The sequence below is a fragment of the Streptoverticillium reticulum genome (assembly GCF_047456005.1).
In the GTDB taxonomy this organism is placed as follows: domain Bacteria; phylum Actinomycetota; class Actinomycetes; order Streptomycetales; family Streptomycetaceae; genus Streptomyces; species Streptomyces reticulum.
In genome coordinates this window covers 4926529-5040108 of record NZ_CP179755.1, presented here as the reverse complement: position 1 = coordinate 5040108, position 113580 = coordinate 4926529, and the positions used below count along the sequence as shown (strand labels likewise).

General features: G+C 72.2%; 98 protein-coding genes, 2 tRNA genes and 1 riboswitch (2 of these 101 cut by a window edge). Of the genes, 44 read left to right on the top strand and 56 right to left on the bottom strand.

What is annotated here, in order from left to right; all coding sequences use genetic code 11:
* A protein-coding gene (locus ACMATS_RS23040) for an LCP family protein (RefSeq protein WP_414168896.1) crosses the window boundary here: on the top strand, positions 1-965 show its 3' portion. Its footprint begins 763 nt before the window's first position; 965 of the gene's 1728 nt are visible here — the last part of the coding sequence; its start codon lies beyond the left edge, outside the window; the stop codon is at positions 963-965.
* A gap of 610 nt (positions 966-1575) precedes the next feature.
* Entirely contained in the window at positions 1576-3378 is a 1803-nt protein-coding gene (locus ACMATS_RS23035; RefSeq protein ID WP_414170772.1) for an LCP family protein, read from the top strand.
* Positions 3379-3390: 12 nt separating this feature from the next.
* On the opposite strand, the gene ACMATS_RS23030 is transcribed toward ACMATS_RS23035, so the two are convergent.
* A complete protein-coding gene (locus ACMATS_RS23030; RefSeq protein WP_390780145.1) occupies positions 3391-4413 on the bottom strand; it encodes a glycosyltransferase family 2 protein in 1023 nt (340 codons plus the stop codon).
* A gap of 194 nt (positions 4414-4607) precedes the next feature.
* Between ACMATS_RS23030 and ACMATS_RS23025 the strand changes: the two genes are divergently transcribed.
* On the top strand, positions 4608-6128 hold the full coding sequence (locus ACMATS_RS23025) for an LCP family protein (RefSeq protein WP_414168895.1): 1521 nt from the start codon (positions 4608-4610) through the stop codon (positions 6126-6128).
* 173 nt (positions 6129-6301) lie between these two features.
* Here the strand turns inward: ACMATS_RS23025 and ACMATS_RS23020 are convergent, their stop codons facing one another.
* On the bottom strand, positions 6302-6853 hold the full coding sequence (locus ACMATS_RS23020; protein WP_414168894.1) for an acyl-CoA thioesterase: 552 nt from the start codon (positions 6851-6853) through the stop codon (positions 6302-6304).
* Positions 6854-6981: 128 nt separating this feature from the next.
* On the opposite strand from ACMATS_RS23020, the gene ACMATS_RS23015 reads away from it, so the two are divergent.
* Positions 6982-8163, top strand: coding sequence for an LCP family protein (locus tag ACMATS_RS23015; RefSeq protein WP_391149918.1), 1182 nt, complete (start codon positions 6982-6984; stop codon positions 8161-8163).
* A gap of 18 nt (positions 8164-8181) precedes the next feature.
* Here the strand turns inward: ACMATS_RS23015 and ACMATS_RS23010 are convergent, their stop codons facing one another.
* Positions 8182-8973, bottom strand: coding sequence for a VOC family protein (locus ACMATS_RS23010; RefSeq protein WP_414168893.1), 792 nt, complete (start codon positions 8971-8973; stop codon positions 8182-8184).
* A gap of 201 nt (positions 8974-9174) precedes the next feature.
* On the opposite strand from ACMATS_RS23010, the gene ACMATS_RS23005 reads away from it, so the two are divergent.
* The 3 genes from ACMATS_RS23005 to ACMATS_RS22995 are packed head-to-tail and all read left to right on the top strand — an operon-like array spanning position 9175 to position 11791.
* Entirely contained in the window at positions 9175-10002 is an 828-nt protein-coding gene (locus ACMATS_RS23005; RefSeq protein WP_414168892.1) for an LPXTG cell wall anchor domain-containing protein, read from the top strand.
* A gap of 5 nt (positions 10003-10007) precedes the next feature.
* Positions 10008-10808 (top strand): hypothetical protein, encoded by an 801-nt coding sequence (locus ACMATS_RS23000; protein ID WP_414168891.1) that lies wholly within the window; start codon positions 10008-10010, stop codon positions 10806-10808.
* The gene (locus tag ACMATS_RS22995; RefSeq protein ID WP_414168890.1) at positions 10805-11791 is read left to right on the top strand and encodes a hypothetical protein; all 987 of its coding nucleotides are present in this window, start codon (positions 10805-10807) and stop codon (positions 11789-11791) included. The genes ACMATS_RS23000 and ACMATS_RS22995 overlap by 4 nt, the downstream gene beginning before the upstream one ends.
* On the opposite strand, the gene ACMATS_RS22990 is transcribed toward ACMATS_RS22995, so the two are convergent.
* The gene (locus tag ACMATS_RS22990; RefSeq protein WP_414168889.1) at positions 11748-13283 is read right to left on the bottom strand and encodes a peptide MFS transporter; all 1536 of its coding nucleotides are present in this window, start codon (positions 13281-13283) and stop codon (positions 11748-11750) included. The two genes, ACMATS_RS22995 and ACMATS_RS22990, sit on opposite strands and share 44 nt — an antisense overlap.
* Before the next feature lie 475 nt (positions 13284-13758).
* Between ACMATS_RS22990 and ACMATS_RS22985 the strand changes: the two genes are divergently transcribed.
* Together ACMATS_RS22985 and ACMATS_RS22980 are read left to right on the top strand one after the other, a co-directional pair.
* Positions 13759-14439: a response regulator transcription factor gene (locus ACMATS_RS22985; protein ID WP_171084139.1), complete on the top strand. Its 681-nt coding sequence runs from the start codon at positions 13759-13761 to the stop codon at positions 14437-14439.
* Between the two features lie 10 nt (positions 14440-14449).
* On the top strand, positions 14450-15694 hold the full coding sequence (locus ACMATS_RS22980) for an ATP-binding protein (RefSeq protein ID WP_391149908.1): 1245 nt from the start codon (positions 14450-14452) through the stop codon (positions 15692-15694).
* A 63-nt stretch (positions 15695-15757) separates the two neighbouring features.
* On the opposite strand, the gene ACMATS_RS22975 is transcribed toward ACMATS_RS22980, so the two are convergent.
* Entirely contained in the window at positions 15758-16264 is a 507-nt protein-coding gene (locus tag ACMATS_RS22975) for a GtrA family protein (protein WP_390780135.1), read from the bottom strand.
* A gap of 144 nt (positions 16265-16408) precedes the next feature.
* Here ACMATS_RS22975 and ACMATS_RS22970 point away from each other — a divergent pair, with 144 nt between their 5' ends.
* Genes ACMATS_RS22970 through ACMATS_RS22960 form a run of 3 tightly spaced genes read left to right on the top strand, consistent with a single transcriptional unit; the run spans position 16409 to position 19343 of the window.
* On the top strand, positions 16409-17605 hold the full coding sequence (locus tag ACMATS_RS22970) for a 5-(carboxyamino)imidazole ribonucleotide synthase (RefSeq protein ID WP_414168888.1): 1197 nt from the start codon (positions 16409-16411) through the stop codon (positions 17603-17605).
* Complete coding sequence (purE, locus tag ACMATS_RS22965) at positions 17602-18138, top strand: 5-(carboxyamino)imidazole ribonucleotide mutase (protein ID WP_336415034.1); 537 nt, start codon at positions 17602-17604, stop codon at positions 18136-18138. The genes ACMATS_RS22970 and purE overlap by 4 nt, the downstream gene beginning before the upstream one ends.
* A gap of 11 nt (positions 18139-18149) precedes the next feature.
* Positions 18150-19343, top strand: coding sequence for a dipeptidase (locus ACMATS_RS22960; RefSeq protein ID WP_414168887.1), 1194 nt, complete (start codon positions 18150-18152; stop codon positions 19341-19343).
* A gap of 70 nt (positions 19344-19413) precedes the next feature.
* On the opposite strand, the gene ACMATS_RS22955 is transcribed toward ACMATS_RS22960, so the two are convergent.
* Positions 19414-20754 (bottom strand): UDP-glucose dehydrogenase family protein, encoded by a 1341-nt coding sequence (locus tag ACMATS_RS22955; protein ID WP_390780132.1) that lies wholly within the window; start codon positions 20752-20754, stop codon positions 19414-19416.
* A gap of 145 nt (positions 20755-20899) precedes the next feature.
* Between ACMATS_RS22955 and ACMATS_RS22950 the strand changes: the two genes are divergently transcribed.
* Positions 20900-22057 carry an acyl-CoA dehydrogenase gene (locus ACMATS_RS22950; protein WP_414168886.1) on the top strand — a complete coding sequence of 386 codons (1158 nt, stop codon included), beginning with the start codon at positions 20900-20902 and terminating at the stop codon, positions 22055-22057.
* Between the two features lie 45 nt (positions 22058-22102).
* On the opposite strand, the gene ACMATS_RS22945 is transcribed toward ACMATS_RS22950, so the two are convergent.
* Complete coding sequence (locus tag ACMATS_RS22945) at positions 22103-22267, bottom strand: hypothetical protein (RefSeq protein WP_414168885.1); 165 nt, start codon at positions 22265-22267, stop codon at positions 22103-22105.
* 173 nt (positions 22268-22440) lie between these two features.
* Between ACMATS_RS22945 and ACMATS_RS22940 the strand changes: the two genes are divergently transcribed.
* Complete coding sequence (locus tag ACMATS_RS22940; protein WP_414168884.1) at positions 22441-22797, top strand: hypothetical protein; 357 nt, start codon at positions 22441-22443, stop codon at positions 22795-22797.
* Positions 22794-23042, top strand: coding sequence for a hypothetical protein (locus tag ACMATS_RS22935; protein WP_414168883.1), 249 nt, complete (start codon positions 22794-22796; stop codon positions 23040-23042). The genes ACMATS_RS22940 and ACMATS_RS22935 overlap by 4 nt, the downstream gene beginning before the upstream one ends.
* Before the next feature lie 25 nt (positions 23043-23067).
* Here the strand turns inward: ACMATS_RS22935 and ACMATS_RS22930 are convergent, their stop codons facing one another.
* Positions 23068-23550 carry an ATP-binding protein gene (locus ACMATS_RS22930; RefSeq protein WP_336415025.1) on the bottom strand — a complete coding sequence of 161 codons (483 nt, stop codon included), beginning with the start codon at positions 23548-23550 and terminating at the stop codon, positions 23068-23070.
* Positions 23551-23735: 185 nt separating this feature from the next.
* A complete protein-coding gene (locus tag ACMATS_RS22925) occupies positions 23736-24104 on the bottom strand; it encodes an STAS domain-containing protein (RefSeq protein ID WP_414170771.1) in 369 nt (122 codons plus the stop codon).
* Between the two features lie 235 nt (positions 24105-24339).
* Here ACMATS_RS22925 and ACMATS_RS22920 point away from each other — a divergent pair, with 235 nt between their 5' ends.
* Positions 24340-25251 carry an RNA polymerase sigma factor SigF gene (locus ACMATS_RS22920; RefSeq protein ID WP_414168882.1) on the top strand — a complete coding sequence of 304 codons (912 nt, stop codon included), beginning with the start codon at positions 24340-24342 and terminating at the stop codon, positions 25249-25251.
* A gap of 488 nt (positions 25252-25739) precedes the next feature.
* Here ACMATS_RS22920 and ACMATS_RS22915 read toward each other — a convergent pair whose 3' ends face one another.
* On the bottom strand, positions 25740-26210 hold the full coding sequence (locus tag ACMATS_RS22915; RefSeq protein ID WP_414168881.1) for a hypothetical protein: 471 nt from the start codon (positions 26208-26210) through the stop codon (positions 25740-25742).
* 320 nt (positions 26211-26530) lie between these two features.
* Here ACMATS_RS22915 and ACMATS_RS22910 point away from each other — a divergent pair, with 320 nt between their 5' ends.
* Positions 26531-27340: a helix-turn-helix domain-containing protein gene (locus ACMATS_RS22910; protein ID WP_414168880.1), complete on the top strand. Its 810-nt coding sequence runs from the start codon at positions 26531-26533 to the stop codon at positions 27338-27340.
* Between the two features lie 67 nt (positions 27341-27407).
* Here ACMATS_RS22910 and ACMATS_RS22905 read toward each other — a convergent pair whose 3' ends face one another.
* Positions 27408-28535 (bottom strand): hypothetical protein, encoded by a 1128-nt coding sequence (locus ACMATS_RS22905; protein WP_414168879.1) that lies wholly within the window; start codon positions 28533-28535, stop codon positions 27408-27410.
* 60 nt (positions 28536-28595) lie between these two features.
* Here ACMATS_RS22905 and ACMATS_RS22900 point away from each other — a divergent pair, with 60 nt between their 5' ends.
* The gene (locus ACMATS_RS22900; RefSeq protein WP_414168878.1) at positions 28596-29105 is read left to right on the top strand and encodes a nitroreductase/quinone reductase family protein; all 510 of its coding nucleotides are present in this window, start codon (positions 28596-28598) and stop codon (positions 29103-29105) included.
* Here ACMATS_RS22900 and hutI read toward each other — a convergent pair.
* The 7 genes from hutI to ACMATS_RS22865 all read right to left on the bottom strand — a co-directional run bounded on the left by hutI (position 29045) and on the right by ACMATS_RS22865 (position 37812).
* Entirely contained in the window at positions 29045-30223 is a 1179-nt protein-coding gene (hutI, locus tag ACMATS_RS22895; protein ID WP_414168877.1) for an imidazolonepropionase, read from the bottom strand. The two genes, ACMATS_RS22900 and hutI, sit on opposite strands and share 61 nt — an antisense overlap.
* 41 nt (positions 30224-30264) lie before the next feature.
* Positions 30265-31614, bottom strand: a complete 1350-nt coding sequence (locus ACMATS_RS22890; protein ID WP_414168876.1) for a formimidoylglutamate deiminase — start codon at positions 31612-31614, stop codon at positions 30265-30267.
* A complete protein-coding gene (locus tag ACMATS_RS22885) occupies positions 31605-32816 on the bottom strand; it encodes an allantoate amidohydrolase (RefSeq protein ID WP_414170770.1) in 1212 nt (403 codons plus the stop codon). Before ACMATS_RS22885 ends, ACMATS_RS22890 begins: the two co-directional genes overlap by 10 nt.
* 110 nt (positions 32817-32926) lie before the next feature.
* Positions 32927-34591, bottom strand: coding sequence for a urocanate hydratase (hutU, locus tag ACMATS_RS22880; RefSeq protein WP_414168875.1), 1665 nt, complete (start codon positions 34589-34591; stop codon positions 32927-32929).
* Positions 34592-34661: 70 nt separating this feature from the next.
* The gene (locus ACMATS_RS22875) at positions 34662-36092 is read right to left on the bottom strand and encodes an FAD-dependent oxidoreductase (RefSeq protein ID WP_414168874.1); all 1431 of its coding nucleotides are present in this window, start codon (positions 36090-36092) and stop codon (positions 34662-34664) included.
* Positions 36089-36565, bottom strand: a complete 477-nt coding sequence (locus tag ACMATS_RS22870) for a 2Fe-2S iron-sulfur cluster-binding protein (protein ID WP_414168873.1) — start codon at positions 36563-36565, stop codon at positions 36089-36091. Before ACMATS_RS22870 ends, ACMATS_RS22875 begins: the two co-directional genes overlap by 4 nt.
* Positions 36556-37812: an NAD(P)/FAD-dependent oxidoreductase gene (locus ACMATS_RS22865; RefSeq protein ID WP_414168872.1), complete on the bottom strand. Its 1257-nt coding sequence runs from the start codon at positions 37810-37812 to the stop codon at positions 36556-36558. The genes ACMATS_RS22870 and ACMATS_RS22865 overlap by 10 nt, the downstream gene beginning before the upstream one ends.
* A 374-nt stretch (positions 37813-38186) precedes the next feature.
* Between ACMATS_RS22865 and ACMATS_RS22860 the strand changes: the two genes are divergently transcribed.
* Positions 38187-39506, top strand: a complete 1320-nt coding sequence (locus ACMATS_RS22860) for a diaminopimelate decarboxylase (protein WP_414168871.1) — start codon at positions 38187-38189, stop codon at positions 39504-39506.
* Here the strand turns inward: ACMATS_RS22860 and ACMATS_RS22855 are convergent.
* Positions 39490-40062, bottom strand: a complete 573-nt coding sequence (locus ACMATS_RS22855) for a hypothetical protein (protein ID WP_414168870.1) — start codon at positions 40060-40062, stop codon at positions 39490-39492. The two genes, ACMATS_RS22860 and ACMATS_RS22855, sit on opposite strands and share 17 nt — an antisense overlap.
* A 356-nt stretch (positions 40063-40418) precedes the next feature.
* Here ACMATS_RS22855 and ACMATS_RS22850 point away from each other — a divergent pair, with 356 nt between their 5' ends.
* Positions 40419-41711 (top strand): esterase, encoded by a 1293-nt coding sequence (locus tag ACMATS_RS22850; protein WP_414168869.1) that lies wholly within the window; start codon positions 40419-40421, stop codon positions 41709-41711.
* 45 nt (positions 41712-41756) lie between these two features.
* Here ACMATS_RS22850 and ACMATS_RS22845 read toward each other — a convergent pair whose 3' ends face one another.
* The 3 genes from ACMATS_RS22845 to ACMATS_RS22835 form a co-directional block, all read right to left on the bottom strand.
* Positions 41757-42596, bottom strand: coding sequence for a MurR/RpiR family transcriptional regulator (locus ACMATS_RS22845; protein ID WP_391149877.1), 840 nt, complete (start codon positions 42594-42596; stop codon positions 41757-41759).
* A 67-nt stretch (positions 42597-42663) separates the two neighbouring features.
* Positions 42664-44013 (bottom strand): acyl-CoA synthetase, encoded by a 1350-nt coding sequence (locus ACMATS_RS22840; RefSeq protein ID WP_390780110.1) that lies wholly within the window; start codon positions 44011-44013, stop codon positions 42664-42666.
* Positions 44014-44407: 394 nt separating this feature from the next.
* Positions 44408-45799: a cystathionine beta-synthase gene (locus tag ACMATS_RS22835; RefSeq protein WP_390780109.1), complete on the bottom strand. Its 1392-nt coding sequence runs from the start codon at positions 45797-45799 to the stop codon at positions 44408-44410.
* Between the two features lie 234 nt (positions 45800-46033).
* On the opposite strand from ACMATS_RS22835, the gene ACMATS_RS22830 reads away from it, so the two are divergent.
* The 3 genes from ACMATS_RS22830 (at position 46034) to ACMATS_RS22820 (ending at position 49540) form a co-directional block, all read left to right on the top strand.
* Complete coding sequence (locus tag ACMATS_RS22830; protein WP_391149875.1) at positions 46034-47110, top strand: SGNH/GDSL hydrolase family protein; 1077 nt, start codon at positions 46034-46036, stop codon at positions 47108-47110.
* A 117-nt stretch (positions 47111-47227) separates the two neighbouring features.
* Positions 47228-48448 (top strand): acetyl-CoA C-acetyltransferase, encoded by a 1221-nt coding sequence (locus ACMATS_RS22825; RefSeq protein WP_414170769.1) that lies wholly within the window; start codon positions 47228-47230, stop codon positions 48446-48448.
* Between the two features lie 354 nt (positions 48449-48802).
* Entirely contained in the window at positions 48803-49540 is a 738-nt protein-coding gene (locus tag ACMATS_RS22820; protein ID WP_390780107.1) for a hypothetical protein, read from the top strand.
* A 10-nt stretch (positions 49541-49550) separates the two neighbouring features.
* Here the strand turns inward: ACMATS_RS22820 and ACMATS_RS22815 are convergent, their stop codons facing one another.
* Positions 49551-49880, bottom strand: a complete 330-nt coding sequence (locus ACMATS_RS22815) for a hypothetical protein (protein ID WP_336415002.1) — start codon at positions 49878-49880, stop codon at positions 49551-49553.
* A 98-nt stretch (positions 49881-49978) separates the two neighbouring features.
* On the opposite strand from ACMATS_RS22815, the gene ACMATS_RS22810 reads away from it, so the two are divergent.
* Positions 49979-50209: a DUF4287 domain-containing protein gene (locus tag ACMATS_RS22810; RefSeq protein WP_336415103.1), complete on the top strand. Its 231-nt coding sequence runs from the start codon at positions 49979-49981 to the stop codon at positions 50207-50209.
* A 68-nt stretch (positions 50210-50277) separates the two neighbouring features.
* Here the strand turns inward: ACMATS_RS22810 and ACMATS_RS22805 are convergent, their stop codons facing one another.
* Entirely contained in the window at positions 50278-51147 is an 870-nt protein-coding gene (locus ACMATS_RS22805) for a Bax inhibitor-1/YccA family membrane protein (RefSeq protein WP_390780106.1), read from the bottom strand.
* A gap of 199 nt (positions 51148-51346) precedes the next feature.
* Positions 51347-51429, bottom strand: a tRNA-Leu gene (locus ACMATS_RS22800).
* Between the two features lie 399 nt (positions 51430-51828).
* Here ACMATS_RS22800 and ACMATS_RS22795 point away from each other — a divergent pair.
* Positions 51829-52611: an ABC transporter ATP-binding protein gene (locus ACMATS_RS22795; protein ID WP_390780105.1), complete on the top strand. Its 783-nt coding sequence runs from the start codon at positions 51829-51831 to the stop codon at positions 52609-52611.
* Positions 52612-52647: 36 nt separating this feature from the next.
* A complete protein-coding gene (locus tag ACMATS_RS22790) occupies positions 52648-55167 on the top strand; it encodes an ABC transporter permease (RefSeq protein ID WP_414168868.1) in 2520 nt (839 codons plus the stop codon).
* A gap of 178 nt (positions 55168-55345) precedes the next feature.
* Here the strand turns inward: ACMATS_RS22790 and ACMATS_RS22785 are convergent, their stop codons facing one another.
* The 12 genes from ACMATS_RS22785 to ACMATS_RS22730 all read right to left on the bottom strand — a co-directional run bounded on the left by ACMATS_RS22785 (position 55346) and on the right by ACMATS_RS22730 (position 68442).
* On the bottom strand, positions 55346-56671 hold the full coding sequence (locus ACMATS_RS22785; RefSeq protein WP_390780103.1) for a class I SAM-dependent methyltransferase: 1326 nt from the start codon (positions 56669-56671) through the stop codon (positions 55346-55348).
* A 202-nt stretch (positions 56672-56873) separates the two neighbouring features.
* Positions 56874-58259 (bottom strand): NAD(P)/FAD-dependent oxidoreductase, encoded by a 1386-nt coding sequence (locus ACMATS_RS22780; RefSeq protein ID WP_390780102.1) that lies wholly within the window; start codon positions 58257-58259, stop codon positions 56874-56876.
* A 467-nt stretch (positions 58260-58726) separates the two neighbouring features.
* Positions 58727-59677 (bottom strand): exopolyphosphatase, encoded by a 951-nt coding sequence (locus ACMATS_RS22775; protein WP_414168867.1) that lies wholly within the window; start codon positions 59675-59677, stop codon positions 58727-58729.
* A 188-nt stretch (positions 59678-59865) separates the two neighbouring features.
* On the bottom strand, positions 59866-60399 hold the full coding sequence (locus ACMATS_RS22770; RefSeq protein WP_390780100.1) for a DUF501 domain-containing protein: 534 nt from the start codon (positions 60397-60399) through the stop codon (positions 59866-59868).
* Positions 60400-60461: 62 nt separating this feature from the next.
* Positions 60462-60932, bottom strand: a complete 471-nt coding sequence (locus ACMATS_RS22765; RefSeq protein WP_390780099.1) for an FtsB family cell division protein — start codon at positions 60930-60932, stop codon at positions 60462-60464.
* 109 nt (positions 60933-61041) lie between these two features.
* On the bottom strand, positions 61042-62322 hold the full coding sequence (gene eno, locus ACMATS_RS22760) for a phosphopyruvate hydratase (protein ID WP_414168866.1): 1281 nt from the start codon (positions 62320-62322) through the stop codon (positions 61042-61044).
* 248 nt (positions 62323-62570) lie between these two features.
* On the bottom strand, positions 62571-63326 hold the full coding sequence (locus tag ACMATS_RS22755; RefSeq protein WP_390780098.1) for a transglycosylase family protein: 756 nt from the start codon (positions 63324-63326) through the stop codon (positions 62571-62573).
* Between the two features lie 3 nt (positions 63327-63329).
* Positions 63330-63508, bottom strand: a riboswitch (cyclic di-AMP (ydaO/yuaA leader).
* A 261-nt stretch (positions 63509-63769) separates the two neighbouring features.
* Positions 63770-64810, bottom strand: a complete 1041-nt coding sequence (locus tag ACMATS_RS22750) for a transglycosylase family protein (RefSeq protein WP_414168865.1) — start codon at positions 64808-64810, stop codon at positions 63770-63772.
* 113 nt (positions 64811-64923) lie between these two features.
* Positions 64924-66189 carry a cytochrome P450 family protein gene (locus ACMATS_RS22745; RefSeq protein ID WP_414168864.1) on the bottom strand — a complete coding sequence of 422 codons (1266 nt, stop codon included), beginning with the start codon at positions 66187-66189 and terminating at the stop codon, positions 64924-64926.
* Between the two features lie 23 nt (positions 66190-66212).
* Positions 66213-66626, bottom strand: coding sequence for a DUF6479 family protein (locus tag ACMATS_RS22740; RefSeq protein ID WP_414168863.1), 414 nt, complete (start codon positions 66624-66626; stop codon positions 66213-66215).
* Between the two features lie 192 nt (positions 66627-66818).
* Entirely contained in the window at positions 66819-67790 is a 972-nt protein-coding gene (locus ACMATS_RS22735; RefSeq protein WP_414168862.1) for a nucleoside triphosphate pyrophosphohydrolase, read from the bottom strand.
* A gap of 34 nt (positions 67791-67824) precedes the next feature.
* Entirely contained in the window at positions 67825-68442 is a 618-nt protein-coding gene (locus ACMATS_RS22730) for a SurA N-terminal domain-containing protein (RefSeq protein ID WP_390780093.1), read from the bottom strand.
* 165 nt (positions 68443-68607) lie between these two features.
* On the opposite strand from ACMATS_RS22730, the gene ACMATS_RS22725 reads away from it, so the two are divergent.
* Positions 68608-70044: a DUF2079 domain-containing protein gene (locus tag ACMATS_RS22725; RefSeq protein WP_414168861.1), complete on the top strand. Its 1437-nt coding sequence runs from the start codon at positions 68608-68610 to the stop codon at positions 70042-70044.
* Positions 70045-70092: 48 nt separating this feature from the next.
* On the opposite strand, the gene mfd is transcribed toward ACMATS_RS22725, so the two are convergent.
* Positions 70093-73623, bottom strand: a complete 3531-nt coding sequence (gene mfd / locus ACMATS_RS22720; protein ID WP_414168860.1) for a transcription-repair coupling factor — start codon at positions 73621-73623, stop codon at positions 70093-70095.
* A gap of 175 nt (positions 73624-73798) precedes the next feature.
* Between mfd and ACMATS_RS22715 the strand changes: the two genes are divergently transcribed.
* Positions 73799-74389: a Uma2 family endonuclease gene (locus ACMATS_RS22715; protein ID WP_414168859.1), complete on the top strand. Its 591-nt coding sequence runs from the start codon at positions 73799-73801 to the stop codon at positions 74387-74389.
* Between the two features lie 325 nt (positions 74390-74714).
* Complete coding sequence (locus ACMATS_RS22710; protein WP_414168858.1) at positions 74715-76448, top strand: hypothetical protein; 1734 nt, start codon at positions 74715-74717, stop codon at positions 76446-76448.
* Positions 76449-76490: 42 nt separating this feature from the next.
* Here the strand turns inward: ACMATS_RS22710 and ACMATS_RS22705 are convergent, their stop codons facing one another.
* The 3 genes from ACMATS_RS22705 to ACMATS_RS22695 all read right to left on the bottom strand — a co-directional run bounded on the left by ACMATS_RS22705 (position 76491) and on the right by ACMATS_RS22695 (position 82420).
* Positions 76491-77387: a cellulose-binding protein gene (locus tag ACMATS_RS22705; RefSeq protein WP_390780088.1), complete on the bottom strand. Its 897-nt coding sequence runs from the start codon at positions 77385-77387 to the stop codon at positions 76491-76493.
* A gap of 172 nt (positions 77388-77559) precedes the next feature.
* A complete protein-coding gene (locus ACMATS_RS22700; protein ID WP_414168857.1) occupies positions 77560-81435 on the bottom strand; it encodes an SUKH-4 family immunity protein in 3876 nt (1291 codons plus the stop codon).
* 7 nt (positions 81436-81442) lie between these two features.
* The gene (locus ACMATS_RS22695; protein ID WP_414168856.1) at positions 81443-82420 is read right to left on the bottom strand and encodes an SMI1/KNR4 family protein; all 978 of its coding nucleotides are present in this window, start codon (positions 82418-82420) and stop codon (positions 81443-81445) included.
* Positions 82421-82777: 357 nt separating this feature from the next.
* Here ACMATS_RS22695 and ACMATS_RS22690 point away from each other — a divergent pair, with 357 nt between their 5' ends.
* On the top strand, positions 82778-83308 hold the full coding sequence (locus tag ACMATS_RS22690; protein WP_336414979.1) for a YwqJ-related putative deaminase: 531 nt from the start codon (positions 82778-82780) through the stop codon (positions 83306-83308).
* Positions 83295-83828 (top strand): SUKH-3 domain-containing protein, encoded by a 534-nt coding sequence (locus ACMATS_RS22685; protein ID WP_414168855.1) that lies wholly within the window; start codon positions 83295-83297, stop codon positions 83826-83828. Before ACMATS_RS22690 ends, ACMATS_RS22685 begins: the two co-directional genes overlap by 14 nt.
* A 196-nt stretch (positions 83829-84024) precedes the next feature.
* Here ACMATS_RS22685 and ACMATS_RS22680 read toward each other — a convergent pair whose 3' ends face one another.
* Entirely contained in the window at positions 84025-85332 is a 1308-nt protein-coding gene (locus ACMATS_RS22680) for a sensor histidine kinase (protein WP_390780085.1), read from the bottom strand.
* A gap of 153 nt (positions 85333-85485) precedes the next feature.
* Between ACMATS_RS22680 and ACMATS_RS22675 the strand changes: the two genes are divergently transcribed.
* From ACMATS_RS22675 to pth, 5 genes are all read left to right on the top strand, one after another.
* Positions 85486-85557 (top strand) — tRNA-Gln (locus ACMATS_RS22675).
* Positions 85558-85759: 202 nt separating this feature from the next.
* Positions 85760-87217, top strand: coding sequence for a bifunctional UDP-N-acetylglucosamine diphosphorylase/glucosamine-1-phosphate N-acetyltransferase GlmU (gene glmU / locus ACMATS_RS22670; RefSeq protein WP_390780084.1), 1458 nt, complete (start codon positions 85760-85762; stop codon positions 87215-87217).
* A 73-nt stretch (positions 87218-87290) separates the two neighbouring features.
* Positions 87291-88268, top strand: coding sequence for a ribose-phosphate diphosphokinase (locus ACMATS_RS22665; protein ID WP_171081852.1), 978 nt, complete (start codon positions 87291-87293; stop codon positions 88266-88268).
* 197 nt (positions 88269-88465) lie between these two features.
* Positions 88466-89038 carry a 50S ribosomal protein L25/general stress protein Ctc gene (locus ACMATS_RS22660; protein WP_414168854.1) on the top strand — a complete coding sequence of 191 codons (573 nt, stop codon included), beginning with the start codon at positions 88466-88468 and terminating at the stop codon, positions 89036-89038.
* A gap of 81 nt (positions 89039-89119) precedes the next feature.
* Entirely contained in the window at positions 89120-89713 is a 594-nt protein-coding gene (gene pth / locus ACMATS_RS22655; RefSeq protein WP_390780082.1) for an aminoacyl-tRNA hydrolase, read from the top strand.
* 95 nt (positions 89714-89808) lie between these two features.
* Here the strand turns inward: pth and ppc are convergent, their stop codons facing one another.
* Positions 89809-92532, bottom strand: a complete 2724-nt coding sequence (gene ppc, locus ACMATS_RS22650) for a phosphoenolpyruvate carboxylase (protein ID WP_390780081.1) — start codon at positions 92530-92532, stop codon at positions 89809-89811.
* Positions 92533-92734: 202 nt separating this feature from the next.
* On the opposite strand from ppc, the gene ACMATS_RS22645 reads away from it, so the two are divergent.
* Positions 92735-93745 carry an acyl-CoA desaturase gene (locus tag ACMATS_RS22645; RefSeq protein WP_390780080.1) on the top strand — a complete coding sequence of 337 codons (1011 nt, stop codon included), beginning with the start codon at positions 92735-92737 and terminating at the stop codon, positions 93743-93745.
* A gap of 11 nt (positions 93746-93756) precedes the next feature.
* On the top strand, positions 93757-94458 hold the full coding sequence (locus ACMATS_RS22640) for a TetR family transcriptional regulator (protein WP_390780079.1): 702 nt from the start codon (positions 93757-93759) through the stop codon (positions 94456-94458).
* Between the two features lie 274 nt (positions 94459-94732).
* Here ACMATS_RS22640 and ACMATS_RS22635 read toward each other — a convergent pair whose 3' ends face one another.
* Entirely contained in the window at positions 94733-95539 is an 807-nt protein-coding gene (locus ACMATS_RS22635; RefSeq protein ID WP_414168853.1) for a trans-aconitate 2-methyltransferase, read from the bottom strand.
* Between the two features lie 106 nt (positions 95540-95645).
* Here ACMATS_RS22635 and ACMATS_RS22630 point away from each other — a divergent pair, with 106 nt between their 5' ends.
* Positions 95646-96143, top strand: coding sequence for a MarR family winged helix-turn-helix transcriptional regulator (locus tag ACMATS_RS22630; RefSeq protein ID WP_390780077.1), 498 nt, complete (start codon positions 95646-95648; stop codon positions 96141-96143).
* On the opposite strand, the gene ACMATS_RS22625 is transcribed toward ACMATS_RS22630, so the two are convergent.
* The gene (locus ACMATS_RS22625; RefSeq protein ID WP_336414970.1) at positions 96102-96899 is read right to left on the bottom strand and encodes a response regulator transcription factor; all 798 of its coding nucleotides are present in this window, start codon (positions 96897-96899) and stop codon (positions 96102-96104) included. The two genes, ACMATS_RS22630 and ACMATS_RS22625, sit on opposite strands and share 42 nt — an antisense overlap.
* A gap of 240 nt (positions 96900-97139) precedes the next feature.
* On the opposite strand from ACMATS_RS22625, the gene ACMATS_RS22620 reads away from it, so the two are divergent.
* Positions 97140-97580: a GNAT family N-acetyltransferase gene (locus ACMATS_RS22620; protein WP_391149852.1), complete on the top strand. Its 441-nt coding sequence runs from the start codon at positions 97140-97142 to the stop codon at positions 97578-97580.
* Between the two features lie 195 nt (positions 97581-97775).
* On the opposite strand, the gene galK is transcribed toward ACMATS_RS22620, so the two are convergent.
* Genes galK through galT form a run of 3 tightly spaced genes read right to left on the bottom strand, consistent with a single transcriptional unit; the run spans position 97776 to position 100863 of the window.
* A complete protein-coding gene (galK, locus tag ACMATS_RS22615) occupies positions 97776-98867 on the bottom strand; it encodes a galactokinase (protein ID WP_390780074.1) in 1092 nt (363 codons plus the stop codon).
* A complete protein-coding gene (galE, locus tag ACMATS_RS22610; protein ID WP_390780073.1) occupies positions 98864-99820 on the bottom strand; it encodes a UDP-glucose 4-epimerase GalE in 957 nt (318 codons plus the stop codon). The genes galK and galE overlap by 4 nt, the downstream gene beginning before the upstream one ends.
* Complete coding sequence (gene galT, locus ACMATS_RS22605; RefSeq protein WP_414168852.1) at positions 99817-100863, bottom strand: galactose-1-phosphate uridylyltransferase; 1047 nt, start codon at positions 100861-100863, stop codon at positions 99817-99819. Before galT ends, galE begins: the two co-directional genes overlap by 4 nt.
* A 130-nt stretch (positions 100864-100993) precedes the next feature.
* On the opposite strand from galT, the gene ACMATS_RS22600 reads away from it, so the two are divergent.
* Together ACMATS_RS22600 and ACMATS_RS22595 are read left to right on the top strand one after the other, a co-directional pair.
* Complete coding sequence (locus ACMATS_RS22600; protein WP_414170768.1) at positions 100994-102661, top strand: sodium:solute symporter family protein; 1668 nt, start codon at positions 100994-100996, stop codon at positions 102659-102661.
* 23 nt (positions 102662-102684) lie between these two features.
* A complete protein-coding gene (locus ACMATS_RS22595) occupies positions 102685-102975 on the top strand; it encodes a hypothetical protein (RefSeq protein ID WP_390780071.1) in 291 nt (96 codons plus the stop codon).
* Here ACMATS_RS22595 and ACMATS_RS22590 read toward each other — a convergent pair.
* The 4 genes from ACMATS_RS22590 to ACMATS_RS22575 form a co-directional block, all read right to left on the bottom strand.
* Positions 102923-103648: a response regulator transcription factor gene (locus ACMATS_RS22590; protein WP_390780070.1), complete on the bottom strand. Its 726-nt coding sequence runs from the start codon at positions 103646-103648 to the stop codon at positions 102923-102925. The two genes, ACMATS_RS22595 and ACMATS_RS22590, sit on opposite strands and share 53 nt — an antisense overlap.
* A gap of 257 nt (positions 103649-103905) precedes the next feature.
* Positions 103906-105639, bottom strand: coding sequence for a hypothetical protein (locus ACMATS_RS22585; RefSeq protein WP_414168851.1), 1734 nt, complete (start codon positions 105637-105639; stop codon positions 103906-103908).
* A gap of 316 nt (positions 105640-105955) precedes the next feature.
* Entirely contained in the window at positions 105956-107764 is a 1809-nt protein-coding gene (locus ACMATS_RS22580; RefSeq protein WP_414168850.1) for an ABC-F family ATP-binding cassette domain-containing protein, read from the bottom strand.
* Between the two features lie 18 nt (positions 107765-107782).
* The gene (locus tag ACMATS_RS22575) at positions 107783-108553 is read right to left on the bottom strand and encodes a MarR family transcriptional regulator (protein WP_414168849.1); all 771 of its coding nucleotides are present in this window, start codon (positions 108551-108553) and stop codon (positions 107783-107785) included.
* Between the two features lie 236 nt (positions 108554-108789).
* Between ACMATS_RS22575 and ACMATS_RS22570 the strand changes: the two genes are divergently transcribed.
* On the top strand, positions 108790-109974 hold the full coding sequence (locus ACMATS_RS22570) for a cytochrome P450 (RefSeq protein ID WP_414168848.1): 1185 nt from the start codon (positions 108790-108792) through the stop codon (positions 109972-109974).
* Positions 109975-109978: 4 nt separating this feature from the next.
* Here ACMATS_RS22570 and ACMATS_RS22565 read toward each other — a convergent pair whose 3' ends face one another.
* The gene (locus tag ACMATS_RS22565; protein ID WP_414168847.1) at positions 109979-110512 is read right to left on the bottom strand and encodes a hypothetical protein; all 534 of its coding nucleotides are present in this window, start codon (positions 110510-110512) and stop codon (positions 109979-109981) included.
* 221 nt (positions 110513-110733) lie between these two features.
* Here ACMATS_RS22565 and ACMATS_RS22560 point away from each other — a divergent pair, with 221 nt between their 5' ends.
* Positions 110734-111249, top strand: coding sequence for an EF-hand domain-containing protein (locus ACMATS_RS22560; protein WP_390780064.1), 516 nt, complete (start codon positions 110734-110736; stop codon positions 111247-111249).
* Positions 111250-111282: 33 nt separating this feature from the next.
* Here the strand turns inward: ACMATS_RS22560 and ACMATS_RS22555 are convergent, their stop codons facing one another.
* The 3 genes from ACMATS_RS22555 to ACMATS_RS22545 all read right to left on the bottom strand — a co-directional run.
* Positions 111283-111465: a DUF397 domain-containing protein gene (locus ACMATS_RS22555; protein WP_414168846.1), complete on the bottom strand. Its 183-nt coding sequence runs from the start codon at positions 111463-111465 to the stop codon at positions 111283-111285.
* The gene (locus tag ACMATS_RS22550) at positions 111462-112271 is read right to left on the bottom strand and encodes a helix-turn-helix domain-containing protein (protein ID WP_414168845.1); all 810 of its coding nucleotides are present in this window, start codon (positions 112269-112271) and stop codon (positions 111462-111464) included. Before ACMATS_RS22550 ends, ACMATS_RS22555 begins: the two co-directional genes overlap by 4 nt.
* A 192-nt stretch (positions 112272-112463) precedes the next feature.
* Positions 112464-113580, bottom strand: partial view of an ABC transporter permease gene (locus ACMATS_RS22545; protein ID WP_414170767.1) — the 3' portion only. 1385 nt of this gene lie beyond the right edge of the window; only the last 1117 of its 2502 coding nucleotides appear in the window; its start codon lies off the right edge, out of view; it ends in the stop codon at positions 112464-112466.

The window sequence follows — 113580 nt, the reverse complement described above, 5'->3', positions numbered from 1 at the left end:
TCAACGCCGTCAAGGAGCTCTCCTCCGCGGTCGGCGGCGTCGAGGTGTGTCTGGGCAAGGACATCGACGACCCCAAGTCGCACCTCAAGCTGAGCAAGGGCCGGCACGAGATCCAGGGCGAGGACGCGCTGGCGTTCGTCCGGACCCGGCACAGCGTCGGCTTCGAGAGCGACCTGGACCGCATCAAGCTCCAGCAGCAGTTCCTGAGTTCGATGATCCGCAAGATGAAGTCGGGCGACACGCTCACCAACCCGAAGAAGCTCTACGACCTCGGTGACGCGGCCACCAAGTCGCTGACCGTCGACACCGGCATCTCCTCCGTCGGCAAGCTGGCCAGCCTGGGCAAGGAGCTCAGCAAGGTCAATCTGAAGAACATCACCTTCGCCACCCTGCCCGTCGTCGACAACCCCGCCGACGGCAAGGTGCACAAGACGGTCGTGCTGGACAAGGCGAAGGCCGACCCGCTGCTGGCCATGGTGCGGCAGGACGTCTCCCTCACCGAGGTCAAGGAGAAGGAGAAGAAGGCCCAGGAGGACGCGGACGCCAAGCAGCAGGCACTGCTGCAGGGCCCGAAGGCCGAGCCCGCGAACGTCAGGGTGCGGGTCTTCAACGGCAGCGGCCGGATGGGCGCCGCCCAGGAGACCGTCGCCTGGATGCAGAACTCCAAGGGCATGACGCGCACGAGCAACGGCGGCAACGCCACGGGCGGCAAGGCGGACAAGACGGTCCTGGAGTTCGCTCCCAACCAGGCCGACCAGGCCCGGCGGCTCGCCGACGCCATGGGGCTGCCCGCGGACGCCCTCCGGCAGAGCGGCGGCGACGCGGCGCCGAAGGCGGAGATGAAGCTCACGCTCGGCGCGGACTTCAAGGGTGCGGGCACCCCCGTCTCGGACCCGGCCCCGGCCAAGGCGCCGGAGGGCGTGCAGAAGATCGAGGCCGACGACCAGAACGTGTGCGCGAAGTAGGACGGTACGTCCGTCGAACACAGTTACGCGCCGCATAATGCAGTAACACAGTCCACCGTGCACGAACCGGCACAACACGCATGCCCATCGGGCCGGACGCACGCACCACTTCAGGGGAGGCCCGATGCGCCAGAGCAGCGGAGGCGACCGGGCCGGGGGCCCGGTCGCGGCGACCGAGGCGAACGCCGGGGGGCCGGCCCCGGCCGGTACCGGTGCCGCTGCGCGGGGCGGGGACCGGGCGCAGCCGGGTGCCGCTGCGCGGGCCGATGAGGCGGCGGAAGCCACCGTGGCGGCAGAGGCCGAGGGGCCGGCGCCGGCCGGGATACCAGGGCCGGGCGAGGGCCCGGCGAAGACCAAGACCCCTGCGACGGGCGGGATCCCGGGACAGGCCGAGGGTTCGGCCGAGGGCGGGGGCCCGGCGGAAGCCGGGGGCCCGGCGAAGGCCGGCATCCCCGCGCAGGCCGAGAGCCCGGCCAAGGCCGACGGGCCGGCCGAGACCGGGGCCGCTGCGCAGGCCGAGAACCCCGCGAAGAGCGGGGGATCCGGGCAGGCCGAAGGTTCGACCGAGGGCGGGGGCCCGACGAAGGCCAAGAGCTCGACGAAAACCGGTATCCCCACGCAGGCCTCAGGCCCCGCGCAGGCCGAGAGCCCGGCGAAGGCCGGCATCCCCACGCAGGCCTCAGCCCCCGCGCAGGCCGACGGTGCAGCGCAGGCCGACGCCGCCGCGCAAGCCGACAGCGCGACGCAGGACCAAGGCCCGGCGCAAGCCGACAGCCCCGCGGAAGCCGGCGACGGCTCCGGCGGTGACGGTGGTTCCGGTGACCGTCCTGCGGGGGCCGGCGGTGGGGCCGCCAAGCGGAAGCGGACGTTGCGAATAGTGCGGTGGACCGCCCTCGGTGTGTCCGTGGCCGTGCTCGCCGCGGCCGGGGTGGGGTACTTCTACTACGAGCACCTCAACGACAACATCAGGAAGGGCGCCCTCAACCTCGGCGACAAGCAGCTCGACCGGCCCGTCGCCAATGCCGAGGGGCAGCGCCCGGTCAACATTCTCCTGCTGGGGTCCGACAGCCGGGCCACCAAGGAGAACCAGGACCTCGGCGGTGCCCGCGACGACGCCGACCGGCCGCCGCTCGCCGACGTCCAGATGCTGGTGCACGTCTCGGCGGACCGCAGCAACATGTCCGTCATCAGCGTCCCGCGCGACACCCGGGTGACGATCCCCAAGTGCACCGACCCGGACAGCGGCAAGGTCTACAAGGAGACAACGTCGCAGATCATCAACACCAGCCTGGTGAACGGCGGTCCGGGCTGCACGGTGGCCAGCTGGGAGGAGCTCACGGGCATCCCCATCGACCACTTCATGATGATCGACTTCTCCGGCGTGGTGAACATGGCCGACGCCGTCGGCGGCGTCCCGGTCTGCGTGGACGCCAACGTCTACGACGACAAGTCCGGGCTGCGGCTGCCGAAGGGCACGCACACGGTCAAGGGACAGCAGGCGCTGCAGTGGCTGCGCACCCGCCACGGCTTCGAGGACGGCAGCGACATCGGCCGCACCCACGCCCAGCACCTGTACATGAACTCGATGGTCCGTCAGCTGAAGGCCGGCACCAAGCTCTCCGACCCGGCCCAGCTCACCGGCCTCGCCGAGGCCGCCACCAAGGCGCTGACCGTCGACAAGGACCTCGGCTCGGTCAAGAAGCTCTACGACCTGGCCGACGACATCAAGCGGGTGCCCTCCGGCCGGATCACCATGACCACCATGCCGTGGGTCGCCGACCCCCAGGACCCCGACGCCCACGTGATACCCAAGCCCGGCGACGCGGACAGGCTCTTCTCGCTCGTCCGCAACGACATCGCGCTGGACGGCAAGGACAAGAAGAAGGACGAGGGCGGCGCCACGGGCACCGCCCCCGCCTCGGCCAAGGCGAACATCCCGGTGACCGTCTTCAACGGCACCGGCACCGTCGTCCTCCCGCCGGCCACCGGGCGCGGCGCCGACATCGCCGCGCTGCTGGTCAAGCAGGGCTTCGCCAAGGCCGTCTCCGACTCCACGCCCCGGGCGCAGGCCGACACGACGATCACGTACCCGAGGGCCGCGCTGCGCAGCGACGCCCTGACCGTCGCCAAGTCGCTCGGCCTGCCGGAGACGGCGGTGCGGCTGTCGCCCGAGGTGCAGCAGATCACCCTGGTCGTCGGCGGCGACTGGCGGGAGGGGGCGGTCTACCCGAACGGCGACGGTGGCGACACCGGGGCGCCGGCTCCGGACACCTCTGCCTCCGCGTCCGCGTCGCCCGACGCGAAGAACGGCGCCCGGAAGCCCGGCGACAACAAGGCGCCCGAGAGCGCCGACCCCCTCAACGGCGACGACAAGTCGGCCTGCATGAAGGTCAATTCGCTCAACCGCTGGTGATCCGGCGGGGGGTCAGTCCCCCGCCTTGACCGCGGGACGGCGGCTGGCGATGACGCGCTGCGCGAGCGAACGCGGGCTGGTGAGGAAGCCGAAGCCCCACGACATGTGCATCGTCGCCAGCGCGACCGGGATCTGCGCCCGCGCCTTCAGCGGCAGCCCCTTGCCGGCCGGCACCGAGCCGGCCGCGATGGCCGCCAGGTACCCGGCGGGCACCACGAAGCCCCACGGAGTGACGGCCGCGCCCACCACGGCACCGGCCGCGATGGCCAGCACGGCGGCCGGCGGGGCCAGGTAGCGCAGGTTGATCGAGCCCTGGTGGTAGCGGGCGACCACGTGCCGCCAGCGGCCGTAGTCCTTGTACTGCCTGGCGAGCGCCCGGACCGAGGGCCGGGGGCGGTACGAGACCCTGAGCTCCGGCGAGAACCAGATCAGCCCGCCCGCCTCGCGGATGCGGAAGTTCAGCTCCCAGTCCTGGGCGCGGATGAACTCCTCGTTGTACCCGCCCTGCTGCTCCAGCGCCTCGCGCCGGAAGACGCCCAGGTAGACGGTCTCGGCGGCGCCGGCCGCGCCACCGGTGTGGAAGGCGGCGTTGCCCACGCCGATCTTCGAGGTCATCGCCGCGGCGACGGCCTGCTCCCAGGCGTTCTCGCCCTCGGCGTGCATGATGCCGCCGACGTTCTGCGCGCCGGTCTCCTCCAGGAGCCGCACCGCGGTGGCGATGTAGTCGGGGGACAGCATGCCGTGCCCGTCGACCCTTACCACGATCGGGTGACGTGACGCCTTGATCGCGGCATTGAGAGCGGCAGGGGTGCGTCCGGTGGGATTCGGCACGGTATGGACCCGTGCGTCCTCCTTCACGAGCTCTGCGGCGATCTCGTCCGTGCGGTCCGTGGACGGTCCGAGGGCGATGACCACCTCCAGCTCCCCGGCATACTCCTGCTCGAGGATGTGCCGGACGGAGGTGCGCAGATGCCGTTCCTCATTGAGCACCGGCATGATCACGGAAACGGCGGGCGGCTGCTGCTGAACTGGCATGGTTCCTCGGGGACAGGCCTACGGGGTCGTTCGTCACGTTACCGCCAATGGGGGACACGGGCCCGCCCCGGCCGGGTGGCGGGGCCTCCTCGGACGGCGCGGTGCCGCGGCCAGCTGATCGTATGGGCCTACGGTTCTTGCGGTTTCCGCCCGGTTTCTCCCCGCCCCCTCCTGATCGCTGCGGAGGTCCCGACGTGACCGCACCGGCCCGCTTCCCCCGCCCGATCCACCGCCCGGTCCCCCGCCCGAACCGGCCCCGCCACAGCGCCCCCCGCCACCGGCGCTGGGGGCTGCGCATGGCCATGGGCGCGGCGGCCGCGGTGCTGGCCGCCGGGGGCCTGGGGCACGCGCTCGTCGTCGGGATCGACGGGGGCATCAGCCGCATCGACCCCTTCAGCGGGCTCTCCGACCGGCCCCGGGTGAGCCGCGGGACCAACTTCCTGCTGGTCGGCACCGACGGCCGCGACAAGATCACCGAGGAGGAGCGCGCCGAGTACCACCTCGGCGGCGAGGCCTGTCACTGCACGGACACCGTGATGCTGGTGCACCTCTCCGCCGACCGCAGCCGGGCCAGCGTGGTCAGCCTGCCGCGCGACACCTACACCGAGATCCCCGAGTACACCGACGAGAACGGCCGGGTGCACCCCGTCCACCCGCAGAAGCTCAACGCCGCCTACGCGGAGGGCGGGCCCGGGCTGACCGTGCGGGCGGTCGAGCGGCTGACCGGCGTCCACCTCGACCACTACCTCGAGGTCGACTTCACCAGCTTCATGAAGACCGTCGACGCCGTGGGCGGGGTGCAGGTGTGCACCCCGAAGCCGCTCAAGGACGACTACACCGGCCTCGACCTCCCCGTCGGCACCAGCAGCCTCAACGGTGGGCAGGCCCTGCAGTACGTCCGCTCCCGGCACCTCGACGGGGCCGCCGACCTGGGCCGGATGCAGCGGCAGCAGCGCTTCCTCGCCGCGCTGATGCACCGGGTCGCGGGCAGCGGGGTGCTGCTGAACCCGGTGAAGTTCCACGACGTGGCCTCCACCGTGATCGGCTCCATGCGCGCCGACCGGGGGTTCGGCACGGCACAGCTCGTCGAGCTCGGCGAGGCGATGCGGAGTCTGGCGCCGTCCTCGGCGGAGTTCACCTCCGTGCCGATCGGGGTGGTGGACTTCCCCGTGCCGCACCTCGGTTCGACCGTGAAATGGGACGAGGCGGCGGCCGACCGGCTGTTCGCGGCGCTGCGGGAGGACCGGCCGATCACCTCGCGCCCGGCGGGGCGGGCGCCGGAGGCGCAGGAGGCGAAGGGGGTGCCGCCGGGGCCCGGCGGCGATGCGGCGGGGGCCACGGCGGTGGACGTGCCGCCGGGGCGGGTGCACGTCCAGGTCTTCAACGGGACCGGGCGGCCGGGGCTGGGCCAGTCCGTGGACCAGGCGCTGCGGGCGACCGGCTTCGCGACGACCGGGTCGCCGACGAACGCGCCGACGGCGGAGCGGACGGTGCTCAGCTACGACCCGCGCTGGGACCGCTCGGTGCGGACGCTGGCGGCGGCCTTTCCGGGGGCCGATCTGCGGGCCGAGCCGGGGCAGGGGCCGATGATGCGGGTCATCGTGGGCTCGGACTTCCGGGCCGTCCACCCCGTACGGGGGCCCCAGTCGGGGCCGCCGCCCGGGGGCGGTTCGGTGATGACCGGCGACCAGGCGGTGTGCCCCGCCGGGGCGTAGGTGCTCCGCACCGGGGTACCGGGGGTAGTGCGGGCCGGTGGTCGGGTTGTGCCCACCCTCCCCCAGCTACCGCTGGGAGGTGCCCCCAGCCCTGCGGAACGCCTGCCCACAACCGGGGGCGCCCCGTAAGGGGCGCGGGGAACTGCGCGATCAGCCCACGACGGCCCGCACTTTCAGTCCGCGTCCGAGCCCTCGGAAACCGCCTTCTCCCGCAGCTCCATGATCGCGCGTCGCCGCGCCAGGCGGTGCGTCCGGCGGATCTGCGCCTCCTGGTAACGGCGCCGGTCCTTGTCCGTCTCCGGAAGCACCGGCGGCACGGAGCGCGGCTTGCCGTTCTCGTCCACCGCCGCGAACACCAGGTACGCGCTGCCCACCTGCACCGCGGGCGTGGACTCGTTCCAGCGCTCCGCGAGGACCCGCACCCCGACCTCCATCGAGGACCGGCCGGTCCAGTTGACCTGGGCCTTCACATGGACGAGGTCGCCGACCCGGACGGGCACCAGGAAGGCCATCTCGTCCATCGAGGCGGTGACCGCGGGCCCGCCGGAGTGACGGCCGGCGACCGCGCCCGCGACGTCGTCCACCAGCTTCATGATCACGCCACCGTGGACGGTGCCCAGCAGGTTGGTGTCATGGCTGGTCATGATGTGGGACAGCGTCGTGCGGGACGCCGAGGTCGGCTTGCCGGATATCGCCGGCTCCGGGCTCCGGTCCTGAAGGGTCATGCCCTCCACTGTATGCGGGTGCATGCGGACCTCCGACGGCGCCGGATTGCATCAGGTCTGCAACAGCCCTGCCCCGATCCTGTCCTCGCCCTGTGGGTCGGCGTGCCACACAAGGCACACTTCGTCCCATGAACGATTGGCCCCGGAACAGGACAAACGACGCCCGCGCCGTGCCGCCCACCCGGCGCGGCGGGCTGCCGCCGCAGTACCGTCCGGGTGCCTCCCACCCCGACGGCGGCTACAGCACCGGCCAGGTCTACGGCCGGGGCGGCCCGCCCCCGGGACCGGGCGGCAGGGGCCGTGCGCCGCGCGGCGGGGCCCCGGACTGGAAGCGGCGGATCAGGATCGGGGCGATCGCGCTCGTCGGCACGCTCCTCGTCGTGGCCACCGTCACGTACTTCTGGGCCGACTCCCAGATGCGCCGCGAGGTCGACCTCGGGAAGATCAAGGACCGCGCGCCCTCCGGCAGCGGCACCAACTACCTGATCGTCGGCTCCGACAGCCGCGAGGGCCTGTCGGAGGAGGACAAGAAGGAGATGCACACCGGGTCGGCGGACGGCAAGCGCACCGACTCGATGATGATCCTGCACACCGGCGACAACGGCACCACGATGCTGAGCCTGCCGCGCGACTCGTACGTCACCATCCCCGCCTTCACCGGCGAGAAGTCCGGCAAGCAGTACCCGCAGTCCACGCACAAGCTCAACCAGGCCTTCGCGGACGGCGGCGCCGAGCTGCTGATCCGGGCGATCGAGTACAACACCGGGCTGCACATCGACCACTACGCGGAGATCGGCTTCGGCGGCTTCCGCAATCTCGTCGACTCGCTCGGCGGCGTGGACATGTGCATCGACAAGCCGATCAAGGACCGGGACTCGGGCGCGGACTTCAAGGCGGGCTGCCAGACCCTGAACGGCACCCAGTCGCTGGCGTTCGTCCGGCAGCGGCACCAGGAGGCCGACCAGGACCTGGGCCGGATGCGGAACCAGCAGAAGTTCCTCAACACCCTTGCCAAGCAGGCCGCTTCGCCCTCGACGGTCCTCAACCCCTTCCGGCTCTACCCGGTCATCGGCTCCGGCCTCGACACCCTCATCGTCGACAAGGACATGGGGCTGTGGGACCTGACCTCGATGTTCTGGGCCATGAAGGGCGTCACGGGCGGGGACGGGCAGCAGCTGACCGTGCCGATCTCGAACCCGAACCTGCCGACGCGCAGCGACGGCGTCGCGGTGAAGTGGGACCCGGTGAAGTCGAAGCAGCTCTTCGAGCAGCTGAAGAAGGACGAGAAGGTCACCGCCGCCGCCAAGTGACCCGCGGGCGGCCTCCGTTCAGGCGGCCGGCAGCTCCGGACCGCTGGTGTTCACCAGGGCGAAGGGGGCGCCCTGCGGGTCGGCCACGACGGCCATCCGGAAGTCCATCATGTCGAACGGCGGCTTGAGCACCGTGCCGCCGGCCCGGATCAGTGCGTCGACCGTGCTGTCGGTGTCGTCGACGGAGAAATACGTCAGCCAGTGCGAGGGCGTGCCGGGCGGGAGTTTGTCGAGCCCCTGCATCCCGCCGACCGTGCGGCCGTCGGCGGTGAGCGCGAAGTAGCCCGGGGCCTCCTCCATGGGGGCGGTCTCCAGGCCCAATGCGGGGTAGAACGTCCGGGCGGCGGCCGGGTCCGCGGTGTTGAGCTCGTTCCACACCACCGAGCCGGGTTCGTTCACGATCTGCGCGCCGAAGAATTCCCCCGCCTGCCACAGCCCGAACACCGCTTCCGCGGGGTCGACGACGATCGCCATGCGGCCGATGGTCATGACGTCCATCGGGCCGAACATCACCCGGCCGCCCTTGGCCGGGACCGCCGCCAGGGCGGCGTCCAGGTCGGCGGTGGCGAGGTAGGTGGTCCAGACGGTGGGCGGGACGGGGAGGCCCTCCGGCGCCATCGCCGTCATGATGCCCGCCACCGCCTTGCCGCGCAGGGTGCACACGGCGTAGCCGCCGGTCTCCGGCGGGCCGGGCTCGCCCTGCCAGCCGAAGAGGTCGCGGTAGAAGTCCAGGGCCGCCCGCTGGTCGGGGACCGTGAGCTCCGTCCAGCACGGTGTGCCGGGCCGGTACGGGCTGGTTGCCTCGGGCATGACGGGTTCCTCCACGGGCTCGGGCGGGGCGACCCCCGCCCCCGACCACCTTGGCGGGCCGGGAGCGCTCCCGCCACCGCAGGGCGCCATCGGCGTGTTCCGTGTCTTCCCTCTCCACGGCCCCGGGCGTACTGTCGGCGCCCGATCTGATGTGCCGTCAGTAATTTACGGCTGCGGCACCGGACGAGAAGGGAACCCCACGTGTCCCGCACCCCACGTCACACAGCGCGCCGGAGCCGGGCGCTCGCGCTCTCGGCGGCGCTGGCAGGCGGCACGATCGCGCTGGTCGCACCGGCCGCACACGCCGAGACGGTCGACGTCAACTACCACTGCAAGACGCCCATCGGGGACCGGAGCGCCGTCTCGCCCATCGACGTCAAGGGCGAGCAGAGCGGCGACTCGTACAAGCTCACCATGTCCTTCCAGAAGGGCGTCTCCTCCAGCCCCGTCGAACTCGGCAAGGGGGCAATGAAGCCAAGTGCCGTCATCAAGCTGGGCGGTGCGGACTCCGGCACGGTCGCCGTCTCGGGGCCGGCCAACGAACAGCCGATACCCGCCAACACCCCGATCAGGATAGGCGACTTGTCGGGGACCTACACGCCCAAGAAGGACGGCAAGGTCACCTTCACCGCCTCCACGCTCACCATCCTGGCGCTGGGCACCACGACCACGTGCGACCCCACCAACGACCCCAAGCCGTCGCTCACGCTGGACGTCAAGGCGGGCGGCGGGACGACGGGCGGCGGCGCGACCGGGGGCGACTCGACGGGCGGGTCGACGGCCGGCTCCACAGGCGGGTCGACGGCCGGGTCCACCACCGGAGGATCGTCCACCGGCGGCAGCACCACGGGCGGATCCACGTCCGGGTCCACGTCCGGATCCACCGCAGGCTCCACGGGCGGCGGCCGGCTCCCGCAGACCGGCCCGTCCGACAGCGCCGTCGCCCTCGGCACCCTCGGCGGCACGGTGCTGCTCGCCGGGATCGCGGGCACGCTCTGGCTGACCCGGCGGAAACGCGCCGCGGGCTAGGGCCGGTGCAGCCCCGTACCCGCGCGGCGGCCCTGGCCGTCCCGGCCGTCGCAGCGGTCCTGCTCGCCGCGCCGGCCGCCGCGGAGCCGCAGCCGTGGTGGGCCGCGCCGTCCGGCGGCCGGTCCGCGATCGCCCTGGAGGGCGTCCCCGGCACGGTGTTCGAGGACAAGCTGTCGGTGGTCAACCCCGGCACCGCACCCCGCACCGTCGAGCTGCGCGCCACCGGTGCGTGGATCGCCCTGGCCGAGCGCCAGGTGCGGGTCCCGCCGCGGACCCGTGCGGACGTCCCGCTGACCGTGACCGTGCCGACGGGCGCGGTGCCCGGCGGGCATCCGGCCGCCGTGACCGTCACCGGGGAGGGCCGGCAGCTGCAGGTGCCGGTGACCGTGCGCGTCACCGGGCCGACGCTGGCGGCGCTGTCGGTCGAGCACGTGCGGGTCAGCGGTACGGGCCGGGGCACGGTGATCCACTACGCGCTGGTCAACCGGGGCAACACCGTGCTCGCCCCGCACCTGGAGATCCGCGCCGTCGGCGTCTTCGGTCAGGTGCTGCACCGCACGCCGGACGGGGTGCCCGCGGAGCTGCCGCCGGGGCGCAGCCTCCGGCTCACCGAACCCTGGCCGGGCGCCCCGCGGCTGGACCGGGTCCGGGTCAGCGTCACCGCCACGGCGCCCGGCGCGGCGCACTCCACCGCGTCGGACACGTACACGCCGCTGCCCTGGCTGCTGCCGGGGCTGGGCGCGGCCGCGGCCGCTGCGGGGGCCTGCCGGCTGGTGCGGCGGCGCCGGAAGGCGGTGCGGCCGTGAGGGCGGTGGTGCGGGCCGTGCAGTGCGCCCTCCTGCTCCTCGCGCTCCTGGCCGCGCCCTGCACCGCACCCGCCACCGCGGCCGGCGGCCCCACGGCGGTCGTGAGCGGGGGCGAGGCCGTCAAGGGCGGCAGCGTCACCGTCACCGGCGCGGGCTGGCGGCCCGGGGCGCTGCTGACCCTGCTGGTGTGCGGGCAGAACATGATCGGCGGCACCGGTTCCTGCGCCAACGCCGACGGCCGTACGGTCACGGCCGCCGCCGACGGCACGTTCCGCCGGAGCATCCCGGTGCCCGCGCCGCCGAAGCCCTGCCCCTGTGTCGTCCACGTGGCGACCGTCATGGGTACGCCCGCTGCTGCCGATGCCGCGCTGGCCGTCTCCGGGCACCCCAGCGCCACGCTGCCGCGGCAGGAGGGCGGGGAGCGGCTGAGTGTCCTGGAGGCGCGTCTGCAGGGCGGCGACGGGCTGCTGACGTGGTTCGGGGCACCGCCGCGGCGGACGCTCGTCCTCACCGTCGGCAACCTGGGCACCACGCCCGCCCGGGACCCGGTCTTCCGGCTCGGCACCTCGCACGGCGTCCTCGCGCCGTCCTGGGAGGACCGGCGCTGGCGCGGCACCGTGGAGGCCGGGCGCACGGTGCGGGTGGCGCTGGACGTGGAGCTGGCGACGGGGGCGTACGGGGACTACCGGGTCTCGCTGGAGTACGGCGGCAAGCTGCTCGTCGAGGAGCCGTGGGACGTGAGCCGCCCGTGGGGCGTGACGCTGTTCTGGGTGCTGCTGTGCGTGGTGGTCCCGGCGGGGGTGTACCGGACCGGGATGGCGGTGGTGGACCGGATCCGTCCACCGCAGCAGAAGCCGCGCCGGCGGAAACCGCGCCGGACGACAAAGCGCCCCCGGCGCGGGAACGCGCCGGGGGCACTCGGTACGGGTACGGGGTCCGTCAGTGGACGTCGCCCATCAGGGCCACGATCTTCTTCCGGTTGACCCAGATCGCGGCGCCGGCCAGGACGGCGGCGCCCGCCTCGCCGAGGATCACGCCGATGCCGTCGAGGTTGACGCCGCCCGTGGCGAGCAGGCTGGTCACGCAGTCACCGGCGGTGACGGCGAGGAACCAGACGCCCATCATCTGGCTGGCGTACTTCTGCGGCGCCATCTTGGTGGTCAGCGAGAGGCCGACCGGGGAGAGGCAGAGCTCACCCATGGTCTGGACCATGTAGATCGCGATCAGCCAGGCGGGGCTCACCGTGTGGCCGCCCGTGGCCATCGACATCGGGATGGCGAAGATGACGAACGAGGCACCGGCGAAGACCATCGCCATGGCGAACTTCACCGTGGTGCTGGGCTCGCGGTTGCGCCTGGCCAGCGCCATCCACGCGGAGGCGAAGACCGGGGCGAGGGCCATGACCCACAGCGGGTTGACCGACTGGAACCAGGTCGACGGGAAGTTGATGCCGAAGACGTTGTCCGCGGTCTTCGACTCGGCGAAGGTCGACATGGTCGAACCGGCCTGGTCGAAGATCATCCAGAACACCGCGGCGGCGACGAAGAACCAGATGTAGCCGCTGACCTTGGTCTGCTCGGTGTCCGAGAGGTCCTTGTCGCGCTTGATGCGGACCAGGACGGAGATCGGGATGACCAGGCCCAGCAGGGCGAGCGGCACGGTGGCCCAGTTCATCGTGAAGTGGCCGGTGCCACCGACGACGCCGTAGAAGACGGCGGCGACGGCGAGCCACATCAGGCCCTTCTTCAGCCAGGAGTTGCGCTCCTCGGCCGTCAGCGGGGTCGGGACCTCGCTGCTCCTGGGGTTCAGGTGGCGAGTGCCCCACAGGAAGAAGGCGAGGCCGATCGCCATGCCGACGGCGGCGATGCCGAAGCCCAGGTGCCAGCTGACCTTCTGGCCGACGGTGCCGATGACCAGCGGGGCGAAGAACGCACCGATGTTGATGGCCATGTAGAAGATCGTGAAGCCACCGTCGCGGCGCGGGTCCTTGGGACCGTCGTAGAGGTGGCCGACCATCGTGGAGATGTTGGCCTTGAGCAGACCGGAACCGATCGCGACCAGCGCGAGGCCGATGAAGAAGGTCGGCTTGCCCGGAACCGCCAGCAGCAGGTGGCCGCACATGATGGTGCTCGCCGCGACGGTGACCGTCTTGCGCGGGCCCCAGATCCGGTCGCCGATCCAGCCGCCGGGCATGGCGAGCAGGTACACCATGGCCACGTAGACGGAGTAGATGGCCACCGAGCTGGCCTTCGGCATGGCCAGACCGCCGCCCAGGCTGCCGGCCTTGGCGTCGGGGCCGCCGGCGATCAGGTAGACGACGAGAAGGGCACGCATGCCGTAGTAGCTGAAGCGCTCCCACATCTCCGTCATGAAGAGCGGGGCCAGGCCAATCGGATGGCCGAGGAAGGTCTTCTCGCTCGCGGCAGGAGAGGTCTTCTCCGCCTCGGCAGTGCCCTTCGTCAGGCTGGACGCCATGGTCGATCCTTGAATGTCTCGGGACGCGCGGATGGAGCTGTTGCGCGCCCGGGTGGGGGTAGGCCGGCACCGGTTACAGCGCTGCCCGCCCCCACGCCCAAGGGGTTCGGCTCCTCACGACGAGGACCCGGCAGGACAGCCGTACTTCCGGGATCCACGCCCCCGCGCATCCTCGCGCGGCGGACCCGGCCGACAGGTCATTCACTGTGACAGGACCAGGGGTACCCGGCCCTGCACACAACAGGGACCTCCGGCGAAGTGTGTGGCCCAGCCGAAAGTCCCCCTTGTGCTACAGACGTTCCCAGCACCATACGTCAGACCCTGCCCGCTTATGGAAGCCGTTGAGACATGGATCACAGGCGGGCCGGGAACCGTTCGCGCTTGTTCGATGGTGGTAACACTTCTGTTGAAGTGTTGCCCCGGGTAGCCCTGAGTACTCCTCTGACGTGCGTCCGGGCGGACTACCATCACTTGCATGACCCGAGTACTGCTCGCCGAGGATGACGCCTCCATCTCGGAACCGCTCGCACGCGCGCTGCGCCGCGAAGGGTATGAGGTGGACGTACGCGAAGACGGTCCCACGGCGCTGGACGCCGGCCTCAAGGGAGGGGTGGACCTGCTCGTCCTCGACCTCGGGCTGCCCGGCATGGACGGCCTGGAAGTCTGCCGCCGGCTGCGCAACGAAGGCCACGGCTTCCCCGTCCTGGTGCTCACCGCCCGTGCCGACGAGGTGGACACCGTCGTCGGCCTGGACGCCGGCGCCGACGACTACGTCACCAAGCCCTTCCGCCTGGCCGAACTGCTCGCCCGGGTGCGGGCCCTGCTCCGCCGCGGCACCGTCGAGTCCCACCAGCAGCCCCCCGCCACCCACGGCGTCCGGATCGACGTCGAGTCCCACCGCGCCTGGATGGGCGACGAGGAACTCCAGCTCACCGCGAAGGAGTTCGACCTGCTGCGCGTCCTCGTCCGGGACGCCGGCCGGGTCGTCACCCGCGACCAGCTGATGCGCGAGGTCTGGGACACCACGTGGTGGTCCTCCACCAAGACCCTGGACATGCACATCTCGTGGCTGCGCAAGAAGCTGGGCGACGACGCCGCCAACCCGCGCTACATCGCCACCGTCCGCGGCGTCGGTTTCCGCTTCGAGAAGAGCTGACCCCCGCACAGTGCGCCGCCGACTGATCAACTCCACGCTCGCCGTCGTCCTGGTCGTGATCGCCGTCTTCGGCATCTCGCTCGTCATCGTCGAGACCCGCACGATCGAGAGCAGCGCCCAGGAGAGCGTCCAGACCGAGGCCGTGCGCCTGGCGGGCATCGTCGACTCCCGGCTGCTCGGCGGCGAGCGCGTGGAGTCCGGGGTGCTGCGCGAGCAGTTCACCCCGGACCGGTACGCCCGGATCGAGATTCCGGGCAGGCCGGTCATCGAGCTCGGGGACCGGCCGGCCGGCGGCGTGATCACGGCGACGGAGAAGGGGGAGCAGGGCGAGACCGTCCGCGTCGAGCAGTCCCGCTCCGCGGTCAGCCGGGAGGTCGGCCGCACCCTGCTGGTGATCCTCACGGTGGCGCTGCTGGCCGTGGTGGCCGCGGTGTTCCTCGCCGTGCGCCAGGCCAACCGGCTCACCGCCCCGCTCACCGACCTCGCCGAGACCGCCGAGCGGCTGGGCTCGGGCGACCCCCGCCCCCGGCACCGCCGCTACGGGGTGCCCGAGCTGGACCGGGTCGCCGACGTGCTGGACAGCAGCGCCGAGCGGATCGCCCGGATGCTCACGGCGGAGCGGAGGCTGGCCGCCGACGCCTCGCACCAGCTGCGCACGCCGCTGACCGCCCTGTCGATGCGGCTGGAGGAGATCACCCTCACCGACGACCCGGACACGGTCAAGGAAGAGGCCACGATCGCGCTCACCCAGGTCGAGCGGCTCACCGACGTCGTCCAGCGGCTGCTCACCAACTCCCGCGACCCGCAGTCCGGTTCGGCGGTCACCTTCGACCTCGACGAGGTCATCAAGCAGCAGATCGAGGAGTGGCGCCCCGCCACGCGCGGCAGCGGCCGGGCCCTGGTGCGCTCCGGCAAGCAGGGCCTGCAGGCCGTGGGCACCCCCGGCGCGGTGTCCCAGGTGCTGGCGACGCTCATCGAGAACTCGCTGATGCACGGCACCGGGACGGTCGCCCTGCGCACGCGCGTCACCGGCAACCAGGCCGTCGTCGAGGTCACGGACGAGGGTCCGGGCGTCCCGCCGGACCTGGGCGCGCGGGTCTTCGAGCGGACGGTCAGCGGCCGCAACTCCACGGGCCTGGGCCTGGCCGTCGCCCGCGACCTCGCGGAGGCGGACGGCGGCCGCCTGGAACTGCTGCAGCAACGCCCGCCGGTCTTCGCGTTGTTCCTGTCGATGGGCGCGGACCCGGAGGAGTAGCCGCGCCCCGTAAGGGGCGCGGGGAACTGCGCGAGCAACCCCCGACGACCCGCACCGGACGAACTACCGACGCGCCCCAACACGCTCCGGCGCCTCCGCCAAGAAGGACTCGGCCGTCTCCACGGCCTCCCGCGCCGGAATGGCCCGGAACACCCAGGTCCGGTAGGACCAGAACCGGAAGACGGTACCCAGCCCGAGTCCCACGACGTTCTTGGCGATGTTGTCCGCCAGCGGCGACGTGAGGTCGAGGCCGTAGTGCGACAGCGCCAGGATCCCGTTCTCGATCACCAGGCCGACGCCGCTGAACAGCAGGAAGAGCGTGAGCTCACGGCTGCGCCGGCTCCGGTCGCAGTCGCGGTAGGTCCAGTAGCGGTTGCCGATGTAGTTGGCGCCGATCGCCACGACGGTGGCGATCACGCCCGAGCGCACCACGGCGAGGTGCAGGCTGTGGATGCAGAGATTGAAGACGACGAGGTTGACCACGCACCCGATGGCGCCGACGGCGCCGAACTTCGCGATTTCGCGGGCCAGCCGCTCCAGCCGGGAACGCACTGTGCGCCGTTGAGTCATGTCGTTCATGCTAACCAGCGCCGTGCTGCGGCAAGCCGGGGAGTGGGTAAACAGACGGCGAACCCCCGTATTCTCACGCGGATTTCATCCCGCATTCGAGAGGCTTTCGTGCACCGGGGAAGCGGACAAAATCGACCTCTCCCGTTGGAGGATCATCCAGGAGGGGCGAGAGTGGTTCGTGCGTACGGATACCCTGGTGCGGTGACGTTCCCGGTAGTCGGCATGGTCGGCGGCGGCCAGCTCGCCCGCATGACCCACGAGGCGGGCATCCCCCTCGGCATCAGGTTCAAGCTGCTCAGCGACACCCCGCAGGACTCTGCGGCCCAAGTGGTCAGCGACGTCGTCATCGGCGACTATCGCGACCTGGCGACGCTTCGTGCGTTCGCACAAGGCTGTGACGTGATCACCTTCGATCACGAACACGTGCCCACCGAGCACCTGAGGGTCCTGGAGGCCGACGGCATCCCCGTCCGCCCCGGCCCGGAGGCGCTGGTGCACGCGCAGGACAAGGGCGTGATGCGGGCGAAGCTGGACGCGATCGGGGTGCCCTGCCCGCGGCACCGGATCGTCGACGACCCCGCCGACGTGGAGCGCTTCGCCACCGAGGGCGACGGCTTCCCGGTCGTCCTGAAGACCGTGCGCGGCGGCTACGACGGCAAGGGCGTGTGGGTCGTCCGCTCCCCCGCCGAGGCCGCGGACGCGTTCCGCGCGGGCGTGCCCGTGCTGGCCGAGGAGAAGGTCGACTTCGTCCGCGAGCTCGCCGCCAACGTGGTGCGCTCCCCGCACGGCCAGGCCGTCTCGTACCCGGTCGTGGAGTCCGTCCAGGTCGACGGCGTCTGCGACACCGTGATCGCGCCCGCGCCGGGGCTCTCCCCGGACCTGTCCGCGCACGCGCAGCAGCTCGCCCTGAAGATCGCCAAGGAGCTGGGCGTCGTCGGGCACCTCGCCGTGGAGCTCTTCGAGACCCGCGACGGCCGGGTGCTCGTCAACGAGCTGGCGATGCGCCCGCACAACTCCGGCCACTGGACCCAGGACGGCGCGGTCACCTCGCAGTTCGCCAACCACGTCCGGGCCGTGCTGGACCTGCCGCTCGGCGACCCGCGGCCGCGCGCCCCGTGGACCGTGATGGCCAACGTGCTCGGCGGCGACTACCCCGACATGTACTCCGCGTACCTGCACTGCATGGCGCGCGACCCGCAGCTGAAGATCCACATGTATGGCAAGGACGTGAAGCCCGGCCGTAAGGTCGGACACGTCAACACCTACGGCGACGACCTGGCGGACGTGCGCGAGCGCGCGAGCCATGCCGCCGGATATCTGCGAGGAACGATCACGGAATGAGCGCTCCCGGCACCACCCCCCTCGTCGGCATCGTCATGGGCTCGGACTCCGACTGGCCCGTCATGGAGGCCGCGGCCGAGGCCCTGGCGGAGTTCGAGGTGCCCTACGAGGTCGACGTCGTCTCCGCCCACCGGATGCCGCGCGAGATGGTCGCGTACGGGGAGCAGGCGGCGGGCCGCGGGCTCAAGGCGGTCATCGCGGGCGCGGGCGGCGCGGCCCACCTGCCCGGCATGCTGGCCTCCGTCACCCCGCTGCCGGTGATCGGGGTGCCGGTTCCGTTGAAGTACCTGGACGGCATGGACTCGCTGCTGTCCATCGTCCAGATGCCGGCCGGGGTGCCCGTCGCCACCGTCTCCGTCGCCGGCGCGCGCAACGCGGGCCTGCTGGCGGTGCGGATGCTCGCCGCCCACGACGAGGAACTCCTCGCCCGCATGCGGCACTTCCAGGACGAGCTCAACGAGCAGGCCACGGCGAAGGGCAAGCGCCTGCGCGCCAAGGTCGAGGGAACCGCCGGCTTCGGGTTCGGTAAGTGACACTGGTGACCATGACGTCCGCACACCTCGAGCGCGCCCGCGAGCTGCTGGCCGCGCACCCCGTCGTCGACGGCCACAACGACCTCCCGTGGGCGCTGCGCGAGCACGTCCGCTACGACCTGGACCAGCGCGACATCGCCGCCGACCAGAGCGCCACCGGCCTGCACACCGACCTGCCCCGGATGCGGGCGGGCGGGGTCGGCGCCCAGTTCTGGTCCGTCTACGTCCGGACGGACATGGCGGGCGACGAGGCGGTCAGCGCCACGCTCGAACAGATCGACATCGTGGGGCAGATGGCCGGCCGCTACCCCGGCGAGCTGCGCATCGCCCTCACGGCCGACGACATGGAGACGGCCCGCGCGGAGGGCCGCATCGCGTCGTTGATGGGTGCCGAGGGCGGTCACAGCATCAACAACTCCCTCGCCACGCTACGGGCGTTGCACCGCCTCGGCGTCCGCTACATGACGCTCACCCACAACGACAACGTGGCCTGGGCGGACTCGGCGACGGACACCCCCGTGGCGAACGGCCTGACCCGCTTCGGCGAGGAGGTCGTGCGCGAGATGAACCGCATGGGCATGCTCGTCGACCTCTCGCACGTCTCGGCCGACACGATGCGGGACGCGCTGCGGGTGAGCGAGGCGCCGGTGATCTTCTCGCACTCGTCGGCGCGTGCGGTGTGTGACCACCCGCGCAACATTCCCGACGACGTGCTCGCCGCGCTGCCGGGGAACGGGGGCGTGGCGATGGCCACGTTCGTCCCGAAGTTCATCCTCCCGGCGGCGGTCGCCTGGACCCGCGCCGCGGACGAGAACATGCGCGCCCACGGCCTGCACCCGCTCGACCGGTCGCCGGAGGGCATGGCGGTCCACCACGCCTTCGAGACCACGAACCCGCGCCCGCGCGCGACGCCTTCGACGGTCGCGGACCACCTGGACCACATGCGCGAGGTCGCGGGCATCGACCACATCGGCATCGGCGGCGACTTCGACGGCACGGCGTTCACGCCGGACGGCCTGTCGGACGTGTCGGGCTACCCGAACCTGATCGCCGAACTCCTGCGGAGGGGCTGGTCGGAAGAGGATCTGGCGAAGCTGACGTGGCACAACGCGGTACGCGTGCTGCGGGCGTCGGAGGCTGTCGCCTCCGATCTCTCGGCGCGGAGGGGCCCGTCGATCGCGACGATCGAGCAGCTGGACGGCTGAGGTCTTTCGTTTCCCCGCGCCCCGAAATGGGCGCGGGGAACTGCGCGACCAGCCACGGACGGCCCGCAGGTCACACCCGAGGCCGCCCCATCGCCCGGTACGTCCAGCCGGCGGCACGCCACACCGTGGCGTCGAGCGCGTTGCGCCCGTCCAGAATCCGCGGCTCCGCCACGACCTCCGCCAGCGCGGCGGGGTCCAGCTCGCGGAACTCGCCCCACTCCGTGAGGTGCAGCACCACATGCGCCCCGCGGCACGCTTCCAGCGCCGAAGAGGCATACGTCAAGGTCGGGAAGACCCGCCGCGCGTTGTCCATGCCCTTGGGGTCGTAGACCGTCACCTGCCCGCCCTGCAGGTGGATCTGCCCGGCGACGTTCAGCGCCGGCGAGTCCCGGACGTCGTCCGAGTCCGGCTTGAACGAGGCGCCGAGCACGGCGACCCGCTGCCCGAGGAAGCTGCCGCCCACGGTCTCCCGGGCGAGCTCGACCATGTGGCCGCGGCGCCGCATGTTGATGGAGTCGACCTCCCGCAGGAAGGTCAGGGCCTGGTCGGCGCCCAGCTCACCGGCGCGGGCCATGAAGGCGCGGATGTCCTTCGGCAGGCAGCCGCCGCCGAATCCGATACCGGCCCGCAGGAACTTCTTCCCGATCCGCTCGTCGTGCCCGATGGCCTCGGCCAGCTTGGCCACGTCGCCGTCGGCCGCCTCGCAGACCTCGGCCATCGCGTTGATGAAGGAAATCTTGGTGGCGAGGAAGGAGTTGGCGGCCGTCTTGACCAGTTCGGCGGTCGGGTAGTCGGCGACGACGAACGGCGAGCCCTCCGCGATCGGGATCGCGTACACCTCGCGCAGCAGCTTCTCGCCGCGCTCCCCGCCGACGCCGACCACGATCCGGTCCGGCTGCAGGGTGTCCTGGACGGCGAAGCCCTCGCGCAGGAACTCGGGGTTCCAGGCCAGCTCCACGTCGTGCCCCGCGGGAGCGAGCCCGGTCAGCAGCTCCGCGAGCCGGGCGGCGCTGCCCACCGGCACGGTGGACTTGCCGACGACCAGGGCCGGCCGCTTCAGCTGCGGTGCCAGCGCGGCGAAGGCGCTGTCGACGTAGGACATGTCGCACGCGTACTCGCCGTGCTTCTGCGGGGTGTTCACGCAGACGAAGTGGACATCGCCGAACTCGCCGACCTCCTCCCAGGAGGTCGTGAAGCGCAGCCGCCCGGTGGAGCCCTCGATCCCGGCGACGTGCTTGCGCAGCAGCTCCTCGAGCCCGGGCTCGTACATCGGGACCTTGCCCCGCGAGAGCATCTCGATCTTCTCGGGGACCACGTCCAGGCCCAGCACCTCGAAACCGAGCTCGGCCATGGCCGCCGCGTGCGTGGCGCCGAGGTACCCGGTGCCGATCACAGTGATCTTGAGGGCCATGCGTGTGCTCCATACGTACTACGACACTGGCTGGACTGCGCGCCCGAGCATACGTCCCTGTCGGCAAGCTCACGTAGGCGCACTCCGGAGGGCCGCCCTAGAATCGTGGTTACTAAACGGTAGTTAACTCTCTGGGGAGTACGCCTTGGCGGGATCAAAGGACTTCGACCTGTACCGGCCGTCCGAGGAGCACGACGAGCTGCGCAAGGTCGTACGCTCGCTCGCCGAGGCGAAGATCGCGCCGTTCGCCGCCGCGGTGGACGAGGAGGCCCGCTTCCCGCAGGAGGCGCGTGACGCCCTCACCTCGACGGACCTGCACGCGGTGCACGTCCCCGAGGAGTTCGGCGGCGCGGGCGCGGACGCGCTCGCCACCGTGATCGTCATCGAGGAGGTGGCCCGCGTGTGCGCGTCCTCCTCCCTGATCCCGGCGGTCAACAAGCTCGGCTCGCTGCCGGTGATCCTGTCCGGCTCGGACGACCTGAAGAAGCGGTACCTGAGCCCGCTCGCCAAGGGCGACGCGATGTTCTCGTACTGCCTGAGCGAGCCGGACGCGGGCTCGGACGCGGCGGGCATGAAGACCCGCGCCGTGCGGGACGGCGACCACTACGTCCTCAACGGCGTGAAGCGCTGGATCACCAACGCGGGCGTCTCCGAGTACTACACGGTCATGGCCGTGACGGACCCGGAGAAGCGCTCCAAGGGCATCAGCGCCTTCGTGGTCGAGAAGGACGACGAGGGCGTCTCCTTCGGCGCCCCCGAGAAGAAGCTCGGCATCAAGGGCTCCCCCACCCGCGAGGTCTACCTCGACAACGTCCGCATCCCCGCCGACCGCATGATCGGCGAGGAGGGCACGGGCTTTGCGACCGCGATGAAGACCCTGGACCACACCCGCATCACCATCGCGGCCCAGGCCCTCGGCATCGCCCAGGGCGCGCTGGACTACGCCAAGACGTACGTCCAGGAGCGCAAGCAGTTCGGCAAGCCGATCGCGGACTTCCAGGGCATCCAGTTCATGCTCGCCGACATGGCGATGAAGCTGGAGGCGGCACGTCAGCTGACGTACACGGCGGCGGCCAAGTCCGAGCGCCTGGACGGCGACCTGACCTTCTACGGCGCGGCGGCGAAGTGCTTCGCGTCCGACGCCGCCATGGACATCACCACGGACGCGGTGCAGTTGCTGGGCGGTTACGGCTACACGCGTGACTACCCGCTGGAGCGCATGATGCGCGACGCAAAGATCACGCAGATTTATGAGGGCACGAACCAGGTGCAGCGGATCGTGATGGCGCGGAACCTGCCGTAGGGCTTGGCCGAAGCCGTGATGAGCCCCTGCCCTGAGGGCAGGGGCTCAGTGGTGAGTGAGCGCTCCACCGCGCAGGACAGCCCGCTTGGCCGCGACAGCGTCCGGGTCGATCGGTCCGTGCTCGGCCTCGGCTCGTTCCACCAGCTCGCGCAACCGAGCGCGCTCCTGCTGCCGTTGCGCGGAGTCTGCAGGACTGATGCCATCGTGCATAGAGAACTTCTCCCTCTCTCCTTGCTTTCTTGGTGCGCGGCAGCACGCATTGCAGCCCAGCAGCCCGGCTTCCAGCTATGGCCACAGATCGCCACGGATGACCTTCGCGTGGCTACTGTGTACCCACACGCTTCAGCGCCGACGACTGCATCCGCTCGCGAAGGAGCCTCTGCATGAGCGCACACCCGGTGGAACACGGTGACGAGCCGGTCATCGAACGGCCCAAGAGAACCCTGTCCACGCTCAGAGCAGCCCTGGCGCGCCTGGCTCCGTCGATGCTCCCCCTCATGGAGTCCGAACGCGACGAGGTGTTCACTCTCGCGGCAGAGACGCAATCCGTGGGTCCGGTCAACGGCTTCCTGCTCCGCTGGGCCGTAGCCGTGGAGATCGAACGCCACCCCGCGACGGCCCGCAAGCTGCACCGCGCCGAACACCTCGCCCGGACGGCATCGGACGAGGAGACTCTGCGAGCCGCGGCACGAGAGGTGGCCGAGATCAAGGCTGCTGCGCGGCGGGCGGTCGGAACGTGAGCGATGGCTGGACCTGGGAATTCTTGTGGCCGGACACTGAGCTCGATCTTGAGCCGCAGTTTGCAGGCCAAATCAAGGAGCGGGCCCAGGAATTACTGCGGGCAGCAGAAACTCTGTACATCGCCGGAGACCGGTACGAAGGTGGCTCCGTATCGGACACCGCATACGTCGCGGGCGGCATGTTCGACTACCTGATCACCCCCAGGCTCTTGAAGCTGGTCGTGGTGAGCGTCAGCGCCTACTGAACCGGGCGGACCGATCGCTGCCCCCCTATGACGGCCCCGCCAGCTCCGCCCACACCGTCTTGCCCACGCCGCCCTCGTGCCGCACCACGCCCCAGTCCAGGCACAGCCGCTGCACGATGAACATGCCGTGGCCGCCCGGGCGGCCCGCGCGGTGCGGGGTGCGGGGGGCCGGGGTGCCCGCGCCCAGGTCGGAGACCTCCAGGCGGAGGACCTTGCCCGCGCGGGTGACGCAGAGCTCCTCCGGGCCGCCGGCGTGCAGGCACGCGTTGGTGACGAGCTCGGAGACGACCAGCAGGACGTCCTCGGCCGCGGCGCGGTGATCGGCCGTGGCCGCCGGGAGCCAGCCCCAGTCGCGCAGGGCCTGGCGCGTGAAGTCACGGGAGAGCGGCACGGCGCCACTGACGCCGACGAGGCGCAGCCGCCGGCGCTGGCCGTCCGGCTGCGGCGAGCCGTCGGCCCCCGGGCCGGGGTCGTCCGGCGACGGCAGGGACGGCCGAGTCGTGCTCATCAGCGCTTCACCTCACCGATCACCGATTCAGAAGGGGTCATCTCGCACACCACAGGGTCAGCTGTCTCCTGCCCCGGCGAACCGTGAGAACACCCACGCATTCTGCGCGGGTCCTGTGACACAGGTAACGGAGGTAATGGAAGCGACAGCGATGGAGAGTAAGGGATCCGATACGCAGAGCGCCGTCAGTCGACGAGCGCCGCATCGAGCGTGTCGTGGATGCTGAATACGGCCCCGGCGCCCGTGATCTCGAAGACACGGGCGACGACGGACCCCATCGCGGCGAGGTGGACTGCGCCGCCGGCGGCCTCGGCCTTGAGCCGGGCGCCCAGGAGCACGTTCAGTCCGGTGGAATCGCAGAATTCGAGCTGCGAGCAGTCGACGACGATGCGCGGAGTGCCGTCCTCGACACTCTTCTCCAGAAGTTCGCGCAGCAGATCCGCCGTGTGGTGATCGAGCTCACCTGCGGGCGTCAGGACCGCGCTTCTCCCGAGATGCTTGAACTCGACTTTCAGCCGACCCCTGCTCGCACTGCCGGCTTTACCGCAGTCCATGCGCATCCCTTCGTGGTGTGCCGCGCGCGCGTGACGCTCCGTGGAACCCTACGCCTTCCTTACGCGCTCCGGAAGCCGAAGTTCCGGCATAGCGCCCCATACCAGGACAAACGGCACTTGCCATCGCGGGGCAAAGACCGGTAGGGCTAGAGGAGGACATCCACCACGGACGGCTTTGGAGGCGCCGCAAACCGCAGCAAAAGGTCACGGCATCGGCTGCCTTATGCCGAGAATGATGGAGGAGACCATGTCACCCCGGCTCGACGAAAAGCGTTCCGATCACCTTCGGGAGATCCGGGAGACCGCGTCGTCGACAATCCCGCCCGAGCAGAGCGACCCCGGTCTCGCCGGGCTCCCCGAGATACCTCCGTGCGAGGAGATCGGGGCGGTCGACGCAAGGGCGCTGTCCAAGACGCTCTTCGCGCGCCTCGAATCGCTCGAAGAGGGCACCCACGAATACGCGTACGTACGCAACACGCTCGTCGAACTCAACCTGGCCCTGGTGAAGTTCGCCGCCTCCCGGTTCCGCACCCGCAGCGAACCGATGGAGGACATCATCCAGGTCGGCACCATCGGCCTGATCAAGGCCATCGACCGCTTCGAGCTCAGCCGCGGCGTCGAGTTCCCCACCTTTGCGATGCCGACCGTCATCGGCGAGATCAAGCGCTTCTTCCGCGACACCAGTTGGTCGGTGCGCGTCCCGCGCCGCCTCCAGGAACTCCGCCTGGACCTGGCCAAGGCCGGCGACGAGCTGGCGCAGCGCCTCGACCGCTCCCCCACCGTCGCCGAACTGGCGCAGCGCCTGGGCCTGTCCGAGGACGAGGTCGTCGAGGGCATGGCCGCGAGCAACGCGTACACCGCGAGCTCGCTGGACGCCCAGACCGAGGAGGACGACACCGAGGGCTCCCTCTCGGACCGCATCGGCTACGAGGACCACAGCCTGGAGGGCGTCGAATACGTCGAGTCCCTCAGGCCGCTCATCGCCGAACTCCCTTCCCGGGACCGGCGGATCCTCTCGCTGCGCTTCGTGGCGAACATGACGCAGTCGGAGATCGGCGAGGAGCTGGGCATTTCCCAGATGCACGTGTCACGGCTGCTGTCGCGGACGCTGGTGAAGCTGCGGCGGGGGCTGTTGACGGAGGAGTAGGTCTCGGACCCGCCGGGGGGACGGACTTCCGGGCTGCATTTGTCTTGTGCCGCAGAGGACTTCCTCTGCGGCACAAGGCGTTTCCGGGATGGCTTCCTGGCCGGCACAACGCCGGCCTCCTGCTACCGGCGATCCGTCGCTCGTGGATGCGCCGTGCCCGCATAGGTGATCCAGCAGGTTCTGCGCGAGGTGTCCGCGAGGTACCAGATGCGTCCCCCGCCGGTCACCTCGATCTGCCACTGCTCACATATCTGCCCACGGTGAGATCCGTGCGCAAGGGTTCCCTTCAAGCGATGGTGACGTTGCGTCTCCATCGGCGGTCTCGGATCGGTGCGCATGGTGACCCAAGCCCGGTAAGTGTTCTGACGGAACTGCCCGGCCAAGGAATCCCAGCCCTTGGCCGATGCAGCGTCGGCGAACCGGACTTCCCATTCACCGTCCGGCGCAGGGGGCGCAACCCGTTCTCCACGGGCGGGAGTCATGCAACCTCACCCGGGCTCGGGCACAGGTCCGTAGTCCTCGTCGTGATCCTTGATCAGGGCTGCTCGGACATCCGGATCCGCGTGTGCCTCGGCCGTGTGCTGCCACGCGATCAGCATCTGGGCAACGACTGAGCTGTTGGCGATGGATTCCCCGGCACGCATGGTGTCGACGAGCTCGACGGCAAAGGCGTGGACATCGGAGTCAGGGAGAAAGCGAACCCATGGGAAGGCATCCGGCAGTATGTCCAGGAGCAGCTCCATGCTGCCGGGTTCATGCCGGGCCATCGCGACGAGCATCCGCGTGGCGGCCGACACCACGGTCCGGTCCTGCTCCGCTCTTTCCGCAGTCGTGAGGACCAAGTCTTCCCCGTCCCTGCGGCGCAAGAGCAACCTTGGCGTCTCCTTCAGCCGGGCAAGCGTCTGCTTGTTCTTGTTCACCAGCTCGGAGAAGTTCACAGCGGCGTTCTCGGCGCTCATGACTTTGAAGGTAGTTCGAAACACACGCGGTGCACCATCGCCCACAAGGGGGACAGAACCCCGGTCACCGACGCCCGGCCGGATCGAGTCGCCCACGACACGGTTGCCCGCGAACCGGCCCGGCACGACGCCCCGTTGAAGAACTGGAAGAGAACCAAACCCCACCAACCCGGCGCGCGTCACTCCATCAGGTGACTCCGTGGCAGATGCGGGCGGCAACGCGGTACGTTCGCGGCACAACCCCAGACAGACGACGGCCCCCGGCCGGGAGTGGCTTCCCGATCGAGGGCCTGATCATCCAGGAAGCGAACCTCTTCCCAATGACTACTGCGCAGTCTATCGCGCACGCCTCGGCGCGCGCCGATGCTCCGCCAGCCGGAGTTGTCCACATCCGGCACCGGCACGACACGAACTTCACCGTGGTGGGCAATCACCTCGCCCAGCACCCCGACCTGTCCGCCGTCGCGATCGGCATCGGCGTGTACATCCAGTCGCTGCCGGACGGCGCACGCATCGGCATCAAGGACCTCACCCGGCGCTTCCGCGAAGGCGAGATCGTCATCGCGCGGGCGCTGCGGGAACTGGAGACGGCGGGGTATCTGGAGCGGAAGCGCGTACGGACTGACGCGGGCCGGGTGGTGACCCGGACCAGCTGGTACGAACGTCCGGGCGCCCCGGCCGACTTGGCGCCCCGGCCCCGGCCCCGGCCGCAGCGCCGGGCGGCCGCCCCGGAGGAGGCCGCTCCCCTGCCGCCCGCCGACCCGCCCGCGGCCGACCTGCTCGCCGGGCTCCGCCGCCGCGACCCGCGGCTGTGGCTCTCGGAGAAGGACGTCCGCCGCCTCTCGCCCGGTGTACGGGCCTGGCTCGACCGCGGCATCGGCCCCCGCCAGATCACCCGCACCCTGACTGCGGGGCTGCCGACGGGTGTCATCCCCTGGCCCGCCCGCCTGCTCTCCTACCGCCTCACGGACTGGCTGCCGCCGGATCTGCCGGTGCAGTCGGAAGCGCCGCCGTCGGCCCCGGCACGTCCCCTCCCCTTCCAGACCTGCGGCGGCTGCGAACGCGTCTTCCGCGCGGCGGAGCCGGGCCGCTGCCGGGACTGCCGCCGAGCGGCAGGCGAGGCGGCGTGAACAGCCGTCGAGGACGTCCTCGCCCACAGAGAGGCCAGAGGCCTCCCCGTTGACTGATCGAGGCCGGTCAGACATCGGTTTCCTTGTCGTCCGCCGCCCGCAGTGCCTGAAGGATCCGTTCGGCCAGCAGGCGCCGCCCCCTCGACTGGGCGAGGAATCCGCCCGGGTCCAGATGTGCGCGCAATACCGCCGCCAGCCGGTTGCGGTCCGGTTGTGCCAGGTGCGGAATCATCGACTCTGCAGCAACAAGTGCCTGGTGCTGCTCGAAGGCCGAGCGGGACCGTTCGACGGCGTCCAGGACCGCGTCCAGGTACGCGGCATCCGGAACGCCCTGCATGAGGGCGAGGGCGTAGACGCGCCCGCCATCGCCTCCCCGGTCGAAGAACTCCCTCACCTGCTCGGGCAGGAGGCCGGACTGCGGGGCCGAGGTGCGGGCGGCATCGACCAGCGCTTGCATCTGCGTGGTGCGATTCGTGCCCGACGGAAGCCGGCGGCGCAGGTCGTCGTAGCGCTGTGCCTCCCGCAAAGGCGCCTGGAGTTGCTCCAGAGCCAGCGCCCGCAGGGTGTCCGCCTCGTCGTGCTCTCCGCGGTCGGAGAGTCTCTGGGCCTCCACGAAACTGGTGAGGGCCTTGCTGTCCGCTTCGGAGAGCGCCGGAGCGAGGAGCAGCCGGGTGACGAGCCAGCCGCTGAGGAAGCCCAGTATGAGGAACTCCACCACCAGCGCTCCGGCGAAGACCGCACTGTCGGTCCGCGCGCCGAAGCTCGGGGCCAGGTCCTTGCAGAGTCGTTTGAACAAGCTGGCCAGCGTGCCGAGTTGTGTGAGACCGGCTCCGATGAGCAGTTTGGTCAGCCAGTCCGAGACCTGTTCCAGGTTGGTGTTGGCCGCGTAGGTGGGCCGGGGTTCCCCGGGCGGGTCGCCGTCCTCGCGCTGAGTCGCCAGCGCGCGGGGGACCCCGAACAGGAAGCCCAGCCCGGCTCCCACCACGGCCACCGCGCCGGTGACCAGTAGTCCGGCCCCCATCACCGCGACCGGCTCCCGGCACCGGGACGCGTACAGCACCAGGCTCAGCACGCCCGTCCCCGCCAGGGCGGTCGCCACCACCCCCACCCGGCGGCTGACACGCGCCGACCGTCCCTCGATCCGCCGCCGGTTGCGCACCGCCGGTAACGCGGGTCTGCTCCGGTTGTTCGTCATCCTGCCCCCAGCCGCTCGGGCTTGACCTTCACACTGATGTCAGAACCTAGCGTCGGGGCCATGTCGAGCAACACCACTCCCGCCAACAACAGCAACCCCTTCAACCTCCGCGTCATCGAGGACTTCCGGAGCAACGGAGGCCGCGTCGGCGGGCAGTTCGCAGGTGTGAAGCTGTTGCTGCTCACCACGCGCGGCGCGCGCAGCGGGCTGCCGCGGACGACGCCGCTGGTGCATCTGCCCGACGGCGAGCGGCTCGTCGTCTTCGCGTCCAACGGCGGCGCGTCCACCGCGCCCGCCTGGTTCCGCAATGCGATGGCCTCGCCCGACGACGTGACCGTCGAAGTGGGCGAGGAGCGCTACGCGGCGCGCGCCCGACTCGTCGACGAGGCCGGGCACGACGCGCTGTGGGCACGGCAGATAGCCGCCGATCCCGGCTTCGCCGCCTTCCGGGAACGGGCGTTGCAGGCGGGCCGGGTCATACCTCTGGTCGCCTTGGAGCGCCCTGAGCGTCACACCACCCGCACGCCCCGCTGCCAGACCGCCGAGACCAGCGGGACGCCCGGACGGTAGGCCAGATGGACGTGGGACGGGGCGTCCAGGAGCACCACGTCCGCCCGGGCGCCCGGTGCCACGCGGCCGATGTCCGTGCGGCGCAGCGCCGCCGCGCCGCCCGCCGTGGCGGACCACACCGCCTCGTCCGGCGTCATGCCCATGTCCCGCACCGCCAGCGCGATGCAGAACGGCACGGAACTGGTGAAGGACGAGCCGGGGTTGCAGTCCGTGGACAGGGCGACCGTCGCGCCCGCGTCGAGCAGGCGGCGTGCGTCGGGCCACTGCGCCCGCGTGGAGAACTCCGCGCCGGGGAGCAGCGTGGCCACGGTGTCGCCGCCCGCCAGCGCGTCGACGTCCGCGTCCGTCAGGTGCGTGCAGTGGTCGGCGGAGGCCGCGCCGAGCTCCACCGCCAGCTGGACGCCGGGGCCGTGGCCGAGCTGGTTGGCGTGGACGCGCGGGGTCAGGCCACGGGCCCGGCCGGCTTCCAGGATCGTCCGGGCCTGGTCACCGTCGAAGGCGCCCTTCTCGCAGAAGACGTCGACCCAACGGGCGTGCGGGGCACAGGCGTCGAGCATCTCGCCGGTGACGAGGGCGACGTAGGCCTCCGGGTCGTCGGCGAAGTCCGGGGAGACGATGTGGGCGCCGAGGTATGTCACCTCGTCCAGGTGGACGGCGGCGATGCGCAGCGCGCGGGCCTCGTCCTCCGTGGTCAGGCCGTAGCCGGACTTGGTCTCCAGGGTCGTGGTGCCCTGGCGCAGCGCCTCGCGGACGTGGCGCAGGAGGTTGGCCTCCAGCTCCTCGTCCGTGGCGGCGCGGGTGGCGGCGACGGTGGTGCGGATGCCGCCCGCGCTGTAACTCTGCCCCGACATCCGCGCGTTGAACTCCGCGGTGCGGTCGCCCGCGAAGACCAGGTGGGAGTGGGAGTCGACGAAGCCGGGGAGGGCGGCGCGGCCCGCCGCGTCGACGGCGTTGTCAGTGGCGGGTGCTTTCCTGGACTCACCGACCCAGGCGATGCGGTCGCCGTCGACGACGACCGCCGCGTCCTGGATGAGACCGAGCGGGCCTGCACCGAGGGAGGGGTCGTTGGTGACGAGACTGCTGATGTTCGTGATCGCCGTGGTCATGGCCGTGGTCATGGGCGGGCTCCGGTCCTTCGGCTTCGGGCGGTCGGGCTGCTTCAGGCGGTGGTCAGGTCCGCGATCGCGTCGGCCAGGGCGCGGGGGACGTCCGGGACGAGCTGATGGACCCCGTCGCGGACGACGTGCCGGCCGCCGACCACCGTATGCCGGATGTCCGCTCCGGTCCCGGCGAATACGGCCGTCTCGGCGCCGAGCCGGGGCAGCGGTCCCGCGGTGCGGACGGAGTCCAGTGCCAGCGTGGTGAAGTCGGCGAGCGCGCCCGCCTCCAGCCGGCCCGCCCCGGGCCAGCCGAGGGCGGCGTGGCCGTCGGCGGTGGCGGCCCGCAGCAGGGCGGCCGCCGTCCAGTGGCCGCGGGTGCGGGTGCGCAGGCGCTCGTTCAGCTCCATCGCGCGGGCCTCTTCGAGCAGGTCGATCACGGCGTGGCTGTCGCTGCCGAGGGAGAGGGGGGAGCCGGCGCGCTGCAGGGCGACGGCGGGGCCGATGCCGTCGGCCAGGTCGCGCTCGGTGGTCGGGCACATGCAGGTGCCGGTGCCGGAGCCGCCGAGGAGGGCGATGTCCTCGTCGGTGAGGTGTGTGGCGTGCACGGCGGTGGTGCGCGGGCCGAGGACGCCGTGGTCGGCGAGGAGCCGGGCCGGGGTGCAGCCGTGCGCCGCACGGCAGGCGTCGTTCTCGGCGGTCTGCTCGGAGAGGTGGACGTGCAGGGGGGCCTCGCGCTCCTCGGCCCAGGCGGCGACGGTCGCCAGTCCGTCCGCGGGCACGGCGCGCACGGAGTGCACGGCGGCACCGATCCGGACGTGGCCGCCGTCGGCGGGCTTGAAGGCGGAGAGCCGGTCGGCCCAGGCGTCCGCCGTGCCGTCGGAGAAGCGCAGTTGGTGGTGGTTCGGGGGCTCACCGAAGCCGGACGAGAGATAGGCGGTGTCGAGGAGGGTGATGCGGATACCGGCCGCGGCCGCGGCCTCGGTCAGAGCCTCGCCCATGGCGTTGGGGTCGCCGTAGGGCGTGCCGCCGGGGGCGTGGTGGACGTAGTGGAACTCGCCGACGCACGTGATGCCGGCCAGCGCCATCTCGGCGTAGACGGCGCGGGCGAGGGCGAAGTAGGAGTCGGGGGTGAGGTTCTGGGACGCGTGGTACATCACCTCGCGCCAGGTCCAGAAGGTGCCGGAGCCGACCTGGGTGCGGCCGCGGAGGGCGCGGTGGAAGGCGTGCGAGTGGGCGTTGGCCAGCCCCGGGAGGGTGAGCCCGCGCAGGGTCACCGCTCCCGGGGGCGGGGCGGGCACGTCGGTGCGGACGGCCGTGATGCGGCCGTCGGCCACGTCGACGACCACGCCCGACTCGACCACGGGGTCGGTCCAGGCGTGCTCGGCCCAGTAGGTCACGGTCACCGGCACGCGAGGCCCTCCAGTACGTCGGCGAGTGCGGTCACTCCGGCCGTGCAGTCGTCCTCGGTCGCCGACTCGGCGGGCGAGTGCGAGACCCCGGTGGGGTTGCGGACGAAGAGCATGGCGGTGGGGACGGTGCCGGACAAGATACCGGCGTCGTGGCCCGCGCCCGTGGGCAGGACCGGTGCGCCGCCGAGCATCTTGGCCAGCTCGTCGCGCAGGCCGTGGGCGAACTCGACGACGGGGGTGAAGGACTCCCGGGTGACCCGGACGTCCACGCCGTCGCGCTCGCCGCGCTCGACCGCGGCCTGTTCGACGGCGGCGACGACCTCGGCGAGGGTCTCCTCGTCGGCGGCTCGGGAGTCCAGCCAGCCGCGGACGAGCGAGGCGATGGCGTTGACGCCGTTCGGCTCGACGCTGACCTTGCCGAAGGTGGCCAGGGCGCCGGCGAGCCGGGCCTTCTTGCGGGCGGCGAGGACGGTGTTGGCGTAGGTCAGCATCGGGTCGCGGCGGTCCTCGATGCGGGTGGTGCCGGCGTGGTTGGCCTCGCCGTGGAAGTCGAAGCGCCAGCGGCCGTGCGGCCAGATCGCCGACGCTACGCCCACTGCGTGCGGGCCCGCGGCGGAGCCGCTGTCGGACAGGGCCGCGAGGGCCCGGCCTTGCTCGACGTGCAGCTCGACGAACGCGCCGATACGGGCGAGGCGTTCGGGGTCGGGGCCGATGGCCTCGGGGTCGTACCCGGCGCGTTCCATGGCCTGCGGGAGGGTGATCCCGTCGGCGTCGCGGAGCGCGTGGGCCGCCTCCACGGTGAGCTGTCCGGCGGTCAGCCGGGAGCCGACGCAGGCGAGGCCGAAGCGGGCGCCCTCCTCGTCGCCGAAGTTGACGACGGCGAGGGGGCGGTGCGGCTGCGCGCCGCGGGTGCGGAGCTCGTCGAGGGCGGCGAAGGACGACACGACGCCGAGGGGGCCGTCGAAGGCGCCGCCGTCGGGGACGGAATCGAGGTGCGAACCCGTGACGACGGCGTCGCCGGCGGCCGGGTCGCCCAGCCAGGCCCATTGGTTGCCGTTGCGGTCCACTTCATAGGTGAGACCGCGGGTCTCGGCCTGTTCGCGGAACCAGGTGCGGCAGTCGGCGTCGGCGCCTGTCCAGGCGTAGCGGCGGTAACCGCTGCTTTCGGGGTTCCGGCCAATGGGCAGCAGGTCGCGCCACATCTCGTGGAACGAGGGGGCGGCTGCGGGTGCGTTGTGGCCGGTCGCGCCCACGCGGCGGAGCCGCATATGTGACTGCCCCGCGCCCCTTTCGGGCCGCGGTTGCTCGGTGTTCACGCCTGCTCGCCCTCGCGCATCGGGATGCGGACGCCGCGGTCGGCCGCCACCGACTCCGCGATGTCGTAACCCGCGTCCACATGGCGGATCACGCCCATGCCCGGGTCGTTCGTCAGCACGCGGCGGATCTTCTCGCCGGCCAGCGGGGTGCCGTCCGCCACCGTGACCTGGCCCGCGTGGATCGAGCGGCCCATGCCGACGCCGCCGCCGTGGTGGAGGGAGACCCAGGAGGCGCCGGAGGCGACGTTCACCATCGCGTTGAGGAGCGGCCAGTCCGCGATCGCGTCCGAGCCGTCGAGCATGGCCTCGGTCTCGCGGTACGGGGAGGCCACCGAGCCGCAGTCGAGGTGGTCGCGGCCGATGACGACGGGCGCGGACAGTTCGCCGCTCGCCACCATGTCGTTGAACCGCTCGCCCGCGCGGTCGCGTTCGCCGTAGCCGAGCCAGCAGATGCGGGCCGGGAGGCCCTGGAAGTGGACGCGCTCGCCGGCCATCTTGATCCAGCGGGCCAGGGACTCGTTCTCGGGGAAGAGGTCGAGGATCGCGCGGTCGGTGGCCGCGATGTCCTTCGGGTCGCCGGACAGGGCCGCCCAGCGGAAGGGGCCCTTGCCCTCGCAGAACAGGGGCCGGATGTAGGCGGGGACGAAGCCGGGGAAGGCGAAGGCGCGCTCGTAGCCCGCCAACTGCGCCTCGCCGCGGATGGAGTTGCCGTAGTCGAAGACCTCGGCGCCCGCGTCCTGGAAGCCGACCATGGCCTCGACGTGCTTGGCCATGGACTCGCGGGCGCGGAGGGTGAAGTCGGCGGGCTTGTCGGCCGCGTAGGAGGCCATGTCGTCGAAGTCGACGCCGATCGGCAGGTAGGCCAGCGGGTCGTGGGCACTGGTCTGGTCCGTGACGATGTCGATGGGGGCGTTCATCGCCAGCAGCTGCGGGAGGAGTTCGGCCGCGTTGCCGAGGACGCCGATGGACAGCGGGCGGCGGGCGTCGCGCGCCTCGACGGCCAGGTGCAGGGCGTGGTCGAGGGAGTCGGCCTTGACGTCGAGGTAGCGGTGCTCGATGCGGCGCTCGATGGCGCGCGGGTCGCAGTCGATGCAGATCGCGACGCCGTCGTTCATGGTGACGGCCAGCGGCTGGGCGCCGCCCATGCCGCCGAGGCCGGCGGTCAGCGTGATCGTCCCGGCCAGGGTGCCGCCGAACCGCTTCGCCGCGACGGCGGCGATGGTCTCGTAGGTGCCCTGGAGGATGCCCTGGGTGCCGATGTAGATCCAGGAACCGGCCGTCATCTGGCCGTACATGGTGAGGCCGAGGGCCTCCAGGCGGCGGAACTCCTCCCAGTTGGCCCAGTCGCCGACGAGGTTGGAGTTGGCGATGAGGACGCGCGGGGCCCACTCGTGCGTCTGCATCACGCCGACCGGGCGGCCGGACTGCACGAGCATGGTCTCGTCCTGCTTCAGCGTCTGCAGGGTGCGGACCATCGCGTCGAACGAGCGCCAGTCGCGGGCCGCCTTGCCCGTGCCGCCGTAGACGACGAGCTTGTCGGGGTGCTCGGCGACCTCGGGGTCGAGGTTGTTCTGCAGCATCCGCAGGGCGGCTTCCTGCTGCCACCCCCGGGCGCTCAGCTCGGTGCCTCGCGGTGCTCGCACGGGTCGCGGTCCTGACATGGGGCCCTGCCTCCCAGCCTCGATGGGCGTTCTGAATAGAACACTGCACATCTTGGGCCGGTGAATAGCACTAGTCAACAGGTGGGGGTTCCGGTTCGTCGCCCGCCGGGCCGGAAGCACCGGCGAGGTCGGCGAGCCGGACGGGGTGGGCCAGGGGGCGGCGGTCCACGGCGAGCGGGTCGGCGGGCGGGTGTCCGAGCAGGCCGGCCGCCAGGTCGGCGGCGTTGCGCCCGCACACCCGGCCCTGGCACGCCCCGAGGCCGGCCCGGCAGGTGAGCTTCACGGCCCGCATCCCGTCCGCGCCCCTCCCCAGGACGGCCTCGCACAGCTGCCCGTACGTGACCTCCTCGCAGCGGCAGACGCAGGTGTCCTCGCTCAGCCAGGTCGACCAGCCGTCGCGCAGCGGGTGGGCGGAGGCGAGCGCGGCGGCGAAGCGGCGGCCGGAGCGGACGCGCGCGGCGGCGGCCGCGGCGCGCACGGGGCCGGAGCCGCCGGTGACGTCCGACGCGGCGGCCAGGCCCGCCAGTTCGCCCTCGGCCGCGGCGGCGGCCGCTCCCCCGATGCCGGTGAGCTCCCCGGCCGCGTACACGCCGGGCACGGAGGTGGCCTGCCGGGCGTCGACGACGACGTGGCCGTCCTGCACGGCGCAGCCCGCGGCGAGGGGGAGTTCCAGCTGCGGGGTGAAGCCGTAGCCGACGCACACGGCGTCCACGGGCGCGACGATGCGCTCGCTGCCGGGGACGATGCGCCAGTGCGCGTCCAGGCGGGCGACGGTGACCGCCTCGACGCGGCCGTCGCCGTGTGCCGCGACGACTGCGCGGCGGGTGCGGTACGGGACGCGGTGCCGGGTCAATTCGACCGTGTATGCGGCGAGTTCGGCCATCCTGACCGGGCCGCCGTCGAACAGCGCCACGAGCGGGCGGCGCAGCCAGCGGGCCGGGGTTCCGGCCTCGTACACGCCCAGCACCCGGGCCCCGGCCCCGAGCAGCGAGGTCGCGACCGGCAGCAGGAACGGGCCCGTCCCGGAGAGCACCACGCGTCGGCCGACGGCCAGCCGCTGCCCCTTGGCCAGCGCCTGGCCGGCCCCGGCCGTGACGACGCCGGGCAGGTCCCAGCCGGGAAAGGGCAGCGCGCGGTCGTAGGCGCCGGTGCACAGCACCAGCGCGTCGGCCAGGAGCGTACGGACCGGCAGCCCGGCGGCGTCGGCGGGGCCCTGCTGGAGGTGCACGAGATGGCTGCCGGTGTGCGGCCCCGGTTCGAGCGCGCAGACGGCGGCGCGGGCCAGGTGCTCGATGCGCGGTTGCGCGATGACGGCGCGCTCCAGCGGGTGCGCGCGGCGCGAACCGGCGCCCACCGCGGGCTGCCGGTGGTACTGCCCACCGATGCGCTCCCCACTGTCGACGAGCACCACCCGGGCGCCCCCGCGAGCGGCACTCAACGCGGCCCGCACCCCGGCGGGCCCGGCCCCCACCACGACGACGCGCGGCGGTAAGCCGCTCACGCACCGCTCCCGGTGCCGGCGGTCCCACGCGGTGGTTCGTCGGGCGGAGGCGCAGCGGGCGCCTCCACCACCGGCGAGGGCGCGACGGGCCCACCGACCGGCACGTCGGCAGCCGGCGCCGGCTCCCGGCCCGGCTGCGGAACGGCGCCCGGCACGTCCACGGCCGGTGCCCCGGTGCGCGGCGCAGCCGCAGGGGGCGGCCCGCCCAGCGCTTCCCCGCCCGCCGCAGGCGAGGCGGTCTCGATCCGGTCTCCCTCGCGGACTTCGCGTCTGCAAGCCCGTACGCCCGCAAGGCCGTTGACGGTGACGAGGCAGTCGTAGCAGACGCCGATGCCGCAGAACACGCCGCGCGGGCGGCCCCCGTGGCGGGTCTCCCGCCAGGACACGCGGCCCGTCGACAGCAGCACGGCCGCCACGGTCTGGCCGGGGCGGGCCGGGTGCGGGGCGCCGTCCACGTGAACGGTCAGGGGCATGGGTTCTCCTTCGTGAAGCCCGTGAGGCCCGTGAAGCCCAGGCCCGGGCGGGCCACCCGGAACGGCCGGGGGTCGGTGAGCGGGGGCTCGCCGGTGTGCAGCTGGGCGAGGAGTTCGCCGGTCGCCGCGGCGAGGCCGACGCCCGCGCCCTCGTGGCCGGTCGCGTGCCAGAGGCCCGGCAGGCGCGGGTCCTCACCGATGACGGGCAGGTGGTCGGGGGTGTACGGGCGGAAGCCGCCGTACGCGCGCACCACCGGGACGTCCGCGAGCAGCGGGAACAGCCGCACCGCACCGCGCGCCAGGGCGCTCAGCACCTCCAGGCGCAGCGTCTCGTCGAAGCCGCAGCGCTGCCGGCTGGATCCGATCAGCACCGTCCCGGCCGGGGTCGCCTCGATCACGGCCGCCGTGCGCAGCCCGGCGTCCCCGCTGCCGACCGCGCCCGCGTACCCCGCGTCGTACACCTTGTGCCGCACGGTGCCCGGCGGCAGCGGGCCGGTGACCAGGACCGTGCCGCGCCGGGGCAGCACGGGCAGCGGCGCACCGGCCGCCTCGGCGAAGCGGCCGGCCCACGGGCCGCACGCGTTGACGACCGCGTTGCACGGCACCCGCCCGTCGGAGGTGCGCAGGGCCGTGAGCCTGCCGCCCGCCCCGGTCTCGACGCCGAGCGCCCTCACTCCCGTGCGGACCCCGCCGCCCCGGGCCCGTACGGCGGCGAGCAGCGCGGTCGCGGCGAGCACGGGGTGCAGCTGGGCGTCCTGCGGATAGTGCACGGCGGCCCGGACGTCCGGGGTGAGGTGCGGCTCGTACGCGGCCGCCTCGCCGGGCGCGAGGTCGTGCGCCTCGACGCCCGCGGCGCGCTGGGCGGAGACGGCGTCGCCGAGCGCGGCGGCGGCGTCCTCGCCGGTGGCGACGACGAGCCCGCCCTTGGGCTCGTACTCGCACGCGGCGCGCCCGGGCCCGAGCTCCTCGCGCAGCGCGGCCAGGAGTGCGGGCCAGCGGCGCAAGGAGGCCTGGGCGAGGGCGAGTTCGGGGCCGGGGGGCTTGTCGGAGACGAGCAGGTTGCCCTCGCCGCGGGCGGTGGTCTCCCCGACGGCCGACCCCCGGTCGACGACGAGCACGCCCACCCCGCGCCGCCCGAGCGCCTCGGCACAGGCCGCACCGACGATGCCGGCGCCGATGACCACGACGTCGGCGCCTTCGCGCTCGCGCTGAGCGTCTGAACGAACGTCCTGCCGTAGAACGCGCACGCATCGCACCGCCGTTCCCTGTGGACCGCCGCGAAGCTAGCCGCCTCGCGGCGGGCGGGTCAACACCGCGGGGGCGGTGCGCCCCGTAAGGGGCGCGGGGAACTGCGCGAGCAACCACGACGCGCCCGCAGTCGACGTACCCGGGGCTGCGCCCCGGCCCCCTGGGGTGGTGCGTCAACCGCGGGCCGGTGGGGGCTGGTCGCGCAGTTCCCCGCGCCCCTTCGGGGCGCCTCCGGTCGCGCCCACGCGGCGGAGCCGCTGGGGGTACCTCCTGGGGGCACCCCCAGCGGTAGCTGGGGGAGGTAGCTGGGGGAGTGACAGCCCCGCGCCCCTACGGGGCGCACCCCGCACCGCTCCGTGGCACAGTCGGCGGCATGAGAACCGTCGAAGACCGACGGCGCCGTGCCGTCGAGGACGCCGTGCGGCAGGGGATCGTCGGTCCGAAGCAGCCCGTTGCCGGGTTCCTCGACGTGGACGCGATCCGGGACGCCGCCCGGACACTGCGCGAGGCGTTCCGTGCCCCCCGCATCCTGCACACCTTCGCCGTCAAGGCAGCCCCGCTCGTCCCCGTCCTCCGCCTACTCGCCGACGAGGGCCTCGGCTGCGAGGTCGCCAGCCCCGGCGAACTCGCCCTCGCCCGGGCCGCGGGGGCTTCGCCCGCCCGCACGGTGCTCGACTCCCCCGCGAAGACGGGCGCCGAGCTGCGCGAGGCCCTCGCGCTCGGCATCGCGGTCAACGCCGACAGCCGCGAGGAGCTCGCGCGGCTGGACGCGCTCGTGCAGTCGGCCCCCACCTCCTCCACCCTCGGCCTGCGGGTCAACCCGCAGGTCGGCGGCGGCAGCATCGGCGCGCTGAGCACGGCCACCGCCACGTCCAAGTTCGGCGTCGCACTGCGCGACGAAGGGGCGCGCGCATGGCTGCTCCGCGCCTGCGCGGAGCGCCCCTGGCTCACGCGGCTGCACGCCCACGTCGGCTCGCAGGGGTGCCCTCCCGAGCTGATGGCCGAGGGCGTGCGGGCCGTGTACGAGCTGGCCGAGGAGGTCAACGCGGCCGCCGGGCGGCAGCAGATCGCGACGCTCGACATCGGCGGCGGACTGCCCGTCAACTTCTCCTCCGACGAGGTCACCCCCACCTTCCACGACTACGCCCGGCTGCTGGCCGGCACCGTCCCCGGCCTGTTCGACGGGCGCTACGGCCTGGTGACGGAGTTCGGCCGGGCGCTGCTCGCCAAGAGCGGCATGGTGCTGGCCCGCGTCGAGTACGCCAAGTCGGCGGGCGGCCGCCGGATCGCGGTGACGCACGCGGGGGCGCAGTTGGCCGTGCGGACGGTGTTCGCACCGGAGTCGTGGCCGCTGCGGGTGGCCGCGTACGACGCGCAGGGGCTGCCGAAGACGGGCGGGGCGGTGGCCCAGGACGTGGCAGGGCCGTGCTGCTTCGCCGGCGACCTGGTCGCCGTGGACCGGCCGCTGCCGCTGCTGGAGGCGGGCGACCACGTCGCGCTGCTGGACACCGGCGCGTACTACTTCGCACACCACTACGCGTACAACACGCTCCCCCGGCCGGGGGTTTACGGCTACACGGCCGCAGAAGGAGAGACCGCTCGGTTCGTCACCGTCCGCTCGCCGCAGACACTCGCCGAACTGGTTGCCGAGGGGGGCGCTGCGCACGCGGCGGGTCTCACCGCCCTGCGGTGATCCTCGCGCCACCGGGGGCGGCGTCGCCCGCGGCGAGCCCGGTGGTCAGGTAGCCGGTCACGCGCGGGGCGGCGGGGCTCGCGTGGGCCCACTCGGTGCGCACCCACAGCAGCGCCTCGTCACGGCGCTCCAGGGTGCCCAGCCACCGGGCCTTCGCCCACAGCCCGGCACCGGCCCCGGCCAGGCCGAGGCCGACGGCGCACGGCAGCGCGAAGGAGGAGCCCACGGCGGCGAGGAAGCCCAGGGCGAGCCACCAGCGGTGGGCGCGGCGCCAGTTCCGCGCGGTGACGGCGCGGTCCTGGAGGAAGACGGCCCGCCTGGCCCGGGACGCGCCGCGCGCGAGCTCCGCGTAGCGCTTGCGGCGCACGGCGAAGGCGCCGGCTGCCGCGATCAGGAACAGTGCGGCACCGGCGAGGGCGCCGATGCGGAGGCCGGTGAACCCCGGCACGAAGGCGCCGATGCCGGCGCCGAGCAGCCCGGACCACCAGAGCCAGGCGGCGGGCGCCCGGACGATCACCGCTACCCGTGCCAGTGCGTACTTGCTGCCGCCGCTCACGTTCGGACCTCCTCGTTCCGGATCGGGATTCCGGTGCGGAAGGGTAGTAGGGGTTTCTGAGAGCGGGCTGAGTGGCGGGGCCCGTAAGGGGCGCGGGGAACTGCGCGACCGGCCACGACGCACCCGCAGACGACGTACTTCCCGGGGCGGTGCCTCGACTGCAGGCCGTCGGTGGCTGTTCGCGCCCACGCGGCGGAGCCGCAAATCGGTACAGCCCCGCGCCCCTTACGGGGCGCCTGGCTAGCCCACTCGGAGTCATACCGCGGTATCACACGGGACTTGGCCCCGTCGCGTGACGCGTCACAGGCTGCCCGATCCCTACTCTCGTCGTATCAGACGAACACAAGGAGCCACGCATGCCGGTGACCGACCAGCAGCGCGCCCTGCGCCGACGGGCACTCGTCGCAGCCGGCGTACTGGCCCTGAGCAGCCTCGTCAGCGCCTTCACCCCCACCGCCCACGCGGCAGCGGCCACAGCGGCAGCGACCCCGCTGCCCGCCCCCACCGGCCCGTACCCGGTCGGGACGACGACCCGGCACCTGACCGACACCGAGCGCCCGGACCCCTGGCACCCGGAGCGGGGGTCCCGCCAGGTGATGGTCAGCTTCTGGTACCCGGCCGCACGGGCGCAGTGGCGCACGGCGCAGCGCATCGCCCCGCACATGGACGCCCTCTCCGCCGCCCACTTCGGCTCGGCCAGGGGCGCGGGGGTGTTCAACTACGGCGTGCCCGCCGGAAGCGTCGACTGGGCCGCCACCCGGACGCACGCCGTCGTGGACGCACCCGTCGCGCGCGGCACCCGGGTGCGGCCCGTCGTGCTGTACTCCGCGGGCCTGGGCGACCCGCGCACGTGGAACACCTCGCTCGTCGAGGAGCTCGCCTCCCGCGGCTACGTGGTCGTCACGGTCGACCACACCTACGACTCCTCCGAGGTGCTCCTCACCGGCACCGGTCCCGGCCGCCACGGCGGCGGCCGGCTCGCGGAGTCCGGGCTGCCCGCCCTGGCGCAGCAGCACGGCACCGACCCGAGTGCCGTGCTGCGCAAGGCGATGACGGCCCGGGTGGACGACACCCGCTTCGTCCTCGACGTGCTCGACGGCCACCGGCCGCACCCCCGGCCCGAGTTGCCGCGCACGCTGACGGACGCGATGGACCTGCACCGCATCGCCATGGCGGGCCACTCCGCGGGCGGCTTCACCGCGCTGCAGGCGATGCACGACGACCGGCGGATCGGTGCCGCGGTCGACATGGACGGGACGCTGGCGTTCCCGGACGGCAAGCCGGGCACCGTGGCCCGGGACGGGGTCGACCGCCCGTTCCTCCTCATGGGGACGGAGAGCCCCGACTCGGGCTCGTACCGGCGCCAGCCGTCGTGGGCATCGCTGTGGCGGCACTCGCGCGGGTGGCACGGCGACGTGACGCTGCTCGGCTCGCGGCACGGGGCGTACACGGACGCGGCGGCACTGCTGCCGGGCGCTGCCTCGCGCGAAACGGTACGCAAGGACATCGGAACGGTACGCCCGGAGCGGGCAGTTGCGGCGACGCGAGCGGCGGTCGTGTCGTTCCTGGACCGCGTCCTGCGGGGCAGGAACGACCACTTGCCGGACGGCTTTCCGGAGCTGCGCCCCGAAGGGGCGCGGGGCCGCTGAATCATGCGGCTCCGCCGCGTGGGCGCGAGCAACCACAACACACCGCTACTCGGCGAACAACCCCCTGGCGGCGGCCCGCACATCGAACTCCTCCAAGCGCGCCTGAGCATCAGGCAACGCATCGCACATCGCCTCCAGCAACACCCGCCCCAGCAGCATCGGCGCACACGCCGTGTCGAAGGCCAGCCCCGTCCCCACGGCGGCGGGCAGCAGCACCTCGCTGTACCGCGCCACGGGCGCGAACGTGGAGTCCGCGACGGTGACGACCGTCAGCCCCGCACCCTGTGCGTACGCGAGCGCCTCCACGACCTCCCGCGGGTGCCGCGGCAGCGCGAAGCACAGCAGCGCGCTCGCGCCCGCCCGTACGGCCGCGTCGATCCGGTCTTCGAGCAGCGTGCCGCCCTCGTCGAGCAGCCGGACGTCCGGGTGCACCTTGCGCGCGAAGTAGGCGAAGCCGCCCGCCTGGGCCCCGGCGGCGCGCAGCCCGAGCACCGGCAGCGGCCGGGACGCGGCCAGCAGCCGCCCCGCGCGGGCGACCGGCTCCGGGTCGGCGAGCAGCGAGGCCAGGTGGCGGAGGTTGTCGATCTCGGCGTGCACCGCCTGCTGGTACTCGTTGTACGAGTCCGCCGCCGCGCCCGCGGCGGCCGGTACGACGTCCCGCAGGTGCCGGCGCAGCGCCGGGTAGCCGTCGAAGCCGAGGGCCACCGCGAAGCGGGTCACCGACGGCTGGCTGACGCCGGCCAGTTCGGCGAGCTCCACGCTCGACAGGAACGGCGCGTCGGCGGCGCGCCGCACCATGCAGTGGGCGATGCGCCGCTGCGTCGGCGTCAGCCTGTGCCCCTCGAAGAGTTTCTGCAGCCGCGCCGTGGCCCCGGTGTCGCTCATCGACTCTCCTCGGTCATTCAGCCCTGTCCCAGCCTGCATGAAATTATGCAGGCCGGGACAGGGTGCGTCACAACGGCGGCAGCAGCTTCTTCTGCGGCTTGCCCATCGCGTTGCGCGGCAGCGCGTCCAGGAAGCGGATGCGGCGCGGCCTCTTGTGCACCGACAGGTGCCCGGCCACGAAGTCGATCAGCTCCCGCTCGCCGACCCCGTCGGCCACCACGTACGCGACGACCTCCTGGCCGAGGTCCTCGTGCGCGACCCCGACCACCGCCGCCTCGCTGACCGCCGGGTGGTCGAGCAGCGCGTTCTCCACCTCGCCCGCGCCGATGCGGTAACCGCCGGACTTGATCAGGTCGGTGGAGGCGCGGCCCACGATGCGGTGGGTGCCGTCCTCGTCGACGGCCGCGATGTCGCCGGTACGGAACCAGCCGTCGGCCGTGTACGCGCCGGCCGTCGCCTCCGGGCGGCCCAGGTAGCCGGCGAACAGCGTCGGCCCGCTCACCTCCAGCTCGCCGATGCCGCCCTCCGTCGCCGCCAGCCGGGTCCGGACGCCCGGCAGCGGCAGTCCCACGGCACCCGGGCGGCGCTCGCCGTCGGCGCGGGCGGAGACGGTGATCAGGGTCTCGGTCATGCCGTAACGCTCCACGGGCCGCTGCCCGGTGAGCTCCTCCAGGCCCCGGAAGACGGGCGCGGGCAGCGCCGCGCTGCCCGACACCAGCAGCCGCGCCCCGCTCAGCGCCCGCGCCGCGGACGGGTCGCGCACGACGCGGGACCAGACGGTCGGCACCCCGAAGTACAGGCTGCCGCCCGCGGCCGCGTACGCCTCCGGCGTCGGCCGCCCGGTGTGCACCAGCCGGCAGCCGGTGCGCAGCGCGCCCAGCACGCCCAGGACCAGGCCGTGGACGTGGAACAGCGGCAGGCCGTGCACCAGGGTGTCCTCGGGCGTCCACTGCCAGGCGTCCACCAGCCCGTCCAGGCACGCGGCGACCGCCGCGCGGGGGATCAGCGCGCCCTTGGGCGCACCGGTCGTGCCGGAGGTGTAGAGGACGAGGGCGGTGGACGCGGGGGCGGGCTCCGCGCCCGTCCAGGAGCCCTGCTCGCGTATGTCGACGGGCACGTCCGCGCCGAGGACCAGCTCGGCGCCGGAGTCGCGCAGGATGTGCTCGCGCTCGGCCGGCCCGGCGTCCGGCGGCAGCGGCACCACGGGCACCCCGGCCAGCAGCCCGCCCACGACGGCGGCGACGGTCTCCACGCTCGGCGTCGCCCGGACGGCGACGGACTTGGCACCGGCAATGCGGGATGCCACCGCGCTTGCGGCCCCCAGGAGTTGCTCCCGTGAACACGGTTGCCCGGAGATGGTCAGGGCGTCCGGGCGGTCGCCGGGCCCGGCGAGGGAGGCGAGCAGGGGGACGGTCACGGGTGCTCCTTCCGGAGGGTGCGGATCCTGTGACCGTACAACTCGTGCCCCGTAAGGGGCGCGGGGAACTGCGCGACCAGCCCCCACCGGCCCGCAGCCGACGCATCAACCCGTGAACGGCACGTCGCCTGCGGGCGCGTCGTGGTCGCTCGCGCAGTTCCCCGCGCCCCTTACGGGGCGGGCGCAGAGGCCGCCGCACCCCGCCCGGTGAGGGCGAAGGTCGGGACGGCGGCGGCCCCCGCAAGGACGGCCGGGGTCCGGGAGCCGCTCCGGAGGTCCCGCCGATTCCCTCACTATGCCGGTCGCTTGTTAAGTCCGTGCTGCGAGCACGTGACACATACGTACCTTTGACGAACCGGCAGATGGCAAAGGGCCAACGGACCGGAGCCCGCGGCTACTTGGCGCCGTTCTCCTCGGCGAGGAAGGCGAGCAGGTCCTGCCGGCTCACCACGCCGGACGGCTTGCCCTCGACCAGCACGACCGCCGCGTCCGCCTTGCCCAGCACGGCCATCAGGTCGGCGACCGGCTCGCCCGAGCCGACCTGCGGCAGCGGCGGGCACATGTGCTTCTCCAGCGGGTCGGAGAGCGAGGCCCGGCTGGCGAACAGCGCGTCCAGCAGCTCCCGTTCGACGACCGAGCCGACGACCTCGGCGGCCATCACGTCGGGGTGCCCCGCGCCCGGCTTGACGATGGGCATCTGCGAGACGCCGTACTCGCGGAGCACCTCGATGGCCTCGCCGACCGTCTCCTCGGGGTGCATGTGCACCAGCGAGGGCAGGCCGCCGTCCTTGCGACGCAGCACGTCGCCGACGCGGGCGGTGGCGGGGCCCTCCTCCAGGAAGCCGTAGTCCGCCATCCACTCGTCGTTGAAGATCTTGCTCAGGTAGCCGCGGCCGCTGTCCGGCAGCAGCACGACCACGACGTCGTCCGGGCCGAGCTTCTCGGCGACCCGCAGCGCCGCGACGACCGCCATGCCGCAGGAGCCGCCGACGAGCAGGCCCTCCTCCTTGGCGAGGCGGCGGGTCATCTGGAAGGCGTCCTTGTCGGAGACCGCGACGATCTCGTCCGCCACCGACTGGTCGTAGGCGGTCGGCCAGAAGTCCTCGCCGACGCCCTCGATCAGGTACGGCCGGCCGGAACCGCCGCTGTAGACCGAGCCCTCGGGGTCGGCGCCGACGATCTTGACCTTGCCGTCGCTGACGTCCTTCAGGTAGCGGCCGGTGCCGCTGATGGTGCCGCCGGTGCCCACGCCCGCGACGAAGTGGGTGATCCGGCCGTCGGTCTGCTCCCACAGCTCGGGACCGGTGGACTCGTAGTGGGAGAGGGGGTTGTTGGGGTTGCTGTACTGGTCGGGCTTCCAGGCGTTGGGCGTCTCACGGACGAGGCGGTCGGAGACGTTGTAGTAGGAGTCCGGGTGCTCGGGGTCGACGGCGGTCGGGCAGACGACCACCTCGGCACCGTAGGCGCGGAGCACGTTGATCTTGTCCGTGGAGACCTTGTCCGGGCACACGAAGATGCACTTGTAGCCCTTCTGCTGGGCCACGATCGCCAGACCCACGCCCGTGTTGCCGGAGGTCGGCTCCACGATCGTGCCGCCCGGCTGCAGCTCGCCGGACTTCTCGGCGGCCTCGATCATGCGCACGGCGATGCGGTCCTTCACGGAACCGCCCGGGTTGAAGTATTCGACCTTGGCAAGCACGGTGGCCTCGATGCCATCGGTCACGCTGTTGAGCTTCACCAGCGGGGTGTTGCCGACGAGCTCAATCATCGAATCGTGATACTGCACGGTGATCTCCGCGGTCAGGGGGCACTAGCGGTCGTCGCGTACCCGTAAGGCCAGCCTATTGCGCGTCCGACTGCACTAGTGGCGCGTTGTGTTCGACTGCAGGCGGGGCAACCTGCTGGTAGTGCGCCTCCGCAAAGGGGAGCACCACATTCGTGAAGCTTTCATGAAGCCTTTGTGAAACGGGCTTCCGGGCATGGATTTCCGTGCCCCGGAGACGGTGAAGGAGGCCTGCCGATGTCCAGGTCGAGGGCGAGGGCAGCACGGCGGATCGCAGCGGCAGCGGCGTACGGGGGCGGGGGCGCCGGCCTGCTCGGCGGGGCCGTGCTGGGCGTGCTGCTCACCGAGGTGGCACTGGCCAAGCGCGTGGTCGGCGGCAGCGGGGACACCCCGCCGCAGGCGGACGGGCGCTACGGCTCGGCCTTCGTCCACAGGCTGGGGAACCCGCCCCTGCTGCTGGGCATGCTGGGCGACTCCACGGCCGCCGGCAAGGGCGTGCACCGGCCGCGGCAGACGCCGGGCGCCCTGCTGGCCACCGGGCTCGCCGCCGTGGCCGAGCTCCCGGTGGAGCTGCACAACGTGGCGCTGTCCGGCGCGCAGTCGTACGACCTGGAGCGGCAGGTCACGCTGCTGCTCGCCGACCCGGAGCGGATCCCCGACGTCTGCGTGATCATGATCGGGGCCAACGACGTCACCCACCGGGTGCCGGCCGCCCGCTCGGTGCGGCTGCTGACGGAGGCGGTGCGCAGGCTGCGCGAGGCGGGCTGCGAGGTCGTCGTGGGCACCTGCCCGGACCTGGGCACCATCGAGCCCGTCTACCAGCCGCTGCGCTGGCTGGCCCGGCGGATGAGCCGCCAGCTGGCGGCCGCGCAGACCATAGGGGTCCTGGAGGCGGGCGGGCGTACGGTCTCGCTGGGCGACCTGCTGGGGCCGGAGTTCGCGTCGAACCCGCGGGAGCTGTTCGGGCCGGACAACTACCACCCCTCGGCCGAGGGCTACGCCACCGCGGCCATGGCCGTCCTGCCGACGCTGTGCGCCGCGCTGGGCCTGTGGCCCGAGGACGAGGAGCGGCCGGACGCCGCGCGCCGCGAGGGCATCCTGCCGGTGGCCCGGGCCGCCGCCCAGGCCGCGGCCGAGGGCGGCACCGAGGTGTCGGTGGCCCGCGGCCGCTGGGCACTGCTCAAGCACCGCAAGCGGCGCCGGCTGCCCGGCCACGCCGAACCGGCGGCGCGACGGCGGGCCCAGCCCCGGACGGTGCGCGGAATGCGCCCCTCCCAGCCACCGACGCCGGGGTTCCGGCCGAGCGACAATTGAGGCCGGCACCACCCTCCGGGAAAGAGGTCCGTATCACAGCGACGAGGCCGTGACCACACCGCTACGTGCGGGTAACTTCCCGGAGAGTCCTGCCTTTTGCGCACCCTGGGAGCCGTGATGCCCGAAGCCGTGATCGTCTCTACCGCCCGCTCCCCCATCGGCCGCGCCTTCAAGGGCTCGCTGAAGGACCTGCGCCCGGACGACCTGACCGCCACGATCATCCAGGCCGCCCTGGCCAAGGTGCCCCAGCTCGACCCGCGCGACATCGACGACCTCATGCTCGGCTGCGGCATGCCCGGCGGCGAGCAGGGCCACAACCTGGCCCGCATCGTGGCCGTGCAGATGGGCATGGACCACCTGCCCGCCACCACGATCACCCGCTACTGCGCCTCGTCGCTGCAGACCTCCCGGATGGCGCTGCACGCGATCAAGGCGGGCGAGGGCGACGTCTTCGTCTCGGCGGGCGTCGAGATGGTCTCCCGTTCCGTCAACGGCTCCTCCGACGGCATCCCGGGCACCCACAACCCGCTCTTCGCCGAGGCCGAGGCCCGCACGGCCGCCCGCGCCGAGCAGGGCGGCGAAGACTGGCACGACCCGCGTGAGGACGGGCTGGTCCCGGACGCGTACATCGCGATGGGCCAGACCGCGGAGAACCTGGCCCGGCTCAAGGGCGTCACCCGGCAGGACATGGACGAGTTCGGCGTGCGCTCGCAGAACCTCGCCGAGCAGGCCATCGCCAAGGGCTTCTGGGAGCGCGAGATCACCCCGGTGACGCTGCCCGACGGCACGGTCGTCTCGACGGACGACGGCCCGCGCGCAGGCGTCACCCTGGAGGGCGTCCAGGGCCTGAAGCCCGCCTTCCGCCCCGACGGCCGGATCACCGCGGCCAACTGCTGCCCGCTCAACGACGGCGCGGCGGCCGTGGTGATCATGTCCGACACCAAGGCGCGGGAGCTGGGCCTGACCCCGCTCGCCCGGATCGTCTCGACGGGCGTCTCGGCGCTGTCCCCCGAGATCATGGGCTACGGGCCGGTGGAGGCGAGCAAGCAGGCGCTGCGCCGGGCGGGGCTCTCGGTCGGCGACATCGACCTGGTCGAGATCAACGAGGCCTTCGCCGCACAGGTCATCCCCTCCTACCGGGACCTGGGCATCGACCTCGACCGGCTGAACGTCAACGGCGGCGCGATCGCGGTGGGCCACCCCTTCGGCATGACGGGCGCCCGCATCACGGGCACGCTGATCAATTCGCTGCAGTTCCACGACAAGCAGTTCGGTCTGGAGACGATGTGCGTGGGCGGCGGACAGGGCATGGCGATGGTGATCGAGCGGCTGAGCTGAGCCGCAGCGGAGGGTAGGGGTCGCCTGAGGAACGAAGGCGGCACCTGCCCGCAGCGGAGGCGAAGCTCAGCGCGACCAAAAGATCGAGCGGCTGAGCTAGGCGCCCTCGGGGCACGGCCCCCGGCAACTGCCAGCTGCAAGGTGCCGTCACCTTGCCCAATCGTGACCGAATCTCCCCCAGGATGTGACCAAGGTCCCGGGGGAGTTTTCTTTCCCCAGGTCAGATGATTGAAGCCAGAACGGCAGGGCCTTTGGTCCCGTCCGTTTCGGTCCGTTTTGCACTGGGGGGCGCTGCGGACGTACGCCAAGCTGAGGTAGGAATTCGGGGGATCCAATGCAACCGGGAGTACGTCAGTGAGCGCCATGTCCCTTGCCCTGCTGCTGGCCGCCGGCACCGCAACCGCTGCAGGCATCGCCGCCCTGTACAGCACGCGCGGCCTGCGCCGGCAGATCACGGCGCTGCGCGCCGACCTGGCGGCCGCCTCCGCGGACCGCGTCGAGCGCGCCGCGGTGCCCGCTGCCCGGACCGCGCCGGCCGCCGAACTCTCCGAGATACGGGCCGCGGTCGCCGACGCCCTCGCCGAGGAGCGGGAGCGCGAGCTGGCCGAGGCGCGTGCGTTCTGGGCGGCGCAGGAGGCCAGGGATCTGGCCGGGACCGGCGATGCACACTCCCTGCTGCCGGGCCTGGAGGCGCTCGCGGACGCCGAGTCCGAGGCCGCCGAGTCCCCCGAACTGGCCGCCGCCCGGCGCCGTCACCCCTCGCACCCCGAGTTCTCCCCCGCCCCGTCCGCCGACGACCACGAGCGCACGGCCGAGCGCCTGGCCGAACTCGCGCAGGCCCGCATGCCGCTGGCCGACGTCCGGCCCGGGCCGCTGGGCACGCTGGACGTCTACGTCTTCGCGGACGGCACGACGCTGTGCATGACCCCGGGACACCGGGAGACCTCCGAGCGCCTCGCCGGGGCCCTCCGGGACGGGGACGAGCCGGTCCTGCTGGGCGGCTCCGGGGTGTCCGGCGCCTACGCCCTGACGTTCAGCTGCGCGTCGGGCACCGTCTACGTCCTCGCGGACCGCGTCATCGCATCGCTGTAGGCCCCGGCCCTCAGAGCCCGCAGCGCCGCGCCGCCTCCTCGACCATCGCGACCGCCTCCGCCACTCCCGTGTGCACGGGAGTGCCTCCGCGCACCAGGGCCTCGGCCAGGTCGTGACCGGCCACGGCCACCTGGTCGGCGACGGCGAACATGCCGGCCTCCGGCATCTCCCGCCGCTCCGCGGCGTGCGGTTCCTCGATCCGCTGGGCCCACGCGGCCAATTCCCGCGCCAGCGCCAGCGCTTCCGCGGCCGCCCCCCGGCTCAGGCGGGACTGCGGCAGGGCCCGCAGCCGGTCGGCGAAGGTGTCCACGGCGGCCAGGAGAGGCGTCACATCATCCACGTCCCGAGCCTATGCGCCGTCGACCGACTGTTGCCAACGCCTGAACACTCAGGCACGGTGACATGAAGGACCATCATTCGACGCGTCCGGAGGCGCCGATGTCCCACGTCTTCTCCGACGAGACCCACCGGAACCTGCTCTCCCGCATCCCCCAATGCACCGGCCGTGAAGTGGCCGACTGGCTGCGCACGGTCGACGAAGGACCGTCCCTCTCCCGCTTCGAGGAGAAGGTCAGCTGGCTGCGGGGAGAGCACCAGCTCGCCTACGGCCACGCCAAGGCGATCGTCCACGAGTACGACCTCCGCCGGGCCGCTCGCAGGCGCGGATAAGACGAGACCTGACGAAAGAGGCCCGGGAAGGCAGCTGCCTTCCCGGGCCCCGACAGTTCGCCGCAGCGTCAGTCGTTGTTCAGGATCGCGATGATCCGGAGGATCTCGGTGTAGATCCACACCAGCGACATCGTCAGGCCGAACGCCGCCAGCCAGGACTCCTCACGAGGGGCGCCGTACCGGACGCCGTCCTCGATCTGCTTGAAGTCCAGCGCCAGGTACGCCGCACCGAGCACCACGCCGATGATGCCGAAGACGATGCCCAGGCCACCCGAACGGAAGCCGAGGCCGTCACCGCCGCCGAACGCGGCGAACATCAGGTTGACCGCCATCAGCAGGACGAAGCCGATGCCGGCCGCCACCACGAAGCGGACGAAGCGCTGGTCGACCCGGATGAGCCGGGTGCGGTAGGCGATCAGCACGCCGACGAAGACGACCATCGTGCCGAGCACGGCCTGCATGGGCGCGCCGCGCGCGATGGAGTTGTAGGCCTGGCTGATGACGCCGAGGAACAGGCCCTCGAAGACGGCGTAGGCCAGGATCAGCGCGGGGGTCGGACGGGCCTTGAAGGCCTGGATCAGACCGAGCACCATCGCCACGAGACCGGCGCCGAAGCCGATGCCGACGGGCAGCTCGAGCGCCCAGGCGGCGCCGGCCGCGATGATCAGCAGGCCCAGGGTGATGCCGGTGCGGGAGACGACGTCGTCGATCGTCATCCGGCCGGTCTGCGCCGGCGCCTGCTGGTACCCCTGCTGGAGGCCGGGGCCGCCCTGTGCGTACGGGTTGGTCGGCTGCGCGTACGGGTTGCCCGCGTAGCCGGGGTTGCTCGCGTAAGGGTTGCCCTGGGCTGCCCCGGCCTGCGGCCCCGGGTCGAAGCCCGCGTAGCCACCGCCGCGGCTGAACCCCCGTCGCGAGAAGACCGGGTTGCTGCTCCTCATCTCACTCCTCCGTGGCCACCCTGCGCGGCCTTGGCGTCAAGCGTAATGGGTAGGCAAAAGAATGCCTCTCCTGCTACGGGACGATCTTTTCCTCGCGTTCCCACCTACTGACAACGCGATGCCAGGGTGCCCGGTTCCGGGAAGGCCCGGGAAGCGGGTGTCAAAGATGCGCGAGCGATTACGGAGAATGCCTCGGCTGTGCCCGGAGCCGGACTTGAACCGGCACGGCCCGTAGGGCCAGCGAGGTTTAAGCTCGCCGTGTCTGCATTCCACCATCCGGGCTGGTTCTCTCGGGCCGCACAAGCAGGGGGAGGCACCAACCCCTCCCCCCTGAGAGAGCAGGACGAGCCTAGCCGGGGAGCGCCCCCCAAACAGCGGAACGGTGACCGGAGGTTGTCTTATTTTATTGGCAACTGAGGGTCCATCAGTACAGGGACGACGCCAAGGGCACATGCCAGCGGCCGATCCCCGCCGTTCACCACCCCACCCCCACCGGGAAGCGGAATTGTCGCAATCTCGTCGCTCTCGGTAAGGGTCGGCCTCCTACCCAGGGATGACAGGAGGCCCTCCGCATACCTCCGGAGGTAGGGCGTGGAACGGGCGCTTCGGCTGATCCCCTGGCCCGAACCGCCGGGGAGCATGGAGGGGTCCCTTGCACCACGTCCCGACAGGAGCGCTCCTGTGACCACCAGCCCCCTCGGCGCCCAGACCGCCGTCCGCACCGCCGCGGTGGCGGCCCGCGCCACGGATCTCACCAAGGTCTACGGGCAGGGCGAGACCCAGGTGGTCGCCCTGGACGCCGTCTCCGTCGAGTTCCGCCAGGCCGAGTTCACCGCGATCATGGGCCCCTCCGGCTCCGGCAAGTCGACCCTCATGCACTGCATGGCCGGGCTCGACGCCATCTCCCGCGGCTCGGCCCGCATCGGCGACGTCGAACTGACCGGGCTGAACGACAAGAAGCTGACCCGGCTGCGCCGGGACAAGATCGGCTTCATCTTCCAGGCCTTCAACCTGCTGCCCACCCTGACGGCCCTGGAGAACATCACGCTCCCCATGGACATCGCCGGCCGCAAGCCCGACAAGCAGTGGCTGGACATGGTCGTCGACACCGTCGGCCTGTCGGGCCGCCTCAAGCACCGCCCCAACCAGCTCTCCGGCGGCCAGCAGCAGCGCGTCGCCGTCGCCCGCGCCCTCGCCGGACGCCCCGAGATCATGTTCGCCGACGAGCCCACCGGAAACCTCGACTCCCGCTCCGGCGCCGAGGTCCTGGGCTTCCTGCGCAACTCCGTGCGCGAACTCGGCCAGACCGTCGTCATGGTCACGCACGACCCCGTCGCCGCCTCCTACGCCGACCGCGTCGTCTTCCTCGCCGACGGCCGCATCGTCGACGACATGCGCGACCCCACCGCCGACGCCGTCCTGGACCGCATGAAGCGGTTCGACGCCAAGGGCCGTACGAGCTGACCATCGCCGGACACGATCTCCAGGACTGACCTCCCCATGTTCCGTACCGCTTTGCGCAATGTGCTTGCGCACAAGGCCAGGCTGCTGATGACCGTGCTCGCCGTACTGCTCGGCGTGGCGTTCGTCTCCGGCACCCTGGTCTTCACCTCGACCATCTCCCAGGCGTACCAGAAGAGCTCCCAGAAGGGCTTCGACCACGTCGACGTCGCCGTCCAGCCGCACCGGCAGGCCGACGACAAGGAGCGCCCGGGCGCCGCCCCCAAGCTCACCCAGCGGATGCTCGACCAGGCCGCCAAGGTGCCCGGCGCCGCCTCCGCCACCGGCACGGTCAACGGCTTCGCCGCGATCGCCGGCAAGGACGGCAAGCTCATAGGCCAGGGCTTCGGCTCCACCGGCTCCAACTACTACCCCGGCACCGACGGCAAGGACGCCCGCTACCCGCTCAAGGACGGCCGCGCGCCGAAGGGCGCGGGCGAGGTCGCGCTGGACGCCAAGACCGCCGACCGCGCCGGCTACAAGGTCGGCGACACCGTCCGGATGTCCGTGAACGGCCCGGTCCTGGAGCAGAAGCTCACCGGCATCTTCACCACCGACGACGGCAACGTCTCCGCGGGCGGCAGCCTCGCGCTCTTCGACACCGCCACCGCCCAGCAGCTCTACGCCAAGCCGGGCGAGTTCAACGAGATCGACGTCAAGGCCGCGGCCGGCACCTCGCAGGACGCGCTGAAGACGGAGCTCGACAAGGTCCTGCCGAAGACCGCCGAGACCACCACCGCCAAGCAGCTCGCCGACGACCAGGCCAAGGTCATCGCCCAGGGCATGGACGGCATGAAGACCGCCATGCTGGCCTTCGCCGGCATCTCCCTCTTCGTCGGCATCTTCATCATCGCCAACACCTTCACCATGCTGGTCGCCCAGCGCACCAAGGAGCTCGCGCTGCTGCGCGCGGTCGGCGCCAGCCGCCGCCAGGTCACCCGCTCGGTGCTCATCGAGGCGCTCGTCGTCGGCGCGGTCGCCGGCGTGACCGGTCTGCTCGCGGGCATCGGCATCGGCGCCGGGCTGCGCTCCCTGCTCGGCAGCACCGGGGCCGAGATCCCGGACGGCCCGCTCGTCGTCTCGCCGGGCACGGTCGTCGCCTCGCTGGCCGTCGGCATCGTGATCACCGTGCTCGCCGCCTGGCTGCCCGGCCGCCGCGCCGCGAAGATCCCGCCGGTCGCCGCCATGAACAGCGTGCACGCCGTCGCCACCACCCGCTCGCTGGTCGTCCGCAACACCATCGGCGCGGTGCTGGCCGCCGCCGGTGCGGCCCTCACCGTGGCCACCAGCAGCAAGGCCGTCATGGGCCTGGGCGCGGGCCTGCTGCTCATCGGCGTCTTCGTCCTCACCCCGCTGCTGTCGCGCCCGGTCATCGCCGCCGCGTCGCCCGTCCTGCGCCTCTTCGGCATCTCGGGCAAGCTCGCCCGGCAGAACGCCGTCCGCAACCCGCGCCGCACCGCCGCGACCGCCTCGGCGCTGATGATCGGCCTCACCCTGATCACCGGCCTCACGGTCATCGCGGGCAGCGTGCAGAAGGCCGTCGACAAGATGGCCACCGACGCCATCCGCGCCGACTACATCGTCTCCATGGCGAGCCACACCCCGCTCTCCCCGGACGTCGCCAAGAAGATCGCGGCCGTGCCCGGGGTCGAGGCCAGCAGCCCGCTGCGCCAGGCTCCGTCCCGGATCGACGGCGACTTCGAGATGCTGACCGGCGTCGAGGGCGCCACCATCGGCAAGCTCACCAAGCTCGACTTCGTCTCCGGCTCCTTCGCGGACCTGTCCGCGGGCAAGGCCGTCGTCGACGACGCGGCCGCCAAGAGCCACGGCTGGAAGCTCGGTTCGACCGTCGACGCCACCTACGAGGACGGCACGAAGGGCAAGCTGACGGTCTCGGGCATCTACAAGGGCAACGCCCTGATGAACGGGATGATGGTCGACCTGAAGACGGTCACCCCGCACCAGAGCCAGATCACCGACCAGCAGGTCATGCTCAAGACCTCGTCCGGCGTGAGCGACTCCACCAAGGACGCGCTGAGCAAGGCGCTCGGTGACAACCCGGCGATCCAGATCCAGGACAAGAAGGACATCTCCAACGACATCGCCAAGATGATCAGCCTGCTGCTGAACATGCTCTACGGGCTGCTCGCCATGGCCGTGATCGTCGCGGTGCTCGGTGTCGTCAACACCCTTGCGATGTCCGTCTTCGAACGGGCCCAGGAGATCGGCATGCTGCGCGCCATCGGCCTGGACCGCAAGGGCATCAAGCGGATGGTCCGCCTGGAGTCCCTGGTCATCTCCCTCTTCGGCGGAGTGCTCGGCGTCGGCCTCGGCGTCTTCCTCGGCTGGGCCGCGGGCCAGCTGATCGGCAAGAGCATGCCGACGTACGAGCTGGTGCTGCCGTGGGACCGCATGGCGGTGTTCCTGCTGCTGAGCGCCGTGGTCGGCGTGCTGGCCGCGCTGTGGCCGGCTCGCCGTGCGGCGAAGCTGAACATGCTTGCCGCGATCAAGGCCGAGTAACGGCTGGGGACCGTTCGGGGCGGGCCGGGGGTTTTCTTTGCCCCTGACCCGCCCCTTCCCGTTTCTCGGGGCTTCGCCCCGAACCCCGGGGTTGCACGTCGGCTGCGGACCGTCCGTGGCTGGTCGCGCCCACGCGGCGGAGCCGCATATCGAAGCTGCCCCGCGCCCCTTCGGGGCGCTACCCCCGCCACTCCCGCGCCCGCAGCGACAGCCCCGGCTCGCCGGACGCCGGAGTGCGGACCGCCAGGACCTGGTTCACGCCGATGCGGTTGCGCTCGAAGGACAGCGCGCAGGCGGCCATGTAGAGCCGCCAGACCCGCGCCCGGCCCGGCGACGTGAGGCGCACCGCGTCCGCCCAGTGCGCCTCCAGGTTCGCCACCCAGCTGCGCAGCGTCAGCGCGTAGTGCTCGCGCAGCGCCTCCACGTCCCGGACCTCGAAGCCGGCCTCCTCCAGCTGGGCGACCGTGCGGCCCACCGGAGCCAGTTCGCCGTCCGGGAAGACGTAACGGTCGATGAACTCGTCGACCTGGTAGGCCTCTTCGTCGTGCAGCGGGCGCCGCGCGATCTGGTGGTTGAGCAGCCTGCCGCCCGGCTTGAGGAGCGCGTACAGGTCGGCCGCGTAGGCGGCGTACTGCGTGGAGCCGACGTGCTCGGCCATGCCGATGGAGGAGACCGCGTCGAAGGGGCCGTCGGAGATCTCCCGGTAGTCCTGGACCCTGATCTCCACACGGTCCGTCAGACCGGCCTCGGCGACCCGCTTGCGGGCGTACGCGGCCTGCTCCTCGGAGAGCGTGATGCCGACGGCGGAGACCCCGTACTCACGGGCGGCGTGCAGCACCATGGAGCCCCAGCCGCAGCCGACGTCCAGCAGGCGCTGCCCGGGCGCGAGGCCGAGCTTGCGGCACACCAGGTCGAGTTTGGCCCGCTGGGCGTCCTCGAGCGTGGCGTCGGGGCCGGCGTCCCAGTAGGCGCACGAGTAGACCATGGACGGGCCGAGGACCTTCTCGTAGAAGGCGTTTCCCACGTCGTAGTGGTGGCTGATGGCCTGTTTGTCGCGGCGAAGTGTGTGCAGCGGGCCGCCGGAGCGGCGGACCTCCTCGGCGGGCGGGGCGGGCGGCACCCAGGGCCCGGCGAGCCTGAGCAGTTCGCCGCCCGCGGCGCGCAGCCGGGGGTCGCGCAGGGCGGTCAGCAGGGCGGCGAGGCCCTGGCGCCGGGACGTGCCACCGGCCGTCTCGCCGCGCTCCCAGAAGGTGCCGGCGAGCAGTTCCAGGGCCTCGTAGAGGTCGCCCTCGACGTCCAGGTCGCCGGCGACCCAGGCGCGGGCCAGGCCGAGTTCGCCCGGCTTCCACAGCAGGCGGCGCAGGGCCCGGCGGCGGCGGACGACGAGAACGGGTGTGCCGGGCGGGCCGGACTCGCTGCGGTCCCAGGCGCGGAGCCGTACCGGAAGGGGAACCCCCAGTACCTGTTCCGCGAGAGCGGTGAGCCGTCGAGCGGCCTCGGCCATGTCGCACACCTCCGTGATGAAGCGTCAGACGATGGATTCATCTGACACCTAAACACCGGCAAGCCGTGCTCTAGTCCTGCCCCGTACTTCCAGATTAGGTCAACCCTCCGCCCCTATACGCCCCTGCATACGCCGAAAGGCGCCCACCCCCACGGATCGGGTGGACGCCTTCCGGCGCTTGCTCTGCGGGTCCGGCCGGACGTCAGGCCTTGGCCTTCTGGGCCGGGGCCGCGTCGGACGCCTGCGGGGCCGGCTTGGCGGCCTCGTAGAACTCCTCGCGGGGGTTCTCCATGGCGCCGAGCGAAACGACCTCGCGCTTGAGGAACATGCCCAGGGTCCAGTCCGCGAAGACGCGGATCTTGCGGTTGAAGGTCGGCATGGCCATGCCGTGGTAGCCACGGTGCATGTACCAGGCGAGACGGCCCTTGAGCTTGATCTTCATCTTGCCCATGACGATCATCGCCACGCCCTTGTGGAGGCCGAGGCCCGCCACCGCACCCTTGTTGGCGTGCTTGTACTCCTTCTGCGCGGCACTGAAGTCGCGCAGGGCGGAGACCACGTTGTCGCCGAGGACCTTGGCCTGGCGCAGCGCGTGCTGGGCGTTCGGCGGGCACCAGGCGTTCTCGTTGCCGGCGGCGCGGCCGACGAGGTCCGGGACCTGGGCGTTGTCGCCCGCGGCCCAGATGTAGTCGGTGCCCTTGACCTGGAGGGTCGGCAGGGTGTCGACGTGGCCGCGGGGGCCGAGCGGCAGACCGTAGCGGGCCAGCACCGGGTTGGGCTTGACACCGGCGGTCCAGACGATCGTGTTGGCGTCGACCTCAAGGCCGTTCGACAGCACGACGTGGCCGTCGACGCAGGACTTCATCGACTCCTTGAGGATCACCTCGATGCCGCGGCTCTCGAGGTGCTTCCGGCCGTACTCGCCGAGCTTCGGGCCCACCTCGGGGAGGACCCGGTCGGCCACGTCGACCAGGACGAAGCGCATGTCCTCGCGCTTCACGTTGGTGTAGTACTTGGCGGCGTCGCGCGCCATGTCCTCGACCTCGCCGATGGTCTCCGCACCGGCGAAGCCGCCACCGACGAAGACGAAGGTGAGCGCCTTGCGGCGGATCTCCTCGTCGGTCGTCGAGTCGGCCTTGTCGAGCTGCTCGAGGACGTGGTTGCGCAGGCCGATGGCCTCCTCGATGCCCTTCATGCCGATGCCGTTCTCGGCGAGGCCGGGGATCGGGAAGGTGCGCGAGACGGCGCCGAGCGCGATCACCAGGTAGTCGAAGGGCAGCTCGTACGCCTCGCCGACGATCGGCGCGACGGTGGCGACCTTGCGGTCCTGGTCGATCGTGGTGACGCGGCCGGTGAGGACCTCCGCCCCGGGGAGCACACGTCGCAGGGGCACCACGACGTGGCGGGGGGAGATGCTGCCGGCAGCTGCTTCGGGAAGGAAGGGCTGGTACGTCATGTACGAGCGCGGGTCGACGACCGTGACGATCGCCTCTTGGGACCGCAGCTTCTTCAGGATGCGGCGCGCTGCATACAGGCCGACGTACCCACCGCCTACAACGAGGATCCGTGGACGCTCCGTGGTGCTCATGATTCGAGTATCCAGCACTCCCAACAGGGGTGCTCGTGAGCCCCTTCACAAGGCGTGCGGGGGTATCTGCTACACTCCGCGGCCCCCGTGACCGACGCCATAGCCACTGCAGGGAACCACAGTGGCCGTACGGGCGTTGAGGACCCCCGCTGAACTGGCCTTGGGGCTTTCAAGAGGACTAGACCACTTCACGAGCCGGCACCGGATAAGCGTTTCTTTAACCCACCCGAAACCAGGCTGTTCCGTCCGCCGGGCGGACGGGAAGGGGCCGATGGGCCCCGGAAGGGGGTCTGAAGGCCCCCTTCCGCGACTCCAGGACCGCCATTTCATGTGAAGGATTTCACGAACAATTTTCTGCGGCCCGTTCCCGGACCGCCTCAGGCGACGCTCCAGGCGATGCCGTCCAGGCTCGCTTTCCCCGGGGGACAACCCCCGGACCCCCGGCCGGACATCCCCGTCGGCACAGGTCAGTCGTCCTGTGCGGCATACCAGGCGATGCCGTCCAGGATGTCGTGCTCGCTGACGACGACCTCCCGGGCCCCGGTCCGCTCCATGATGCAGAGCAGGACGAGCGCCCCGGCGGAGATCACGTCGACGCGGCCCGGGTGCATCACGGGGATCGCGGCGCGCTGTTCGTGCGTGGCGGCGAGCAGTTCGTGCGTGATCTCCCGGACCCGCTCCACGGAGATCCGCGCGTGGTGGATGGCCTCCCAGTCGTACTCCTGCAGCCCGAGCGCGATCGCGGCGACCGTGGTGACCGAACCGGCCAGACCCACCAGGGTGTGCGCCTCGGCGACCGGCACCGTCTGCTCGACGAGGTCCAGCGCGGCCTCCACATCGGCGCGTATCGCGGCGATCTGACCCTGCGTCGGCGGATCGGTGACCTCGCCGTCCACGACGAGGTGGCGCTCCGTCATCCGCACACAGCCGATGTCCACGCTGCGGGCCGCGCGCACGTGGTCGTCGCCGACGACGAACTCGGTCGAACCGCCGCCGAGGTCGACGACGAGGTACGGCTTGGTGAGGTCCGCGCGCCCGGCGAGCTCCTTGGTGGCACCGGTGAAGGAGAACTCGGCCTCCTGGTCACCGCTGATCACCTCGGGCTCGACGCCGAGGATCTCGACGACGCCGCGCACGAATTCCCCACGGTTCTCGGCGTCGCGGGAGGCGGAGGTGGCGACGAAGCGGATCCGCTCGGCGCCGTACTCCTTGATGACGCCGGCGAACTCGCGGCACGCCGCGAAGGTGCGCTCCAGCGCCTCGGGGGCGAGGCGGCCGGTGCGGTCGACGCCCTGGCCGAGGCGGACGATCGTCATCCGGCGGTCGAGCTCGGTGAGTTCACCGGTTTGCGGGTTCGCGTCCGCGACGAGGAGGCGGATCGAATTGGTGCCGCAATCGATGGCGGCGACGCGGGTCATGTGCGCTCCTGGGGTCGGGGTACCGGCACCGGGGGTGCCGCGGGGTGGTTGCGGCCGGCGGTCCGGGTTGTGCCCACCCGTTCCGCCCTGCAGAACGCCTGCCCACAACCCAGGTGGGGCAATTTCAGCCCGTCCGGCGATTGAGGACGAGCGGCGGAGCCGCGATTACGGGGCCCTGGGGGCCTAGCTCACTCCGCTTCCGCTTCCCCGCACGGCGTCACGCAAGGCCCCTTGCGCCACCACTCCGGGAGCATGGCGATGGCCTCGTCGCCGAGGGGGTTCACGCCGGGGCCGGCGGCCAGGGAGTGGCCGACCAGGACGTGCAGGCACTTGACCCGGTCCGGCATGCCGCCCGCGCTCGGGAAGCCCTCCAGCACCTCGATCGCGTCACGGCGCGCGATGTAGTCCTCGTGCGCCGCACGGTACGCGGCCGCGAGCTCCGGGTCGCTCTGCAGGCGTGCGGTCATCTCCTTCATGACCCCCTCCGCCTCCAGCGTGCCGATGGCGGAGGACGCCTTCGGGCACGTCAGGTAGTAGAGCGTCGGGAACGGCGTGCCGTCCTCCAGCCGCGGTGCGGTCTCGACGACGTCGGGGTTGCCGCAGGGGCAGCGGTGGGCGATCGCCCGCAGGCCGCGCGGCGGGCGGCCGAGCTGCTGCTGGAACGCCTCGATGTCCGCGGCGGTCGGCTCGGTGGGCTCGGTCTGGGGAGGAGGGGTGTCCATGTGCTCGCTCGTGCTCGGGGTTCTCGGAAGGGAAGGCCAGGGGCCGAGGATACGGGGCGGCGTCAGCGCGCGGCGTCCGCCGAGTCCACCCCGTCCCAGAGGTTGCTGTACCAGGGACGGTCGGCGGCGCCCTGGTCCTTGGGCCGCTTCGCGGCACCGCCGCCGTCCAGCACGGTGAAACCGGTCTCCCCGGGGCGCACGTAGTGCAGGTGCTCGCGCGCCTGCTGCTCCACGTACGCCGGGTCCTCCAGCCGGGCCTTCTCCTCGCTCAGCTGCTTGACCTGCTGCCGGGCCCGCTCCGACTGCCGCCGCTGGTCGGCGATCTCGGTGCGCTGGGTGACCCACTGCCGCATGGGGTACGCGAGCGCGACGACGAGGGAGCAGACGACGAGCGCCAGGAGCGCCGCCCGGCCGGTGAGCCGGCTGCGCCGGGGCGGCCGCGCGCGGTAGACCCGGGCGGCGGTCGGACCCTGTACGAGCGCGGTGCCGAGCGCCCTGAGCCTGGTCGCGGTGGAGGACCGTTCCGCCGCCACGTAAGCCTCCCCATGGTCTGGTTACGCAAAGCCGTCCCCGGCCACGGTACGGGACCGCGGCCGAGGACGGGGTGAGGCTAAGGGCTTTGAGTGTCAGCCCTGACGCGTGTCAGCCCTTGAAGCGCGGGAACGCGCTGCGGCCCGCGTACACCGCGGCGTCGTCGAGGATCTCCTCGATGCGCAGCAGCTGGTTGTACTTGGCGACGCGCTCGGAGCGGGCCGGGGCACCGGTCTTGATCTGGCCGCAGTTGGTGGCGACGGCCAGGTCGGCGATGGTGACATCCTCGGTCTCGCCGGAGCGGTGGGACATCATGCACTTGAAGCCGTTGCGCTGGGCCATCTCGACCGCGTCGAGGGTCTCGGTCAGCGAACCGATCTGGTTGACCTTGACGAGCAGGGCGTTGGCGCTGCCCTCCTCGATGCCGCGGGCGAGGCGCTCGGGGTTGGTGACGAACAGGTCGTCACCGACGAGCTGGACCTTGCTGCCGAGCTTGTCGGTGATGGTCTTCCAGCCGGCCCAGTCGTCCTCGAACAGCGGGTCCTCGATGGAGACGAGCGGGTACGCCTCGACGAGCTCGGCGTAGTACTCGGTCATCTCGGCCGCGGTGCGGTCCTTGCCCTCGAACTTGTAGACGCCGTCCTTGTAGAACTCGGAGGCGGCCACGTCGAGCGCGAGCGCGATGTCCTGGCCGGGGGTGTAGCCGGCCTCCTTGATGGCCTCGAGGATGAGGTCGAGGGCCTCGCGGTTGGAGCCCAGGTTCGGGGCGAAGCCGCCCTCGTCGCCGAGGCCGGTGGCCAGGCCGCGGCCCTTCAGGACCTTCTTGAGGGTGTGGTAGACCTCGGTGCCCCAGCGCAGGGCCTCGGAGAAGGACTCGGCGCCGATCGGCGCGATCATGAACTCCTGGATGTCCACGTTGGAGTCGGCGTGCGAGCCGCCGTTCAGGATGTTCATCATCGGAACGGGCAGCAGGTGCGCGTTCGGGCCGCCGAGGTAGCGGAAGAGCGGCAGGTCGGACGCCTCGGAGGCGGCGTGCGCGACGGCCAGGGAGACGCCCAGGATGGCGTTGGCGCCCAGGGAGCCCTTGTTGTCGGTGGCGTCCAGGTCGAACATGGCCTGGTCGATCAGGCGCTGCTCGGTGGCGTCGTAGCCGACGAGCTCCGGGCCGATCTGCTCGATGACGGCCAGGACGGCCTTCTCGACGCCCTTGCCCAGGTAGCGCTTGGGGTCGCCGTCACGGAGCTCGATGGCCTCGAAGGCACCGGTGGAGGCGCCGGACGGCACGGCGGCACGGCCCGTGGAGCCGTCGTCGAGGCCGACCTCGACCTCGACCGTGGGGTTGCCTCGCGAGTCGAGGATCTCGCGAGCTACGACGACGTCGATGGACGGCACGAGGGTCTCCTTCGTGTGTGCTGGAGTTCTGCAGCACGAGCCTAACGGGCCCCGGAGGCTGCGCCCGCCCTCGGCCCGCGACCCGTGCCGAAAATTGGCACAAAAGCCGAGATCACGGGGCGAATGGCCGGTGCGTTCGCCCAGCGGGGGCGTGATCTTGCGCAGGTCCCGGAACGGCGGAGCCCCGCTCCGATGCGGCTCGGGGGGAGGACGCATCGGAGCGGGGCGGTCCGCTGGGCTCACAGGGTTCAGCTGAGGTGCAGCTTCTGGCCCGGGAAGATCAGGTCGGCGTTGTCGACGATGTCCTTGTTGCGGTCGAAGAGCTTCTCCCAGCCGCCCTTGACGTGCTGGGCGTCGGCGATCGTGCCGAGGGTGTCGCCTTCCTTGACCGTGTACTCGCCGTCGCCCGTCTTGACGTCCTTAGCCTTCGGGGCGGCGTGCTTCGGCGTGTACTGCTTCGCCGGGGTCTCCTCGGACGAGTCGTCGTCGGAGGACTCCTGCTGCGGCTTGGCGTGCTTCGGGGCGGCCTGGCGCTCGCTGCGGTCGGCGTGGCTCTTGCTCGACCAGTTGTTGCGCTCGGACTTCGAGGACTTCGACGAGGACGAGGAGTCGGAGGTGTCGACGTCGGCCTTCGCGCCGCCGGAGGTCAGACCGCCGGCACCGGCGCAGCCCCAGGCGCCCGGGCCCTGCATGGCGAGCAGCTTCTCGGCGGTGGCGATCTGCTGGCTCTTGGAGGCGAGGTCGGCGCGCGCGGCGTACTTGGTGCCGCCCGCGGCTGCCCAGGAGGAGTTCGAGAACTGCAGGCCGCCGTAGTAACCGTTGCCGGTGTTGATCGACCAGTCGCCACCGGACTCGCACTGGGCGACCTTGTCCCAGGTGGACACCGAGGCGGCGTTGGCGGAGGTTGCGACCATCAGCGGGGCGGCAACGGCGACGCCGGTGACCCCGGCGAGCGTGACGATGCGGACGGCCTTGGACGGACGGCGGTGCTTGCCCTTGGACATGAGTCGTTTCCTCACCGGCGCCTACGAGGTGAGCTGTCGGGTTCGGGCTGTGAGTTTGCCCGGCCCAGTGGCTTGCGCGCACCGGGCTTCACCCCTAGCCGCTCCGGCTTCCGGCTCTCACCGGCGGCCGTTGCGGCGACCTACCTTGGTTCCCCCGCTCCTGCCTACGGCGCTTGCGCGACGGTTCCCGCGGCCGTCGGCAGGATTCGGCGTGACGACCGTGGTGCTCGCGATGGCGAGCGGTGATGACGGTAAACACAGGCGGCCGACGGGTTCAAACCCCTCTTTTCAGCCACCACTGACTGCAGTTACCCCTGGGAACCTGACATTTCCGCAGGTGGGAGGCGGTGCGCGGAGAACGGACCGAGGCCGTCCAGCCAAAAGTCAACGAGACCCTTGTCTCATTTTCCCGCGTGAACGGACATTCGACCCGAACTGCCGCACTACCGGCCCAGATCGAGGCGCTGACCAGGCTGGATGAGGTCGGGATCGCTTCCGACGGTGTTTTGATTGTTCTCGTACAACGAGTGCCAACCGCCCTTCACCGAATGGTCTTCCGCGATGGCTGACAGGTTGTCACCGGGGCGCACGGTGTAGTCGTGGTCGGAGGGGCCACCGGTGCGGGCGTCCGAACCTCCGCGCGAAACACGTCCGTCGTCGCCGGAACGGGGCGGCTCCGCACGGTGCTTGCCGTTGCCGGAGTCGATGCCCCCGGTGCCGGGGCCGGAGTTCGACGGAGCGTCGGACGGGGTGCCGGACGGCGTGCCGGGCAGGGACGGGTGCGGGTTCGCCGGGTCCGTGGAGGGCGTGCCGGACGGGGTGCCCGAGGGCGTGCCGGAGGGCGCCGTGGAGCCCGTCGACGGCGCGGGGGCCGGGTCGTCCTTGCGGTGCCTGCCGTGCGACCGGTCGTCGTCGGAGGGCGAGGGCGACGGGGTCGCCGGGCTCGTGGAAGCGGGACCACCGGGCGTGGCCGTGCCGGGCGCCGGCTTCGCGTCCCCGGACGCGCCGTCGGACGGCGCTGAGGACGACGGCTCGTGCACCGGCGGAGCCTTGCGCTCCGGCGCGGGCGCCCTGGATGCCGGGGTCTGGGTGGCACCCGGGTCCACCTGCGGCGCCTTGCTCCCGCGGGACAGGCCCGCGCTCGCGCCGCAGCCGCCCCAAGCGCCGGGGCCCTGGCCGTCGAGCATGCTCTCGGCGACGGCTATCTGCTGGGAGCGGCTGGCGAGGTCGGGGCGCGGGGCGTACGCACGGCCGCCGTTCTGCTCCCACGCGTCCTGCGAGATCCCCAGTCCGCCCCCGCCGGCCGCGCTCCAGGTCCCGCCGCTCTCGCACTGGGCGACCTGGTCCCACGTACCGGTGTCGGCCGCGGACGCGCCGGTGGCGGCCATCAGCGGCATGGCGAGGGCCGAACCCGTCACCCCCGCTGCGACCACGATCGCGGGTGCCTGACGGGGGCGGCGATGTCTTCCGTTGCCTGCGCGCATGCGTGGGCCTCTCGTCTCGGGGCTGATGTGGTCGTCGAACATAGCGACGGCCTCCGGGAGTCACAAGCCGGTGTATCCGAGGTCACGCCGCGGTCACGCCACTTGACCGTACGTCATCCGACGGCGGTCGGAGCCTCCGGCGTGAACTCCACGGGCAGCGTGCGCAGTCCGCGCATGATGAGCCCGCCGCGCCAGCGCAGGTCGTCCGGATCGGCGGCCAGCCGCAGGTCGGGCAGACGGCGCAGCAGGGTCGCGAGCGCCGTCTGGCCCTCCAGGCGCGCCAGTGGCGCCCCCAGGCAGTAGTGGATCCCGTGCCCGTACCCGAGGTGCTGGTTGTCGCGCCGGGCGAGGTCGAGGGTGTCCGGGTCGGCGAACCGCGCCGGGTCGCGGTCGGCGGCGGCCAGCACGACCAGCACCGGGTCGCCCTCGGCGATGCGCTGCCCGCCCAGCGTCAGGGACTCGGTGGCGAAGCGCCAGGTGGCCAGCTCCACCGGGCCGTCGTAGCGCAGGAGTTCCTCGACCCCCGTGGCCAACAGGCTCCCGTCGCCCTCCGCGAGGGCGTTTTGCAGGCGTTCGCGCTGATCCGGGTTGCGCAGCAGGGCGTAGGTTCCGTTACCGATCAGGTTCACAGTTGTTTCAAAACCGGCGAACAACAGGATGAAGGCCATGGCGGCGGCCTCGTTCTCGGTGAGGTGCTCGCCGTGGTCGCTTGCCCGGATCAGACCCGAAATGAGGTCCTCGCCCGGATCGTTGCGCTTGCGGTGGATCAACTCCGCGAGATAGCCCCGCATCTTCTTCACGGAGCGGGCCACTCCGCCGCGCGGGCCGCCGCCGTGGCGGATCATCATGCCCGCCCAGTCGCGGAAGTCGTCCTGGTCCTCGGGCGGGACGCCGAGCATGTCGCAGATCGCGTAGATGGGGAGCGGAAAGGCGAACTCGTGAATGAGGTCCGCTTCCCCCTGCCCCGCGAAGCCGTCGATGAGCCGGTCGGTGAGCTCCTGCACACGCGGGGCGAACTCCGCCACACGCCGCGGCGTGAACGCCTTGGAGACGAGACGGCGGAGCCGGGTGTGGTCCGGGGGATCGATGTTGAGCAGGTGCGTCATGAGGTTGGCGCTGCGCTCGCCCGGGATGCCGGTCTTGCCCTTGCCGTGGGCGGACCGCTCGGAGTGGTGCACCGGGTTCTTCGAGAGCCGCTGGTCGGCGAGGGCCTGCCGGGCGTCGGCGTACCGGGTGACGAGCCAGGCCTCCACCCCGCTGGGGAGGGTGGTGCGGTGCACCGGGGAGTGCTCGCGGAGCCAGGCGTACGCCGGGTAGGGGTCGGCGGCGAACTCCCAGGTGAAGAGGTCGGGGGCGGCGGGGGTGTCGTTCTGGTGCACGGCACCGACGGTACTTCGTACCGCTACCGGGCCCCCGCGCCTCCGCTGCCGAAGGAGCCGCTGCCGCCCGGGCGCCACTTCTTGTCCTCTTCGGACGGCTCCTCCGGATGACTGCCCGGGTTGCGGATCTCGTGCGGCAGCACCCGTTCCCCGTCGGCCTCCGTCTGGAGCCGGTCCGACTCGCGGTGCCCGCGGACGTAGCCGACGGCGTCCTCGTCGTCGTCATGGCCCGGGCCGTGCTCGGGCGTCCGGGGACGGTCCCGCTCCTCGGGCGTCGTCCAGGCCCCCATGCGCCGCTGCGGCTGCGAGGGCGGGGGCGGCTCCTGGTCGCGTTTCCGCATCCCGTAGGCCACCGCCCCGACCAGCAGGGCGACGACGAAGATCCCGACGATGAAGGGGGCGAGGCCGCCGAGGTAGGCGGGGAGGGCGAGTTCCATGGAACGGGAGTACCCGTCGGGGGCCTCGCCATGACCACCGCTGGCCCGAACGGGTGAACGGGTAGTTCTTCGGGTGCGGGCCGTCCCCGACTGGTCGCGCAGTTCCCCGCGCCCCTGACGGGGCTCGGCGCCCCGAAGGGGCGCGGGGAACTGCGCGACCAGCCACGGCGGGCCTGCAGCCGAAAACCGGGCTCAGCGCCCCCGCTCGGCAGCCAGCACCGCATCCCGGTACACGCGGGATGCGGCCCGCAGCGCGGTCTCCGGCTCCACGCCCTCCGCCTCGGCCCGCACCGCCAGAGCCAGCAGTTCGTAGCCGATGCCCTCGCCCGCCGGGACGGCCACGTCCAGGCCCTCGTGCCGCGCACGCGACGCCAGCTTCGCAGCCAGCGCCAGCGCCGGCTGGCCCAGCGGCACGCCCTCGGTGACGGACTCCCGGCGCTTCTCCTCCGCCTTCGTCCGCATCCAGTGCGCCTTGACCTCCTCCGGCGTCTCGGCGGTCTCCTCGCCGAAGACATGCGGGTGGCGGTGGATGAGCTTGTCGACGATCGTGCCCGCGACGTCGTCGACGGAGAACGGCTCGTCCGGGTCGTCCTGGGCGATCCGGGCATGGAAGACCACCTGGAGCAGGACGTCGCCGAGCTCCTCGCGCAGCGCCTCCCGGTCCCCGGTCTCGATGGCCTCCAGGAGCTCGTACATCTCCTCCAGCCCGTACTTGGCCAGGTCCTCGTGGGTCCGTATGCCGCTCCACGGGCAGGCGGCCCGGATCCGGTCCATGACCTGCACCAGGTCCAGCAGCCGGGCGCCGGGCAGGTCGTACGAGCCGGGGAGCAGTTCCAGGGCGGGCATGGTCTCGCGCCCGGAGCCGGCCAGCCGGGCGAGGCCGTCGGTGAGGGCGGACTCGCCCTCGGCCGAGCTGATCACGACGGCGGTGCGCCGCTCGTGCACGCAGTAGTCGACGAGCTCGCGGGCGTCGGCACCGGCCTGTTCGACCTCGACCCCGGCCTCCCGCAGATACGGCAGCTGCGGGTGGTCGGGGTCGGCGCACAGCACCCGCCCGGCCTCGCGCAGCGCCTGCCACGCGGGCCAGGACAGCAGCCCCGGGGCGACCCGGTGGCTGGTGGTGAGGAGGACGATGCGGCCGGCGGAGTCCGTGGAGGCGTTCACACGGACGAGCCTATGCCGTGCCGTCGGCCCCGGCTCAGGCCGGCTGCTCGGGCGCGGTCGTCGTGGGCCGCAGCCAGGGCTCCTGCGCGGGCCGCGCGGTGCCGCGCTTCGCGTCCCAGGAGCCGTAGCGCGGATTGACGTCGACGCGCAGCGCGTCGGAGGTCTTCATCAGGACGTCGTTGGTCCGCGCGGCCCCCAGCTTGCCGTCCAGCTTGCTGCGGACCAGGTCCATGGTCAGCGCCTGGTCGATCTGGTCGGGGGCGATGCCGAGCGCGAGGAACCTGCTCTCGACCGCGTCGGCGCCGCCGTTGGCCTTCTCGACCTTGGCGCGCTGCTCCTGGACCTCGCGGCGGGTGACCTGCACGCCGTTGTCCTCGCCGGCCTGCTCGATGATGCGGTACTGGATGAGCCGGACCAGGGTGTCCTGGCCGAGGCGGGCGCTGTCCGCCAGCATCTGCCGGCCCTGCGGCGAGGACTGCTGCGCGTCCCGCACGTCGTTCACCTGGCTCTGCAGCTGCGAGACGGTGATCCTGTCCTTGCCCACGACGGCCGCGGCACCCGGATGCGGGGCCGAGCCGCAGGCGGTGAGCAGGGGGGACGCGGTGAGCAGTGCGGCGGCGGAGACGGCGAGCGCGGTCCTGCGGCGGATCATGAAGCCTCCCGGGAAGGGGTACGGGCGGGCACAACGATCGGGCGTTGATCGATGGTAGGCGAACCGGCCCGGTCCGGGGGCCGTCTCCGCAGGAGAACCGGGAGAGCCGTTTCGCGTATCTTTTCGACATTCACGGTGCAGCGGTACAGAGAGGACAAGCCCCCCATGGAACCGGCAGCGGCCCCGGCCCCGGCACGGCAGCGCGGCGCGTCCGCGGCCCGTACCGCCCTGCGCACCCCCCGGCTCGACCCGTACTGGGTCGGCGGCGTCTTCTTCGTCCTCTACACCGCGCTCTCGCTGAGCCGGCACGTCCGCATGCTCACCATGTCCTGGGACCTGGGCATCTTCGAGCAGGCGATACAGGGCTACGCCCGGCTCGGCGCGCCGATAGCCGACCTCAAGGGGCCCGGCACCAACATCCTCGGCGACCACTTCAGCCCCGTCACCGCGCTGATCGCCCCCTTCTACCGGGTCTTCCCGACCCCGGTGACCCTCCTGGTCGTCCAGGCCCTGCTGTTCGCCCTGTCCACGGTCCCGGTGACCCGGCTCGCCGCACACCTGCTGGGCCGCGGGCGCGGCCTCGCGATCGGGGTGGCGTACGGGCTGTCATGGGGCGTGCAGCGGGCGGTCGACTTCGACTTCCACGAGATCGCCTTCGCCATGCCGCTGCTGGCCTTCTCCCTGGAGGCCGTGGTGCGGCGGCGGTGGCGGACCGCGGTGCTCTGGGCGGCACCGCTGGTGCTGGTCAAGGAGGACCTGGGGGTCACCGCCGCCGTCATCGGCGCGCTGGTGCTGATACGGCTGCGGGGCGTCCGCAGCGATCCGCGGGCGGCCGCGTGGGCCCTGGGGCTGGTGGGGTTCGGGCTCGTGGCCACGGCCGTGGCCCTCGGCGTGGTCATCCCGAGCTTCAACCACAGCGGGGCGTACGACTACTGGACCAAGCTCGACGGCAACGGGGCCCCCGGGCCCGCCCCCGTCATCCCGCTCGACACCGCGATCCGCACGCTGCTGTGGATCGTGCTGCCCACGACGGGCCTGTTCGCGCTGCGCTCGCCCGTACTGATCGTCGCGCTGCCGACGCTGGGGTGGCGCTTCCTCTCCCACGACGACCACTACTGGGGCACCGACTGGCACTACAGCGCGGTGCTGATGCCCGTCGTCTTCATCGCGCTGGCGGACGCGCTGGCGGGTGCGCCGCGCGCGGGCCGCGCCTGGCTGCGGACGTACGCGCAGCACCTGCCCGCCGCGGTGCTCGCGGCGGCGCTGGCGCTCACGGCCTCGCTGCCGCTGTACAGCCTTACGGTGCCGGACAGTTACCGGATACCGGCGAGCGTGAAGGCGGCGGAGGGGCTGCTGGACCGCATCCCCGACGGCTCCGTCGTCGAGTCCGACGTGGGCCCGATCAGCCGGCTGGTCAACCGGTGCCGGGTGCTGTGGATAGGGGACACCCGGGGGATCACGCCGGATTACGTCACGCTGCGGGTCGGGGACGGACGGTCGGCGAAGGACCTGCTGGCCGAGGTGCAGAGGCTGCACCCCGGGGTCCGGTTCGATCTGTTCGGCGACGCGGGCGGCTACGTGGTGCTGCAGCGCGTCGGTTAGGCGTGGCCCTGTCCCCTATATATAGGGGACACATATAGGGGACAGCCCTCAGCCCAGGATCGTCGTCAGGAACTCGCCGGTCCACGCCAGCAACTCCCGCCCGACGAGCGGCTTGCCGCCGATCTGCCGGGTCGCCGGGCGGGGGACCAGGATCTGCTGGGTCGCCGGCTTCATCACCGTCCGCGGATACAACCGCTTCAGCCGCAGCTCCTGCGACTCCCGCAGGTCCACCGGGCCGAACCGCACGTTCGCCCCCTGCAGGGTGATGTCGGCGACCCCGCACGCCCGCGCCAGCATCCGCAGGCCGGCCACGAGCAGCAGGTTCTCCACGGGCTCCGGCAACTTGCCGTAGCGGTCGGTCAGTTCCTCGCGGACCGCCTTGATGTCCTCCTCGGAGTTCGCCGAGGCGATCGCCCGGTACGCCTGGAGGCGCAGCTGCTCGCCCGGCGCGTAGTCGTGCGGGACGTGCGCGTCCACCGGGAGCTCGATCTTGACCTCCAGCGGCGGCTCCTCCTCCACGCCGCCCTCCAGGGAGGCGCGGTAGTCCGCGACGGCCTCGCCGACCATGCGGATGTAGAGGTCGAAGCCGACGCCCGCGATGTGGCCGGACTGCTCGCCGCCGAGCAGGTTGCCCGCGCCACGGATCTCCAGGTCCTTCATCGCGACGTACATGCCCGCGCCCATCTCCGTGTGCTGGGCGATGGTGGCCAGGCGCTCGTGCGCCGTCTCGGTGAGCGGCTTCTCCGGCGGGTAGAGGAAGTAGGCGTAGCCGCGCTCCCGGCTGCGGCCCACGCGGCCGCGCAGCTGGTGCAGCTGCGAGAGGCCGAAGTTGTCGCCGCGCTCGACGATCAGCGTGTTGGCGTTGGAGATGTCGATGCCGGACTCGACGATCGTCGTCGAGACGAGCACGTCGAACTTCTTCTCCCAGAAGTCGACGACGACCTGCTCCAGCGCGCTCTCGCCCATCTGGCCGTGGGCCGTGGCGATCCGCGCCTCGGGCACGATCTCGCGCAGCTTCGCGGCCGCCCGGTCGATGGACTCGACGCGGTTGTGGATGTAGAAGACCTGCCCCTCGCGGAGCAGTTCGCGGCGGATGGCGGCGCCGATCTGCTTCTGGTCGTACGGGCCGACGAAGGTGAGCACCGGGTGGCGCTCCTCCGGCGGGGTGGTGATCGTCGACATCTCGCGGATGCCGGTGACGGCCATCTCCAGCGTGCGCGGGATCGGGGTCGCGGACATCGTCAGCACGTCCACGTTGGCCCGGAGCTTCTTCAGCTGCTCCTTGTGCTCGACGCCGAAGCGCTGTTCCTCGTCGACGATGACCAGGCCGAGGTCCTTGAACTTGGTCTCGGAGGAGAAGAGGCGGTGTGTGCCGATGACGACGTCGACCGAGCCCTCGCGCAGGCCCTCCAGGACGGCCTTCGCCTCGGCGTCCGTCTGGAACCGGGACAACGCCCTGACCACGACCGGGAATTGGGAGTAGCGCTCGGAGAACGTGCCGAAGTGCTGCTGCACCAGCAGGGTCGTCGGCACCAGCACCGCGACCTGCTTGCCGTCCTGCACCGCCTTGAAGGCCGCACGGACCGCGATCTCGGTCTTGCCGTAGCCGACGTCGCCGCAGACCAGGCGGTCCATGGGGACGGACTTCTCCATGTCCTCCTTGACCTCGGCGATGGTGGTGAGCTGGTCGGGCGTCTCGGCGTAGGGGAAGGCGTCCTCCAGCTCGCGCTGCCAGGGGGTGTCCGTGCCGAAGGGGTGGCCGGGGGCGGCCATCCGGGCCGAGTAGAGCTTGATCAGGTCGGCGGCGATCTCCTTGACGGCCTTCTTGGCGCGCGCCTTGGTCTTGGTCCAGTCGGCGCCGCCGAGCCGGTGCAGCGTGGGGGCCTCGCCGCCGACGTACTTGGTGACCTGCTCCAGCTGGTCGGTGGGGATGTAGAGGCGGTCGCCCGGCTGGCCGCGCTTGGCGGGGGCGTACTCGACGAGCAGGTACTCACGGGTGGCGCCCTGGACCGTGCGCTGGACCATCTCGATGTAGCGGCCGACGCCGTGCTGCTCGTGGACGATGTAGTCACCGGCCTGGAGGGTCAGCGGGTCGATCGTCTTGCGGCGGCGGACCGGCATCCGGCCCAGGTCCTTGCTGGCGGACTTCTGACCCGAGAGGTCGGTCTCCGTCAGGACGGCGATCTTCAGTTTGGGGTCGACGAAGCCGGTGTCGATGCCCGCGCAGGAGACGTGCACGACGGACGGGGCGACCGTCTCCAGGTCCGCGTCGAGCCGGGCGGCGATGCCCTCGCCGCCGAGCACCTCGACGGTGCGGGCGGCCGGGCCGTGGCCCTCGGTGAGGAAGACCGTGCGCCAGCCGTCGGCCAGCCAGCCCTTGGTGTCGGCCAGGGCCCGGGCGGTGTCGCCGCGGTAGGTCTCGGGAGCGTGCATGCCGAGCTTGAGGGTGTCGCCGTCCCCCTCGTCCTCGCCTGCCGCGAAGGGGCTCACCGACCACCACATCATGCCGAGCTCGCGGGCCCGGTCGCGGACGTCGGCGATGCTCCACAGGGAGGCGGCGTCCACGTCGATCGGAGCCTCTCCGCCGCCCGCGGTGGCGGCCCAGGAGGCCTGCAGGAACTCCTGGCTCGTCGCCACGAGGTCCGCGGCGCGCGTGCGCACCCGCTCCGGGTCGCACACGACCGCCATGCTGCCGGCCGGCAGGACGTCCAGCAGCAGCTCCATGTCGTCCACGAGGACGGGCGCGAGGGACTCCATGCCGTCGACGGCGATGCCCTCGGCGATCCTGCCGAGCAGCTCGCCCAGCTCGGGGTGCTGCTCGGCGAGGGCCGCGGCCCGCTCCCGGACGGCGTCCGTCAGCAGCAGCTCGCGGCAGGGCGGGGCCCACACGCCGTGCTCGGCGATCTCCAGGGAGCGCTGGTCGGCGACCTTGAAGTAGCGGATCTCCTCGACGTCGTCGCCCCAGAACTCGATCCGGAGCGGGTGCTCCTCGGTCGGCGGGAAGACGTCGAGGATGCCGCCGCGGACCGCGAACTCGCCGCGCTTCTCGACCAGTTCGACGCGCGCGTAGGCGGCCGCGGCCAGGGCGTCCACGACCTCCTCCAGGTCCGCGGTCTGCCCGGTGCGCAGACTGACGGGCTCCAGGTCGCCGAGCCCCTTGACCTGCGGCTGCAGCACCGAGCGGATGGGCGCGACGACCACGCTCACCGGTCCCGCGGCCGGGTCGTCCTTGCTCGGGTGCGCGAGCCGGCGCAGCACGGCGAGGCGGCGGCCGACGGTGTCGGAGCGCGGGGAGAGCCGCTCGTGCGGCAGCGTCTCCCAGGACGGGTACTCCACGACCGCTTCCTCGGGGAGGAACGAGCGCAGCGCGGCCGCGAGGTCCTCGGCCTCCCGGCCCGTCGCCGTGACGGCGAGCACGGGCCGCTGTGCGTCCCGGGCCAGCGCGGCGACGGCGAAGGGCCGCGCGGCGGGCGGCCCGACCAGGTCGATGTGCGGCCGGTTGCCGTCGGCCGCGGCCTCGACCGCTTCGGCGAGCGCCGGATCGTTGACGACGGCGTCGAGCAGACCGTGCAGGCTCATGGAGGGCATCCCGTCCCGGGGGTGGACAAGCGGACAACGCGAATCGCCCGACGCGTGCGTACGGGCCGGGGTGCTTCCAGACTACGACGGTCCGCCGACAGCCACCGCCGTAACGATCCTGCCGGGGCGGGCCGCCGCTAGGCTGTGAAACAGGCGACTTCGAGGGAGGTGGCACGTGACTGCCGAGCCGATCGACTGGATGCACCCGCCGTCCCGGGGCTGGACGTATGACGAGGTCAAAGACCTGGATCTGCCGTTCGAGTGGGACCTCGTGGATGGGAAGATTGCGGTCCGGGGGATGACGAACCAGTGGCACGACCGGGTACGCGATGAGCTGTACTTCCAGTTGCGCGGCGCCAAGCAAGATCCTTACGAGGTGAACACCGAGCGCTGCGTACTGGTCGACGAGTACAACCCGCCCAAGCCGGATGTCATCGTCTTCGACCGCACCGGCCTGGACTTCTTCACCCTGGAGTGCGTGCCGGTCGACGCCGTGTCCCTCGTGGTCGAAGTGGTCTCCCACGGCTCACGGTCCGACGACCGCTTCCGCAAGCCCGCGATGTACGCCGAGGCGGGAATTCCGCATTACTGGCGCGTGGAGCGCGGCGAGGACGGCTTCCCCGTCCTCCACGAGTTCTGGCTGGACCAGCCGAGCGGTGTCTACGCACTGGCCAGTCACCCCGAGGGCGCAGCCCACACCGACCGCTTCCGCGCCGAGGTCCCCTTCCCCGTGCAGATCGACCTCAAGTCGATCTTCCGGTTCTGAGCACGACCGTACCCGGCCCGGGCGCGCACTCCAGCGCGCGCCCGGGCCGGGTTCCGTTGTCTGCTTGTCACCCGATGTGACGGGTTTACAGCTTCCCGCCCCGGCCGCACTCCACGACCCTCGACGATGGTGCCCGGTCGCGTCCGCTGGGCGGGGAGAGGCGGGAAAAGGGGGCGTACGGAGAAACGGCGCGCGCAGAATCTGTGAATCCCGTCCCCGGACAAGACATTTGGTGCTTGCGGGAATTAGTGTTCGGGTTTATGGCCGAGGGGGGCTCGTGCGACCCCCTTCGTACGGCCGCCGGTCTCCCAAGGAAGCAGCCTCCGTGAAGATACTTCAGACTCGCGCTGCCAGCGTCTCCCGCCAGGGACTGTGCACTGCTCTGCTCGTCGCCAGCCTCACCACCGCGGCCGTGGGCGCCAGCCCGCCGCACAACACCGCGGACGGGGGCGACCCCACACCGGGTCCCGACAACCCGCAGAGCCGGCCGCACGGCTCCCCCAACCTCACCCTGCCCGACCTCGTCCCGCGGCCCGGCGCCAGTGGAAGACCCGGCACCAGCACGCCCGGTGACGCTCCGGACGGTGCGACGGGCATTCCCGCGACGGCCCTCGCCGCGTACAAGCACGCCGAGGACCTGGCCAAGGACCTCTATCCCGGCTGCCACATCCCGTGGCAGCTGATCGCCGGCATCGGCAAGGTCGAGTCCGAGCACGCGAGCGGCTACGGCCTGCGCTCCGACGGCTCGACCGAGAAGCCGATCATCGGCCCCGCCCTGACCGGCGACAAGTTCGCGCTCGTGAAGGACACCGACGGCGGCAAGTGGGACGGCGACCCGGTGTACGACCACGCCGTCGGGCCCATGCAGTTCATCCCGTCCACGTGGGAGAGCTACGGCGCGGACGGCCGCGGCCTGGGCATCAAGGACCCCAACAACATCTTCGACGCGGCGGCGGGCACCGCCCGTTACCTGTGTGCCGGCAACAAGGACCTCAGCAACCCCGCAGACCTCGACAGGGCGATCCTCAGCTACAACAGCTCCCGCGACTACGTGAACGCGGTCGAGGCCTGGATGCGCACGTACCAGAGCGGCGAGGCCGTCTCGCTGCCGGACACCGGGCACGGCTCGGGCCCGACCGGCACCCCGCCGCCCGTGAGCGTGCCCCCGGCGCGGAAGCCGGAGCGGCCCTCGGCGCCGAGCACGCCGAGTACGCCGTCGCGGCCGAGCACGCCGGCCGAGCCGTCGAAGCCTTCCGAACCGTCCAAGCCCTCGCAGCCGTCCAAGCCGGGCGGCGGTGGCGACCAGGGCGGGGACCACGGCGGCGACAAGGGCGGCGACAAGCCCACTCCGCCGACCCCGGCCAAGCCGGTGGCCGACCACCTCGAACGCCTCGGCGACGACGGCACGTTGACGGCCACGGCGGGCGAGACGTTCGACGCCCGGCCGGGCGTCAAGGTCCTGGACAAGAACGGCAAGCCGGTGCCGGGTGCCGAGGTCCGCTTCGAGATCATCGGCAAGACCGGGGCGAGCTTCCCGAGCAAGGACGACAACCGCACGGTCCTCGCCACCGTCACCGCGGGCGAGAACGGCGTGGCCACCGCGCCGAAGATCACCGCGGGCGACGTGACGGGCAAGTTCACCGTGCGCGCCACGGTGAAGGACGTCACGCCGGCCGACTTCGACGCCGACGTCGAAGCACGCAAGGCGGACGAACTCGCCCTCGTCGGCAAGAAGATCCTGACGGCGGCCCCGATGGGCTCGTTCGCCGAGCGCATCAAGGTCGAGTCCCTCGGCAAGGGCAAGCCGGTCGCCGGCACGGTGGTGACGGCCACGGTCTACGGTCAGGACGGCAAGCCGGCCGAGACCACGGGCCCGTTCTTCAAGGACAAGGCGGGCAGTCCGGTCCGCACCGTGACCCTCGCGCCGACCGGCAAGGACGGGGTGGCCGAGGTGCCGGAACTGTTCACGGGCGGCCAGCCGGGCAGTTACGTACTCCGCCTGACGACGGAGGACGGCCTGCAGGTGACAGTGGCGCTGGTGGTGCAGGCGGCCAAGTAGCCACGGTTTCCCCGCGCCCCGTTTCGGGGCGCGGGGAACGGACTAGTCCCCCACGTCCTCCGCAACCGGCTTGCCGGTCAGAGCCGCCAGACTGTGCCGCACATGGGCCATGTGCGACCGCAACTCCTCGCGCCGCTCCTCGTGCTCCCGCAGCACCCGCTCGGTCTCCCGCGCGATCCGCTCCTCGCGCACCCGCGCCTGCGCGAGCACGGCCGCCGCCTGCGCCTCGGCATCCTCCTGACCGTGGCGCGCGGCCTCCTCCGCGTCCGCGTAGTGGCGCTGCGCATCGTTCAGGGCCGTGCGGCCGTACTCCTCCATCGCCGCCACCCGGGCGTCCATCGCCGCCTCGCGCTCGGCGATCTCGCGGCCGGCCGCGTCCCAGCGCTCCGCGTGGTCCTTCTCCTGCTCGGCGAGCGCCTGCGCGGTGCGCCGGCGCATCTCCTTCAGGGCCGCGAGGGACTCCTCCCGGCGCTGGGTCACCTCGTGGCGCACCTTCGTGCGCAGGTCGTCGGAGACGGACTCGGCGGCGAGACGGGCCTGCCGGGCCCACTCCTCCGCCTCCGCCCGCACCGCCACGGCGTACTCGTGCGCCGCGTCACGGACTTCGCGGGAGTGCGCCTGGGTGGCTTCCTGAAGGTCGACGACGGCCGCCTCGGCGCGCTCGTGCAGGCCGGCGGCCTCCAGCTCGGCGGTGGTCAGCAGGCCCTGGGCGCGCGGGCCCAGGGTGTCGTACGTCTGCGGCGGGAGCTTGCCGACGATCTCGGCGAGCCGCCGCACCTCGTCCTCCATCTCCCGCCCGAGGACGGTCAGTCGCGCGGCACGCTCCCATGCGGAGTCGCGCTGGCGCGCCAACTCCGTGAGGGCGCGGTCGACCTGCTCGGGCCGGTAGCCGCGACCCCGTACGACAGCGAATCCGTCAGGAGACACCGATGAACTCATCCCTGTAGCCCCTTATATCCGGAAATCCGGTATGCGACGCGGTCCGGCGTCCCATCATTCCTGGACGGGAGAGGCGCTCTTGACACGACACTCCGCCCCGTCTTGGGCACAGGGCGCCCGTCCCGCCGTCCACGGGTCGAGCGCCCTGTGCCGTCCACGCCTCGGCCGGCCGCTAGAAAAGACCGTCCCACATCTGCTCCAGCAGCACGGCCCACCAGTTCTCCGGCGAGGAGAGGGCCACCGGGTCCAGTGCCGCCAGTTGTTCCTGGAAGTCCACGGTCCAGCGCCCGGCCTGCTCCGGCGTCAGCCCGTAGCGCCAGCGCCACATTTTGCCGAGCAGCGCCAAAGAGCGTACGAACTGAGGAAGGCTCGTGTTGACGAACTGCGGCACGGCCGCACGCCCGTCGGGCCCGGCCTCCAGGGGGACGGCCACGATGTGCGCCGTACCGTACTGCACGCACAGCTGGCGGCCGTAGTCGCTGCCCATCACCAGGTACGAACCGGCGTCCGCCGCCGACTGCGCCCCGCGCTCGACGGCGAGCTCGGCGAGCGTCGGCACCGGGCGGCCCGGCTGGGCCTGCCCCCAGAAGAACGGGCCGAAGTCGACGGGCACGCCCGCCTGGACGAGGGTCTGCGCGACGACCTCCGGAACGCCCTGGCGCGACACGGCGCGCTGGTCGAAACGGAAGACGCCCTGCGGGCCGAAGGACTCGGCGAGCTCCCGCCCGATGGCGTCCGGCGCCGCGGGCGGAGCCGGACGCACCTGACTCGGGTGCGGCAGCGGCGCCCGGTTCGGCGCGGGGCGCGCCGGGCCGTCGGCGACCTGGTGCAACTCGCCCTGGTGCGCGACGAGATGACGCACGCCCTGCTGCCGGGTCGCGTGGTCGCGCCCGTACGCGGCGGTGTGGCTGATCCGCACCTGCGGCCAGGTCTCGCGCACCATGCGGGCGCAGTAACCGCCCGGCAGATCACAGGACTCGAGCTCGGTGTGCAGCTCGACGACGGACTGCGGGGGCACGTTCATGCCGCGCAGCTCGTGCAGGATCTGCCACTCCGGGTGCGGCGTGCCCGGCGCACTGCGCCGGATGATCTGCTGCTCGGACCCGTCCTGGGCCCGGTACCGCACCACGGCCATGTACCCGGGCCCCACGGTGGGCGGCCCGGCGGAGGGCTGGGGATACCCGTACCCCTGCGGGGCGGCGGGGGGTTGGGGTGCGGGTGCCCCTGCGGGGGTGCCGGGGACGCCTGGGGGCTGGGGTGCGGCCGGTGCCTGCGGGCCGTTCGGCCCGGCGAGCGGGCCCCCTCCGGGGATGCCAGGAGGCCGGGGTGCGGCCGGCGCCTGCGGGCCGTTCGGCCCGGCGAGCATCGTGGCGGCGTGATGCACACCGGGCCCCTGCCCGGGCCCCTGCGGGGGGCTCGGGGGCTGGACGGGTCCGCCGGGCCCCTGCGGGGCGAACATGGTGGCGGCGTGGTGCACGCCGCCGGGCGCGCCGGGGGGCGCAGGCGGGGTGCCGCCGGGGACGCCGGGTGCGCCGGGCGGCGCGGGCGGGTTGGCACCGGGGCGCGCGGAGGCGCCCGCCATGGCACTGGGGTCGGCCAGCATCGTGGCGGCGTAGTGCCGGTTCCCTCCGGGGGTTCCGGGGGGTTGGGGGGCGTTGGGGGTGGCCGCGCCCTGGGGGGTGCCGGGGGCGGGTGCGCCCTGGGGCGCGTTGGGGACGGCGGGCGGCTGCGGGGCAGCGGTGCCCTGCGGAGTGCCGGGGGCGGCTGTGCCCTGGGACGCGTTGGGGACGGCGGGCGGCTGCGGGAGGCCGGGGATGCCGGGGGCTGCCGGACCGCCGGTGCCCTGCGGGGCGTTGGGGGTACCCGGGGCACCCGGGACGGGGGGCGGCTGCGGGGGGTTGGGGGCGCCGGGGACGCCGGGCGGCTGCGGAGGGTTGGGCATGCCGGGGGCCGCGGGGCCACCGATGCCCTGGTGGGTGCCGGGTCCGCCGATGATCTGCGGGCCGCCGGGGGCGCCCGGGACCGCCGGAGCACCGGGGACACCAGGCGCCTGCGGGCCGTTGAGTGCGCCAGAAGCCGACGGGCCGCCGAGGCTCTGCGGACCGCCCGGCACGCCGGGGGCTGCCAGGCCGCCGGGCACGCCAGGCGCCTGCGGGGCACCAGGAGTCACCGGGCCACCGATGTCCTGCGGGCTCTCGCCTGCCGGTCCGCCCGGCATGCCGGGAGTCAGCGGACCGCCGGTCCCCTGCGGGGCGCCGGGGACACCCGGAACTGCCGGAGCACCGGGCGCCTGCGGAACACCAGGGACACCCGGAACCGCCGGAGCACCGGGAACACCGGAGACCGACAGGTCACCCGCGTTCTGCGAACCGCCGGGCACGCCGGGAACCGACGGACCACCGGGCACCCCGGGAGTCACCTGGCCGCCGGTCCCCTGCGGGGCGCCGGGGACACCCGGAACCGCCGGAACACCGGGCGCCTGCGGAACACCAGGGACACCCGGAACCGCCGGAGCACCGGGAACACCGGAGACCGACAGGTCACCCGCGTTCTGCGAACCGCCGGGCACGCCGGGAACCGACGGGCCACCGGGCACGCCGGGAGTCATCGGACCGCTGCCGCCCTGCGGGACACCAGGAACGCCCGGGGCCACGGGAGCGCCGGGGATGCCGGGTGCCTGCGGGGCGTTGGGTACGCCAGGGGCCGAGGGGCCACCGATGCTCTGCGGGCCGCCCGGCACGCCGGGCACCTGCGGTGCGCCAAGGCTCACCGGGCCACCGGTGCCCTGCGGGACGCCGGGCGCGCCAGGTGCCGCCGGGCCACCCATGTTCTGCGGGCCATCAGGCCCGCCCAGGGCCGGGTCGCCGGACGCACCGAGGGACACCGGACCACCGGTGCCCTGCGGGACATCGGGAACACCCGGGACCGCCGGGCCACCGGATACGCCAGGGGTCGAAGGGCCACCAATTCCCTGCGGGCCGCCAGGGGTACCCGGGGCACCTGCAGGCTGCGGGGCACCGGGCACACCCGGGCCGCCGCCGGACGGGCCAAGGCCCGCCGGGCCACCCGGGGTGCCCGGGCCCCCCACGCCGTGCTGGGCACCGGGGCCACCGAGGCCCTGCGGACCGCCAGAGGCATCCGCGCTCTGCGGGGCGTGGGGCATGCCATGGACCATCGGGGCACCGGGTGCCTGCGGGGCACCCGGAATGCCCGGGCTCTGAAGGCCGACGGGCGCACCGGGGGCACCCGGGCTGCCCGGAGCGGCATGGCCGTGCGCCGCACCCGGGGCGCCGGGAACGCCCGGCGCACCCTGCGGAGCAGCATCCGGCAAAGCCGGGGCGATCGCCGTGGCCGGCAACGCACTGCCCCGCGGCAGCAGTTCCGTCTTCGCGTCCGAACGCACGCCCGGCGGCGGCGTGTCGTCGGCGTCCGAACCGGACAGCGCCGGCGTCAGCACCGTCGCCGGCAGGCCCACCGAGCGGTCGTCGTCCTCGTCGGCACCCGCCCAGGGGGCCGCGCCCGCAGCGGACTTGTCCACGTCCTCCCAGGACGTGACCGCCGCGGTACCGTCACCGCCCGCCCCCGCCAAAGGCGCCCCGGTACCGTCACCGTCCTCCGCCGCCGCAGGCTTCCCCGTCCTGTCACCGTCCCCCGCCGGAGGCGAAGACGGCGTCCTGCGGTCCGGAATCCCCATCGCGTCCGCCGCGTCCTGCAGCCACTGCGGCGGCGACAGCAGGAACGACGTCGCCTCCAGGTCCACCCGGCGCGGCGGTGCCGCGTCCGGGGCCGGTTCGTCCACGGGCACCGTTCCGTACTCCTCCTCGTAGCGGCGGATCACCTCGCCCACCGGCAGTGCCGGCCACAGCGTCGTCTCACCGCTGTCCCGGGCGATCACCAGGCGGGCGCCGCCGCCTCCGGAGCCGCCCTCGGCCCAGGCCACGAAGCCCAGGTCGAACTCCCGTACCTGCACCTCGCGGTGGAGGTATCCGGGCACGTCGCCGTTGACCCAGCGCTCCGCCCGTTCCTGCGCCTGCGCGAACGTCACCATGCGCCGCTCACCCCTCCACCGGCACGGCGTACGCGAAGCCGCCGTCCACCATCAGGTTCGCCACCGTCTCCAGCTCCGGCGGTCCGCCGGCCAGCCGCATCAGGAAGGCGTCGAAGTCCTCGCCGCAGGGCAGGAGGAGGTGCTCCACCCGCTCCTGCACCGTCCAGCCGTCGTGGTCCCGGGCGTCGTCGTACGCGCAGAACCACACCGAACCGACCGCCTCGCCCTTCACCTTGACGGCGAGGACGCCGCCCTGGACGAAGGCCACCCCCAGGTAGTCCTTGGTGAGGTGGTCCCGCAGGCACTTGTTGACGTAGACGAGGTCGTTGACCGCCGCCTCCTCGCGCACCGTGAAGAACGGCTGGTCGATCAGCAGGCCCAGCTCCGCGTCCAGCGCCGCGCCCACGGGCGCGCAGCCGCCCGCCGCCTTGAGGAAGGAGCGGTACGCGTCCGGCAGACGGTAGCCGAGGTCCTCCTCGACGCCCTGGACCTGTTCCTCCGTCACCGCGAGCTCCCGCTGCGGGAGCGCGAAGTGCACGGGACGGGTCTCCTGCAGCGGGCGGGTGCCGCGCTTGTCCTGGTCCACGAGGGCCGTCGTCAGGCCACCGTGGTGCCGGAGCAGCGCCTTGACCTCGACGGGGACCAGCTCCAGGCGCCGGGTGCCCGCGACGTGGTGCCAGGTCCAGCCGTGCGGGGTGGCCACCGGCGGCATGCTCGCCCACAGCTCGTGGCCCGCCGCGCAGAGCGCGGCGTTGGCCGACACGTAGTCGGTCAGCCGCAGCTCGTCGACGCCGAAGCCCTCCGGGGGCTCCGCGATCTCGGCGGCGGCCCTGGCGTACGCGGAGAAGTCCGGAAAGCCGTTCTCGTCCACCCGGACGCCCTTGGGATGACGGGCGTGCCGGACCGGGTCCGGGAAGTGCACGACCTGCCCGGCATAGGCCGCGTTCGGTGGCGCGGCCTGCTGCCCGAGCCGACCTGAAGTCATGGCGGAAGCCCCCTACTGACTGCCTGCTGTCTCCTGGAGACCCGGCCGCAGGCCGAGCACACCTCGTGACCGACAAGCCTATGCGGTGCCGCAAGACGGGATTCCGCCGCTGCCCCGCACCCGCCCCGCGCCTATGCCGCCGACATCCGACCGGCGCTTGCAACCGCGTACACCGGCGCGGCGTGAATACCGATATGACCCCGCCGCAGCTCCACTCCCACGGCGACAACTCGTGCCCCCTCAGCCATCACGCGGCACACCAGGCGCACGCAACGCCGACCTGCCTTCCGCACCCGCCACCCCATTTGGCAGTCTGATCCCCGCAACAGGGGGATTGCACGGGAGGGAAGTACCACCATGCACACGACTCAGGACCGCCAGACCGAGGGCGGTACGCCCGGCGACCCCCGGCTCACCTGGAGTTCCACCGAGGACGCGGACAGACCGCCCGCACTGCTGCACCGGCGCGACGGGATCCTGCCCGCGGTCGCCGCGGCGCTCTCCGTCCGCGGCGAGACCCTCACCTGCACCGGCGGCAAGGCCGACCAGCCGCCCCGGCTGCACCCGCTCGTCCAGGACTTTCTGGACACCCTCACCAGCGACCGCCGCGAGCGCTTCACCGGCCGCTGCCCGGAAGCGGTCCTGCTGACCCGCTTCCTCACCGGTTTCGAGGGCGGCCGCAGCAAACGCGCCTCCCGCAAACCCCTCACCCACGGCGAGGCCCGGCGAGCCCTCAAGCAGGCCAAGCTGACGGCCCGCCACATCCGCGAGGACGGCGACCCGCTGCACGGCGGCTACGCCCCGCCCTGCCGCTCCTGTACCGCGCTGCTGGCCCACTTCGGCGTACGCTCCGTCGACCCGGCCCCCTCGACCCATGGCAGGAACTGACCACCACACCATGCGCGCTTTCGACCGCACCGCCGCCACCCGTTTCCCCGTCGCCGTCGACGTGGCCCTGCGCGAGGCCGGGTGGCAGCCCGGACGCTGGGACATCAAGGCCGCCGAGCAGTGGGCCGACGCCCTGCGCGCCCACGTCTCGCCCGCCGGGCACCGGCACACCGTCTTCCCCGCGGCCGTGGAGGCGTGGGCGGAGTTCGGCGGACTGCGCATCGCGTCGTCCGGACCGGGGCGGCACATCGCGCCGACACCGTTCGAGATCGACCCGATGCACGGGCTGCACCTGGCCCGGACCGTCGCCGACCTGGGGCGGGCGCTGGGGGCGGACGTGTGTCCGCTGGGCCAGGAGCTGGACGGCCAGGCGCTGCTGGCGATCGACGCGCACGGGCGGGTGTACGGGCTGGACCATGCGGGCGACTGGTATCTGGGGTCGGACATCGATCATGCGATCGGCACGCTGGTGACGGGCATGCGGCCGTCGCGGCTGTCGGCGGGGGCCCGCCAGGCCTAGAGCCTGTCCGGCGGATCTTCGTGCGCCGTATTCGCGCCCCGTCAGGGGCGCGGGGAACTGCGCGACCAGCCACCGCCGACCCGGGGTCGACGCACTACCCCGGGGGGCCGGGGCGAAGCCCCGAGAACCTCGGCTGCGGGCGCGTCGTGGCCGGTCGCGCAGTTCCCCGCGCCCCTTCCGGGCGCCCCGGCACCCCCTAAGCCGGTATCACCGCCGACACCCGGAAGCCCCCCGCATCCGTCGGTCCCGACACGAACACCCCGCCCAGCGCGGCCACGCGCTCCCGCATGCCGATCAGGCCGTTGCCGCCGCTCGGCAGGCCGGGGCCGGGGCCGTCCGACGGGCCGTTCTCCACCTGGAGGGCGACCTCCGCCGCCCGGTGCGCCACGCGCACCACGGCCTTCGCGCCGGGTGCGTGCTTGTGCACGTTCGTCAGGGCCTCCTGCACCACCCTGTAGGCCGTGCTCTCCACCGGCGCCGCGTACGACCGCTCATCGCCCTCCATGGACAGCTCCACGACCATCCCGGCCGTGCGCGACTGCTCGACCAGGTCGCCCAGCTCCTCCAGCGACGGCCCGGCGGCGTCCCCGGCCGCCTTGACCCGCGCCGACGCGGCGGCCGCCACGGCCGCGAGCCGCTCCGGCTCCTCCGGGGCGGGAGCAGCGGGGACGTCCGAAGCCGTCCGCAGGACGCCCAGCATCGAGCGCAGCTCCGTCAGCGCCTGCCGGCCCATGTCACCGACCAGGGCCGCGTTGCGGGACGCCTTCTCGGGGTCCTTGAGGGCCACCGCCTGCAGGGCCGCCGCGTGCACCACCATGAGCGACACCCGGTGGGCCACCACGTCGTGCATCTCGCGCGCGATCCGGGTGCGCTCCTCGTTGCGGGCCCACTCGGCCCGCTCCTCCGCGCGGTCGGCCAGCAGGGACAGCTCCCGCTCCAGGCCGTCGGCGCGCTCGCGCAGGCTCTCCACCAGGCGGCGGCGGGCGCCGACATACAGGCCCATGAGCACCGGCGGCGCCGTCAGGCCGAGGGCCATCACCAGGGAGAAGACCAGCGTCGCCCAGAATCCGGGGCGGTAGGCGTCCTGCGGCATGTCGCGGTGGAAGCGCGCGAGGGTGACGACCAGCGTCCCGGCGAAGGAGGCGCCGGACAGGACGACGATGATGCGGCGCGGGACGTCCGAGGCCGCGAGGGTGTAGAGGCCGACGATGCCGAGCAGCAGGCCCATCTCGGCCGGGGTGATCGCGATGGACACCAGCACCACCGCGACGGGCCAGCGCCGCCGCAGCAGCAGCGTGGCCCCCACGGGTATCCCCGCCAGGCCGACGAGCGCGGCCGGCAGTCCGGCCTCGTTCGCGAAGGAGACGCCCTCCAGCATGCATTCGAGCGCCGACACCAAGGCCAGCACCGCGTCCAGCGCCAGGCCCCGCCGGCGCGCCCACCACCACGGCCCCGCAGGCGCGCCGCGCGCGCCTGCGTCCGTGATTGCCCCCGTTGTGGTCATACCACCCAGACTACGGGCGGGTGCCACCGCTTTTCCCGGGGTGCGCAGCAGTACAAGGGCACATACCGTCGCGTCGGAGGGCGGCGGTACGGCATAGTGTGGGGTACCCGGCGGACAGGTCTTGGCCAATGTCCGATTCGGGTGAGATTGCTATCCCCTGTGGTGTAATTGGCAACACTACGGTTTTTGGTGCCGTCTTTCCAGGTTCGAGTCCTGGCGGGGGAGCTTCCGTTCCGGGCCTTTTTCTTCGGCTTTCTTCGGTTTCCTCCGGTTTCCTCCGGGCCCTACCGTTTCCTTCCGGGTTCTTCCCGTGATTTCCGTCCCGCTCCGAGGCCCTGACCAGGCAGTCGTTCCCGGGGCGCGTTTCGGCCGCAAGACTCACCGGTATCCTTCGGGTGTCCACCACTCGAAGCCAAAGGACACACCCGTGAGCGCCAACCGCCCGGCAGCCGTCGTCGTCCTCGCAGCGGGTGAGGGTACCCGCATGAAGTCGGCGACCCCCAAGGTCCTGCACACCCTCTGCGGCCGCTCCCTCGTCGGACACGTCGTCTCCGCCGCCCGCGAACTGGACCCGGAGCACCTGGTCGTCATCGTCGGCCACGCCCGTGAGCAGGTCTCCGCGCACCTGGCCGAGATCGACCCCGGCGTCCGCACGGCCGTGCAGTACGAGCAGAACGGCACCGGGCACGCGGTGCGCATGGGCCTCGAGGAGCTCTCCGACAGCGGCATCGCGCTCGACGGCACCGTCGTGGTCGTCTGCGGCGACACCCCACTGCTGACCGGCGACACGCTCGGGCGCCTCTCGGACACCCACGCCGCCGACGGCAACGCGGTCACGGTCCTCACGGCCGAGGTCCCGGACTCCACCGGCTACGGCCGCATCGTGCGCGACGCCGCGACCGGCGCCGTGACCGCGATCGTCGAGCACAAGGACGCCACCGACGAGCAGCGCGCCATCCGCGAGATCAACTCCGGGGTGTTCGCCTTCGACGCCCAGCTGCTGACGGACGCGCTCGGCAAGGTCCGCACGGACAACAGCCAGGGCGAGGAGTACCTGACCGACGTCCTGGGCATCCTGCGCGAGGCCGGGCACCGGGTGGGCGCGGCCGTGGCCGGCGACCACCGGGAGATCCTGGGCATCAACAACCGCGTCCAGCTGGCCGAGGCGCGCAAGCTGCTCAACGAGCGCCTGCTGCACGCCGCGATGATGAGCGGCGTGACCGTCGTGGACCCGGCCACCACCTGGGTCGACGTCACCGTCACCTTCGAGCCCGACGCGCTCGTCCAGCCCGGCACCCTGCTCCTCGGCGCCACCCACCTGGCCGCAGGCAGCGAGGTCGGCCCCAACACCCGCCTGACGGACGTGTCCGTGGGCGCCGGCGCGCGCGTCGACACCACGGTCGCCGTCTCGGCGCGGATCGGCGAGGGCGCCGTCGTCGGCCCGTTCGCCTACCTCCGTCCGGGTACGAACCTGGGCCGGAAGTCCAAGGCCGGGGCCTACGTCGAGATGAAGAACGCCGAGATCGGCGAGGGCACCAAGGTCCCGCATCTGTCGTACGTCGGCGACGCCACGATCGGCGAGTACACCAACATCGGTGCCGCCAGCGTGTTTGTGAACTACGACGGCGTCAGCAAGCACCACACCACGATCGGCTCGCACTGCCGGACCGGTTCGGACAACATGTTTGTGGCTCCTGTCACGATCGGGGACGGCGCCTACACGGCCGCCGGCTCGGTCATCACCAAGGACGTGCCCCCGGGCGCCCTGGCCGTCGCCCGCGGCCAGCAGCGCAATATCGAGGGCTGGGTGGCGCGCAAGCGCCCGGGAAGCGCCGCCGCAGACGCCGCTTCCGCAGCTCACCGGAACACCGACGGAGAGCAGTGACCGTGACACCGGGACGCCGTGCGGGGCGTACCGTGATAAGCGCACACAAAGCGACATCCAAGGAGATTGTGCTGTGACCGGGATCAAGACGACCGGCGAGAAGAAGCTCATGCTCTTCTCCGGCCGCGCCCACCCCGAGCTTGCCGAGGAGGTCGCGCACCAGCTGGGCGTCGGCCTGGTCCCGACCAAGGCATTCGACTTCGCCAACGGCGAGATCTACGTCCGCTTCCAGGAGTCCGCGCGCGGCGCCGACTGCTTCCTGATGCAGAGCCACACGGCTCCCATCAACAAGTGGGTCATGGAACAGCTGATCATGATCGACGCGCTGAAGCGGGCCTCGGCCCGCTCCATCACGGTGATCGTGCCGTTCTACGGCTACGCCCGTCAGGACAAGAAGCACCGCGGCCGTGAGCCCATCTCCGCCCGCCTGGTCGCCGACCTGTTCAAGACCGCCGGTGCGGACCGCATCCTCACGGTCGACCTGCACACCGACCAGATCCAGGGCTTCTTCGACGGCCCGGTGGACCACCTGTTCGCGCTGCCGATCCTCGCGGACTACGTGGGCGCCAAGGTCGACCGCGACAAGCTCACCGTCGTCTCCCCCGACGCCGGCCGCGTGCGCGTCGCCGACCGCTGGTGCGACCGGCTGGGCGCGCCGCTGGCGATCGTCCACAAGCGCCGCGACAAGGACGTCGCCAACCAGGTGACCGTCCACGAGGTCGTCGGTGACGTCGAGGGCCGCGTCTGCGTCCTCGTCGACGACATGATCGACACCGGTGGCACCATCTGCGCCGCCGCGGACGCCCTGTTCGCCCACGGCGCCGCGGACGTCATCGTCACCGCGACGCACGGCGTGCTCTCCGGCCCGGCCGCGGACCGCCTGAAGAACTCCAAGGTGAGCGAGTTCGTCTTCACCAACACCCTGCCCACGCCGAACGAGCTGGAGCTCGACAAGATCACGGTCCTGTCGATCGCCCCGACCATCGCGCGCGCCGTGCGCGAGGTGTTCGAGGACGGCTCGGTCACCAGCCTCTTCGACGAGCAGGCGTAACGATCTTTCAGTAGCACTTGTGTGCTGATCGATTTCTGGACGGCCTCCCCGCCGGGTAGACTCATCGAGTTGCTCGGCGAGGGAGGCCGTCCCCATTCATGGGTGTGCGGTGGTCCGTTATCGACGCGCTCTTCGTAGCAGGCCTGTCGTGGGCCGGGTGACCGCCCCGCACAGTTCAAGCCTCCGAGGAGTGCACCATGGCCGAGATCAAGCTCGCCGCTGCCGTCCGTTCCGAGTTCGGCAAGGGCGCCGCCCGCCGCGACCGCCGCGCCAACCTGGTCCCCGCCGTCGTCTACGGCCACGGCTCCGAGCCGGTCCACGTGAACCTGCCCGGCCACGACCTGATGATGGCCCTCAAGACCCCGAACGTCCTGCTCTCCCTGGACATCGAGGGCCGCGACGAGCTGGTCATCCCCAAGCAGGTCCAGCGCGACGCGCTCAAGGGCTTCCTGGTCCACGTCGACCTGCTGGTCGTCAAGCGCGGCGAGAAGGTCACCGTCGAGGTTCCGGTCCACACCGAGGGCGAGCTGGCCCCCGGCGGCAACCTGCTCGAGCACACGCTGACCGCCCTGCCGGTCGAGGCCGAGGCCACCCACATCCCCGAGGCCGTCACCGTCTCCGTCGCGGGCCTGGAGGCCGGCGCCTCCGTCCTGGCCAAGGACGTCGTCCTGCCGGCCGGTGTCGAGCTGGCCGTCGAGGCCGACGCCGTCGTGCTGCACGTCGTCGCCGGTGCCGCCGCCGAGGTCGAGGCCGAGGGCGCCGAGGCCTGAGCCTCGCCCCGATAGCACACCGCTGCCGCCGCCCCGCTCCGCTGGAGCGGGGCGGCGGTTCGCTATGAAGGAGACATGCAGATGACGGACGACTCCAGCGCCCCCTGGCTGATCGTGGGCCTCGGCAACCCCGGCCCCGAGTACGCGGGCAACCGCCACAACGTGGGCTTCATGGTCGCGGACCTGCTCGCGGAGCGGATGGGCGGCAGGTTCAAGGCCCACAAGGCGCGGGCCCAGGTGGTGGAGGGCCGGCTCGGCACCCCCGGCGTGTCCAGCCGCCGCGTGGTGGTCGCCAAGCCGATGTCGTTCATGAATCTGTCGGGCGGCCCGACGGCCGCACTGCGCGACTTCTACAAGGTGCCGGCGGACCACGTGATCGCCGTGCACGACGAGCTGGACATCGACTACGGCACGCTGCGGCTGAAGCTGGGCGGCGGCGACAACGGCCACAACGGCCTCAAGTCCATCACCAAGGCCCTGGGCCCGGACTACTGCCGCGTCCGCTTCGGCATCGGACGCCCGCCGGGGCGGATGCAGGTGGCGGACTTCGTCCTGAAGGACTTCTCGTCGGCGGAACGGAAGGACCTGGCCTACGAGGTCGACCGCGCCGCGGACGCGGTGGAGTCGCTGATCGTGGACGGCCTGGAGCGGGCGCAGGGGATCTACAACTCGTAGGCGGGGGTGCCCCGGGGCCACGGCCCCGGGTCCCGGTCCCGCGCCCTGTCAGGGGCGCGGGGAACTGCGCGACCAGCCACATACGGCCCGCACTGTCAGCCGGTGTTGCGCAAACCTGCCGCCACACCGTTGACGGTGAGAAGAAGCGCCCGCGCCAGCAAGGGATCCGCCCCCTCGCCCCGCGCAGCGGCCTCCCGCTGGCGGTGCAGCAGCGACACCTGCAGATACGAGATCGGGTCCAGATACGCGTCCCGGATGTGGAACGTCTGCCGCAACACCGGGCTCGCGTCGAGCAGTTCGCCCTCCCCCGTCACCCGCAAAACCTCGCGCACCGTCAGCTCGTGCTCCGCCTTGATGGTGTCGAAGACGTGCCGCAGCTCGTCCGGGACGAGCGTGTCGACGTAGTGCTGCGCGATGCGCAGGTCCGTCTTCGCCAGCGTCATCTCCACGTTGGAGAGGAAGTTGCGGAAGAAGTGCCAGTGCTCGTGCATCTCCTCCAGCACCGTCTCCAGCCCGGCCTCGCGGGCCGCCTTCAGGCCCGAGCCGACGCCGTACCAGCCGGGGACGATCTGGCGGGACTGCGTCCAGCCGAAGACCCACGGGATGGCCCGCAGGCCGTCGAGGCCCGCGCCGGAGTCGGGGCGGCGGGACGGGCGCGAGCCCAGGTGCAGGTCCGCGAGCTGGTCGACCGGGGTCGAGGCGAAGAAGTACGCGGGCAGGTCCGGGTCCTCGACCAGGCGCCGGTACGCGTCGTGCGCCGCGTCCGAGACGGTGTCCATCGCCGCGTCCCAGCGCGCCAGCGCCTCGTCCGACTGGCGCGGCGCCGTGTGCAGGGCGGATGCCTGCAGCGTGGCCGCCACGGTGAGTTCGAGGTTCTCCCGGGCCAGGGACGGGATGAGGTACTTGTCCGAGATGACCTCGCCCTGCTCGGTCACCTTGATCTCGCCCTCCAGCGTGCCCCACGGCTGCGCCAGGATCGCGTCGTGGGTGGGGCCGCCGCCGCGGCCGACCGTGCCGCCGCGGCCGTGGAAGAGCCGCAGCCGCACGCCGTAGCGGTGCGCGACGTCGCGCAGCCGGCGCTGGGCACGGTGGATCTCCCACTGCGAGGTCGTGATGCCGCCGAACTTGGAGGAGTCGGAGTAGCCGAGCATGACCTCCTGGACGTCGCCGCGCAGCGAGACCAGCCGCCGGTAGGAGGGGTCGGCCAGCATCTCGTCCAGCAGCCGGTCGGCCTCCTTGAGCTCGTCCGTGGTCTCCAGCAGCGGCACGATGCCGATCTTCGCCCAGCCGGCGTGCAGGTCGACCAGCCCGGCCTCGCGGGCCAGGACGGCCGCCGCGAAGACATCGTCGGCGCCCTGGCACATCGAGATGATGTACGACTCGACGACCTCGGGCCCGAAGCACTCCAGCGCCTCGCGGACGGTGTGGAAGACGCCGAGCGTCTTCTGCCCGTCCGCGTCCAGCGGCGCCGGCATCGGGGCCAGCGGGCGCCGTGAGCGCAGTTCCTTGGCCAGCAGGCGGCGCCGGTAGTCACGCGGCATGTCGGCGTAGCGCCAGGACTCCTCGCCGAGGCGGTCGAAGAGCTGGCCGAGCGCGTGGTGGTGGGCGTCCGCGTGCTCGCGGACGTCCATGGTCGCCAGGTGCAGCCCGAACGCGGCCAGGGTGCGGATCGCCCGCTCCAGCCGGCCGTCGGCGATCAGCCGGCCGCGGTGCGCGCGCAGGGAGTCCTGGATGAGCAGCAGGTCGGCGAGGAGCTCGCCGGTGCCCAGATAGTCGCGGCCCTCCTCGTGCGGGGTGTTGCGGGCCAGCCGCTCGCGGGTGTTGACGAGCTTCTGGCGGATGCAGGTGGCCTTGAGCCGGTAGGGCTCCTCGGCGTTGAGCCGCTTGTAGCGGGGGCTGATCTCGGGCAGCAGCTCCAGGTCCCGCTGCAGCGAGGTGAGCAGCTCCTCGGTGGCGCCGCTGTTGCGGATGGAGTTCGACAGCGCGCCGCGCAGCACGTCCACCTGCTCCAGGGCGTCGGTGATGCCGTGCTCGTGCTGCAGTATCAGCACGTCCCAGGTCACCTCGGGGGTGACGTTGGGGTTGCCGTCGCGGTCGCCGCCGATCCAGGTGCCGAAGGTCAGCGGGCGGGTGCCGGCGGGCAGCTGCACGCCCACGCGGTCGAGCTCCGCGGCCAGGTCCTCCAGGACGTCGCCGACGGCGTTGGCGTGCAGCTCGTCCAGGTAGTAGATCGCGTTGCGGGCCTCGTCGGTCGGCTCCGGGCGGGCCACGCGCAGCTCGTCGGTCTGCCAGAGCAGGTCGATGTTCTCGGCCAGCCGCAGGTCCGTGCGGCGCTTGTCGCCCGTGCCCGTGGCGGTCGCGTCCAGCAGCTCGGCGATGCGCCGCAGCTTGTTGAGCACGCTGCGGCGGGCGGCCTCGGTGGGGTGGGCGGTGAACACCGGCCGCACCTGCAGGTGCTGCACGGTCTGCGCCAGGTGCTCGGGGTCGGCCTCCTTCAGCTGGTCCGCGGTACGGGCCAGGATCGAGCCCTCCGCGTCCCGCTTGGCGCGCAGCTCGCGGCCGCGGTGCACCTGCTCCGTGACATTCGCCAGATGGAAGTACGTGGAGAAGGCCCGCACCAGCCGGGCGGCGGTCTCCAGGTCGGTGGCGCCCAGCAGCTCGGCGGCCGCCTCCCCGTCCGTACGGGTCAGGGCGCGCACGCGCTCGACCAGGTCGAGAAGTTCGTCACCCTCCTGGCGGACCAGCGTCTCACCGAGGAGATCGCCGAGGCGGCGGATATCGGCCCGCAGGGCGGCATTGGTGTGGTCGGCACTGCTCACAGGTGCGGCTCCTTGCGAAGTTCTGAGCATCTGGAGGGGTGGCGGACCGCGCTGTCCGACGCCCCCAGCATAGGTCTCCGCCCGGACCCCGCCCGACGCGCGGTGCCCCGCAGCCCTCTTGCCCCCGGCGGGCGCCCTGCCATACTTACGATGCCGTAGGTTACGGAACCGTAGCCATGCTCCGACTCCCTCGAGGGAACCCATGACTGCAAGCCCCGACGTGCTCGAAGACGCGCCGAAGGCCCAGGACACCCCGATTACGTCCGCCACTCTCGGCGGCGACAGCAAGCGCTCGATCGAACAGATCACCCTTCTGCTGTTCATCACCGTGCCGTTCCTCGCGCTGCTCGCCGCCGTCCCGCTGGCCTGGGGGTGGGGAGTGAGCTGGCTGGATCTGGGCCTGATGGTGGCCATGTACTACATCGGCTGCCACGGCATCACGATCGGCTTCCACCGCTACTTCACCCACGGCGCCTTCAAGGCGAAGCGCCCGCTGCGGATCGCACTGGCGGTCATGGGCTCGCTCGCGGTCGAGGGACCGGTGGTGCGCTGGGTCGCCGACCACCGCAAGCACCACAAGTTCTCCGACGCCGAGGGCGACCCGCACTCCCCCTGGCGGTACGGCGAGACGGTGCCGGCGCTCCTCAAGGGCCTGTGGTGGGCCCACGTCGGATGGATGTTCGACGAGGAGCAGACCTCGCAGCACAAATACGCGCCGGACCTCATCAAGGACCCGGTGATCCGCGCCGTCTCGCGCCAGTTCGTGCTCTGGACGGTCGTCTCCCTGCTGCTCCCGCCGCTGGTGGGCGGCCTGGCCACCTGGTCGTGGCAGGGCGCGCTGACGGCCTTCTTCTGGGGCTCGCTGGTGCGGGTGGCGCTGCTGCACCACGTGACGTGGTCGATCAACTCGATCTGCCACGCCGTCGGCAAGCGGCCGTTCAAGTCGCGTGACCGCTCGGGCAACGTGTGGTGGCTCGCGGTCCTGTCGTGCGGCGAGTCCTGGCACAACCTGCACCACGCCGACCCGACGTCCGCCCGGCACGGCGTGCTGCGGGGCCAGCTCGACTCCAGCGCCCGCCTCATCCGCTGGTTCGAGAAGGCCGGCTGGGCGTACGACGTGCGCTGGCCGAGCGCGAGCCGGATCGACTCGCGTCGGGCGCCCGGGGGAAACCGGGAGGAGGAGCGTGCCCCTTGGGGGTGCCCCCAGCGTTAGCTGGGGGAGGCATGATGGACGGTGTGGCGACGATCGACAGCAATGACTCTTCCCCCAGCTCCTCCCCGAAGGCCCCGGCTCCCCGGCGCGCCCGGCCCCGCCGGGTGCGGATGACCGGCGCGGAGCGCCGGGAGCAGCTGCTGGACATCGGTCGCGCCCTGTTCGCCGAGCGGGGTTTCGAGGGCACCTCGGTGGAGGAGATCGCGGCCAAGGCCGGGGTCTCCAAGCCGGTGGTCTACGAGCACTTCGGCGGCAAGGAGGGGCTGTACGCGGTCGTCGTCGACCGGGAGATGCGGCAGCTGCTCGACATGGTGACGGGCGCGCTGACCGCGGGTCACCCGCGGGAGCTGCTGGAGCAGGCGGCGTTCGCCCTCCTCGACTACATCGAGACGTACACGGACGGCTTCCGCATCCTGGTGCGGGATTCGCCGGTGGCGCAGTCGACGGGCACGTTCGCCTCGCTCATCAGCGACATCGCGACGCAGGTCGAGGACATCCTGGGCCTGGAGTTCAAGGCCCGCGGCTTCGACCCGAAGCTGGCGCCGCTGTACGCGCAGGCGCTGGTCGGCATGGTGGCCCTGACGGGCCAGTGGTGGCTGGACGTCCGCAAGCCGAAGAAGGCCGAAGTGGCGGCCCATCTGGTCAACTTGGCGTGGCACGGGCTGGACGGCCTTGAGCCGAAGCCGCGGCTTGTGGGGCACCGGCGCGCCTGACGGCGCGTTGGGGCGCGGGGCAACCCGGTTGCGGCGGGTTCGGCACCGCCGGTCCGCTCCGCGGTGGTTGCTCGCCGCTGCGGCGGATTCAAAGGTGCGGGCGCACCTTTGGACCCCGGCCCTGACGGGGGGCGACTGCCCCTCGGCAGGGCGGTTCAAGGGCGCTTGCGCTCCTTGAACGCGCGAGCCGGGGGCCAAGGGGCGGCACACGCCCCTTGAATCCGCCGCCGCGGCGAGCAACCACCGCGGAGCGGACCGGCGGTGCCGAACCCGCTCAGCCCGCCTTCCGGGCCACCACGAAGATCCTCCGGAAGGGGAAGACGGTTCCGCGCGGCCCCGCCGGGTAGGCCTTGCGCAGCAGGTCGCGGTACTCCGCGAGGAACTCCGCCCGCTCGGCGGGGGCATCCGCCAATGCCGTCAGCACCGGCCGCAGGCCCGTCCCCTTCAGCCACTCCAGGACCGGGTCCTCGCCCTCCAACAGGTGGAGGTACGTCGTCTCCCACGCGTCCACCTCGCAGCCGAGCGCGGCGAGGCGCTCCAGGTAGTCCGCGGGCTCGCGGACGTCCACCATGCGGCGCCCCGCCACCCCCAAGCGGTCCCGCCAGCGCAGCGACCCGCACAGCTCGCGCAGCAGCGCATGGCTCGGGGCGTCCCCGTTTCCCGGAACCTGGAAGGCGAACGTGCCGCCCGGCGCCACGTCCGCCAGCAGCGCCGGGAAGGCCTCCGCGTGGCCCGGCACCCACTGGAACGCCGCGTTCGAGACGATCAGGTCGTACCGCGCCCCCGGCGCGGACCACTGCGTCAGGTCCCCGTACGCGAAGTCGATGCGGCCGCCCCGCAGCGTCTCCCCGGCGTACGCCTGCGCCTCCTCCAGCATCGCGGCCGAGTTGTCGTAGCCCGTGATGTGCGCGTCGGGCCAGCGCTCCGCCAGCAGCGCCGTCGCGTTGCCCGGGCCGCAGCCCAGGTCGGCGATGCGGGCCGGGCTGCCGGGCAGCTCGGGGACCCGGGCCAGCAGGTCCTGGAAGGGGCGGGTGCGCGGGCCCGCGTGGCGGAGGTACTGCTGCGGATCCCAGACGGGCATGGTGAGCCTCCTGCGAGGAGTGACCTGGCGTGGCCCTTCCAGCATCCCCCGCCAATTATCTTGACGTCAAGAGACTTCATGTCGACAGACCAACTACACTGATCCCATGGAGGACGAGGTCGATCGGCTGGTCGCGGCGTGGCGTCGAGAGCGCCCTGACCTCGACGTGGAACCACTCGAAGTGCTGAGCCGCGTCAGCAGGCTCGCCCGGCACCTCGACCGGGCGCGGCGGCTCGCCTTTTCCGAGCACCAGCTGGAGCCCTGGGAGTTCGACGTGCTGACCTCGCTGCGGCGGGCGGGCGCGCCCTACCAGCTCTCGCCGGGCCAGCTGCTGACCCAGACCCTGGTCACCTCCGGCACCATGACCAACCGCATCGACCGGCTCGCCAAGAAGGGCCTCGTGCTGCGCGAGCCCGACCCCAACGACCGGCGCGGCGTGCTCGTCCGCCTCACGGACGAGGGCCGGGACCGCGCCGACCAGGCGCTCGCCGGACTGCTGGCCCAGGAGCGCGCCATCCTCGCCGAGCTCTCCCCCGCCCAGCGGGGCGAACTGGCGCGACTGCTACGCCAGTTGACCGCCCCGTTCGACAACGTCCCCGGCTAAGTCCACCGGGCCCACGCCGGCCCGCCGGGCCAGCGCCACCGCGGCGAGCGTGGAGTGCACGCCGAGCTTGCCCAGCACGTTCTGCATGTGCGTGCGCACCGTGTGCGGGGACAGATACAGCCGCTCGGCCACCGCCTTGCGGCCGAGCCCGGCCACCATGCAGCGCAGCACCTCCCGCTCGCGCGGGGTCAGCGACTCGACGAGCCGCTCGCTCTCCGTGCGGTGCTTGCGCGCCGCCGTCAGCTCGCGGAGCACGCCCGTCAGCAGGGCGGGCGGCAGGTGCGTCTCGTCCCGGAGCACCCCGCGGATCACCGCGAGCAGCCGGGACAGCGAACAGTCCTTCGCCACCCAGCCGCCGGCCCCGGCCTGCAGCGCGGCGGCCGCCCGGCGCGGGTCGTCCCGCTCGGCCAGCACCACCGTGCGCACGCCCGGGTGGCCCGCGCGCACCCGCGCCACCAGCGAGATGCCGTCCACCGCGCTCTCCGCGACGGCCCCCTGGCCGTCCGGCCCGGGGCCCTGGCCCCGGAGCTGGGGCGGTACGCGCACACCGTCCGCGCCGACCGTGCCGAGGTCGGCGTCGATCAGCAGCACGTCGTAGCGCCGCCCTTCTCCTGCCGCGCGCTCCACCGCGCGCAGCGCCGCCGGCCCGCTGCCGGCCGCCGAGACGTCCACATCCTGCTCGGCCGCGAGGGCGGCGGCGAGCGACTCGGCGAAAATGCGGTGGTCGTCGACCACCAGTACCCGAATTCGTGCCACAGACACCCCCATCTCCGGACAGACGGAGCAGTGCGGGTACGGCGCCCGAACCCGGGGCCCTACGCCGTGCACGGCCGCCGCCGTGACCTGACACCACCCCGCCCCGGGCGTCGTACCTGCCTGTCTCGCCCCCTGATCAGCGCCGGCCCCCACCGGCACTGTGCATCAGCGTACGGCCGGGGTACGACAACGGAAGCGGATTGGCAAAACTGCCTGGCCCCGGTGTTTATGGTGAGCTTTATGTTCAGTATTGAGGCGGTGAACGACCCGGAACGACGCGATGTTGTCCTTGCGCGGTTGCAGAGCGCCAACGACGAACGGTCGCCCGCGCTGCGGGCGTTACGGGGCACCCCGGCGATGGAGGCGCAGCCGCTGGAGACCTACGCGGTCGGCGGGGGCGGGGAGCTGGTGGGCGGGCTCGTCGGTCGTGTGCAGTGGCAATGGCTGCACGTGGAGCTGTTGTGGGTTGACGCGGTGCACCGCGGCGCGGGGGTCGGCTCGCGCCTCGTTGGGCGGGCGGAGCGGGTGGCGCGCGAGGAGTACGGCTGCATCGGCAGCCAGGTGGAGACCTGGGACTTCCAGGCGCCGGAGTTCTACCGGCGGGTGGGGTACCGGCTGTTGTCATCGCTGGCGGACTATCCGCCGGGGCTGACCAACCACGTGCTGGTGAAGGCGTTTTAGAGGCCCCGGTCCCACCCTTTCGCCGTTTCTCGGGGCTCCGCCCCGAACCCCGGACCGCGCTGCGCGCGGTGTCCTCAAACGCCGGACGGGCTGATTTCAGCCTGTCCGGCGTTTGAGGACGAGCGGCGGAGCCGCGACAAGGGGGGTCTGGGGGCGCAGCCCCCAGGAAACGGCGAAAGGGTGGGACCGGGGCGCCTACAACACCCGCCGCGCCCCCTCCCCCGCCACCACCGCGAACACCCGCGACGTCCCGAGGGCCTCGGTGACCGCCTTCGTCACCGCCTCCGTATCCGCCGCCTCCACCAGGGCGATCGCCGAACCACCGAAGCCGGCGCCCGTCATGCGTGCCCCGAGTGCGCCCGCCCCGACCGCCGTGGCGACCGCCAGGTCGAGTTCCGCGCAGGACACCCCGAAGTCGTCGCGCAGTGATGCATGCCCCTCCGTCAGCAGGGGGCCGACCGCCCGCGCATCCCCCTCCGCCAGCAGGGCTGCCACCCGCTCCACCCGGCCGTTCTCCGTCACCACGTGCCGGACCAAGGGGCGTTCCGCAGCGGGCAACTCCCCCAGCACCGACCCCAGTTCGCCGACGGAAACATCCCGCAGCGCCCGTACCCCGAGCCGCCGCGCAGCGGCCTCGCAGCCCGCCCGCCGGGACGCGTACGCGCCGTCGCCCACGTCGTGCTTGACGCGCGTGTCGATCACCAGCAGCCGCAGCCCCCACCCCTCCAGCCCGAAGGGGATCTGCCGCATCGACAGGTCGCGCGTGTCGAGGTGCAGGGTGTGCCCGGCCCGGCAGCACGCCGATGCCGTCTGGTCCATGATTCCGCACGGCACCCCGACGTACGCGTTCTCGGCCCGCTGCGCCAGCCGGGCCAGTTCGGGGCGGGGCAGCTCCACCCCGTACAGCCCGGTCAGCGCGAGCGCCGTCGCCACCTCCAGGGCCGCGGACGAGGACAGTCCCGCGCCGACCGGCACGTCGCTCTCCACGTACACGTCCGCGCCGCCCACGGGCAGGCCCGCCTCGCGCAACGCCCACGCCACGCCCGCCGGGTAGGCGGCCCACCCCCGGGCCTCGCCCTCCCCCGCCTCCCGGGAGTGCAGGCGCAGTACGCCGTCCGCCCTCGGGGCGGCCGCCACCCGCGTGCGCTGCGGCAGCGCGAACGGCATCACGAAGCCGTCGTTGAAGTCGGTGTATTCGCCGATCAGGTTGACGCGGCCGGGTGCGGCCCACACCCCGGCGGGCGGCTTCCCGTACACCGTGCGGAAGTTCTCGGCAGTCGTCGTCATCGGCGTGCGAACTCCCAGGCGTCCTCGACGATTCCGGCCAGGTCGGGGCGGCGCGGGCGCCAGCCCAGCCGTGCCGCGGCCCGTTCGGCGGAGGCGACCAGCACGGCCGGGTCGCCGGGGCGCCGCGGGGCGGTGCGCTGCGGGATCGGGTGGCCGGTCACCTTCCGCGCGGTCTCGACGACCTCGTGGACCGAGAAGCCGTTGCCGTTGCCGAGGTTGCAGACCAGGTGCTCGCCCTCGCGCGCGGCGTCCAGGGCCAGCAGGTGCGCCTCGGCGAGGTCGGCGACGTGGATGTAGTCGCGGATGCAGGTGCCGTCGGGGGTCGGGTAGTCGTCGCCGTAGACCGAGATCTCCTCCCGCCGCCCCAGTGCCACCTGCAGCACCAGCGGGATCAGGTGCGTCTCCGGCGCGTGCCGCTCGCCGTAACGGCCGTACGCGCCCGCGACGTTGAAGTAGCGCAGCGAGACGGCGGCCAGGCCGTGGGCCGCGCACTCCCCCGCGATCATGTGGTCGACGGCGAGCTTGGTGGCCCCGTACGGGTTGGTGGGTGCCGTCGGGGCGTCCTCGGTGATCGGCACCGTGGCCGGTTCGCCGTACGTGGCCGCCGTCGAGGAGAAGACGAGGCGGCGGACGCCCGCGTCCCGCATGGCGGCGAGCAGGTCGGCTGTGCCGCCCACGTTGTTGCGCCAGTACGGCTCGGGGTCGGCGACCGACTGGCCCACCTGGGAGAAGGCGGCGAAGTGCAGCACGGCGTCGTACGAGCCGTCGAGCCACCGCGCCGCGTCCTGGACGCGGCCCTCGACGAAGGACGCCCCGTCCGGGACGGCCTCGCGGTGTCCGGTCGAGAGGTCGTCGAGGACGGTCACCGCGTGCCCGGCGGCCAGCAGGTGGGCCGCGACGACGCTGCCCACGTAGCCCGCGCCGCCGGTGACCAGGAACGTGCTGTTGCTCATGCGCTTGCTGCCTCTCGCAGTCGGCGGGCCGCGGCCTCGGGCGGCACATCGTTGATGAACACGTTCATGCCGGATTCGGAACCTGCGAGGAACTTCAGCTTGCCGGGAGAGCGGCGGATGGTGAAGAGCTCGAGGTGGAGGGCGAATTCGGTCCTTTCCGGGTGGCGGAAGGGCGCCTGGTGCCAGGCCGAGACGTAGGGGGTCGGCGGCCGGCCCGGGCCGAAGATCCGGTCGAAGCGCCTCAACAGTTCCAGGTAGACCTGTGGAAACTCTGTGCGCGCGGCGGCGTCCAGCGCGAGCAGGTCCGGGACGCGGCGCCGCGGGTAGAGGTGCACCTCGTACGGCCAGTGGGCCGCGTAGGGGACGAACGCCGTCCAGTGGTCGGAGTCGAGCACGATCCGGCGGCCGTCGGCGTACTCCTGCGCCACGGTGTCGTCGAAGAGGTTGCGCCCGCCGGTGCGGGCGGCGTGCGCGGCGGCGGAGGCCAGCATGCGCTCGGTGCGCGGGGTGACGAACGGGTAGGCGTAGATCTGGCCGTGCGGGTGAGCGAGCGTGACGCCGATCTCCTCGCCGCGGTTCTCGAAGCAGAAGACCTGTTCGACGGCGGGCAGGGCGGCCAGTTCGGCCGTCCGGTCCGTCCAGGCGTCGAGGACCAGGGCGGCCCGCCCGGGGTCGAGGTCGGCGAAGGATACGTCGTGGTCGGAGGTGAAGCAGACGACCTCGCAGCGGCCGGAGTCGCCGGCCAGGGAGGGGAAACGGTTCTCGAAGACCACGACCTCGTAGTCCGCGGCGGGGATCTCGGTGAGCCGCCCGTCCCGCGAGGGGCACAGCGGGCACTGGTCCGCGGGCGGGTGGTAGGTGCGCTCCTGGCGGTGGGAGGCGATGGCGACGCTGTCGCCGAGCAGCGGGTCGCGGCGGATCTCGGAGGCGGTGACGGTGGCGCCGAGCGGCCGCCGGTCCACGGCGTCCCGGACCGCGTCGTCGCGGGAGTCGTAGTAGAGCAGCTCACGGCCGTCGGCGAGCCGGGTCGCGGTCTTCTTCACGATGGCTCTCCTCAACTGGCAGGCCTCAACACCTTCACACACAACCGAACACAAGGAATCATGACCCAACAACTCAGTCAACGTCGAGTGAGGTGATCCGCCCATGACGTCCATGGCGACCACGGCGCCCATGCCCCTGGCCGACGGGCTCCGGCTGCCCGTCAACGGGCTCGACTACACGATCCTGGCCCTGTACTTCGTGGTCGTCCTGGGCATCGGCTTCGCCGCCCGCCGCTCGGTGCGCACCAGCCTGGACTTCTTCCTCTCCGGGCGCTCGCTGCCCGCCTGGGTGACCGGACTCGCCTTCGTGGCCGCCAACCTCGGGGCCACCGAGATCCTGGGCATGGCCGCCAACGGCGCACAGTACGGCGCCTACACCGTGCACTGGTACTGGATCGGCGCCATCCCGGCCATGGTCTTCCTGGGCCTGGTGATGATGCCGTTCTACTACGGCTCGAAGGTCAGATCCGTGCCGGAGTTCCTGCTGCACCGCTTCGGGCCGTCCTCGCACCTGCTCAGCTCGGTCATCTTCGCGGTGTCGTCCGTGCTCATCGCGGGCGTCAACCTGTACGCCATGGCCATCGTGCTGCAGGCGCTGCTGGGCTGGCCGCAGTGGGTGGCGATCGTCGTCGCGGGCTTCTTCGTCCTCGCCTACATCACGCTCGGCGGGCTCTCCTCGGCGATCTACAACGAGGTGCTGCAGTTCTTCGTGATCCTCGCGGCGCTGATCCCGCTGACGATCGTCGGGCTCAAGCGGGTCGGCGGCTGGCACGGGCTGAGCCACTCGCTCACCGCCTCGCACGGCGACGACTTCCTGAGCGCCTGGGGCGGTACGGGCATCGGGCACCCCAACCCGCTGGGCGCCAACTGGCTGACCATCGTGCTCGGCCTCGGCTTCGTGATGTCCTTCGGCTACTGGACCACCAACTTCGCCGAAGTACAGCGCGCGTTGTCCGCGAAGAACCTCAGCGCCGCCCGGCGCACGCCGCTGATCGCCGCGTTCCCCAAGATGTTCATCCCGATGGTCGTGGTCGTCCCCGGGCTCATCGCGCTCGTCATGGAGCCCTCGCTCGGCAGGGCGGGCGGCGACCTGAGCTACAACGACGCGATTCCCGTGCTGATGCGCGACCTGCTGCCCAACGGCGTGCTGGGCATCGCGGTCACCGGGCTGCTGGCGGCCTTCATGGCGGGCATGGCGGCCAACGTCTCGTCCTTCAACACCGTGTTCACCAACGACATCTGGGCCGCCTACGTCCGGCGCGGCCGCGAGGACGCGTACTACCTGCGGACCGGGCGCGTGGTCACCGCGGTCGGAGTCGTCATCGGGATGGGGACGGCCTTCATCGCGTCGTCCTTCTCCAACATCATGAACTACCTGCAGACGCTCTTCTCGTTCTTCAACGTCCCGCTGTTCTGCGTCTTCATCATCGGCATGTTCTGGAAGCGGGCCACCGCCGCCGCGGGCTTCTGGGGACTGCTGAGCGGCACGGTGGCCGCGATGGTCAACTACTTCTGGTTCTACAAGCAGGGCGTCATCGGCATCCCGTCCGACCAGGGCGCCAACTTCGTGTCCTCCATCGTCGCGTTCGTGATCGGCGCGGCCGTGATGCTCGCGGTCTCGCTGTGCACCGCGCCCAAACCGGCCGCCTCCCTGGCCGGCCTGGTCTACGGGACCTCCTCGCCCGGCATGGCGGAGCCGGCCGCCGAGGGCGACGACGCCTGGTACCGCAGGCCCGCCCTGCTGGGCTGGGGCGCGGTCGTCCTGGCGGCGGCCTGTTACGTGCCCTTCTCCCTGTAACCACCGTCCGTCAGGAGGAATGTGTGAGCGAGTTCGAGTACCAGCACGACGTCGAGGAACTGGAGCGCACCTCCGCCACCGCCGCACGCCTCTTCGACGTGCGGCGGATCATCGGCGCGCTGTTCACCGTCTACGGGATCATCGTCACCGTCGCCGGGATCACCGCCTCGGACGCGGACGTGAAGAAGGCGCAGGGCATCAACATCAACCTCTGGACGGGCCTGGGCATGCTCGCCCTCGGCGCCTTCTTCCTCGTCTGGCTCAGACTCCGCCCGACGCCCCCGCCGCCCCCCGCGGAGCAGCGCCCGGAATGACGGCGCCGCCGCCCGTCGCGCGGTCGAGCAGACCCGTGCGGGCGGCCAGGGCGGCCGCCTCCAGGCGGGAGCCCACGCCGAGCTTCATCAGCACGCGCTGGACGTGCGTACGGGCCGTGCTCGGGGCTATGCCCATGCCCGCGGCGATCAGCCGGGTGTCCTCGCCCTCGGCGACCCGCACCAGCACCTCCACCTCGCGCGGGGTGAGCAGCTGGAGCAGCCGGGCGCCCTCGTCGTCCGGCTGGGCCGCCGGGTTGAGCAGCTCGGCGAACGCGCCCTGGAGCAGCTGCGGATCGACCGCGGCCTCGCCCGCGCGGGCCTTCATCATGGCCCGCTCGACGCCCTCGATGCGCTCGTTGTGCCGGACGTAGCCGGAGGCGCCCGCGGCGAACGCGGCCGCGATCCCCAGCGGGCTGGGCACCGGGCCCAGTACCACGACGGCGACCTGCGGGCGCTCCCGCTTGATCCGCACCACCGGCTCGAAGGCACCCGGCTCCGCCGGGGCCGCCGTGCCCAGCAGGCACACTTCGGGCGCGCGGCTCACCACCAGATCGGCCGCTCCCGCGCTCGGCGCGGCCGCGGCCAGCACTCGGTGCCCGCGCAACTTCAATGCCGAGGCGAGCGCCTCGGCCAGCAGACGGTGGTCGTCGACCACCATGAGCCGCACGCCCATGCGCGTCCCCCCTGTCGCCCCGCGTACGTCTCCCCGGCTCCTTCTTGCCCCCGGAAGCTACACGCTTGTTCGACGTTCCGCGCCCCTTACCGGTGAGAAGTCCCCCGGAATGCCGAAATCCCTGCCAATCACGTGTACTTCGCGACTGAAACGGATCGTTCAGGCATGTACGCGCGATGGACAGGGATACGGCTGGGTTTCGACAGGCTTCCACGCACGGGACGCCGTCAAACGATCACTTGGTGATCACGTGGTCCTCAGCCGCCCCCGAAGACCAGGGCCAGGTAGTCCTTGCCCAGTGGACCGGCCTTGTTGGCAAAGCCGTTGCCCATGTACAGGCGGCCCTGCGACCACACCACGTCCTGGTAGTTCGGCGAGAGCTTGCGCTCGGCCTCGATCGTGTCGACCGGGTTCTTCATCAGCACATCGGTCTTGAACGTCTTGGGATCGATCCGGATCACCATGCCGCCGGCCTTGTACGTCGGGTCCTGGTAGGCGACCAGGTACCCGTCGCGGTCCAGCGACAGCGGGGTGATCGAGGAGCCCGGCGCGCCCGAGACCTTGCCCCGGGACTGGCCGTCGGAGAGGCCGAAGCCGACGATGTCGGTGACCCGGCCCACCTCCTGGGAGTTGCCGCTCTGGTGCTCCTGGGTCGGCAGGTAGAGGGTGTCCTTGCTGACGACGACCTTCTTGCAGCCCTCGACGTTGGTCGACTCGCACTTCGGCGTGAACTTGCCGTTCTGCGTGGAGACCTTGCTGCGCAGCGTGCCCTCCTTGGCGCTGTCGTCGATCGCCAGGAAGTCGGAGGCGGCGCTGCCCGTGTGATCGCCCGCGTCAACCGCGACCATCAGGGGGTCGGTTGACACCACGTGCACGTAGTTCAGCCCTGCGGGCACCTTGTACGTGGACTTGATGCCGCCCGTCGCCGGGTCGAGGGTCTGCACCTGCATCTGCGGGCGCGCGTAGTCGCCGCAGCGGCGCACCGCGACCAGCTTGGAGCCGCCGCCGTAGCCGTCGTCCCGGCAGTCGTCGCCGGCCTTGGGCGTCCACAGCTCCTTGCCGTCGCTCAGCGACCAGGCGGCACCGCCGCTGGTGCCGCCCGCGGCGACGGTGCCGCCGCCGACGGTGACCTCGCCGAAGTTCACCGGCTGGTCACCGGCCTTGGCGGCCTTCTGCCACAGCTTCTTGCCGTTGTTCAGGTCGAGGGCGACGACCTGGTTGCACGAGCCGCCGTACTTTTTGTCCGGCGTGGGCTTGGAGTCCTTGACCAGGACGGCGGTCTTGCCGTCGGACGTCACCTGCTGGGAGGCCCAGCAGATCTCGCCGTCGAGCGGGATCTCGTACTTCTTGCCGCCGGACAGGCCGTAGCCGACGACCTTGTAGACGTCGGACTTGGCGAAGACCTGGCCGGTGACCCAGGTGCCCTTGACGCTGACGAGGTCGTCGACCTGGGGGGAGTCGACGCTGAACAGCATCTTGCCGTCGATCGTCTTCGGGGCGTCCTTGCCGCCACCGCCGCCGCCCTGCGGGCCGCCGGCCTGGCTGCTGTCGGTCTTGGTGCCGCCGTTGTCGGAGCTGCCGCCGACGGCGTACCAGATGCCGCCGCCGGCGAGCAGGGCGAGCGCGACGGCTCCGCCGACGATCGCCGCCACGGGGGCCTTCTTCTTCGGGCCGCCGGGCGCCGGGGCGGCGGGGCCTGCCGGGTACTGCGGCCCGCCGGGCCCCTGTTGGGGGTAGCCGTAGCCGCCGGGGGCGGCGGGGGGCGGGGTCTGGGGGTACCCGTAACCGCCCGCGGCGGGGGGCGGGGTCTGCGGGTAGCCGTAGCCGCCGGGGGCGGCCGGGGGCGCGGTCTGGGGGTAGCCGTACCCGCCCGCAGGCTGCTGCGGAGGACCGAACCCGCCCGGCGCGGACGGCGGCGGCGGGGGCGGAGTCTGCGGCGCGCCCGCCGGAGGCTGCGGCGGCTCGACCGCGCCGAAGGCCTGGGTCGGCATGTAGGCCTGCCCGGCACCCTGCGCGGGCGGAGGCGGGGTCTGCGGTGCGCCCGGAGGCGTCGGCGGAACCTGCGGCGGACCCGGCTGGGGCGGCTGTGACATCGGCTTCCTCGGTGAACGGCAGAGCGAGCGGGCGTTCTTTTGTATCACCGTCCGCTTTACGCCAACGGGCCGATTCCAGGCGTAATCCACCACCTGAGACCGGCCCGTGACGAGACCGTTGCACCGCGCCCCGTAGGGGCGCGGGACTACCACATCATGCGGCTCCGCCGCGTGGGCGCGAGCAACCACACGCGGCCCGCAGCCGACGAACCGCCTAAACGTCCTCGGCCAGTTCGAGCCACCGCATCTCCAGCTCCTCGCGCTCCCCCGCGAGTTCACGCAGCTCGGCGTCCAGCTTGGCGACCGCCTCGAAGTCCGTCGCCTGCTCGGCGATGCGCTCGTGAAGCTTCGCCTCCTGCTCCCCGATGCGGTCGAGCCGCCGCTCGATCTTCTGCAGCTCCTTCTGCGCGGCGCGCAGCTCACCGGCCGACTTCTGCTTCACGGCGGCAGCGGTAACCGGAGCCTGCGCCGCAGGCGCTGCGGCCTCGACGACCTTCTGCCGCCGCTCCAGGTACTCGTCCAGCCCGCGCGGCAGCATCCGCAGCGCGCGGTCGCCGAGCAGCGCGAGGACGCGGTCCGTCGTGCGCTCGACGAAGTACCGGTCGTGGCTGATGACGACCATGGAGCCGGGCCAGCCGTCGAGGAGGTCCTCCAGCTGCGTGAGAGTCTCGATGTCGAGGTCGTTCGTCGGCTCGTCCAGGAACAGCACGTTGGGCTCGTCCATCAGCAGCCGCAGCAGCTGCAGCCGGCGCCGCTCGCCGCCGGACAGGTCACCGACGGGAGTCCACTGCTTCTCCTTGGTGAAGCCGAACTTCTCGCACAGCTGCCCGGCCGTCATCTCCCGGCCCTTGCCGAGGTCGACGCGGTCGCGCACCTGCTGCACGGCCTCCAGCACCCGCTTGGCGGGGTCGAGTTCGGTGACCTCCTGCGAGAGGTACGCCAGCCGGACCGTCTTGCCGACGGTGATCCTGCCCTTGCCCGGCTGCTTCTCGCCCTCCGTGCGCGCCGCCTCGGCGAGGGCGCGCAGCAGCGAGGTCTTGCCGGCGCCGTTGACGCCGACGAGGCCGATGCGGTCGCCGGGGCCCAGCTGCCAGGTGAGGTGCTCGATGAGCACCTTGGGACCGGCCTGGACGGTCACGTCCTCCAGGTCGAAGACCGTCTTGCCCAGCCGTGCGTTGGCGAACTTCATCAGCTCGGAGCTGTCGCGCGGCGGCGGCACGTCCGCGATGAGCTCGTTGGCCGCCTCGATCCGGAAGCGCGGCTTGCTCGTCCGGGCCGGGGCGCCGCGGCGCAGCCAGGCGAGCTCCTTGCGCATCAGGTTCTGCCGCTTGGCCTCCTCGGTGGCGGCGATGCGCTCGCGCTCGGCACGGGCGAAGACGTAGTCGCTGTAGCCGCCCTCGTACTCGTGGACGGTGCCGCGCTGCACGTCCCACATGCGCGTGCAGACCTGGTCCAGGAACCAGCGGTCGTGCGTGACGCACACCAGCGCCGAGCGGCGCGCCCGCAGGTGCCCGGCGAGCCAGGAGATGCCCTCGACGTCGAGGTGGTTGGTGGGCTCGTCGAGCACGATCAGGTCCGGCTCGCCGATGAGCAGCTTGGCGAGCGCGATCCGGCGGCGCTCGCCGCCGGACAGCGGGCCGATGACGGTGTCGAGCCCGTCGGCGAAGCCCGGCAGGTCCAGCCCGCCGAAGAGGCCGGTGAGCACGTCGCGGATCTTGGCGTTGCCCGCCCACTCGTGGTCGGCCATGTCGCGGATGACCTCGTGCCGGATGGTGGCGGCGGGGTCGAGCGAGTCGTGCTGGGTGAGCACGCCGAGGGTGACGTGGCCTGCGTGCGTGACGCGGCCCTTGTCGGCCTCCTCCAGCTTGGCGAGGACGCGGATGAGGGTGGTCTTGCCGTCGCCGTTGCGGCCGACCACGCCGATCCGGTCGCCCTCGTTGACCCCGAGGGAGACGCCGTCGAGCAGTGCACGGGTGCCGTACACCTTGTCGACGGCTTCCAGATTGACCAGGTTGGCTGCCATTGCGCTCCTCGCTTTGAGTTACGGGTCCAGGATCCCATGGGTTGCGGTGGGCCTGTCCGTGCGGGCCGTTCTCGGCTGATCGCGCAGCCGGTCACGCCAGTACGCCGCCTTGTCGATCAGGTCCTCGCTGAGGCACTGGAGGAACTCGGCCATGTCCGCCGCCCGGGCCCCGGCGGGGGTGGCAGGGCCGAGGGCCTGCGCCCCCTCCCGGAGGGCGCCCGCCAGCAGGGCGTTCGTGCGGACGCTCGCCAGCAGCGACCGGTACCAGACGTCGTCGCCGACGACGTAGCGCTCGTGCCGCTGCCCGGGCTCGCGCTCGCGGCGGACGAGCTCCTGCGCCTCCAGGTAGGCGATGGCGTTGGAGACGGACGCCGGGCTGACCTGCAGGCGCCGGACCAGCTCGGCGGAGGTGAGGCTGCCGGTGTCGGTGCTGCAGAGGCAGGCGAGCACCCTGGCCGTCATCCGGGGCACTCCGGTGCTGATCAGCGTCGCCGCCAGGTGTTCCTCGAAGCCGCGCACGGCTTCGAGGTCGCGCCCGTCCGCATCGGCGGAGGCCGCGGCCGACGCCGGAGGGGCTGCCGCCGGGGCGCCGCGGCGGGCGCGCCGGGCGGTGGCCAGGTGGGCGTGGTCGGCCCGGTAGCCGTCGGGCCCGCCGTTGCGGGTCACCTCACGGCTGACGGTCGAGGTCGGCCGGTCCAGGCGTCTGGCGATCTCGGCGTAGGTGAGCCCTTCGGCGAGCCCTGCGGCGATGTGCCGCCGGTCGTCGTGGGTGAGCCTGCCTCCCGGCATGTGGGGTCCCCTCCTGCGCGCTGCGGTGGTGGCTGCCAGTGTGCGTTCACCGGCAGCCCATTGCAACGGGTGAGGACGCACATTGCATTCACATGCAGCATCATTGCAATGAACCAGCGAAGTGGCCCATGAGTAACCGAAATTGAGCGTCCCATCGATTGAGGGATCATTGAACGCAACGTAGCTTTCATGGAGTTCTGAACGTTTGCGACGCGACGAGAAACGGGGCGACCGCCATGCTCGAATCCCTCCCCACCCAGCGCCCTGCGGGCTGCCCCTTCGACCCTCCTGAGGAGCTGGCACGGCTGCGCGAACAAGATCCCCTGACCCGGCTCGCGTTCCCCGACGGGCACCGGGGCTGGCTGGTGACCGGCCACGCCCTGGCCCGTGCGGTGGTGTCCGACCCGCGGTTCAGCTCGCGGCACGAGCTCATGCACATCCCGATGCCCGGCATGGCGCCCACGGAGTCGATACCGCCGGCCGGGCCCGGGATGTTCATCGGGCACGACGCGCCCGAGCACACCCGCTACCGGCGCCTGCTCATGGGCAAGTTCACGCTGCGCCGGATGCGGCAACTGACCGAGCGCGTCGAGGAGGTCACGGCCGCACAGCTGGACGCGATGGAGCAGCAGGGCCCGGTGGTGGACCTGATGCGGACGTACGCGCAGCCCATCCCCGCGCTGATGATCTGCGAGCTGCTGGGCGTGCCCTACGACGAGCACGAGACCTTCCAGCGGCACACGATGGCCCTGAACGACCACAACGCCACCGTGGAGGACCGGGGCGCCGCGATGAACGCCCTGGGGACCATGCTGTACGAGCTGGTCGTGGCCAAGCGGGCCGCGCCCACCGACGACGTGCTCGGCGATCTGGCCGCCGGTGACGAGCTCACCGACGAGGAGCTCACCAACATCGCCGTGCTGCTGCTGGGGGCGGGGCTCGACACCACCGCCAACATGATCGCGCTGGGCACCTTCGCCCTGCTCCAACACCCGGAGCAGCTGGCGGCGATGCGCTCCGGGCCGGAGGTCGTGGACACGGCCGTCGAGGAGCTGCTGCGCTACCTGAGCATCGCCCACACCGGCGTGCGGACGGCTCTGGAGGACGTCGAGCTGGACGGTCGGCCGATCAAGGCGGGGGAGACGGTGGTGCTCTCGGTGATGGCCGCCAACCGGGATCCGGCGAGGTTCGCCGACCCCGACCGGCTGGACGTACGCCGCCGGGCCACCGGGCACTTGGCGCTCGGCTTCGGCATCCACCAGTGCCTGGGGCAGCAGCTGGCGCGGGTCGAGATGCGGGTCGCCTTCCCGGCGCTGTTCACCCGCTTCCCGGACCTGAGACTGGCCGTCCCGGCCGGGGAGGTGCCGTTGCGGACGGACTCCGACATCTACGGGGTGGAGCGGTTGCCGGTGGCTTGGTAGGGGGCTACGGCAGGATCTCCAGCTGCACCTCGTTTTCGGTGTGGCCGAGGCCGGAGGTGAGGCATTCCGTGGGCAGTTGACGGGCCAGCGAGGTCACGGTGCGGCGTACGAAGTGGCCTTCGCCGCGTCCGGCCACGACCCGGCCCGACTGCAGGACGCTCAGGGTGCCCGCTGCGCGGGTGGTGGTCCCGCCGTCGATGACGATCACCGATCGGCGGCCGTCGGCGTAGTGGACGATCTCCGTGCCTCTTGCCTCGGACAGCGAGACGCAGACTGCCGACGGCTCGACGGTGCTGAAGAAGCCGGTGGCCGGGAGGGTGTGGCCGGGGGCGATGGTGCAGCTGTAGCGCACGTGTGCGTGGATGCGGGTCTCTTGAGGCAGCAGGGTGAGCGGTGGGTCGTAGTGGCCGTGGGCGTCGCCCGTGCAGGTGACGGCCTCGTCCATGGCTGTCCCGGCCTGGCCTGCCGGCGCCCACACCACTGAGGACACGACCAGCGCCAGGGCTCCCAGCGTCACCGTCGTACCGCGCCTGCTCATCACATGCCCCTCCAGTAAGTCCACTGTTTTTAGCGAGCACTTGACTACCCGCGAGCGCGTCGGCTGATCAGGCGCCTCAAAGCGCACCATCGGCGTGCACCAGCCTCAGTGCGCCGTCGCCTGCGCCCGGCCTCCCGGCGGGTTGCTTGGAGTGCGGAACGCGCTGGGTAGGAAGCGCCGGACGAATCCTCGTCGAGTAGGTCGAGTAGGAGGAGACCCGAGTGAGCTCTACGACCGCCGCAGCTGCCACCGTCGCGAGATTGCGCGTGTTCGCCATGATGGACGCCGACGGGGACCAGGTCATCTCGCGGCACGACTACCTCTCCCGCATCGACCGGACCGTCCTTGCCACCGGGCGCACGGAGGACGACCCGCTCGTCGTCACCGCCCGTGCGGAAGGCGTCAAGGCCTGGGGCGCGATGGACGCCGACGGCGACGGGAAGCTGACCTTCGACGAGTACAACGCGTGGGTGGGCGCGGACAAGTTCGACAACGTCTGCCGGTTCGCGCTCGGGTCGCTGTTCGACCTCGCCGACGCGGACGGGGACGGCGCCCTGGACAAAGCGGAGTTCACGGCATTGCGCACCGCGCTGAACAACTCGCCGGGCAACGCTGCCGCCGCGTTCGACGCACTGGACGACGACGGCGACGGCCGGGTCGGCCGCGACGCGTACCTGGCATCGATCCGCGCCTACATCGTCGGCGACGAATCCCCGATGGGCGAGGCCCTGTACTGAGCGTGGCTGGTCGCGCAGTTCCCCGCGCCCCTGTCAGGTCCCGGACGCGTAAGTTATGAAGGCGGCCCAGGCCGGGGCGCCTACGGCGAGTTCGGGACCGTTCGTTCGCTTCGAGTCGCGGACGTGGACGGTGCGGGGGAGGGCGGCTACTTCGACGCACTGGCTGCCCTCGGGCCCGCTGTAGCTGGACTTGAGCCATATCGGTTCGGCACTCATAGTTCCTCTGCCACTCTCTTGATCAACTGAGCCGATTCCGTTTCGTTGAGGGCGTGCATACGAATCGCGGCATAGCGCTTCATGAGCGCACTCACCCTGTCCGGGTCCGCGTGCAGCATGCTGCTCACTTGCCCCTCTCCGTAACAGTGGTGGATGTGATCGGGAGTCTCCAGCACAGTGAACGGTCCGCTGATTCCGGGGCTGGCGCCTTGCCCGATGGGCAGCACCTGGATGGACACATTGCGCAACTCGCCTGCATCCAGCAGACGGTTCAGCTGTCCCTTCATCACGTCGGGTCCGCCCACCAGGCCCCTCAAGGCTGCCTCGTGGATGACGAAGCTGAACAGTGTGTACGTCTTCTTCAGCAGTTCCTGACGCGCCAGCCGGGCTACTACCCGCTTCTCAACAGTACTGTCACCCACCGGCGGGCAGTAACTGGCCATGAGTACGCGCGCATACTCCTCGGTCTGCAACAGGCCGGGCACGAGCAGCACTTCGTACCAGTGAAGTGCGATCGCCTCGGCCTCGATGTCCAGGTACTCGTCCGTGCGGACCAGGACCCGTTCCGCTTCCAGATACGGCTGTGCCGCGACCAGCTTCCCATTCGCCCCGCACAACCGGTCCGCTACTTCCAGCAGCCGCTGCGTCGGCCTTCGGCGCCCCATCTCCATCGACGAGACGGTCTCGTACTCGTAACCGGCTTCCTTGCCGAGCTCCTTGCGTGTGATGTTCGCGCTCGTCCGCCACAACTTGATCTGGTTTCCGCACAGTCGCCACACCATCGGCGGCTGAGAAGTCTCACTCATCCGGCACCCGTCCCTCGCACCTCTGTCGGTACCAACGGAGGCTAGGGCGGGCAAGGGGGCATCCGCGCCAGGTTCGCGGGAAGTCCCCGCTTCGGGGTACCCCGAAGCGCCCCGTAAGGGGCGCGGGGAACTGCGCGACCGGCCACCGACGGCCCGCACCCGAAGCCCCCGGCCCCTTACGGGGCGCCACGGCTACCGCGCCGCCTCCACCGGCCGCGCCCGCAGCGCCGCCCACGTGGGGATCAGGGTGGCCGCCAGTACCACCGCGGCCGCCGCCGCAACCACCGTCAGGTACACAGACACCGGCCCCGACGGCCACCCTGTCCCGCCCGCCGCCAGGCTGAACGGCACCAGCGTCGTCCCCGCCGCCACCGTCCCCAGCAGGAGCCCGACGGCGGTCGCCAAGCCGCCCTCCACCGCCATCATCCGCAGTACCTGGCCCCGTGTGGCGCCCGTCAGCCGGTGGAGGGCGAACTCCTTGCGGCGGTTGCCGACGGCGACGGCGGTGGTGTTCACGACCGAGAGCGCGGTGTAGGCGACGAGCATGCCGATGACGAGGTAATTGACCGACGCCTGCGTCCGGTTGTCCCGCGCGTATGCCGCGGTCACCGCGTCCCGGCCGCTGACCTTCAGGCCGGGCAGGGCGGCGGCCAGCGCGGCGGGGTTCCCGCCGCGCACCAGGATCTGCGCCGGCAGCCCCGCCGTCGTGTGCGGGGCGAGCAACTCCGCGCTCGTCAGCGCCGATTCGTACCCCGCACGCCCGGCGAGCAGCGCCACGACCCGTACGTCCACCACGGCGCCGTCCCCCAGCTTCAGCCGCACCGTGTCCCCCACCCCGCGGTGGATGCGGTGCGCCACGCTCTCCGGCAGGGCGACCGCGGCGCCCCGCAGGCCGGTCAGGCTCCCTTCGGTGACCCGGACCGCGAGGGTCTGCCCGGCGCCGTCCGCGCTGACGCCCCTCAGGGGCAGGCCGTGCTTGTTCTCGTCGCCGTCGCGCGGCGCGAGGGTGAAGGCGGAGCTGGTGACGTACGCGCTCGCGCCCGTGACGCCCGGCAGGGCGCGGACCCGGTCGGGCAGGGCCGGGTCCACTCCCCCGGCCGGCGACGTGATCACCGCGTCGGCCCGCAGGTCCTGCGTGAACGCCCTGTCGGTCGCCGCCGCGGCCGTGGTCTGGAGGTAGAGCTCGCCGACGGCGATGCCGACGGCCAGCACGACCGGCATGGCGACGGCGGCCGTCCCGGCCGCGCGCGCCCGGCAGTTGAGGACCGCCAGCCGGCCGGGGGCGCCGGTGAGGAGCCGGACGGGCCAG

Excerpts from the sequence above, each read along its gene's own strand:
- ACMATS_RS22740 (WP_414168863.1), bottom strand. The coding sequence starts at position 66,626 with ATGGAACTCGCCCTCCCCGCCTACCTCGGCGGCCTCGCCCCCTTCATC.
- ACMATS_RS22570 (WP_414168848.1), top strand. The coding sequence starts at position 108,790 with ATGCTCGAATCCCTCCCCACCCAGCGCCCTGCGGGCTGCCCCTTCGAC.
- ACMATS_RS22580 (WP_414168850.1), bottom strand. The coding sequence starts at position 107,764 with ATGGCAGCCAACCTGGTCAATCTGGAAGCCGTCGACAAGGTGTACGGC.
- ACMATS_RS23015 (WP_391149918.1), top strand. The coding sequence starts at position 6,982 with ATGAACGATTGGCCCCGGAACAGGACAAACGACGCCCGCGCCGTGCCG.
- ACMATS_RS22770 (WP_390780100.1), bottom strand. The coding sequence starts at position 60,399 with ATGGACACCCCTCCTCCCCAGACCGAGCCCACCGAGCCGACCGCCGCG.
- ACMATS_RS22960 (WP_414168887.1), top strand. The coding sequence starts at position 18,150 with ATGACGTCCGCACACCTCGAGCGCGCCCGCGAGCTGCTGGCCGCGCAC.
- ACMATS_RS22690 (WP_336414979.1), top strand. The coding sequence starts at position 82,778 with ATGCACACGACTCAGGACCGCCAGACCGAGGGCGGTACGCCCGGCGAC.
- ACMATS_RS22755 (WP_390780098.1), bottom strand. The coding sequence starts at position 63,326 with ATGTCCAAGGGCAAGCACCGCCGTCCGTCCAAGGCCGTCCGCATCGTC.
- ACMATS_RS22915 (WP_414168881.1), bottom strand. The coding sequence starts at position 26,210 with ATGAGCGCCGAGAACGCCGCTGTGAACTTCTCCGAGCTGGTGAACAAG.
- ACMATS_RS22705 (WP_390780088.1), bottom strand. The coding sequence starts at position 77,387 with ATGAGTTCATCGGTGTCTCCTGACGGATTCGCTGTCGTACGGGGTCGC.
- ACMATS_RS22725 (WP_414168861.1), top strand. The coding sequence starts at position 68,608 with ATGGAACCGGCAGCGGCCCCGGCCCCGGCACGGCAGCGCGGCGCGTCC.
- ACMATS_RS22900 (WP_414168878.1), top strand. The coding sequence starts at position 28,596 with ATGTCGAGCAACACCACTCCCGCCAACAACAGCAACCCCTTCAACCTC.
- ACMATS_RS22810 (WP_336415103.1), top strand. The coding sequence starts at position 49,979 with ATGTCCCACGTCTTCTCCGACGAGACCCACCGGAACCTGCTCTCCCGC.
- ACMATS_RS22700 (WP_414168857.1), bottom strand. The coding sequence starts at position 81,435 with ATGGTGACGTTCGCGCAGGCGCAGGAACGGGCGGAGCGCTGGGTCAAC.
- ACMATS_RS22695 (WP_414168856.1), bottom strand. The coding sequence starts at position 82,420 with ATGACTTCAGGTCGGCTCGGGCAGCAGGCCGCGCCACCGAACGCGGCC.
- ACMATS_RS22790 (WP_414168868.1), top strand. The coding sequence starts at position 52,648 with ATGTTCCGTACCGCTTTGCGCAATGTGCTTGCGCACAAGGCCAGGCTG.
- ACMATS_RS22955 (WP_390780132.1), bottom strand. The coding sequence starts at position 20,754 with ATGGCCCTCAAGATCACTGTGATCGGCACCGGGTACCTCGGCGCCACG.
- hutI (WP_414168877.1), bottom strand. The coding sequence starts at position 30,223 with ATGACCACGGCCATGACCACGGCGATCACGAACATCAGCAGTCTCGTC.
- ACMATS_RS22630 (WP_390780077.1), top strand. The coding sequence starts at position 95,646 with ATGGAGGACGAGGTCGATCGGCTGGTCGCGGCGTGGCGTCGAGAGCGC.
- ACMATS_RS22850 (WP_414168869.1), top strand. The coding sequence starts at position 40,419 with ATGCCGGTGACCGACCAGCAGCGCGCCCTGCGCCGACGGGCACTCGTC.
- ACMATS_RS22925 (WP_414170771.1), bottom strand. The coding sequence starts at position 24,104 with ATGGACTGCGGTAAAGCCGGCAGTGCGAGCAGGGGTCGGCTGAAAGTC.
- galK (WP_390780074.1), bottom strand. The coding sequence starts at position 98,867 with ATGACGACGACTGCCGAGAACTTCCGCACGGTGTACGGGAAGCCGCCC.
- ACMATS_RS22845 (WP_391149877.1), bottom strand. The coding sequence starts at position 42,596 with ATGAGCGACACCGGGGCCACGGCGCGGCTGCAGAAACTCTTCGAGGGG.
- ACMATS_RS22975 (WP_390780135.1), bottom strand. The coding sequence starts at position 16,264 with ATGACTCAACGGCGCACAGTGCGTTCCCGGCTGGAGCGGCTGGCCCGC.
- ACMATS_RS22575 (WP_414168849.1), bottom strand. The coding sequence starts at position 108,553 with ATGCCGGGAGGCAGGCTCACCCACGACGACCGGCGGCACATCGCCGCA.
- hutU (WP_414168875.1), bottom strand. The coding sequence starts at position 34,591 with ATGTCAGGACCGCGACCCGTGCGAGCACCGCGAGGCACCGAGCTGAGC.
- ACMATS_RS22750 (WP_414168865.1), bottom strand. The coding sequence starts at position 64,810 with ATGCGCGCAGGCAACGGAAGACATCGCCGCCCCCGTCAGGCACCCGCG.
- ACMATS_RS22905 (WP_414168879.1), bottom strand. The coding sequence starts at position 28,535 with ATGACGAACAACCGGAGCAGACCCGCGTTACCGGCGGTGCGCAACCGG.
- ACMATS_RS22785 (WP_390780103.1), bottom strand. The coding sequence starts at position 56,671 with ATGGCCGAGGCCGCTCGACGGCTCACCGCTCTCGCGGAACAGGTACTG.
- ACMATS_RS22870 (WP_414168873.1), bottom strand. The coding sequence starts at position 36,565 with ATGCCCCTGACCGTTCACGTGGACGGCGCCCCGCACCCGGCCCGCCCC.
- ACMATS_RS22635 (WP_414168853.1), bottom strand. The coding sequence starts at position 95,539 with ATGCCCGTCTGGGATCCGCAGCAGTACCTCCGCCACGCGGGCCCGCGC.
- ACMATS_RS22565 (WP_414168847.1), bottom strand. The coding sequence starts at position 110,512 with ATGAGCAGGCGCGGTACGACGGTGACGCTGGGAGCCCTGGCGCTGGTC.
- ACMATS_RS22660 (WP_414168854.1), top strand. The coding sequence starts at position 88,466 with ATGGCCGAGATCAAGCTCGCCGCTGCCGTCCGTTCCGAGTTCGGCAAG.
- ACMATS_RS22685 (WP_414168855.1), top strand. The coding sequence starts at position 83,295 with ATGGCAGGAACTGACCACCACACCATGCGCGCTTTCGACCGCACCGCC.
- ACMATS_RS22930 (WP_336415025.1), bottom strand. The coding sequence starts at position 23,550 with ATGAGCACGACTCGGCCGTCCCTGCCGTCGCCGGACGACCCCGGCCCG.
- galE (WP_390780073.1), bottom strand. The coding sequence starts at position 99,820 with ATGAGCAACAGCACGTTCCTGGTCACCGGCGGCGCGGGCTACGTGGGC.
- purE (WP_336415034.1), top strand. The coding sequence starts at position 17,602 with ATGAGCGCTCCCGGCACCACCCCCCTCGTCGGCATCGTCATGGGCTCG.
- ACMATS_RS23010 (WP_414168893.1), bottom strand. The coding sequence starts at position 8,973 with ATGCCCGAGGCAACCAGCCCGTACCGGCCCGGCACACCGTGCTGGACG.
- ACMATS_RS22775 (WP_414168867.1), bottom strand. The coding sequence starts at position 59,677 with ATGACCCGCGTCGCCGCCATCGATTGCGGCACCAATTCGATCCGCCTC.
- ACMATS_RS22585 (WP_414168851.1), bottom strand. The coding sequence starts at position 105,639 with ATGCCGACCCAGGCCTTCGGCGCGGTCGAGCCGCCGCAGCCTCCGGCG.
- ACMATS_RS23020 (WP_414168894.1), bottom strand. The coding sequence starts at position 6,853 with ATGACCCTTCAGGACCGGAGCCCGGAGCCGGCGATATCCGGCAAGCCG.
- ACMATS_RS22730 (WP_390780093.1), bottom strand. The coding sequence starts at position 68,442 with ATGATCCGCCGCAGGACCGCGCTCGCCGTCTCCGCCGCCGCACTGCTC.
- ACMATS_RS22645 (WP_390780080.1), top strand. The coding sequence starts at position 92,735 with ATGACTGCAAGCCCCGACGTGCTCGAAGACGCGCCGAAGGCCCAGGAC.
- ACMATS_RS22885 (WP_414170770.1), bottom strand. The coding sequence starts at position 32,816 with ATGTGGCGCGACCTGCTGCCCATTGGCCGGAACCCCGAAAGCAGCGGT.
- ACMATS_RS22825 (WP_414170769.1), top strand. The coding sequence starts at position 47,228 with ATGCCCGAAGCCGTGATCGTCTCTACCGCCCGCTCCCCCATCGGCCGC.
- ACMATS_RS22860 (WP_414168871.1), top strand. The coding sequence starts at position 38,187 with ATGAGAACCGTCGAAGACCGACGGCGCCGTGCCGTCGAGGACGCCGTG.
- ACMATS_RS22940 (WP_414168884.1), top strand. The coding sequence starts at position 22,441 with ATGAGCGCACACCCGGTGGAACACGGTGACGAGCCGGTCATCGAACGG.
- ACMATS_RS22805 (WP_390780106.1), bottom strand. The coding sequence starts at position 51,147 with ATGAGGAGCAGCAACCCGGTCTTCTCGCGACGGGGGTTCAGCCGCGGC.
- ACMATS_RS22985 (WP_171084139.1), top strand. The coding sequence starts at position 13,759 with ATGACCCGAGTACTGCTCGCCGAGGATGACGCCTCCATCTCGGAACCG.
- ACMATS_RS22990 (WP_414168889.1), bottom strand. The coding sequence starts at position 13,283 with ATGGCGTCCAGCCTGACGAAGGGCACTGCCGAGGCGGAGAAGACCTCT.
- ACMATS_RS22620 (WP_391149852.1), top strand. The coding sequence starts at position 97,140 with ATGTTCAGTATTGAGGCGGTGAACGACCCGGAACGACGCGATGTTGTC.
- ACMATS_RS22920 (WP_414168882.1), top strand. The coding sequence starts at position 24,340 with ATGGAGGAGACCATGTCACCCCGGCTCGACGAAAAGCGTTCCGATCAC.
- ACMATS_RS22590 (WP_390780070.1), bottom strand. The coding sequence starts at position 103,648 with ATGGGCGTGCGGCTCATGGTGGTCGACGACCACCGTCTGCTGGCCGAG.
- ACMATS_RS22600 (WP_414170768.1), top strand. The coding sequence starts at position 100,994 with ATGCCCCTGGCCGACGGGCTCCGGCTGCCCGTCAACGGGCTCGACTAC.
- ACMATS_RS22640 (WP_390780079.1), top strand. The coding sequence starts at position 93,757 with ATGATGGACGGTGTGGCGACGATCGACAGCAATGACTCTTCCCCCAGC.
- ACMATS_RS23030 (WP_390780145.1), bottom strand. The coding sequence starts at position 4,413 with ATGCCAGTTCAGCAGCAGCCGCCCGCCGTTTCCGTGATCATGCCGGTG.
- ACMATS_RS22830 (WP_391149875.1), top strand. The coding sequence starts at position 46,034 with ATGTCCAGGTCGAGGGCGAGGGCAGCACGGCGGATCGCAGCGGCAGCG.
- ACMATS_RS22945 (WP_414168885.1), bottom strand. The coding sequence starts at position 22,267 with ATGCACGATGGCATCAGTCCTGCAGACTCCGCGCAACGGCAGCAGGAG.
- ACMATS_RS22680 (WP_390780085.1), bottom strand. The coding sequence starts at position 85,332 with ATGACCACAACGGGGGCAATCACGGACGCAGGCGCGCGCGGCGCGCCT.
- ACMATS_RS22780 (WP_390780102.1), bottom strand. The coding sequence starts at position 58,259 with ATGAGCACCACGGAGCGTCCACGGATCCTCGTTGTAGGCGGTGGGTAC.
- mfd (WP_414168860.1), bottom strand. The coding sequence starts at position 73,623 with ATGAGCCTGCACGGTCTGCTCGACGCCGTCGTCAACGATCCGGCGCTC.
- pth (WP_390780082.1), top strand. The coding sequence starts at position 89,120 with ATGACGGACGACTCCAGCGCCCCCTGGCTGATCGTGGGCCTCGGCAAC.
- ACMATS_RS22555 (WP_414168846.1), bottom strand. The coding sequence starts at position 111,465 with ATGAGTGCCGAACCGATATGGCTCAAGTCCAGCTACAGCGGGCCCGAG.
- ACMATS_RS22910 (WP_414168880.1), top strand. The coding sequence starts at position 26,531 with ATGACTACTGCGCAGTCTATCGCGCACGCCTCGGCGCGCGCCGATGCT.
- ACMATS_RS22550 (WP_414168845.1), bottom strand. The coding sequence starts at position 112,271 with ATGAGTGAGACTTCTCAGCCGCCGATGGTGTGGCGACTGTGCGGAAAC.